Annotated in this window: 77 protein-coding genes (1 of these 77 running past the window's edge); 34 read left to right on the forward strand and 43 right to left on the reverse strand. The window is 61.5% G+C overall.

Annotation, left to right across the window (positions count from 1 at the left end; translation table 11 throughout):
- Nucleotides 1-1,028, reverse strand: partial view of a zinc ribbon domain-containing protein gene (locus tag ACSC1P_RS19440; protein WP_435361860.1) — the 5' portion only. 385 nt of this gene lie to the left of the window's left edge; the window shows 1,028 of its 1,413 coding nt (coding positions 1-1,028); it begins with the start codon at nt 1,026-1,028; its stop codon lies off the left edge, out of view.
- Complete coding sequence (locus ACSC1P_RS19445; RefSeq protein ID WP_435361861.1) at nt 1,025-2,203, reverse strand: thiolase domain-containing protein; 1,179 nt, start codon at nt 2,201-2,203, stop codon at nt 1,025-1,027. Before ACSC1P_RS19445 ends, ACSC1P_RS19440 begins: the two co-directional genes overlap by 4 nt.
- A 117-nt stretch (nt 2,204-2,320) precedes the next feature.
- Here ACSC1P_RS19445 and ACSC1P_RS19450 point away from each other — a divergent pair, with 117 nt between their 5' ends.
- Together ACSC1P_RS19450 and ACSC1P_RS19455 are read left to right on the forward strand one after the other, a co-directional pair.
- Entirely contained in the window at nt 2,321-3,475 is a 1,155-nt protein-coding gene (locus tag ACSC1P_RS19450; protein ID WP_435361862.1) for an acyl-CoA dehydrogenase family protein, read from the forward strand.
- Nucleotide 3,476: 1 nt separating this feature from the next.
- Entirely contained in the window at nt 3,477-5,153 is a 1,677-nt protein-coding gene (locus ACSC1P_RS19455) for a class I adenylate-forming enzyme family protein (protein ID WP_435361863.1), read from the forward strand.
- 29 nt (nt 5,154-5,182) lie between these two features.
- Here ACSC1P_RS19455 and ACSC1P_RS19460 read toward each other — a convergent pair whose 3' ends face one another.
- A complete protein-coding gene (locus ACSC1P_RS19460) occupies nt 5,183-5,662 on the reverse strand; it encodes a redoxin domain-containing protein (protein WP_435361864.1) in 480 nt (159 codons plus the stop codon).
- 81 nt (nt 5,663-5,743) lie between these two features.
- Between ACSC1P_RS19460 and ACSC1P_RS19465 the strand changes: the two genes are divergently transcribed.
- Entirely contained in the window at nt 5,744-5,995 is a 252-nt protein-coding gene (locus tag ACSC1P_RS19465; RefSeq protein WP_435361865.1) for a glutaredoxin family protein, read from the forward strand.
- Nucleotides 5,996-6,050: 55 nt separating this feature from the next.
- Here the strand turns inward: ACSC1P_RS19465 and ACSC1P_RS19470 are convergent, their stop codons facing one another.
- Nucleotides 6,051-6,479 (reverse strand): cupin domain-containing protein, encoded by a 429-nt coding sequence (locus ACSC1P_RS19470; protein ID WP_435361866.1) that lies wholly within the window; start codon nt 6,477-6,479, stop codon nt 6,051-6,053.
- A gap of 16 nt (nt 6,480-6,495) precedes the next feature.
- Entirely contained in the window at nt 6,496-6,657 is a 162-nt protein-coding gene (locus ACSC1P_RS19475; protein ID WP_435361867.1) for a DUF7559 family protein, read from the reverse strand.
- A gap of 185 nt (nt 6,658-6,842) precedes the next feature.
- On the opposite strand from ACSC1P_RS19475, the gene ACSC1P_RS19480 reads away from it, so the two are divergent.
- A complete protein-coding gene (locus ACSC1P_RS19480) occupies nt 6,843-7,790 on the forward strand; it encodes a TIGR03619 family F420-dependent LLM class oxidoreductase (RefSeq protein ID WP_435361868.1) in 948 nt (315 codons plus the stop codon).
- A gap of 3 nt (nt 7,791-7,793) precedes the next feature.
- Here the strand turns inward: ACSC1P_RS19480 and ACSC1P_RS19485 are convergent, their stop codons facing one another.
- Nucleotides 7,794-8,171 (reverse strand): cupin domain-containing protein, encoded by a 378-nt coding sequence (locus ACSC1P_RS19485; protein ID WP_435361869.1) that lies wholly within the window; start codon nt 8,169-8,171, stop codon nt 7,794-7,796.
- A 154-nt stretch (nt 8,172-8,325) separates the two neighbouring features.
- Here ACSC1P_RS19485 and ACSC1P_RS19490 point away from each other — a divergent pair, with 154 nt between their 5' ends.
- Entirely contained in the window at nt 8,326-9,180 is an 855-nt protein-coding gene (locus ACSC1P_RS19490) for an amidohydrolase family protein (RefSeq protein WP_435361870.1), read from the forward strand.
- A gap of 54 nt (nt 9,181-9,234) precedes the next feature.
- Here ACSC1P_RS19490 and ACSC1P_RS19495 read toward each other — a convergent pair whose 3' ends face one another.
- Complete coding sequence (locus ACSC1P_RS19495; protein ID WP_435361871.1) at nt 9,235-9,984, reverse strand: IclR family transcriptional regulator; 750 nt, start codon at nt 9,982-9,984, stop codon at nt 9,235-9,237.
- Between the two features lie 666 nt (nt 9,985-10,650).
- Nucleotides 10,651-11,274, reverse strand: a complete 624-nt coding sequence (rdfA, locus tag ACSC1P_RS19500; RefSeq protein WP_435361872.1) for a rod-determining factor RdfA — start codon at nt 11,272-11,274, stop codon at nt 10,651-10,653.
- A 724-nt stretch (nt 11,275-11,998) separates the two neighbouring features.
- Between rdfA and ACSC1P_RS19505 the strand changes: the two genes are divergently transcribed.
- Together ACSC1P_RS19505 and gdhB are read left to right on the forward strand one after the other, a co-directional pair.
- Entirely contained in the window at nt 11,999-13,177 is a 1,179-nt protein-coding gene (locus ACSC1P_RS19505; protein ID WP_435361873.1) for a M24 family metallopeptidase, read from the forward strand.
- Nucleotides 13,178-13,179: 2 nt separating this feature from the next.
- Nucleotides 13,180-14,490 (forward strand): glutamate dehydrogenase GdhB, encoded by a 1,311-nt coding sequence (gene gdhB, locus ACSC1P_RS19510; RefSeq protein ID WP_435361874.1) that lies wholly within the window; start codon nt 13,180-13,182, stop codon nt 14,488-14,490.
- Between the two features lie 133 nt (nt 14,491-14,623).
- On the opposite strand, the gene ACSC1P_RS19515 is transcribed toward gdhB, so the two are convergent.
- Nucleotides 14,624-17,770: an FAD-binding and (Fe-S)-binding domain-containing protein gene (locus tag ACSC1P_RS19515; RefSeq protein ID WP_435361875.1), complete on the reverse strand. Its 3,147-nt coding sequence runs from the start codon at nt 17,768-17,770 to the stop codon at nt 14,624-14,626.
- 6 nt (nt 17,771-17,776) lie between these two features.
- Nucleotides 17,777-18,745, reverse strand: a complete 969-nt coding sequence (locus ACSC1P_RS19520) for an NAD(P)-dependent oxidoreductase (protein ID WP_435361876.1) — start codon at nt 18,743-18,745, stop codon at nt 17,777-17,779.
- A 186-nt stretch (nt 18,746-18,931) separates the two neighbouring features.
- Between ACSC1P_RS19520 and ACSC1P_RS19525 the strand changes: the two genes are divergently transcribed.
- Both ACSC1P_RS19525 and ACSC1P_RS19530 read left to right on the forward strand, forming a co-directional pair.
- Nucleotides 18,932-20,215, forward strand: coding sequence for an amidohydrolase (locus ACSC1P_RS19525; RefSeq protein WP_435361877.1), 1,284 nt, complete (start codon nt 18,932-18,934; stop codon nt 20,213-20,215).
- A complete protein-coding gene (locus ACSC1P_RS19530; protein ID WP_435361878.1) occupies nt 20,208-21,491 on the forward strand; it encodes a threonine ammonia-lyase in 1,284 nt (427 codons plus the stop codon). Before ACSC1P_RS19525 ends, ACSC1P_RS19530 begins: the two co-directional genes overlap by 8 nt.
- Nucleotides 21,492-21,548: 57 nt before the next feature.
- Here ACSC1P_RS19530 and ACSC1P_RS19535 read toward each other — a convergent pair whose 3' ends face one another.
- Both ACSC1P_RS19535 and ACSC1P_RS19540 read right to left on the reverse strand, forming a co-directional pair.
- Entirely contained in the window at nt 21,549-22,886 is a 1,338-nt protein-coding gene (locus ACSC1P_RS19535) for an aminotransferase class III-fold pyridoxal phosphate-dependent enzyme (protein ID WP_435361879.1), read from the reverse strand.
- 122 nt (nt 22,887-23,008) lie between these two features.
- Nucleotides 23,009-24,634 (reverse strand): BCCT family transporter, encoded by a 1,626-nt coding sequence (locus tag ACSC1P_RS19540; protein WP_435361880.1) that lies wholly within the window; start codon nt 24,632-24,634, stop codon nt 23,009-23,011.
- Nucleotides 24,635-25,020: 386 nt separating this feature from the next.
- Between ACSC1P_RS19540 and ACSC1P_RS19545 the strand changes: the two genes are divergently transcribed.
- Nucleotides 25,021-25,662, forward strand: a complete 642-nt coding sequence (locus ACSC1P_RS19545) for a DUF8102 family protein (protein WP_435361881.1) — start codon at nt 25,021-25,023, stop codon at nt 25,660-25,662.
- 72 nt (nt 25,663-25,734) lie between these two features.
- Here ACSC1P_RS19545 and ACSC1P_RS19550 read toward each other — a convergent pair whose 3' ends face one another.
- Nucleotides 25,735-26,121 (reverse strand): RidA family protein, encoded by a 387-nt coding sequence (locus ACSC1P_RS19550; RefSeq protein WP_435361882.1) that lies wholly within the window; start codon nt 26,119-26,121, stop codon nt 25,735-25,737.
- Nucleotides 26,122-26,151: 30 nt separating this feature from the next.
- On the reverse strand, nt 26,152-27,522 hold the full coding sequence (locus tag ACSC1P_RS19555; RefSeq protein ID WP_435361883.1) for an aspartate aminotransferase family protein: 1,371 nt from the start codon (nt 27,520-27,522) through the stop codon (nt 26,152-26,154).
- 159 nt (nt 27,523-27,681) lie between these two features.
- Here ACSC1P_RS19555 and ACSC1P_RS19560 point away from each other — a divergent pair, with 159 nt between their 5' ends.
- Complete coding sequence (locus ACSC1P_RS19560; protein WP_435361884.1) at nt 27,682-29,349, forward strand: aldehyde ferredoxin oxidoreductase family protein; 1,668 nt, start codon at nt 27,682-27,684, stop codon at nt 29,347-29,349.
- A 14-nt stretch (nt 29,350-29,363) separates the two neighbouring features.
- Here the strand turns inward: ACSC1P_RS19560 and ACSC1P_RS19565 are convergent, their stop codons facing one another.
- Nucleotides 29,364-30,155, reverse strand: coding sequence for an IclR family transcriptional regulator (locus ACSC1P_RS19565; protein WP_435361885.1), 792 nt, complete (start codon nt 30,153-30,155; stop codon nt 29,364-29,366).
- Between the two features lie 631 nt (nt 30,156-30,786).
- The gene (locus ACSC1P_RS19570; RefSeq protein WP_435361886.1) at nt 30,787-31,578 is read right to left on the reverse strand and encodes an IclR family transcriptional regulator; all 792 of its coding nucleotides are present in this window, start codon (nt 31,576-31,578) and stop codon (nt 30,787-30,789) included.
- A 202-nt stretch (nt 31,579-31,780) separates the two neighbouring features.
- On the opposite strand from ACSC1P_RS19570, the gene ACSC1P_RS19575 reads away from it, so the two are divergent.
- Nucleotides 31,781-32,944 carry an acyl-CoA dehydrogenase family protein gene (locus ACSC1P_RS19575; RefSeq protein WP_435361887.1) on the forward strand — a complete coding sequence of 388 codons (1,164 nt, stop codon included), beginning with the start codon at nt 31,781-31,783 and terminating at the stop codon, nt 32,942-32,944.
- Between the two features lie 2 nt (nt 32,945-32,946).
- The gene (locus ACSC1P_RS19580) at nt 32,947-34,086 is read left to right on the forward strand and encodes a thiolase family protein (protein WP_435361888.1); all 1,140 of its coding nucleotides are present in this window, start codon (nt 32,947-32,949) and stop codon (nt 34,084-34,086) included.
- Nucleotides 34,087-34,187: 101 nt separating this feature from the next.
- Here the strand turns inward: ACSC1P_RS19580 and ACSC1P_RS19585 are convergent, their stop codons facing one another.
- The 4 genes from ACSC1P_RS19585 to ACSC1P_RS19600 form a co-directional block, all read right to left on the reverse strand.
- Nucleotides 34,188-35,327, reverse strand: a complete 1,140-nt coding sequence (locus ACSC1P_RS19585; RefSeq protein ID WP_435361889.1) for an acyl-CoA dehydrogenase family protein — start codon at nt 35,325-35,327, stop codon at nt 34,188-34,190.
- Nucleotides 35,328-35,439: 112 nt separating this feature from the next.
- On the reverse strand, nt 35,440-37,008 hold the full coding sequence (locus ACSC1P_RS19590; RefSeq protein WP_435361890.1) for a long-chain-fatty-acid--CoA ligase: 1,569 nt from the start codon (nt 37,006-37,008) through the stop codon (nt 35,440-35,442).
- 187 nt (nt 37,009-37,195) lie between these two features.
- Complete coding sequence (locus ACSC1P_RS19595; protein WP_435361891.1) at nt 37,196-39,487, reverse strand: TRAP transporter permease; 2,292 nt, start codon at nt 39,485-39,487, stop codon at nt 37,196-37,198.
- 129 nt (nt 39,488-39,616) lie between these two features.
- Entirely contained in the window at nt 39,617-40,819 is a 1,203-nt protein-coding gene (locus ACSC1P_RS19600) for a TAXI family TRAP transporter solute-binding subunit (protein ID WP_435361892.1), read from the reverse strand.
- An 87-nt stretch (nt 40,820-40,906) separates the two neighbouring features.
- Here ACSC1P_RS19600 and ACSC1P_RS19605 point away from each other — a divergent pair, with 87 nt between their 5' ends.
- Nucleotides 40,907-42,166, forward strand: a complete 1,260-nt coding sequence (locus tag ACSC1P_RS19605) for an MFS transporter (protein WP_435361893.1) — start codon at nt 40,907-40,909, stop codon at nt 42,164-42,166.
- Between the two features lie 942 nt (nt 42,167-43,108).
- On the opposite strand, the gene ACSC1P_RS19610 is transcribed toward ACSC1P_RS19605, so the two are convergent.
- Together ACSC1P_RS19610 and ACSC1P_RS19615 are read right to left on the reverse strand one after the other, a co-directional pair.
- Nucleotides 43,109-43,876, reverse strand: a complete 768-nt coding sequence (locus ACSC1P_RS19610) for an IclR family transcriptional regulator (protein WP_435361894.1) — start codon at nt 43,874-43,876, stop codon at nt 43,109-43,111.
- Nucleotides 43,877-44,430: 554 nt separating this feature from the next.
- Entirely contained in the window at nt 44,431-45,285 is an 855-nt protein-coding gene (locus tag ACSC1P_RS19615; RefSeq protein ID WP_435361895.1) for a beta-keto acid cleavage family enzyme, read from the reverse strand.
- Nucleotides 45,286-45,409: 124 nt separating this feature from the next.
- Here ACSC1P_RS19615 and ACSC1P_RS19620 point away from each other — a divergent pair, with 124 nt between their 5' ends.
- The 4 genes from ACSC1P_RS19620 to ACSC1P_RS19635 all read left to right on the forward strand — a co-directional run bounded on the left by ACSC1P_RS19620 (nt 45,410) and on the right by ACSC1P_RS19635 (nt 50,290).
- Nucleotides 45,410-46,186: an SDR family NAD(P)-dependent oxidoreductase gene (locus tag ACSC1P_RS19620; RefSeq protein ID WP_435361896.1), complete on the forward strand. Its 777-nt coding sequence runs from the start codon at nt 45,410-45,412 to the stop codon at nt 46,184-46,186.
- Nucleotides 46,187-46,390: 204 nt separating this feature from the next.
- Entirely contained in the window at nt 46,391-47,683 is a 1,293-nt protein-coding gene (locus tag ACSC1P_RS19625; protein ID WP_435361897.1) for a sugar ABC transporter substrate-binding protein, read from the forward strand.
- 40 nt (nt 47,684-47,723) lie between these two features.
- A complete protein-coding gene (locus ACSC1P_RS19630) occupies nt 47,724-49,286 on the forward strand; it encodes a sugar ABC transporter ATP-binding protein (protein WP_435361898.1) in 1,563 nt (520 codons plus the stop codon).
- 104 nt (nt 49,287-49,390) lie between these two features.
- Nucleotides 49,391-50,290 (forward strand): ABC transporter permease, encoded by a 900-nt coding sequence (locus tag ACSC1P_RS19635; protein ID WP_435361942.1) that lies wholly within the window; start codon nt 49,391-49,393, stop codon nt 50,288-50,290.
- A gap of 300 nt (nt 50,291-50,590) precedes the next feature.
- Here ACSC1P_RS19635 and ACSC1P_RS19640 read toward each other — a convergent pair whose 3' ends face one another.
- The 6 genes from ACSC1P_RS19640 to ACSC1P_RS19665 form a co-directional block, all read right to left on the reverse strand.
- Complete coding sequence (locus tag ACSC1P_RS19640; protein WP_435361899.1) at nt 50,591-51,085, reverse strand: VOC family protein; 495 nt, start codon at nt 51,083-51,085, stop codon at nt 50,591-50,593.
- 97 nt (nt 51,086-51,182) lie between these two features.
- Entirely contained in the window at nt 51,183-51,992 is an 810-nt protein-coding gene (locus tag ACSC1P_RS19645; RefSeq protein ID WP_435361900.1) for an aldo/keto reductase, read from the reverse strand.
- An 88-nt stretch (nt 51,993-52,080) separates the two neighbouring features.
- Nucleotides 52,081-53,154, reverse strand: a complete 1,074-nt coding sequence (locus ACSC1P_RS19650; protein WP_435361901.1) for a 2,3-butanediol dehydrogenase — start codon at nt 53,152-53,154, stop codon at nt 52,081-52,083.
- A 54-nt stretch (nt 53,155-53,208) separates the two neighbouring features.
- Nucleotides 53,209-54,885 (reverse strand): aldehyde ferredoxin oxidoreductase family protein, encoded by a 1,677-nt coding sequence (locus ACSC1P_RS19655; protein WP_435361902.1) that lies wholly within the window; start codon nt 54,883-54,885, stop codon nt 53,209-53,211.
- Nucleotides 54,886-54,945: 60 nt separating this feature from the next.
- Entirely contained in the window at nt 54,946-55,701 is a 756-nt protein-coding gene (locus tag ACSC1P_RS19660; RefSeq protein ID WP_435361903.1) for an SDR family NAD(P)-dependent oxidoreductase, read from the reverse strand.
- Between the two features lie 72 nt (nt 55,702-55,773).
- On the reverse strand, nt 55,774-57,231 hold the full coding sequence (locus tag ACSC1P_RS19665; RefSeq protein WP_435361904.1) for an aldehyde dehydrogenase family protein: 1,458 nt from the start codon (nt 57,229-57,231) through the stop codon (nt 55,774-55,776).
- 238 nt (nt 57,232-57,469) lie between these two features.
- Between ACSC1P_RS19665 and ACSC1P_RS19670 the strand changes: the two genes are divergently transcribed.
- On the forward strand, nt 57,470-58,546 hold the full coding sequence (locus ACSC1P_RS19670; RefSeq protein WP_435361905.1) for an amidohydrolase family protein: 1,077 nt from the start codon (nt 57,470-57,472) through the stop codon (nt 58,544-58,546).
- A complete protein-coding gene (locus tag ACSC1P_RS19675; RefSeq protein WP_435361906.1) occupies nt 58,543-58,962 on the forward strand; it encodes an iron-sulfur cluster assembly protein in 420 nt (139 codons plus the stop codon). The genes ACSC1P_RS19670 and ACSC1P_RS19675 overlap by 4 nt, the downstream gene beginning before the upstream one ends.
- Nucleotides 58,963-59,103: 141 nt before the next feature.
- Here the strand turns inward: ACSC1P_RS19675 and ACSC1P_RS19680 are convergent, their stop codons facing one another.
- The 5 genes from ACSC1P_RS19680 to ACSC1P_RS19700 all read right to left on the reverse strand — a co-directional run bounded on the left by ACSC1P_RS19680 (nt 59,104) and on the right by ACSC1P_RS19700 (nt 64,532).
- Complete coding sequence (locus ACSC1P_RS19680) at nt 59,104-61,116, reverse strand: AMP-binding protein (RefSeq protein ID WP_435361907.1); 2,013 nt, start codon at nt 61,114-61,116, stop codon at nt 59,104-59,106.
- An 87-nt stretch (nt 61,117-61,203) separates the two neighbouring features.
- Nucleotides 61,204-61,704 carry a gamma carbonic anhydrase family protein gene (locus ACSC1P_RS19685; protein WP_435361908.1) on the reverse strand — a complete coding sequence of 167 codons (501 nt, stop codon included), beginning with the start codon at nt 61,702-61,704 and terminating at the stop codon, nt 61,204-61,206.
- Nucleotides 61,705-61,735: 31 nt separating this feature from the next.
- Entirely contained in the window at nt 61,736-62,122 is a 387-nt protein-coding gene (locus ACSC1P_RS19690) for a Zn-ribbon domain-containing OB-fold protein (RefSeq protein WP_435361909.1), read from the reverse strand.
- On the reverse strand, nt 62,119-63,285 hold the full coding sequence (locus tag ACSC1P_RS19695; RefSeq protein WP_435361910.1) for a thiolase C-terminal domain-containing protein: 1,167 nt from the start codon (nt 63,283-63,285) through the stop codon (nt 62,119-62,121). Before ACSC1P_RS19695 ends, ACSC1P_RS19690 begins: the two co-directional genes overlap by 4 nt.
- Nucleotides 63,286-63,356: 71 nt before the next feature.
- A complete protein-coding gene (locus ACSC1P_RS19700) occupies nt 63,357-64,532 on the reverse strand; it encodes an MFS transporter (protein ID WP_435361911.1) in 1,176 nt (391 codons plus the stop codon).
- A 111-nt stretch (nt 64,533-64,643) separates the two neighbouring features.
- Between ACSC1P_RS19700 and ACSC1P_RS19705 the strand changes: the two genes are divergently transcribed.
- Complete coding sequence (locus ACSC1P_RS19705) at nt 64,644-65,060, forward strand: universal stress protein (protein WP_435361912.1); 417 nt, start codon at nt 64,644-64,646, stop codon at nt 65,058-65,060.
- A gap of 375 nt (nt 65,061-65,435) precedes the next feature.
- On the opposite strand, the gene ACSC1P_RS19710 is transcribed toward ACSC1P_RS19705, so the two are convergent.
- Nucleotides 65,436-66,485 (reverse strand): alpha/beta fold hydrolase, encoded by a 1,050-nt coding sequence (locus tag ACSC1P_RS19710; protein ID WP_435361913.1) that lies wholly within the window; start codon nt 66,483-66,485, stop codon nt 65,436-65,438.
- Between the two features lie 217 nt (nt 66,486-66,702).
- Nucleotides 66,703-67,065 (reverse strand): hypothetical protein, encoded by a 363-nt coding sequence (locus ACSC1P_RS19715; RefSeq protein WP_435361914.1) that lies wholly within the window; start codon nt 67,063-67,065, stop codon nt 66,703-66,705.
- A gap of 411 nt (nt 67,066-67,476) precedes the next feature.
- On the opposite strand from ACSC1P_RS19715, the gene ACSC1P_RS19720 reads away from it, so the two are divergent.
- Nucleotides 67,477-68,331, forward strand: coding sequence for an alpha/beta fold hydrolase (locus tag ACSC1P_RS19720; RefSeq protein WP_435361915.1), 855 nt, complete (start codon nt 67,477-67,479; stop codon nt 68,329-68,331).
- Between the two features lie 89 nt (nt 68,332-68,420).
- Here the strand turns inward: ACSC1P_RS19720 and ACSC1P_RS19725 are convergent, their stop codons facing one another.
- Entirely contained in the window at nt 68,421-68,582 is a 162-nt protein-coding gene (locus ACSC1P_RS19725; RefSeq protein ID WP_435361916.1) for a hypothetical protein, read from the reverse strand.
- Nucleotides 68,583-68,733: 151 nt separating this feature from the next.
- On the opposite strand from ACSC1P_RS19725, the gene ACSC1P_RS19730 reads away from it, so the two are divergent.
- Nucleotides 68,734-70,092 carry a cytochrome P450 gene (locus ACSC1P_RS19730; protein WP_435361917.1) on the forward strand — a complete coding sequence of 453 codons (1,359 nt, stop codon included), beginning with the start codon at nt 68,734-68,736 and terminating at the stop codon, nt 70,090-70,092.
- A gap of 318 nt (nt 70,093-70,410) precedes the next feature.
- Here the strand turns inward: ACSC1P_RS19730 and ACSC1P_RS19735 are convergent, their stop codons facing one another.
- Nucleotides 70,411-71,700, reverse strand: coding sequence for a Cdc6/Cdc18 family protein (locus tag ACSC1P_RS19735; RefSeq protein ID WP_435361918.1), 1,290 nt, complete (start codon nt 71,698-71,700; stop codon nt 70,411-70,413).
- A gap of 1,268 nt (nt 71,701-72,968) precedes the next feature.
- Here ACSC1P_RS19735 and ACSC1P_RS19740 point away from each other — a divergent pair.
- Nucleotides 72,969-73,358: a hypothetical protein gene (locus ACSC1P_RS19740; protein ID WP_435361919.1), complete on the forward strand. Its 390-nt coding sequence runs from the start codon at nt 72,969-72,971 to the stop codon at nt 73,356-73,358.
- Nucleotides 73,359-73,378: 20 nt separating this feature from the next.
- Here ACSC1P_RS19740 and ACSC1P_RS19745 read toward each other — a convergent pair whose 3' ends face one another.
- From ACSC1P_RS19745 to ACSC1P_RS19760, 4 genes are all read right to left on the reverse strand, one after another.
- Complete coding sequence (locus ACSC1P_RS19745; protein WP_435361920.1) at nt 73,379-73,834, reverse strand: DUF7311 family protein; 456 nt, start codon at nt 73,832-73,834, stop codon at nt 73,379-73,381.
- Nucleotides 73,831-74,976 (reverse strand): ATP-binding protein, encoded by a 1,146-nt coding sequence (locus ACSC1P_RS19750; protein WP_435361921.1) that lies wholly within the window; start codon nt 74,974-74,976, stop codon nt 73,831-73,833. The genes ACSC1P_RS19745 and ACSC1P_RS19750 overlap by 4 nt, the downstream gene beginning before the upstream one ends.
- 90 nt (nt 74,977-75,066) lie before the next feature.
- On the reverse strand, nt 75,067-75,441 hold the full coding sequence (locus tag ACSC1P_RS19755; protein WP_435361922.1) for a lamin tail domain-containing protein: 375 nt from the start codon (nt 75,439-75,441) through the stop codon (nt 75,067-75,069).
- 90 nt (nt 75,442-75,531) lie between these two features.
- Nucleotides 75,532-75,732, reverse strand: coding sequence for a hypothetical protein (locus ACSC1P_RS19760; RefSeq protein WP_435361923.1), 201 nt, complete (start codon nt 75,730-75,732; stop codon nt 75,532-75,534).
- A gap of 78 nt (nt 75,733-75,810) precedes the next feature.
- On the opposite strand from ACSC1P_RS19760, the gene ACSC1P_RS19765 reads away from it, so the two are divergent.
- The 3 genes from ACSC1P_RS19765 to ACSC1P_RS19775 all read left to right on the forward strand — a co-directional run bounded on the left by ACSC1P_RS19765 (nt 75,811) and on the right by ACSC1P_RS19775 (nt 78,398).
- A complete protein-coding gene (locus ACSC1P_RS19765) occupies nt 75,811-76,053 on the forward strand; it encodes a GNAT family N-acetyltransferase (RefSeq protein ID WP_435361943.1) in 243 nt (80 codons plus the stop codon).
- A 734-nt stretch (nt 76,054-76,787) separates the two neighbouring features.
- Nucleotides 76,788-77,969, forward strand: coding sequence for a cation:proton antiporter (locus tag ACSC1P_RS19770; RefSeq protein ID WP_435361924.1), 1,182 nt, complete (start codon nt 76,788-76,790; stop codon nt 77,967-77,969).
- 270 nt (nt 77,970-78,239) lie between these two features.
- A complete protein-coding gene (locus ACSC1P_RS19775; protein WP_435361925.1) occupies nt 78,240-78,398 on the forward strand; it encodes a hypothetical protein in 159 nt (52 codons plus the stop codon).
- Nucleotides 78,399-78,493: 95 nt separating this feature from the next.
- Here the strand turns inward: ACSC1P_RS19775 and ACSC1P_RS19780 are convergent, their stop codons facing one another.
- Together ACSC1P_RS19780 and ACSC1P_RS19785 are read right to left on the reverse strand one after the other, a co-directional pair.
- Entirely contained in the window at nt 78,494-79,147 is a 654-nt protein-coding gene (locus ACSC1P_RS19780) for a hypothetical protein (protein WP_435361926.1), read from the reverse strand.
- 253 nt (nt 79,148-79,400) lie between these two features.
- Nucleotides 79,401-80,387 (reverse strand): winged helix-turn-helix domain-containing protein, encoded by a 987-nt coding sequence (locus ACSC1P_RS19785; protein WP_435361927.1) that lies wholly within the window; start codon nt 80,385-80,387, stop codon nt 79,401-79,403.
- 3 nt (nt 80,388-80,390) lie between these two features.
- On the opposite strand from ACSC1P_RS19785, the gene ACSC1P_RS19790 reads away from it, so the two are divergent.
- The 7 genes from ACSC1P_RS19790 to ACSC1P_RS19820 form a co-directional block, all read left to right on the forward strand.
- On the forward strand, nt 80,391-81,680 hold the full coding sequence (locus tag ACSC1P_RS19790; protein WP_435361928.1) for a hypothetical protein: 1,290 nt from the start codon (nt 80,391-80,393) through the stop codon (nt 81,678-81,680).
- 572 nt (nt 81,681-82,252) lie between these two features.
- Nucleotides 82,253-82,984 (forward strand): hypothetical protein, encoded by a 732-nt coding sequence (locus tag ACSC1P_RS19795; protein WP_435361929.1) that lies wholly within the window; start codon nt 82,253-82,255, stop codon nt 82,982-82,984.
- A 348-nt stretch (nt 82,985-83,332) separates the two neighbouring features.
- Nucleotides 83,333-84,091, forward strand: a complete 759-nt coding sequence (locus ACSC1P_RS19800; protein WP_435361930.1) for a hypothetical protein — start codon at nt 83,333-83,335, stop codon at nt 84,089-84,091.
- Between the two features lie 171 nt (nt 84,092-84,262).
- Nucleotides 84,263-85,183: a hypothetical protein gene (locus ACSC1P_RS19805; RefSeq protein WP_435361931.1), complete on the forward strand. Its 921-nt coding sequence runs from the start codon at nt 84,263-84,265 to the stop codon at nt 85,181-85,183.
- Between the two features lie 376 nt (nt 85,184-85,559).
- Nucleotides 85,560-85,832 carry a hypothetical protein gene (locus ACSC1P_RS19810; RefSeq protein WP_435361932.1) on the forward strand — a complete coding sequence of 91 codons (273 nt, stop codon included), beginning with the start codon at nt 85,560-85,562 and terminating at the stop codon, nt 85,830-85,832.
- Nucleotides 85,833-85,838: 6 nt separating this feature from the next.
- Nucleotides 85,839-86,234 (forward strand): DUF7985 family protein, encoded by a 396-nt coding sequence (locus ACSC1P_RS19815; protein WP_435361933.1) that lies wholly within the window; start codon nt 85,839-85,841, stop codon nt 86,232-86,234.
- Nucleotides 86,235-86,256: 22 nt separating this feature from the next.
- A partial coding sequence (locus ACSC1P_RS19820) for a DUF8186 domain-containing protein (protein WP_435361934.1) occupies nt 86,257-87,581 on the forward strand: 1,325 nt, incomplete at its 3' end.

Here is an 87,581-nt window from a genome sequence, read left to right on the forward strand (position 1 = left end):
GGCAGCGACCGACGCCACGTCGGGACGCTGATGTACGCGCCACCGCCGTCTGGTTCGTCTCCGGTGATGGACCCTCTGCGCCGGAGATACGCCGCGTAATCCAGTTCGGTTCCGCCGTCGAGGGAGACGGACGCAGGAACGGAGTCGGTGGTCTCGACCAGGAGCGCGGTCGCGGTCGCGCCGCTCCCGTAACCGACTGCGAGCGTTTGCTCCTCGCCGGCGGCGAGTGCCTTCGCGAGCGAGAGCGGCGCAGAGGCCGCACCCACGTCACCCAGTTCGTGGACGAGCGCGTGGTCGTGGATGACCGACTTTTCGACACCGACCACGCTCGCGACGCGATACGGGAGTCGACCATCGGGGGCCTGCATCGCGACCGCATCGAGGTCGTCCGGGTCGTATGCGAGGCGGTCGACCGCACCGGCGACTGTTTGCTCGAACGACTGGCGGTCGTAGGCGGTCATGCCGAGTCCGGTCGTCGTCTCCGTGCCGCGCTCTCTGAAGCGAGTTCCAGGATAGGGTTCGCTGCACTCGGCAGCGTCTACGAGCCGGCCAGCTCCGTCTTCGTCGACGAGGAATGCGGCTGCGCCCGCACCCGCGGCGTGTTCGACGCCGGAGTCAGGCTCGCCACGCGGGGCATCGCTGGCAACGACGAGTGCTGTTCCGTCTGCCTCGAAGCCTGCGCGGAGTGCCTGGACGCCAGTCCCAGTGTGTCCACAGAAGCGTCGGCGGACGGCGTCCGAGCGCAAGCCGAGCATCGCACCGAAGCGCGCCAGCACGTCCGACTCTTCGAGCGGAGGGTTCGTCGTTGCGAAGCCGACCCAATCGACCTCGCTGGCCGCGCACTGGCTCTCGGCGAGTGCGCCGACAGCCGCCTCGTACCCCATGGTCAGCGTGTCTTCGTCTGGGCCAGGGACGGCGACTTGCTCGATGCCGCTCCCTTTGAAGTTCCCCCACGCGTCCGCGAACGCCGCAGCCGGGACGCGGTACCGCGGCGCGTACAGTCCGACAGTCGCGACACCGCGACTCATGCGTCCACCTCCTGCTCGCGTTCGAAGATATGGACGACCGCCGCACCACCACTGCCGCCGATGTTGTGCGTCATACCGATTTGCGCGTTTGCTACCTGTCGATCGCCGGCGTGCCCGCCCAGTTGCTCGAAGGCCTCGACGACCTGACTCGCACCAGTCGCGCCGATGGGGTGGCCCTTCGACTTCAGCCCGCCCGATGTGTTCACCGGGAGGCTGCCGCCGAGTTCGGTCGCGCCTGATTCGACGAACGCGCCGCCTTCGCCGCGCTCGCAGAAGCCGAGGTCTTCGTAGGCGACCAGTTCCGAGATGGAGAAACAGTCGTGGACCTCGGCGAAGTCGATGTCGTCGGGTGAGAGTCCAGCCTCCTCGTAGGCAGTCTCGCCGGCTTCGACCGTCGCCGGAATCGTCGTGTACGAATCGCGCTGGAACAGGCCGACGCCGCCGGAAGACGCGCCGACGCCAGCGACGCGGATGCGCTCGTTTGTGTACTCGTCGACCACGTCTTCGCTGGCGACGAGGACGGCTGCAGCCCCGTCCGACATCGGACAGCAGTGATACAGCGTGAGTGGGTCAGCGACGGTCGGTGCCGACTCGGCGTCGTCGACGGTACACTCGTAGCCGAGGTGCGCGTGAGGGTTCTTCGCGCCGTGACGGTGACTCTTGACGGCGATCTTCGAGAGTTGTTCGCGGGTGGTCCCGTGTTCGGCCATGTGTGCGCTCGCAATCTGGGCGAACACGCCCGAGAACGTCGTTCCCGCGGTGCGCTCCCACTCCATCTCGCCGCTGACGCCCAGCCAGTACCGGACCGCGTCTCGGCTCACGTCGTTCATCACCTCGATACCACCGGCGAGGACGATATCGGCCATCCCGGCGCGAACGGCCATCACGGCCTGTCTGACCGCCGAGCCGCTGGCGGCACAGGCGTTCTCGACTCGTGTGACTGGAATCCCGTCGAGGCCGACGTGGGTGGTCGCGGCCGGGGCGGCCAGACCGATCTGTCGCCCACCGATACTCAGCATGCCGACGTAGGCTTCGTCGACGTCGGTCGGGCCGATGCCCTCGGGGACGCTCGCGGTAGCGTCCTCGAACGCCGTCCGGAACAACGACCGGTAGGTCTCGTCGGGGAACGAACCGAAATCACTCTGTCCGGCCCCGATAATGTACGCGTCTCGCATCGGGTTAGTCAACACTCCTCACGGTGAAATAGCTGTCCCCGCGATGTGCCACCAGTGGGCAAGGTATATGGTTCGAGCGACGGAAATCGTGGTAGGCAACCACAGCCACGAGTCTCCATGATTTCGAACTTCGGCTTAGACGACCGTCACGTAGCGCACCGAGAACGCGTCCGGAAGTTCTGCGACGAACAGATACGCCCAGTCGTCGACGACTACGAGGAACGCGGCGAGTTCCCGCTAGACGTCGTCGACGAACTCGGCGAAGCTGGCCTGTACGGCATCAACGTCCCGGAAGAGTACGGCGGGGCTGGCCTCGACTTCCGGTCGTTCGTCGTCACGGTCGAAGAACTCGCCCGTGTCTGGAAGATACCCGCGGGCGTCGTCTCGCTCTCCTGTTCGCTGTTCGCCAACACCATCGAGAAGTATGGCACCGACTGGCAACGCGAGGAGTGGCTCCGCGGCCTGTTCACCGACAACGGCGTCGCCGCAATCTCGCTGACCGAACCACAGGCCGGGAGCGACGCGAGCGCGATCGAGACGACGGCAACCCGCGACGGCGACGAGTACGTCATCGACGGCCACAAGGTGTGGACCTCTCACGGCGCGGTCGCCGATATCGTCCTCGTCGTCGCGCGAACCGGCGACGACGGCACCCACGACGACGTGAGCATCATCGCAGTCCCGGAACCCCACGACCGAGACGGGTTCGAAATCGTCCGCGACATTCCCTGTATGGAAGGCGATGCGGTCGTCGAGAGCGAAATAGCGTACGACGGCCTTCGCGTCCCGACCGACTACCTGCTCGGCGAGGAAGGGCAGGGGTTCCGGTACATCATGGAGGCCCTCGACATCGGGCGCATCGGTGCGGCCGCTCAAGCCGTCGGTATCTCACAGGGCGCCTTCGACGAGTGCATCTCCTTTGCCGACGAACGCGAGGCGTTCGGGCGCTCCATCCGGCAGTTCCAGGGCGTCTCGTTCAAACTGGCGGACATGCAGATGGGCATCGACGCATCCCGTCTGCTCACCTACCGTGCCGCCAGCGCACTCGACCGCGGGGCCGACCGCGTGACCCAGCCAGCCGCGATGGCGAAGACGTTCGCCTCCGACACCGCGATGGACGTGACGACCGAAGCCGTCCAGATTCACGGCTCTCGTGGCTACTCCCGCGACTACCCGCTGGAACGCTACATGCGCGAGGCGAAAGGCATCCAGATTTACGAGGGGACGAACGAGGTCAACCGCCACGTCATCGCGAAGAACCTCTACGAGTGAGATGCCCGGGACGAACTTCGACACCGGACTCGACGACCAGTCGGCGCTCGTCGCCGCGAGTCGGTCGTTCACCGTCGGTGACCTGCTGACGAAAGCGGCCCGGTCACATCCCGACCGTGTCGCTGTCTGCGAACCGGGCACCGAGTGGACCTACGCCGAACTAGACGAGCGCGTGAACCGACTCGCGAACGCGCTCGTCGCCGCGGGCGTCGAGCCGAACGAATCGACCATCGCCGTCCTCGCTGAGAACCGCAGCGAACTCGTCGAGCTGCTGTTCGTCGGAGCGAAACTCGGCTGTCTCGTGGCTGCGTGCAACTGGCGACTCGACCGTGACGAGTTGGTCCACTGCGTCGACACGGTCGACCCGGAGTTCCTCTTCGTGTCTGAGCGGTTCACCGACCGCGTCGAGTGGCTGGCGAACGACGCCGACGCGACGCCCGCAGTGGTTGGCCTCGATGGCGACGAGCGGGAGACGGCCGGTAGTGGCGAAGGTGGAGAGGACGAGCGGTTCGACCACGACTACGACGCAATGCTCGCGTCGGGTGACCCCGAACGACCACACGTCGACGGTGGCGTCGACCCCGAACAGGGGTACGCCGTCATCTACACTTCGGGAACGACCGGCTTGCCGAAGGCCGCCGTCGTCAGCCACCGGGCAGAGTTCGCTCGCGCCACGCAGGTCGTCCTCGACTACGGACTCGAACAGGGCGACTCCTACCCCGCGTGGGCACCGATGTTCCACATGGCCGGTATCGACTGGACCGTCGTCACCGCCATTCTCGGCGGGACGTTCTACCCGATAGATGGGTTCGACCCCGAGCGCATCGTCGAAGTTCTCAGGACGGCCGACTCGCCGCTCAGCTGGCTCATCCTCGTTCCGGGCGTCGTCGACGCGCTCGTCAAGTACATCGAGTCCGAGGGACTCGGCCCGGCCGACTTCCAACAGATTCGGGCGGTCGGGGCACTGCTCGACCTCATCGACCCGGAGCACGTCGGTCGTATCACCGCATTCCTCGGCGCGCCGGCACAGAACACATACGGCGCGACCGAAGTCGGCCACGCCGCATCTGCGGCCCAACTCGCACCCGGGACCCCAGCGACCGACGACGTACTCTCGAAGCGTGAGTCGCCGCTCGTCGACTGCAAAATCGTCGACGAGTCTGGCGAGTCGGTTCCAACTGGAACGCCCGGCGAGATGCTCGTCCGTGGTCCCTCACTGTTCAGCGGGTACGTCGGCAATCCCGAAGCGACCGCAGCGGACTTCGACGACGGCTGGTTCCACACGGGCGACGTGCTGGTCCGCAATGAAGACGGGAGCTATGACTTCGTGAACCGGGTGAAGTACCTCGTCAAGAGCGGCGGCGAGAACATCTACCCGGTCGAACTCGAACGCGTACTGGTCGAACACGAGACCGTCGTCGACGCAGTCGTCGTCCGCGTCCCGGACGAGAAGTGGGGTGAAGTGCCTCGGGCGGTCGTCGGTGTTCGCGACCAGCTTGCCGTCTCGCGCGAAGAACTCCTCGACCTGTTGCGTGACCGAGTCGCGAACTACAAACTGCCGCACTACGTCGAACTGGTCGACCCCGCGAGCCTGCCGCGTAGCTCGACCGGAAAAATCGTCAGACCAGACGTCGAGGACTGGCCGGTCTCGGACGAGGACCGGGTCAGGTCGCGATAGCTCGCACCACGTCGCGTCCTACTGCTGAATCACTCCAGTGCTGCGACCGCGTCTTCTATCTCGTCGGCTGGCGGCGGCGACACCGGTCCATCAGTAACCCAGCGATACGTGACTTCCCGGTCGGCGTCGAGGACGAACACCGCCCGCGTTGCCGTCGACGTGTTAGTCAGCCCATGCCTGTCGAGGCGGAGGTCGTACGCGTCGATGGCTGCGCCGTCGACGTCGCTGAAGATGCGGAACGGACTGTTTATCTTGCGGAGGAACTCGTTCTGTGCGAACGGACCGTCGCGACCGACGCCGAGCACGGACACGTCCTCGAACTCTGCCCAACCGCGACGTTCGTAGCGTTTCCACCAATGGCGGGCGATGGCGCTGAAGGCGAACCCGTAGAACACCAGTACGCCGCCGCGGTCGCCGAGAACGTCGTCGAAGGCTCGGTCCTGATAGATTTCGCCGTCACAGCACACGCCGGTAAATCCCGGCGCTCGCTCTCCTACTTCGGGTGGCATGGAATCACATACACCGAGGCCGGGTATAAAGCTGGCTGCGCCGCACCAACACTTTTGCTACTGGTTCGCATAGGCATGGACATGTCCGTCACGCTGTACCGACTGGAGGGCTGCCCGTACTGCGAACGCGTCGTCGACAGATTGGACGAACTCGGCGTCGAATACCACAGCGTCTGGGTCGAAGCGATGCACTCCCTGCGAAACCACGTCAAAGACGTCTCCGGCCAGCGCCAGGTGCCGGTCCTCATCGACGAGGAGTACGGTATCACGATGGCCGAGTCGGCCCGGATTCTGGAGTTCGTCGACAAGACCTACGCAGAGGAACTGAACTGACGCTGGCAGCACCCGTATTGCGACCGAAGGCCGAATCCGATTCTCGAAACCGATATCAGGACTCGTGTGGGTCGATGACCCGGTCGTCGCCGGTCGGCGCGCCGATGGCGAGGACGACACCCGGTTCGTCGCCGACGTTCCGGTAGCCGTGTCCCACGAGTGCCCTACCGGCGAAGAACGTCCCCGGACCCACCACCTCGATGGTGGGGTCGTCAGGTGGGCCGAGTTTGACCGAGAATTTCCCCCGAAGTACGTAGTAGAGTTCTTCTTCGACCGGATGTGCGTGGTATCCGACCTCCTCACCGGGGTCGAGGTACCACAGTTTCGCACCGAGTTCGTCGAGCCCGAGTACCTCGTCGACTGGCCTGATTCCGACATTGGGGAGGACGCCCTCACGTTCGCTCAGGTCGACCAATGGGACGGCCTCGCTGTCGACGATGGCACGTTCAGGGTCGAGCGGGTCCGTTTCGTCGAGGAATTTCATCGGTGCGGCCCTCGGCTCACTGCGGCCATATCTCCTCCAATTCGTCGCTCCCGCAGTAGGGACAGTTGTAGTCGTCGACGCCGACATCGTCCGGCATCTCGTGGGTGTGGTGGACTTCGAACATATCCAATTCGCAGTCGGCGTTGCGACAGGCAACGTCGTGTGGCGCTCGCGGCATATCCATGTGAGAGTGTGCCACGACAATAAAGCTACGCTGCCGGGTGACCGCAAGAGTTACCGTACCGGACTCGGTCCTAGCTATCATATGACTCACCGACAGCGGTTCCGTTACCTGCGGGCAATCGACGACGACGTTAATCGACCGCGACCAGCCGCCTTCGGCGACGCGACGGGGGAGCGAAGATGAGCGAGGACACGGTCGAGTTCGGCGTGATGCTCTCTGCGACCAGCAACTCCTACGGGCTGACCGACGAGGAGTCGCCCGGTGTGTTCCGGGAGTTAGCGACTACCGCTGAAAACAGCGGCTTCGACGTGGTCCTCGCCGGGGACCACATCGCGTACCCCTCCGAGATTCCGACCGAGTACGGCTACTCGAGTTCCGGTGAGCCGCCGTTCGACACGACGACCAGCGTTTACGACGTGTTCCAGGTGTTCGCCCACCTCGCCGCGGTCACCGACGACATTCGCTTCGGGACGAACGTCGTGGCCGTGCCGTACCGGCACCCAATCGTCCTCGCGAAGAACGCCCTCACGCTCGACTCACTCTCTGGGGGGCGCTTCGACTTCGGCCTCGCGCCCGGCTGGCTCAAGACCGAGTTCGACGCCCTCGACGTGCCGTTCGACGAACGCGGGTCGCGGACCGACGAGTTCCTCGAACTGTTCACCCGCGCCTGTGAGGAGGGCGAACTCTCGTTCGAGGGCGAACACCACTCGTTCGGCGAGATGGGCTTTCACCCGTCGCCGAGCAGTGAAATTCCGCTCTGGATCGGCGGTCGCTCCGGTGCGACGTTCCGACGAATCGCTCAGTTCGGCCACGGCTGGTCGACGCTGTGGGAGAAACCGGACGAGGTAGGCTCGGCCCGCGACCGCATCATGAACGCCTGGGCCGACTTCGAGCGCGAAGGTGAACCGGAAATCGGACTGTTGCGGCCGATGCACGTCGCCGAGGACGGGTCGGGCCCCTCGGGCAAGATTCTGACTGGCACGCCCGAGTCGGTCGTCGAGGACGTCCAGTCCTACGTCGACGCCGGGGCGACGCGCATCATCGTGGACTTCTTCAGTACCGACATCGACGACCAGGTCGAACAGTTAGAGCGCATCGGCGAACACGTCATCCCGGCGTTCCGCTGACTTTCAGAGTTCGTCTTCGAAGACGGCGTCGTCGGCGATGTTCGGTGCGCCCACCGCGAAGATGCGCATCTCGGTCTCGGCACGGAGTTCCCGAAACGGCCCGGGGTCGACGACGATGCAGTCGCCCGCTCGCATCTCGAATTCGTCGCCGTCGACCTCCATCGTCCCCTCGCCTTCGATGACGTAGAACACTTCCTCCTGTTCTTTCTGCTTGTGTCGCCGGACGACGTCACCGGCGTCGTATTCGAAGTAATTGAACCGGAGTTCCTTCGGCCGGTCGTCACCGCGGGCTTTCAGCTCGTAGCCGAGCATCCGGACACCGGGTTCCGCGTCGGTCTGCGTCCGCAGCGGTGCGTCTTCGACGTTGATTTTCGAGTACATCTCCGTTCCGTAGCCACTCCAGCACGGAGCATAAACCTGTGGTCGATGACGGCAACGTGTCTCTACTCATCCGCGCGAATCGCAGCCAGAGAGACGGGTCACCGATAGAATTATGCGGACACTGGACCGTGCTAACGGTACACGGAGATTCCCAATGAGCGACCACACCGTCATCGACATCTGGTGTAACCTCTTCACCAAAGCCGGCATCGACACGTTCAGCGACTCAGCTGCCAGAGAGACGGCAGCAAAGCTGTTCAACAAAGACGAGATGTTCAAACCGGGGACCGAACAGACCCCTGACGAGTTCGTCGCCAAGATGGACGACGAGGGCGTCGACATGGTGTTCATCCCAGCGCTAAAGTTCGGCAACCCCGACGGCGGGATGGAAATGGACGTGCCTTACGAGGCCGTCAGAGACGCGTGTGAGCAGTATCCGGACCGACTGAAGGGAATGGCCGGCATCAACCCTCGCGAGGGAATGGACGGCGTGCGAAAGCTCGAACGATACGTCGAAGACCACGACTTCATCGCCGGGCACCTCGAACCGTACGGTTGGGACCGCCCGGTCAACCACCGGCAGTACTACCCTTTCTACGCGAAGTGTGCAGAACTCGGTGTTCCCGTGGTGATGCAGGTCGGCCACTCAGCCATTCAGATGCCGAGTAAGCACGGCAAACCGCTGCTCGTCGACGACATCGCGCTCGACTTCCCCGAACTGGACATCGTCGCTGCACACACGGGCTGGCCGTGGTCGAAAGAACTCGAAGCGCTCGCGTGGAAACACCCCAACGTGTACATCGGGACGTCCGGCCACCTCCCGAGGTACTGGGACGACAACCTCGTCGCGTTCTTGCGGTCACGTGGTCGCGACAAGATGCTGTTCGGGACGGACTATCCCGTGTTCGACTACCCCCGTGGACTGGAACAGGTCGCCGAGTTAGAGTTGGACGACGAAGTCGAGCGAAAACTCCTCGGTGGGAACGCGATGCGCGTCTTCGACGTATAGCACCAGCCCGCTTTCTTGGCTGAATCTGTTCGAACGAACCGAGAAACGGCCGACTCAGGAATAGGTGAGGTTGACCTCGATGACGTTTGCCGCACGAAGCAGCATCCGCGGCAGTTCTGCCTCGATGGTCTCACCGTTCATGCGGTTGGTCGGCCCGCCGACGGTGATCGCTCCTTCGACCGTCTCTCCCCGGCAGATGGGGACTGAGACGGCACAGACTCCGTCGATTCGCTCCTCGTAGTCGGTCGCGTAGCCTCGCTCGTGAATCTCGTTGAGTTGCTCCAACAGGACGTCACTGTCCGTGACCGTCTGTTCGGTGACGGGCGGGAGCCCGTGGCGGTCGAGATAGCGCTCACGACTCTTCTGGGGAAGGTGTGCGAGGATAGCTTTCCCCGGTGCCGTCGTCGACAGCGGCATCCGCATGCCTGCGTACGCACCGATGTTGACTGCGTTCTCTCCCTTCGCGACGTAGAGGAGGACCCCGAGTCCGTTCTCCTCGATCATCAAACTCGCGTGCTCACCCGTCTCTGCCGCGAGCCCTTCCACTTCGGTGCGTGCGTGTCGGTAGATGGGCATCCGCGACCGGCTACCGTCGCCGATTTCGAGAAAACGCGTTCCCAGCGAGTACGTCTCGTCGCGTTTCACCACGTACCCCAGAAGCTCCAGTGTCCGGACGTGGTCGTGGACCGTGCTCCGTGGCATGTCGAGATACTCGACGACCTCGGCCAACCCCGCCGATTCGAGGGATTCGAGTGCCTCGACCACCCTGAACGTGTTTTCGGCTGTTTTGACGGGCGTGTTCATACACTGTGTCAGTGATTATATCTCATAAAACTTGTCCGGCGTCGGCGGATACCTGTCGACTCACGTTCTGTACAGGCGTGCAGTCGGTGGGAGTCACACCGTTCACGATTACAGGCCAACAGCATGGGAGAGCATGACAAAGGCGGCCGCCCGTTATCCGGCAGGGCCGAACTGGGAACTCGGGGCAACCCGCTCGAAATGTCCGAAATCGGCAAATAAGGTATTGTTACTTGCCAACATGAGCCGAACTATCTCCGGTATTTTCGGATTACGTTGGAGAGCGACTCCTTCGTCCAGAACGAGGCGATACAGCCAACCGCAGGAATGGATAAAGATGGGAACACATCCGCTATTTTCGGAACGTGAGTAATAGGCGTTCTGTACACAGTATCCAGCCTTCTCACCGTAGAAAGACCAGCAATGAAGTAATTTTCCGGAGTGACTGTGTCCGCCAACGCCGGACGATACTCATGTGAGACGCAACCCTAACACACGTACACTCGTTATGGCAGTAGTCATGCGCACGTCCGTTACACCGAAGGGAACGATAGACTCACCACCCGTATTGGTTGTTTCAGTGCACCGTCAGCGACGATGGTCGGCGACGGCGTCTGTCAGCCGGTCAAACCCTAACAGCGGTACGTCCGTTATAGTAGTCCAGCGTCGTTAGCGACAGTCACATCCCTCGCCTTCGAGCAACTCGGCGAACGAGTACTTTCGTTCGCAGTCCTCGCAGTACACGTCGATGCCGACGTAGAGGGAGTATTCCCCCAGTCCGATTCGGTCCGTCCGCTCCAGTCTGTCGAGACGTTCGGTTACCACGGATTCGAGTCGCGACCGTAATCGCTGGACGCTCGCTGCGTCCCGCTCCACCTGGGTAGCGTCGTCGGCGTGGTCGTACTCGGCACCTCTACTCTTCACGTACGTATTTATCGACTGGTACGAGACGAAATCGGCTTCCAGTTCCTCGACGTCGACGCCTGCGTTCGAGAGTTCGTACTCGACTTCGACACGCTCGCCCGCGCTGGTCTCACCGTCGTTCAGCCGGTCGTAGTACGACCGCAGTTCGTCCTGATGGGGGTGTTCCCCCTGCGCTCGCAACGCCGCTTCGAGGAGATTTCGGTTGAACAGTGTCGCGAGTTCCCGGAGACTCATCCGTTCAGCGTCCGTCCCGGTCCAGCGGTCGACGAGTTCGTCGCCGAGCTCACGTCCGAGGTCGTACTTCTCGATCAGTCGAGCGACTTTCCCACGACCGCCGCCAGTCGGTGTCGAGTGCCCATCGCGTCCCATGCCACTTTGTTGGCGACATCGTATAAAAAGGCTTCTCGTCGAAAGACCAACCGCCAGCACGATACTACGCTCCTCACGTCGTCATGGCTCCAGAGACAGGTCCAGTGTTAACATCAGGAGAGAAGAATTTGAGGTTGGTTCCGGATTCTATTTATCGCATAAATCAGTGGTGGAAGAGTTTACGAGAATCAAAGCTCTAAGAACCACTAACGACTCTTAGCGTTCTTGTGAAAGTCAAATGCTGTATACTTAACTCGGAGAGTTTACTAATCTTCCCGGTTCATAAATCCCATGTAAAATTGATAGTATCGCCGTACGATAGGAATATTTTCCAAGCTGTATAATTCCACTCAGGGGCTAATCTCCAGAGAATAAATAGACTCCATCAACAAGACTGTTCCAAATGTATCGCACAGAACCAACCAATATCAGGAGCAAAATATAATTTTATAATATATGATATTTTTCTGTTCTAACTGGCCAGTGTTACTAGCTGGTTAGACCACAAAGTTCACATACCAGTTATTAATTCGTCGAGACAGTCGTCGCTCGTCGTCAGTGCTCAGACGCGTCAGGGTCGAACGCCAACGGGACAAATCAGGGGTGACATCGAGGGTACCGCGGAGTCGTCGGACCACATCGTGAAAAATACACAGAATTTGTTACTGTTATACACAAAAAAGTATTTACAGCCCCTATGAGACTACCTACGTGAGAACCTGTCATGCCCAGCGCCGTCTTCGATAGCAGCGAGTACGAGAGGCGAATCGCACGGACGAAAGAGCGGATGGCGGAACGGGACCTCGACGCCCTGTTCGTGAGCGACCCGGCGAACATGAACTACCTGACCGGCTACGACGGCTGGTCCTTTTACGTCCACCAGGGCGTCGTGGTCACACAGGACCGGGACGAACCGGTGTGGGTCGGTCGAGAGATGGACGCCAACGGGGCCCGAGCCACGACACAACTCGGCGAGGAGAGCATCCGGCCCTACAGCGACGACCACGTACAGTCGCCCCACGACCTGCACCCGATGGACTTCGTCGCCACGGTGCTCGAAGATCTCGGCGTCGACGACGGGAACGTCGGTCTGGAGATGGACGCGTACTACTTCACCGCGAAGTCCTACACCCGGTTGCAAAAGAACCTCCCGGAGGCCGATTTCGAGGACACGACCCTCCTCGTCAACTGGGTCCGCATCAAGAAGTCCGAGGCAGAGCTCGATTACATGCGCGAAGCCGCACGAATCTCCGAGAACGCGATGCAGGCTGGCCTCGACGCCATCGAGGAAGGTGTGCCCGAGTACGAGGCTGCCGAAGCCATCTACTCTGCGCTCATCGACGGCACCGAAGACTACGGCGGCGACTACCCCTCCATCGTGCCGCTGATGCCCTCCGGCGACCACACCGGGACGCCACACCTGACGTGGACCGACCGCGAGTTCGAAAACGGCGACCCGGTCATCATCGAACTCTCCGGCTGTCGCCACCGGTATCACTCCCCGCTCGCGCGGACGACGTTCGTCGGCGACCCGCCGGCCGAAATCGAAGAGACCGCCGAAATCGTCGTCGAGGGGATGGAGGCCGCACTGGACGCAGTCGAACCGGGCGTCACCTGCGAGACGGTCGAGAAGGCGTGGCGCGACACTATCGCGAAGTACGACATCGAGAAGAAAGACCGCATCGGCTACTCGATGGGCCTTGGCTACCCGCCGGACTGGGGTGAGCACACGGCGAGTCTCCGCCCCGGCGACGAGACGGTCCTCGAAGAGAACATGACGTTCCACACGATTCCCGGCCTCTGGTTCGACGACTTCGGCGTCGAACTGAGCGAGACGTTCGTCGTCACGTCCGACGGTGCCGAACCGCTGGCCGACTTCCCACGCACGCTGTTCACCGCCTGACCATGTCGAAACAGAAATCTCCCGAGACGGACGAAACGAGCGGCGAATCGACCAGCACCGGCGACACCGAACCAGAATCGGCACTGGCGAACGCTCGTCGCCAACTCGAACGAGCAGCAGCCTACGTCGACGTCGAAGACGGCGTCATCGAGCGACTGAAACACCCGACGAAACTCCAGCAGGTGTCGGTCCCGCTCCGGCGTGACGACGGTTCGCTGGAGGTGTTCACCGGCTATCGTGCTCAGCACGACGACGTGCGCGGGCCGTACAAGGGCGGCATCCGCTACCATCCAGACGTGAGTGCTGAGGAGTGTATCGGCCTCTCGATGTGGATGACGTGGAAGTGCGCGGTGATGGACCTCCCCTTCGGCGGCGGAAAGGGCGGCATCACCGTCGACCCGAAGACCCTCTCGGACGAGGAGCGAGAGCGACTCACGCGTCGCCTCGCTGAGGAACTGCGCGATGTGGTCGGACCGAAACAGGACGTGCCCGCGCCCGACATGGGCACCGGTCCGAAAGAGATGGCGTGGTTCATGGACGCCTACTCCATGCAGGAAGGCGAGACCATGCCCGGCGTCGTCACCGGCAAACCACCAGTCATCGGTGGTTCCTACGGCCGCGAGGAGGCACCCGGCCGGTCCGTCGCCATCATCACGCGAGAGGCTATCGACTACTACGGCTGGGACATCGAAGACACGACCGTCGCGGTCCAGGGCTTCGGGTCGGTCGGTGCAAACGCTGCCCGACTCCTCGACGAGTGGGGTGCATCAATCGTCGCCGTCTCGGACGTCGACGGCGCGATTTACGACCCGGACGGCCTCGACACGCAGGACGTGGAAGGCCACGACGAGCGTCCCGGCATGGTGTCGGGCTACGATGCTCCGGAAACGCTCTCGAACGCCGAATTGCTCGAACTCGACGTGGACGTGGTGATTCCGGCAGCGGTCGGGAACGTCATCACCGCAGACAACGTCGACGACATCGACGCCGACCTCCTCGTCGAGGGGGCGAACGGCCCGACGACGTTCGCCGCGGACACCATCCTCGAAGAGCGCGGCGTTCCGGTCGTGCCGGACATCCTCGCGAACGCTGGCGGCGTGACCGTGTCCTACTTCGAGTGGCTGCAGGACATCAACCGGCGGCAGTGGTCCCTCGACCGCGTCCACGAGGAACTCGAAGAAGAGATGTTGAAAGCGTGGGCCGCAGTCCAGCGCGAGGTCGACGAGCAAGACCTCTCGTGGCGCGACGCCGCCTACGTGGTCGCACTCTCGCGCATCGGCAAAGCGAAAGAGACGCGCGGACTCTGGCCCTAACGGTTCAGCCGAGCAAGATTCGACGGCGAATTTTTTCGCGCCTGTTTCGCACAGTAGCTGTGACTTTGCTGCCGACACAGCGTGTCGAAGCCGAGTTGGCTGAAGAAAGTCAGGAGTAAACTGGAGAAATCGCTCAGTCGCGAAGCGCCTCGTCGACCTTCTCGATGGGATGCGGTGGCTCTGGCGCGGCCTCGTCCCGGTCGCCGAGTTGCGTGCGACAGGAGGCACCCGGCGCGACGACGGTGTCGCCGTCGCTGTCGTCGACCTGATCGAAGAGTATCTCTCCGATGGCCCTGCTCATCGAGTAGTGTTCGGCCTCGTAGCCGAACGACCCGGCCATGCCGCAACAGCCTGAATCGAGCGCATCCACGGCGAACCCGGCCCGGCGGAGGACGCCGACCGCGTGGTGGTCCTTGCGGGTCGCTTTCTGGTGGCAGTGGCCGTGGTAGGTCAGGTGTTCGTCGGGGGAAGCGAGTGAGAGGGCCGCGACGAGTCGGTTCGCGTCGAGGTACTCCATGACACCGTAGGTGTTGCTCGCGACCGATTCGACAGCTTCTGTGCGTGGCTCTCCGGCGACTGCCTCACCACCGAGTAGATCGAGGTAGTCCGACTGGAGCATCACGGCGTCGGATGGTTCGACGAGCACCACGTCCCAGCCCTCGGCGACTCGCGGGGCGAGCGCGTCGACGTTCGTCTTCGCACGCTCCCGGGAGCGGTCGAGGAAACCTTTCGAGTGCGCCGGGCGTCCGGTCGAGGTCACGTCGTCTGGCAGCGCGACGTGGACCCCGGCCGCTTCGAGGACGCGAACCGCGGCCTTGCCAGCATCGGGGTGGTTGTAGTTCGTGTACGTGTCCGGGAAGAGGAGTACCCGATGGTCGGCGTCGCTCGCGTCGACGCGACAGCCACCACGTGCCTCGAACCAGTCTTCCAGCGATTCGCGGTGGAACGTCGGCAGCGACCGCTCGCTGGCGATTCCCAGTACGCGTTCGGTGACGAATCGGGCTCCCGGGACTTTCGCGGCCCAGTTCGACAGGGGCGCGAAGGTGGAGCCGAGTTCGTTCAATCGGTCGATCTCAGCGAACAGTTTGTCGCGGAGACTCGACCCGTGCTCCTCGTGGTGGGCGTGTTCGACCTCGGCTTTGAGCTTCGCCATGTCGACCTCACTCGGGCAGTCCCGTTTGCAGCCCTTACAGCCCACACAGAGGTCCATCACCTCTCGCATGACCTCGGTGTCTTGGGCGTCGGCCGAGAGGTCGCCGCTCATCGCCTGTCGGAGCATGTTCGCCCGGCCGCGGGTCGAGAGGCTCTCCTCCTCGGCGGCGCGGTAGGTGGGGCACATCACGCCGCCGCGAGTGTCCTGGCCGCCGCGACAGCCGGCACAGCCGTGACAGAGTTCGGCCATACCCTGAAAGCCGTTCGCGGTGTCCCAGTCGAGCGTCGGGTCGAACGACGCCTCGAACTCGTAGTCGGGGTCGAACCGCAGGTTCTCGGTCATCTCGACCGTACGGGCACGAGCCGGTTCGGCGTCGTCGGGCAGCCCAACGACCTGTCCAGGGTTCAGCAGCCAGTCGGGGTCGAACGCCGTCTTGAGGTCCTGGAACGTGTCCCAGAGTCGGTCGCCGTACAGCTTGTGGTTCCACTGGGTGCGGGCGCGGCCGTCACCGTGTTCGCCGGAGACCGAGCCGCCGGCTTCGACGACGAAGTCGGTAATCTCGTCGGCGATGGTCTCGAAGGAGTCGAGGCCCTCGACTGTCTTCGTGTTCACGAGCGGCCGGACGTGGAGGACGCCCGGACCGGCGTGGGCGTAGAAACTCGTGTTCGCGTCGTGGTCGTCGATGACCTCGCGGAAGTACTCGACGTACTCTGGCAGTTGGTCGGCCGGCACCCCGCAGTCCTCGATGAACGAGATGTGTTTCTCGTCGGTGGTTCGCGAGAGGAGGATGGGCGCGGCCGCCTTTCGCATCTTCCAGAGGCCGGCGCGAGCCTCGTCGTCGTGTGCTTCGAGTGCGTCGAAGGCGCGGGCGTCCGCTGCGACTTCGACGCCCTGGGACGGCTCCGTCTCGGGCGTGACGCTGGGCGCGCGTTCGGCGAGCAGGTCGGCGACCTGCTGGCGGCCGTCGGCGTCGGACTCTGCGTAGAACTCGACGAGCAGCGCGCCGCGGGTCCCCTCCGGAAGCGAGGCGGCCACGTCGTGGAACTCGGCGGTGTCGAGCGCGAGGTCGATGAGCACATCGTCGATGAGTTCGACGGCCGCAGGGTCGTGCTCCAGAATCGGTGCTACGTCCGCCGCCGCGTCGAACACGTCCTCGTAGGTGAGGAGCGCGACAGCCTTCGTCTCGGGGATGGGTTCGAGCGAGACGGTCGCCTCGGTGACGACGGCGAGCGTCCCTTCACTCCCGGCGAGCAACCGAGCGAGGTTGACGGTACCCGGTTCGCTGTCGGGGGCGATTCCCGACCCATCTGCAGTCGGGCGCTCACCGCGCGCTTCGTCGACCAGCACGTCGAGGTTGTAGCCGGAGACGTTGCGCTTCAGGTCGGGATAGCGGTCGTCGATTTCGTCGGACTCCTCGTCCAGCACCCGGACGACTTCGGCGTAGATGGCCGGGAGGAGCGGACTCGGCGGCCCGTCTGTTCCCCACGAATCGGCGTCGGGGTCGGCCTTCTCGCGGAGTTCGTCGACCGAAATCTCGCCGAAGCGGTGGACGGTCCCGTCCGCGAGGACGACCTCGCACGACTCGACGTAGTGGTCGGTCTTCCCGTACACCAGCGAGTGCGCGCCGGTCGAGTTGTTCCCGATTGCCCCGCCGAGGACACTCCGGTCGCCAGCGGCCGGGTCGGGACCGAATTTTAGCCCGTGGTCGGCCGCGGCGGCGTTCAGGTCGGCGAGGACGGTGCCGGCCTGTGCGGTCGCCATCGCGGCGTCCGGGTCGAGCGACTGCACGTCGTCCATGTAGCGCGAGCAGTCCAGCACGACTGCTTCGTTGACGGTCTGACCAGCGAGGCTGGTCCCGCCGCCGCGAGGCAGCACCGGAATCTCGCGGTCGGCGCAGTACGAGACGACGCTCGCCACGTCTGCAGTCGACTTCGGCATGACGACCCCGATAGGGGTCACCTCGTAGGCCGATGCGTCGGTGGCGTACAACTGGCGCGTGTGTTCGTCGAACCGCACGTCGCCCTCGACGCGGGCGGAGAGGTCGTCCACGAGGCCGGGGCGTGAGACGTCGCCGCCGGCGTACTCGTACTCGGCACGTGGGTCGTCCGCCGGGTCCTGTGTCGCCATCGAGTATCAGCGTGGTTCGGGGGCGAGAATCTGGTTTTCGAGCGTCTCACCGTCGTCGAGACGGGCGAGGTTCTCGGCGACGATGTCGGCCAGTCGGTCCCAGTGTTTCGGCGTGTGGCCGCCGGTGTGAGGTGTGACGAGACAGTTTTCGAGGTCCCACAGCGGGTGCTCGGCGGGCAGCGGTTCGGGGTCGGTCACGTCCAGTGCCGCGCCGCGAATCTTGTTCGACCGGAGCGCCGACACCAGTGCGTCGGTGTCGACGATACCGCCACGGGCGGTGTTGACGAGGACGGCGTCGGTGGGCATCGTCGCGAACTCGTCGCTTCCGACGAGGCCGCGGGTCAGGTCGTTGAGCGGGCAGGCGAGGACGACGTAGTCGCTGCGGGAGAACGCGTCGTGGACATCGTCTTCGTCGAAGCCGAGTACCTCGTCTGTCGGGCCGCCTTTCGAGGGTGTGTACCGGATGCCGATGGTGTCGACCTCGAACCCCTGCAGGCGCTGGACGACTGCCTGTCCGATGGAGCCGAGTCCGACGACCGTGACCGTGCTGTCGGTGAACTCGGAGGACTGGAAGTGCCGCCACTGCGACTGCTGCTTGCGCCGCCAGCCCTCGTGGAGGCGGCGGGCGAACACGAGCATGTTCCCGATGGCCTGCTCGGCGATACCCGGGGCGTGGATGCCACCGGCGTTCGTGACGGCCACACCGTGCTCGTTGAGGGTGTCCATCGGCACGTGGTCGGTGCCGGCGAACGTACAGGCGAACAGCTCGAGTCGGTCGGCCCGGTCGAGCAAGTCCTCGTCGATGGTGATACCGGTGACGACCCGCGCGTCGGGAATCAGTTCGCGCTCCTGTTTCGGTGTTCGCGCCAGCGTGACCGTCCGGTCCGGCAGGCGGTCACGCAGCGTTTCGGCGTACGATTCCATCGAAAGGCCTTCCGTCCCCTCACGGAGGACGACGACGTCGGTCTCGGTCATGGATAGTGTGTATCGCGCCGTGGACGGAACTGCCCGGCTACACTGCTGTGCTGCTGTACCGTCGACTAGCCCCGTACGGCGTGCGTATACGCCACCGTTTGTGAGGTGTCACCTTAGTCCTTTTGTGTATCTCATGTCCACGAATATCGTTTATCCTTAAGTGCGTAGAGGTTGCTAGACGGGAACATGGCCGATGCTGTCACTACCCGACTCGCGGAGCTTCGCCGAGACCTCCACCGCCACCCAGAACCGGGGTGGTGCGAGTTCCAGACGACCGCGCGACTCGTCGAGGAACTGCGCGAAATCGGCGTCGACGAACTCGCCATCGGGGCTGACGCCTACGACCCGGCCGACCGGATGGCCGTCCCCGACGACGACGAACTGGAGGAGTGGTCACAGCGCGCGCTCGACCGTGGGGCCGACCCCGACCTCGTCGAGCAGATGCAGGGCGGGGCGACTGGCGCAGTCGCCGTCCTCGACCGCGGCGACGGCCCGACGGTCGGTCTCCGCGTCGACATCGACGGGCTGTACATCGAGGAGTCTGACGAGGCGGGCCACGTGCCCGCCGACGAGGGATTCCGCTCCGAGACGGGCGAGACGATGCACGCCTGCGGCCACGATACCCACATGACGTGGGGGCTCGCGACTCTCGAAGCCATCAAGCAGAGCGACTTCGCCGGCCGACTGGTCGTGTTCTTCCAACCGGCAGAGGAGGTCGGGGGCGGGGGCGCACCGATGGCGAAGAGCCGCTACGCAGCCGATATCGACTACTTCTTCGCCATTCACGTCGGCCTCGGCCACCCCACAGGAGCGGTGGTCGCCGGCATCGAAAAGCCGCTCGCGATGTGCCACGTCGACGTCGAAATCGAGGGAACCTCCGCGCACGCCGGCCAGTCGCCGCAGGAAGGGGCCAACGCCATCCACGCGCTCGGCACCGCCATCGAGAACGTGTACGGGATTCCGCGCCACGCCGACGGGATGACGCGGGTCAACGTGGGCCGGGTCGAGGGGGGCACGGCGAGCAACGTCATCGCCGAAGACGTCGAAGCCATCGCCGAAGCCCGGGGTGAGACGACGGAGCTCATGGAGTACGCTCGCGACGAGCTTCGACACCGGTTCGAGAAAGCTGCGGAGCTCCACGACTGTACCGCCTCGGTCGACGTCGTGAGCTACAACCCGCGGGCCGACAGCGACCCCGAGCTCGTCGACGTCGTCGCGGACGTAGCTGGCGAAGTCGAAGGTGTCGAGCGAGTCGTCCCGACCGCGGACTTCGGTGCCAGCGAGGACGCGACCTTCCTCATGCAGCGGGTGCAGGAAGACGGCGGACTAGCGTGTTACACCATCGTCGGCACCGACCACCCGACGAGTCACCACACGCCGACGTTCGACGTGGACGAGCGGAGCCTGCAAACCGGCGTCGACGTGCTCACGAACACGATACTCGCCGTGGCAGAGGACGGTCATGAGTGAGGAAGGAACCACCGGTGACACTGTTCCGCCCGCCTCGGCTATCGTGACTTCAGCCGACGTGGCGGCCGCACACGACTACCTCGCAGACGTGGTCCACCGGACACCACTCGACGGGTCGACGACACTCGCCAACCGGAGCGGTGCGGCCCGGGTCGACCTCAAACTGGAGAACATGCAGCGGACCGGGTCGTTCAAGATTCGCGGTGCGTACAACGCGATGGCCCAGTTGCCGGACGACGTGTGCGAGCGCGGGGTCGTCGCGTCGAGCGCCGGAAACCACGCACAGGGTGTCGCGCTGGCTGGTCAGTTGCTCGATATCGAGACGACCATCGTCGTCCCCGAAATCACACCTGCGGCGAAAATCGCGGCGACCCGCGGCTACGGGGCCGAGGTCGTCGTCGAGGGCGAGATGTACGAGCAGTCCTACGAGTACGCACTGGATCTCGCCGAGAACGAGGGACTGGAGTTCGTCCACCCGTTCGACGACGACGCGGTCATCGCTGGGCAGGGGACGGTCGGTCGAGAGATTGTCGACGAGGCCCCCGACCTCGATACCGTCCTCGTCTCCATCGGCGGCGGCGGCCTCATCTCAGGCATCGCGACGGTTCTGAAGGCACACGACTCGGACGTTCGAGTCGTCGGCGTTCAGCCCGAGGGTGCCGCCCACGCGAAACCGTCGCTGGAGTCGGACGAGATCCACATGCTCTCAGAGGTCGACACGGTGGCCGAAGGAATCGCCGACGCGCGACTCCTCGAAAAGACGTTCGCTGTCGTTCGCGAGCGCGTCGACAACGTCGTGAGCGTGAGCGACAGGGACCTCGCCGTCGCGACGGCGGTCCTAGCGGAGCGCGCGAAGACGGTCGCCGAGACGGCCGGTGCCGCACCGGTCGCCGCCTTGCTCTCCGGTGCGGTCGACGTCGACGGCGAACACGTCGCGGCCGTCGTCTCGGGTGGCAACGTGAACCTGACCGAACACGGTGACCTGACCCGCGTCGGCCTCGAAGCGATGGACCGATACGTCCACGCCCGACTGGAACTCGACGGCTGGCCGACGGCCCTCGGCGACGTGGCCGAGACGGTCGAAGCAACCGGCGGTGAACTCGACGTGGCCGAGCGTGCCCGGCCGACCGCGGCCGACCACCCGAACCGCGTGCCGGTCGAAGTCGGTATTGCAGGTAGTAGTGCTGACCACCTCGCGACTGTGGTTAGCTCGCTCGATGACATCGACGGTGTGCGAGTCGTCGAACACTCGCTGGATGCGGACCGAGTATCGTAGTCGGCCTCCGGTCCGCCGTCTCCCCTTGTTCGAACGCAGAAAGAACTCCTTCAGTCGCTACGCGGCGTCGTGCATCGCTTCGCAGAAGATGCCTACGCCCATCTCGATTTCGCGCTCGGTGGAGTCGAGCGGGGGCAGCAGTCGAATCGTCTTCTTCCCACAGCCGAGGGTCAGCAGGCCGCGGGCGAGTGCGGCCTCGACGACAGCGTCACGGCGGTCGGCTGTGTCGAACTCGACGGCGAGCATGAGGCCCTTCCCGCGGATGTCGACTGCGTGCTCGGGTGCGTCGTCCCGCAAGAGTTCTCTGGCCTGTCTACCGCGCTGGGTGGCGTTGTCGAGCAGGTCGTACTCGTCGATAGCTTCGAGGGTGAACGCGCCCTGCATCGAAGACAGCAGGTCGCCGCCGCCGAACGTGGAACCGAGGCGGTTCTTCTCGGTCGGGAAGACGTCCGAACGGGAGATGGTCGCGCCCACGCGGAGTCCCTTCGCGCTGGCGATGACGTCAGGCTCGATCGGGTAGTGGTCGATAGCCCACATCTCGCCGGTCCGGCCCACGCCGGACTGAATCTCGTCGACGACGACCGGAATGTCGTACTCGTCACAGACTGCACCGACTTCGGTCATGAACGACTCACTGGGGAAGCGGTAGCCACCGACGCCCTGAATGGGTTCGAGGACCGCGAAGGCGACTTCGTCGGGGTTGACGTGGCCACCCTCGGGCGAGAGGGCGTTTCGGAGTCTGGAGCCGTCGCCGGTGAAAAATCCGCAGGTACACTCGGCCTCGCTCTCACAGTCACAGAACGGGACCGTCTTTACGCCGGCGATTTCGGGGTAGTGCCGGGTGTACACCTCTTTCGACTTCGTGAGCGAGAGCGTCCCGAGGGTCCGACCGTGGAAGCTCCCCTCAAAGGCGTAGCCGTACTTTGCGGCCGGCTTGTGGTTGTGGCTCACCTTCATCGCGTTCTCGACTGCCTCCGCGCCGGAGTTCGAGAGGAACACCGTGTCCATGTCGTAGTGCGACGAGACGTCGACCAGCTGGTCCATCAGGTGACTGGAACCCGGGAACTCGGCCGTCTCGGGGTCCGGACCTGCGCCGAAGTACATGTCCTGGCCCGCGATCTTCATCGGTTCGACGAGGTCGAACTCGCGGAGTTTCGAGAGCACCTTCTCGTTGTTGTAGCCGAGCGGTGCCGCCCCGATGTGACAGGTGAAGTCGAGGAGGACGTTCCCGTCGACGTCGGTGACGAACGGGCCGTCGGCCTCGGCGGTCACGTCCCAGACGAACTCGTGCGAGTACTCACTCGGTGCGGCGTGTTCGGAGTGATAGTCGATCCACTTCGCAGCGTTCGGCCCGGGAAGCGCGGCTGTGTCGGGCTCTGCGGTATCCCTGTCCATACACGGCAATCGTTGACGCCGTACATAAAATCTTGGTATCTGACGGTTCGAGACCAGTGTGAGAGACCCCTGTGCCGGCGTCGCACGATGGCGAACGCAGGCAAGTGAGTGGACGTGCTCGCTTAGTCGTCACCCCCGGAGACGGCCCCAGACGACGATGTCTGGTCGTCGTCGGATTTCGGACTGCCCCAGATCTGCGTTTGCTCCTGGAGTAGTAGGCCGCCGTAGTCCTGCTGGAAGCTACGAATCAGCCCGAGCATCGTGATGAGGCAGATGACGGCGAACGGTGCGCCAGTGATGATGGCTGCGTACTGCAGCGCCTGCACACCGCCGACGACCATCAGGATGGACGCCACCGATCCCTGCAGTACCGCCCAGAAGATGCGGTTGATGGCAGAGGGTTCCTTCTTTCCGCCGCTGGTCATCATCGCCACGGCCAGCGTCGAGGAGTCAGCTGACGTGACGAAGAACGTCGTGACTAGTACGAGGAAGGCGATTAGCAGTACCGGCCCAGCGATGGGTAGGTTCCCGAAGAGGACGTATCCTGCGACCGACTCGTTGTATTCCCCGAGTGGGCCAAGAATGTCCGCGGTTCCGCTATTCTGCATCAGGACACCTGCGCCGCCGATGATGGCGAACCACGGGATGGTCGCCAGCGACGTGGCACCGATGCCAGCGAACGCGACTTCGCGGACGCTGCGGCCCTGCGAGATCCGGGCGATAAACAACCCGGCAAACGGCGACCACGCCAGCGGCCACAGCCAGTAGAAGACAGTCCAGGCGTTTACCCACTTGTCGTTCGTGGTGTTCGTCACGTTGGTGTACAGGCTCATCTCGAAGAAGTTACCCATGTACCCGCCGATGGCCTGCGTCCCGAGTTCGAGGATGCGGAACGTCGGTCCGAAGGCGAGGGTAGCAATCATCAGTAACAGGAACATCGCCATGTTGAAATTCGACAGTCGGCGGATGCCCTTGTCGACGCCCAACACAAGCGAGGTGGTGAAGATGACCACCATCCCGGTGATGACGAGGACGGTTCCGATGTCACCCAAGACGATGCCCCACTGGAATTCCAGTCCAGTGATGAACTGACTGCCGATGAACCCGAGCGAGGTCGCGACCCCGCCAAGGGTGGCGAACACGGCGAAGATGTCGACGATTTTGCCCGTGATGCCGTCGACGTTGTCGGCACCCAGAATCGGCGTGAGCACGGCAGACACGCGAAGGGGCGCACCATAGTTGTACACGTAGTAGCCGATGCCGAGGCCCATCACTGTGAAACATGACCACTGGATGACGGCCCAGTGGAAGATGGCGTACTGGACGGCGAGAGGCATGGCGGCGGCCGACTGCCCCTGTGCGCTGAATATCGGCGGGACCGTCGAGTAGTGGTACATGGCCTCGGCTGGCCCCCAGAAGACGATGCCAGCCGCCAATCCGGCGGAGTACATCATCGCGAAGTACGAGAGATAACTGTACTCCGGTTTCTCGTCGCCGAGCTTGAGTCTGCCCCACGGGCCGAAGATTACGAACCCGAGGAATAGGACGAACGCGAGCATCACGAGCAAGAAGAACCAGTTGAACGTCGAGAGAATCCAGAGTCGAATCGAGTCGACGAACTCGAGCGAGGCGGTTGGGCGGAGACTGAACGCGGCGACGAACAGTATCGTTATCGCTGCCCCGAAGGTGAAGACGACCGGTTCTATCTCGTCGAGGAATTCGCCGACCGGTCCGTCGGAGGTACTCACGTGTTTCCCCCTCCGCTGGTCCCGTTTTCAGACGCATCCGACACGCCACGACTCCCCCCCGCAAGACGGTCGGTCAGTCTGTGGTCCCGCAACTGTGCATCGCGACGACGGCCGTGAACGGATTCTGTGATGGAGCGCATCGTTCTGATTCGTGTGGCCGGCATCCATGCTAAACGGTGCCGTACACCACGTTGTTCAAGGAATTAGACAATAAAGGTTGTGGTTATTGATTATGCCGGGAACAGATACCGTTTACATCATTGGTATTGAGGCGTGTATACACATACTGATAATGTCCCACGTATAACGTCGTCCTATCCACTGTATTCCCGATTTGTGAGGAGCCAGCCGGAACGTATAACCCGAGGCATACACACAAACTGTGTATGGGTATGGAAAACGACGACGGCAACCTCGCATTCGCCGCGGACCGTGGCCGCGGCATCCTCACACCGAGCGACCGCGAGTACCTCCTCGGGCGGAAGACCGACTACACCGAACACTCGAAAAAGCAGAAACGCAACCGCATCCGTCGCCGACTACGCAACGCGATGCTCGACTTCACCATCCTCTTCGAGTGCCTGGAAGACCGTGACCGCGAGACGGTGTTCAACCCCGACGACGAGGACCGCGATGCCTATACGCGGGGAATCACCGACATGCTCGCGTTCCTCCACCTCGGGACGATGGGGTACTACACTCCGTTCAAGGACATGTTGGCACAGGGCGTCAACAAAGCCGAACAGGAACTGGCAGGGTCCGACTACCGTATGGTGACGGTCGACTTCAACGTCGAACCAGTGGGGCAAATCGACGTCGACACGGTCATCGACAAGCTAGAGTTCGGCGACTTCGACCAACTCACCGACGAGGAGTTGCAGGCGTTCGTCAGACTCCTCGCCGAGTCCGACGACTTCTCGGCGACCGACCTCCGCTCGGAGATGAAAGCACAGATGTCGGAGTTCATCGCGCAGGTCGGCGCCGCGAACGAACAGCGCGACAGACGGGTCGAAGAACTGAACGACTGAGAGCGCAAGTGAGTTTTCTGCAGGGTCAATGACCCACGACGACCGAAGAACTGGGGGCCGAAGTGGGAGGCCTTATCCGAGATGTGCGGTAGCGTCCATCTCGACGCGCACGTCGCCCGGGAGACGGGATACTTCGACGCAAACACGTGCTGGTGGAACCTCGCCGAAGCGCGCACCGTACGCCTCGTTGACCCGGTCGTAGTCGTCGAGGTCGGTGACGTAGACAGTCACTTTTACCACGTCGTCGAGCCCGTCGCCGCCGGCTTCGTCGACCACCGCCGCGATGTTGTCGAGGACTCTGTCTGTCTGGACTCCGATGTCGCCCTCGACGTCTTCCATGGTGTCGGGGTCGACCGGCCCATAGCCCGAGACGTACAGCGTGTCGTCGGCGCGGACCGCCTGCGAGTAGGGATTGTCCGTACGCGGTGCGTCGTCCGTGACAATTCGTTGTCGTGTCATTGGATTCGAAGGGAGGTGAGCGTCGTGCAGTCAGTTCGCGTCGGTGACGGTGTCGATGCCGTCGACGATGACGTCGAGCGCCGTCTCGGCCAGTTCGTGCGTGAGCACGAGTGGCGGGAGCAGGCGGAGGACGTTGCCGTGTCGACCGGCCTTCCAGACGAGGACACCGTGTTCGAAGCAGTAGTCCTGCAGCGCGTCGGCCGCTTCGTCGTCCGGGTTGCCGTCCTCGTCGACGAACTCCGCGCCGATGAACAGACCCTTGCCGCGAACGTCCGCGAGTCGCGAGTTATCCTCGGCTGCCTCCGAAAGACGGTCACGGATGTATTCGCCGAGTTCTCGGGCGTGCGCGAGCAGGTCGTGCTCCTGAATGTACTCGATGGCTCGCGTGCCGGCGCGCATCCCGACGACGTGGCCGCGGTACGTTCCGGCGTGGTCGCCGGAGCCCCACGTGTCGAGTTCCTCGTCGTAGATGGTCGCCGAGAGCGGGAAGCCGGTCCCGCCGAGTGCCTTGGCCGAGGTCATCACGTCGGGCGTCACGTCGTACCACTCGCTGGCCCACCACTGGCCGGAGCGACCGAGGCCGCTCTGAATCTCGTCGAAGACGAGGGGCACGTCGTTGTCGTCGGCGATGTCGCGCAGTCCCTGCAGGAAGCCTTTCGGCGGCGTGACGACGCCACCTTCGCCCTGAATCGGTTCGACGAAGATGCCGGCCGGGTTCGCGAAGCCGCCGTAGGGGTCGTCGAAGATGGCTTTGACCTCTTCGAGGGAGTGCTCGACAGCGGCCTGCGGTGCCTTCTCCATCTCGACCGGGTTCGGGTACGGGGCGTGGGTCACGTCCGGCAGGAGCGGGGTGTAGTCGCCCTTGAAGCTCTTGTTGCCGGTGAGACTCATCGCGCCGCTCGTCGCGCCGTGGTACGCGCCGCGGAAGGCGAGCAAGCCGGTGCCGCCGGTGTTGTACTTCGCGAGTTTGATAGCGGCCTCGATGGCGTCACTGCCGGTCGGTCCGCCGAAGACGACTTTGTTGTTCCCCTGGAGACTGCCCGGGGCAATCTCGTCGAGTTTTTCGATGAGTTCGAGGCGGGCTTCCGTCGGGAAGTCGACCGTGTGGACGAACTTGTCGGTCTGTTCGTGGACCGCGTCGAGCACGTACGGGTTCGAGTGTCCCACGTTCAGGACGCCGATGCCGGCGAACATGTCGATGAACGTGTTGCCGTCGGCGTCGCGGACGGTCGCCCCGCTCCCGTCCTCGAACGCGATGGGGATGTCTTCGGGATACGCGACCGCGCTGCTGTCGATACGCTGTTGCTTCTCGATGAGTTGCTTCGACTTCGGGCCCGGAACCGAATCGACGTTCGGTGCGTCGTCGAAGTGCAACTCGTGGATAGGTGGACCTGCAACCATATTCTGACCCATGCAGAACAGTCATAAATAATTTGTCCACGGTTCCTATGGAAGACGTACACAATTACTGATTCCCGATGTCGAAGATATCGTAGATTCTGCTGACGGCATACACGGTAATCGTAATCCATTACTATCTGGCACCACCAGTTCGTGGTAATGCTGCACACGGCTGGCCCACTGCTCAGTGTCGACCTCAATTCGCACGAGACCCAGACCGAGTCCATCGACGAGGTCCTCGAATCGTACGTCGGCGGTCGCGGTGTCGCGACGAAACTCGCACACGACCGCGTGCCCTTCGACGCCGACCCGCTGGGTGCCGAGAACCGGCTCTACTTCACCACCGGGCCGATGCAGGCCTCGAACATGAGCTTCACCGGTCGGATGAACTGCACCAGCGTCTCGCCCCTGACCGACGGACTCTGTTCGTCGAACGCCGGCGGCTTCGTGTCGCGCAACTTCGCGGATACTGGGTACGCCGCCGTCGAACTCACCGGACAGAGCGACGAGCTAGTCGTCGTCCACGTCTCCGATTCGGGCGTCGAGTTCGAACACGTTCCCGACCTCGCCGAAGCGACCGTCCCCGAAACCGTTTCGTACCTGGACGAGGAACACGACATCGGCGCGGAGAAGACGGCCGTCGTGGGCCCAGCCGGTGAGAACCTGGTCCGCTTCGCCTCCATCATGACCAGCGAAGAGCGTGCTTTTGGCCGGGGGGGCCTCGGGGCCGTCCTCGGGTCGAAGAACGTGAAAGCGCTAACGTTCGAGGGCGACTCCGCACCGGACATCGAGATTCCGTCGACGCAGATGGAGATTCACCGGGCTGCCGCGACCGAGGACCACATCATGAAGCGACAGGGAACGGTCGCCGTGATGGACCTTGCGAACGAGATGAACGGGCTGCCCTCGTACTACTTCTCCGAACAGGAGTTCGAAGGCGTCGAAGGCATCAACGGCAGTGCCGTCGAAGAGAAGAAGTACAAGAAGGGAACCTGCTCGGCGTGTGCGTTCGCGTGCAAACTCCCGACGAAGGACGAAGAACGCGGCGTCGAGACCGAAGGCCCCGAGTTCGAAGTCGCGATGGCGTTCGGGTCGAACTCGGGCGTCGACGACATCGTCGACGTGATGAAGTCGAACGAACGCTGTGACCGCTACGGCCTCGACGCCATCTCGACCGGGAACACGGTCGCCGCCTACCTCGCCAGCGAGGACGAGTTCGGGAACGTCGACCTGATACACGAGACCGTCGAAAAAATCGCGCACCGTGAGGGCATCGGCGACGACCTCGCCGAAGGCATCGCGCGCGTCCACGACGACCTCGACGTTCCGGACTGGACGGTGAAGGGAATGGACTTCGCCGCTCACGAGGGCAGAGTACTCCACGGACAGGGACTCTCCTACGCCGTAGCGAACAGGGGGGCCGACCACATGTACGCCGTCTTCTACTCGCAGGAGTATCCCCTCGTCGAGAAGGACGACGCCTACCCGCCAAGCGGCTTCGAGGGGAAGCCACAGCGCCTCATCGAGAAAGAGAACCAGATGGCGCTCAACGACAGCGGCGTCGTCTGCAAGTTCTCGCGTGACTTCATGACCCCCGAACGGTACGAAGCGCTGTTCGGCGCGGACTTCGAAGACCTGCTCGCAGTTGGTGACCGGGTCGTGCGCCTGGAACGCCACTTCAACAACCAGCGCGGCTTCGACCGTGGGGACGACACGCTCCCGTACGTCGAGCAACTGGACGGCTTCGAGACCGCCCTCGACGAGTACTACGAGCGCCGTGGGTGGACCGACGACGGTGTCGTGCCGAGCGAGGCCGTTCCGGCGTAATTCACTGCTCGATTCTACCCGTCGGTGCTCGACCGACTCTGGTACAGCTCCTCGATTCCCTGCTCGAAGCGCTCGACACCCTGTTCGAGTAGTTCGAGTTGCGTCGCCTTCGTCTCCTCGTCGACGACGTAGGCAGGCCCGCTCAGGTTGAGCGAGCCATACACCTCTCCGAGCGGTGACTTCACCGCCATACCGACGGCCCAGAACCCGTCGATGGCCTCGCTCCGGTTCTCACCGTAGCCCTGTTCGCGTATCTGGTCGAGTTCCTCGAACAGTGCCTCCTCCGTCGTGATAGAGCGGTCAGTGGCCGCGGGAAGTCCCCAGCGGTCGATAATAGCGTGCACTCGTTCGTCGGTGTACTCGGCGATTATCGCCTTGCCAGAGGCGGTCGTGTGGACGTGGAACGGACTCCCGTCGATGAGAAACCGCGGCGAGTTCGCGAATTCGAGGTCGCCGTACAGTGAGACGATCCGGCCGTGCTCTTCCACAGCGAAATCCGCTTCCATCGACGATTCGTCCCCCAACCAGGAGACCACCTCCTGAGCGACGCGGTAGTAATCCTTGCGCGTTCGAACGTAATCGCCGAGGTGACAGAACTTCGAACCGAGGTGGTACCGGTTGTCGGTGTTGATGACGTAGCCGTACTCGGCGAGCGTCGTCAGATGTGAGTGAACAGTGCTCTTCGCGAGACCCGTGACCGCCGTCAATTCGGCCATCGTCGCACCCTCTAGTTCGAGGATATGGTCGATGAGCTCTAACGAGACGGAGGTGGTCTTGAGCCCGCGGGACGAGTCGTTTTCACTCATGTGCTGGCATCCTCGGCGCGAGGTTAAAGGTGTACCCCACTCTCGACACGTCGCCGATCCCTTCGGCAGGTACTGTGGATCAGTCGGCGTAGCGAATCCCTCGACGATGACGCAGCCACACAGTCAATCGTTCCGGAGAGACGAACTATTATGTATGAAACGCCCCTTGCTAACACCCCACATATATAGAGATATATCGTCCATCGGTCTTCAGCGTACCGAGTTAGACACGATACCACGGTCGAATTGCTGACGGGGTTCATTTAGATTCGGCCCTTCGAAACAGTCTGACAACGAGTGACACGAATTCCGCTGCTTCATGGCCTCTACCGAGAGCAATTTTGGTACTAATTGACATTCGTTCCGGAGTGCCGAACGTTTTTATGTGTCTCAGCGTTCTGTTGGAGACCGACGACTGCTGTTCGATGACGTGAGTGTAGAACGGTACGGCGGCTTTTGATTGAGAAATCTCGCGTCGAGAACGATAGGCGAAACCCATTACAGTACTAGGAACGTAATTCTTGTCCAGGAGAGCCCGGTCGTGTCGAGCACGAGGAGCGTACGTGTTCTCCATTAGAGAACAAATCGAGATGTTGAATCACCGTCAAGCGTGTCTATCGAGGTACGGTGGTCAGGAATGAGCGAGGTTGAGTTCGAGTTCGTTGACTCCTCGGTGGATTAGATTCGGGATCGTCTCCTCGATAGTTTCTCCGTTCAAGCGATGGACAGGACCTGCGACGGCGAACGCACCGAGAATGGCGTCGTTAGGGGCCGAAATCGGTACTGCGACGGCGTGCAGACCTCTCGTGCTTTCTCCCCGGTTCAACGTGAATCCACGCTCTCGCGCCGTTTCGAGCGTCTCGAGTAGCTCCTCCTCAGAGGTAATCGTGTTTTTCGTGGCTGCTGGGAGGCCATGTTGCTCCACAATTTCACGGACTCGACTCGTCGGCATCTGTGAAAGAATCGCCTTTCCTGCCGCAGTCTGGTGCATGTAGAAGCGCTTTCCAACTCGTCCGCGGGAGAAGACACCCTGCGTCCCCGTTTCTCGATAGAGAACGACTGCTCGACCGTGCTCTTCGACGGTAAACTGGACCGTCTCACCGGATTCAGCTGCAATCTCTCTGAGTTTCGTCTGGACGAGCGTGTTTCCTTCGAGTTGATTCCGGACGTAGCCACCGATGTCGAGGAATCGAAGTCCGAGACTGTAGCGGTCGCCGTCCTTCCTGACGAAGTCACCTGCTCGCAGTGTCGTCAGATGTTTGTGGACCGAACTCTTCGAGAGGTCGACGGCCTCGGCAAGTTCGGTAACGCCAGCACCATCGCGTCGCTCGAGTTCCTTGATGAGCGTGAACGTCCGTTCGAGACTCCGAAGCGTGGCTCCGTTCGGTGTATCACCGGGCGTGTCGTTTCGATTGGTATCCATTGTCTATCGGTGCTCTCCCCAGCCTCATAATATTCACTAATAAGAAACGCCATGAGACCCATGAGAACATGTCTCTGGTTGTCACTGCTGTAGAAACGACCGACAACACTGCCATGTCACACTACCAATCGGTCCCGAAATCAGCAACCTCAGGAGGTCTACAGACCGAACTATTATTGTTGCGCCGCTGTACGTATGTGGTATGCTCGACTATGTGGGCTTAGAGAGTGAGCTGAGCCAAGAAGAGCGGATGGTGCGAGACACCGCCCGTGAGTTCGTCGACGAGAAGGTCAAACCCGACATCGCCGACCATTGGATCGACGGGACGTTCCCCATGGACCTCGTGACAGAGATGGGTGAAATGGGCTTCTACGCGCCGAATCTCGACGGCTACGGCCTCCCAAATCTGAGTGAGACCGCGTACGGACTCCTCATGCAAGAGTTGGAGGCGGGCGACTCCGGACTCCGCTCGATGGCCAGCGTGCAAGGCGCACTCGTCATGTACCCAATCCACGCCTTCGGCAGCGATGAGCAGAAAGACGAGTGGCTGCCGGACATGGGCCGTGGTGAGAAGATCGGCTGCTTCGGCCTGACTGAACCACAGCACGGGTCGAACCCGTCCGGCATGGAGACACGAGCGGAGGAAGCCGACGGTGGCTACGTCCTCAACGGCTCGAAGACGTGGATTACGAACGCGCCCATCGCCGACGTGGCCATCGTTTGGGCACGTGACAAGACCAGCGACGACAACCCGGTTCGCGGGTTCCTCGTCGAGACCGACCGGGACGGTTTCTCCGTCAACAAGATTACCGAGAAACTCTCGCTGCGTGCGTCCATCACGGGCGAGTTCGGCCTCAACGACGTGTTCGTGCCCGAGGAGAACGTCCTTCCGGGCGTCTCCGGCATGAAGGGGCCGCTCTCCTGTCTCACCCAGGCACGCTACGGAATCGCGTGGGGTGCAGTCGGTGCAGCGATGGACTCGTTCAAAGTGGCTCGGGACTACGCCACCGACCGGGACCAGTTCGGCAAACCCATCGGCGGGTTCCAGATTCAACAGGAGAAACTGGCTGAGATGGCCACGCAGATTACGACGGCGCAGTTGCTCGCCCACCGTCTCGCGGACCTGAAAGAGCGTGGCGACCTTCGTCCGGAACAGGTGTCGATGGCGAAGCGGAACAACGTCCGCATGGCCCGTGACCAGTCTCGCATCGCGCGCGAGATGCTCGGTGGAAACGGCATCACTGCGGACTACTCGCCGATGCGCCACATGGCGAACCTCGAAACCGTGTACACCTACGAGGGGACCCACGACATCCACTCGCTCATTCTCGGTCACGACCTCACCGGGATTCCGGCGTTCGAGTGACCATGTCGGAACCGACCGACCCCGTCGTCGTCGCTGCACGACGAACGCCGCAGGGAAAGCGCGACGGTGTCTTCGCAGACGTACGCAGCGAGGAACTCTCCGTCACGCTGGTGAACGAGTTACTCGACCAGACTGGATTGACTGGTGCGGACGTCGACGACCTGCAGTGGGGCTGTGCGAAGCAGGTCAAAGAGCAGGGGAACAACCTGGCTCGCGTCATCACGCTCCTCTCAGACCTCGGCGAGCGCGTTTCGGGAAGCACAGTCGACCGCCTCTGTGGGTCGTCGGCGGAGGCGATTGCATCCGCCGCGGACTCGATTCGGGCCGGACAGCGAGAGTGTCTCATAGCCGGTGGCGTCGAGAACATGAGTCGCGTCGAGCGCGACCACGGCATCGACTCCTATCCCGGCATTCGCGAACAGTACGACGTCGACGAACTCCAGATGGGGATGACCGCCGAGACGGTCGCAGACCGCTTCGACGTGAGCCGAGAGGCACAAGACGAGTACGCCGCACGGTCCCAGCAACGTGCGGTCGAGGCGACAGAAGCTGGCCGATTCGAGGAAGAAATCGTGCCCATCGAGACGGACGATGGCGTCGTTACCGAGGACGAAGGGCTTCGGCCCGGGACGACCGCAGAGAAACTCGCGGGGCTACCGACTGTCTTCGCGGAGGACGGGACAGTCACGGCCGGGAACGCCTCGCAGATTTCCGACGGCGCTGCCGCCGTCGTGCTCACGTCTCGCGCGTTCGCCAACGAACACGACCTCTCGGTCCTCGCTGCAGTCGGCTCACATCACGTCGCGGGCGTCGACCCGACCGTCATGGGTATCGGGCCGGTTCCGGCGGTTCGCGGCGTGCTGGAGCGTGCAGGGACGACAATCGAGGACTACGACCTCGTCGAACTCAACGAAGCGTTCGCGAGTCAGACAGTATACTGTAAGCGCGAACTCGGCATCGACGACGAGCGATTGAACGTCAACGGTGGCGCAATCGCCATCGGGCATCCACTCGGTGCGTCCGGTGCGCGCCTGCCGGTGACGCTCATCCACGAACTCATTCGACGAGACGCTGACCGTGGCCTCTCGACGATGTGTATCGGCTACGGACAGGGCATCGCCATCGAGTTCCGTCTCCCCTGACCGGGACTTCCTGTTTCAACATACGGAGCGTAACGACTCGAAAGTGTGGGGCGTCAAGCCAGAAAAGACGTTGGGTCGGCTCCGCGTTTCGGGCGTGGTTTTTAGAGTAGCCGGTCTGCGATGATGTTCTTCTGAATCTCCGAGGTCCCCTCGTAGATCTTCGTGATACGGGCGTCGCGGTAGTAGCGCTCGACCGGGTGGTCCGAGACGAAGCCGGCACCACCGTGTACCTGAATCGCCTCGTCAGCGACGTCGACGGCGTGCTCGGATGCGAACAGCTTGGCCATACTGGCGAATCGAGCGGCCAGGTCGTCGTCACCGTCTTCGACCTGCGAGGCGGCACGGTAGGTCAGCGACCGAGCTGCCTCGACGTTGGTCGCCATCTCGGCAAGTTTGTGCTGAATGGCCTGGAACTCACCGATGGGCTGGTCGAACTGTTCACGCTCGCCAGCGTAGTCGAGCGCCGCGTCGAGCGCGGCCTGTGCAGCACCGACTGCCTGCGACGCGACGCGGGTGCGACCGTGGGCGAAGAAGTCCATGAGCTGGTAGAAGCCCTTGTCGACTTCGCCGATGACGTTCTCCTCGGAGACGCGAACGTCGTCGAGGAGGACCTCTGCGAGGTCGGAGGCGCGAATGCCGAGTTTGTTGTCGATTTTCTCGGTGGAGAATCCATCGAGGTCCGTGGGGACGAGGAAGGCCGTGATGCCACGGTGGCCCTCGTCGGGAGACGTCTTGGCCATCACGAGACCCACGTCCGCTTTGGTCCCGTTCGTAATCCACATCTTGTTCCCGTTGAGGACGTAGCCGTCGGCGTCCTTCTCGGCCCGTGTCTCGATGCCGGCGACGTTCGACCCGTGTGCCGGTTCCGAGATAGCGGAGTACGAGACTGCGTCACCCGCGGCGATCTTCGGGAGCCACTCCTCTTTCATCCAGTCGTCCCCGTACTTGATGACCATGTTCGTCCCGAACCCGGCACTGCCGACGGCGCTCCCGATGCCGGGGTCAGCCCGCCAGAGTTGTTCGGTCACCAGCACCGCATCCAGCAGATCCATCCCCGCACCGCCGTATTCGATGGGGATGTGGGGCGCAACGAAGTCGTACTTCGCAGCTTCCTTACGGATTTCCTCGGGATATTTCCCCTCCTCGTCGTGTTCTTGTGCGACCGGCGCGATTTCGTTTTCGCCGAATTCACGGACGGCCTGCTGGATAGCTCTGTGTTCGTCGGATAGCCGAAACGCCATACAACAACACTCGGTTTCCTGTGTAAAGTAAATTCGGGTAAGTCAAAATTATAGCATTACGCTCGAAGACAGAGTCAGTGTCAGAAAAAGACAGTTGGGTCCGTGAAACGGCTCAGTTCTCTCCGCGGAGACTGAACTTCTGGACCTTCCCCGTGGTCGTCCGGGGCAGTTCTTCCCGGAATTCGACGGTTCGCGGGTGCTTGTACTCGGCGAGGTTCGCAAGCGCGTACTCTCGAATCTCGCGCTCGGTCACGTCGTCGCCGGCCTCGTAGCCGGGTGCAAGGACGACGAGTGCTTTGATGGTCTCTCCTCGACGCTCGTCCTCGACGCCGACGACAGCGGCGTCCGCTATCGCCTCGTGCTCGTAGAGAAGTTCCTCGACTTCACGCGGGTAGACGTTGTAGCCGCCAGTGACGATCATGTGCTTCTCGCGGTCGACGACGTAGAAGAAGTCGTCTTCGTCCCAGTAGCCGAGGTCACCAGTGTGGAACCAGCGTTCACCGTCTGCCTCGGTGAACGCGGCCTCGTTCGCTTCGGGAAGGCCGTAGTAGCCAGTCATCACGTTGGGGCCAGAGACGACGAGTTCACCGACGATGTCGTCGAGCGAAGTCGTTCCCTCGTCGACCGGACCCGACTCCACGCGAGGGAGTTCCTCGAACTGCTGGTCGACGATTTTGGCGTCGACGGCTTCGATGGGCCGTCCGATGCTCCCTTTCCGACGGGCACCCGGTTTGTTCGCGTGCGTGACGGGGCTCGTTTCGGTCAGGCCGTACCCCTCGAACAGTTGGCAGTCGAACAGGGACTCGAAGGTCTCCAGCACTTCGTGTGGGAGGCTAGAGCCGCCAGAGTTGACGAACCGAAGCGACGAGAGGTCGACCTCGCTGGCGTTCGGCTGGTTGATCATGTCGTTGAACATCGCCGGAACGCCGTACATCACGGTGATGCGTTCGTTCTCGATGCAGTCGAAGACGACCTGTGGGTCCCACTCAGGGATGGGATAGTACGTCGCCCCAGTGAACACTGCGGCGTTCATCACGGCCGACATCCCGTAGATGTGGAACAGCGGGAGCGTCCCGAGCAGTCGGTCGTCGGGGTTGATCGACGGGTCGAGCAGCGTCATGTTCGACCGCGTGTTCGACGCCAGATTGTTGTGCGTGAGGAGGACGCCCTTCGGGGTGCCCGTCGTCCCCGAGGTGTACGGTTGGACGGCGATGTCGTCGTCCGCGCGCTCGACGACTGGGCGTGTCTCGTCTGCCATGAACGATTCGAAGTCGACGGCGTCGTCGACCGTCTCACCGACACTCACGACGGTTGTAACGTCGGTGTCAGACTGTACTTCCGCGACGGCGTCGACGTTCGAAGACAGCGTCACGACGACTTTCGCGCCGCTGTCGGCGAGCAGGTGACTAATCTCGCGCGCTTTGTACTGAGGGTTCATCGGCACGACGATGCTCCCGTTACGGAGCGCACCGTAGAACGCGGTTACGAACTGCGGCAGGTTCGGAAGGTAGACCGCGATTCGGTCCCCCTCATCGACGCCACACTCGGAGAGTGCAGCCGCGAACCGTCCAGTTCGCTCCCAAAACGTCTCGTAGGTGAGTTCGTCGCCCTCGTACGAGATAGCCACCGAGTCCGGGGTTGCCTCGACAGTGTCGGCAACGTGGTTGACAAGATTCGTCATGGCACTACCGTACAGTCCCCACCTCGAAAGAAAAACCTCCCGATTGTTTGCACACGACCGTGGCCGCGAATCCATCTCTCGTCTCTCGGTGGGTGCTCCATTCGTCACGGGTGCGCGCGTCGAGCGTCGGCAGTTCGGAACAGCCGTCTCGACTGACGGCGACGAAAATGGAAATCGAGACCGAGATTCAGCGGTTACCCGGTTCGACACCGGACGTAACCGCGCTCGGGAGTTGGTCGAGATGGGCGAGGGTCAGGTAGAGGAACGCGATCACCGCCGAGGCGACCTGCAAGGCTATCGCCAGACTCCCACCGACGAACTCGGAGAGCGCCGGCGCGAACATCGCGCCCATCGCCAGCGTGAGGTAGGTCAGCCGGTGCGGGAGCCCGAGCACGTACCGACCGTCGAAACCGATAGTGACGGCGGTCAGTGCGACGACGCCGACGAACACGCTGAACGCGGCGATGGGCGTCCCGGTCGCCGTCCACGTGACGAGGCTGTCGTTGGCGACCAGCGCGAACGGGATGAGGAACCCGGCCGCGCCGACGCGAAGCGCCTGCTTGGCAGAGACGAGGAAGCCACTATCCGCGATACGTGATGCGACGGCCACCCCGACAGCGACCGGTGGCGTAATCGCAGAGAGCATGGCGAAGTAGAACACGAACAGGTGTGCGGTAATCTCGGCGACACCGAGTTCCTGCAACGGGGCGGTCAGCAGCGCCGCGACCAGCACGTACGCGGCTGGCGTCGGCATGCCCAGCCCGAACAGGATGCTGGTGAACATGGCGAGGAACAGCGCGACGACGAGGACACCACCCGCCAGCGCGACCATCCGCAGGCTGATTTTCCCCGAGAGGCCGGTCTGGGTGAGCATCTTGATGATGACGCCCATCGCGGCCAGCACGCCGACGAGCGGTGCCATGTCGAGGGCACCCATTTTGAACCCGCGCAGGGTCTTTGCGGTGGTAGCGAACAGCTGTCGCGGGACGGCCGAAATCGGTGACTCGCTCGCGCCAGACGACTCTGCGCCAGCTGCTGCCGAACCGTCGCCGTCGACGACCCAGTCGTCGTCCGTCGAGCCGTCTATCAGCAACAGCAGAAGGTCTCTGATGTACATCGTGACGATGAGCGTCAGGACGGTGTAGAGGCCGGTCGCTAGTGCCGACAACTGCATCACTGCAAGTGCGTAGACCAGCACCACCAGCGGGATAAGGAAGTAGCGAGCGTAGCAGAACCCCGCAACAGCGTCGAGCATCTCCCTCGACCCGCTCCCACTCCCGGTCACCACGCCGTGGGCGAACCGGCCGAGCAAGAGCGCGGCGAGCGCGGCCCCCGCCGAGACGAACAGCGAGAGACCGAGTACCTGCCGTGCGAGGGCGAACGCGCCAGCACCGAGAGCAGTGTAGAGGACGATGACGAGCGAGTCCTTGCTCAGAATGACCTCACCCATCCCGCCGGTGTCTTCGCCTTTGTCACTGGTCCAGCCGTAGCGAAGCACTGCGAACTGGACAGCGATGGTGACACTGAAGTAGAACAGCAGTGCGGGGAGCAAGCCAGCCTGAATGATGCGGACGTACGGCACGCCGATGAAGTCCGCCATCAGGAAGGCTGCGACGCCCATGACCGGCGGCATGATCTGGCCACCGCTCGACGCGACCGCTTCGATAGCGGCCGTGAAGTCCTCACGGACGCCCTGGCGCTGCATCATCGGGATGGTGAAGCTCCCGGTCGTTGCGGCGTTCGCCGCGGCACTGCCGGTGATAGACCCCATCGCCATCGAGGAGACGACGGCGACGTGGACGATACCACTACGAAGCCGGTTCCCGACTCGCTGGCTGAGGTCCAGAATGATGTCCAGTATCCCGTACGCTCTGGCCAGCCCGGCGAACATGATGAAGATAGCGACGTACTTCGCGCCAGCCTGGGTGATGAAGCCGTACACCCCGGAGCGTTCTATCTGGGTCGCTCCGTACAGCGTCACGTCTCGAAGACCCAGCCCAGTGTGGCTGAGGAACCCGGGGAAGAACGCGCCGTACAACGCGTACACAATGGATATCACTCCGACCAGTGCGATCGACCAGCCGTAGGCTCGTCTGGTCGCGTCGAGGACCACGACGACCATGATGAGCCCCAGCGTCAGGTCGAGGTTCGAGTAGCCGAGGAGTATCGCATCGCCCGTGAGTCGGTCGTAGTTGGTGACGAAGTAGTAGCCCGAGACCGTCGAAACGACGGCGGTCACGAGACACACGAGCGTATCGAACTGGGCGAACCGTCGCTGAATCGGCTCGTCGAAGCGACGCAGAACCGGTCCGTCTACCACCGACGACCCCTCCGTCAGTAGCTCGAAGGCGAGGTACAGGTAGTAGAGCGTGAGCCCGAAGTGCAAGAAGACCATCCCGTGGATGATCTGCGTGAAGGGTCGCTCCAACGCGAAGTAGATGGTGTAGCCCGTCAGGCAGACTGCGAGGAGCGTGACCACGGCCAAGAGAGCCTTCTCCGCGCCGGAACGAGCTGCGAAGGACCGTCGCAGACCGCTGGGTGATGTCGTTGAGTCGGTAGGTGTCTCTGTCATAACTGAAGTTGAAGGAAGTTTCCTCTCCGCGCCTCGTCAGGGCTCCTCGCCGCGCTCGAACTCGTCCGACCAGAGGCCTTGCTCCTCGTAGAAGTCGGCCGCAGCCGGGTGGAACGGGATGCCTGCGTAGGCGTTCTTCACCCAGGCGTCGCCAGACGACAAGGGTGCGAGGAGCCCGGTCTGTTCTTTGAGCCCTTCGCGCTGTGCCCAGAGCGCTTCCAGGAACGAGTACAGCGTGTCGTAGTCCATGTCGTCACGAACGATGAAGTTGTACGCCAGCGTCGGCGTACTGAGCGTGTCGGGCGTGTAACCGTAGTTCTCGAACTGACTCATGTCGATGTCCGAGACGACGATTGCCGGGTCGTCCTTCAGTTCTTGGACGACCTTGTCCGGCCAGTCGAGGACGCGGAGGTCCACCGTACTCTTCATCTGCTGGAGCCAACCGGGTTCGATGGAGAGGTTGACGTACGTCGCTGCGCCGACGTCGAGTCGTCCTTCGCTCATCGCTCCGGCCTGGTCACCGTAACTGACACTGGTTCGCTCGTAGTCTTCGGTCACGAAACTCAGCGAGTGTTCGAGCATCTCCGCCGTCCCGGACCCACTGGGGGTTGGAGAGACCGTCGCACCACTACCGATGTCGGAGACGCTCTCCCAGCCACCGTTCGCCGACGCGAGGAACCACGCGAGGTCGTAGAGGTGGAACACCTGATACGGCTGGTGGTCGAGGTCGGCGAACGGTTTCTCGCCCTGTCGAATCTTGTTCGCCGTCCAGTTCTGAATGTACGCGATTTCGGTCTTCCCCTGGACGACCTCGGAGACGTTTCGGTTGGTCCCCTGACTCGGTCGGGCGTCGACCGACACGTCCGAGTTCTGGCTGACGGCCGATGCGATGACCTGGCTCATCGAATACGCTGCCGTCGTCTCGGAAGCAGTCTTCATAATCAATTCACCGTCGGACCCGGGTCGGTCTGAACTACCACTGTCACCGCTCCCGAAACATCCGGCTAGTCCCGATATACTGGCGGCACCTGCCAGTCCAGCCGAACGTCTCAAGAAAGCACGTCGCTTCGTACCTGCGGTTGTGTCACTACCACGCATACGACCATCATAATCATTCATATCGTAAAAAACCTTCCATGGGGGCACGCGCTGCGCCCTTCGGCGCGAAATTTTTAAATCCTTATTGGAGAAATTTTCTAAACCAGGAGTCGTCGCGTAATACAGACAACGGTTATACATTTTTACAGTGGCACAAGCACTCGTGCTTCGCAACTTGTCGAATACGACGCGGTCTTATGCACAGGTCGAAATGTGTAACCAAGAACGGTGGTCTCACTCTCCGATGTCTTCGGAAAGAACGCTGACGTCCTCTCCGACGAGAGCTTCCAGTTACTACTCCTGACGAACATCACGCCACCACTCGGTGTCGCACTCATCTCTCCCCTATTGAGCGCTCTTACCGGCCCGTTCGCCGTCTCGAGTGCGCAGATAGGACTCCTCATCACTGCCTTCTCCGCACCGAGCATCGTCGCGATTCCACTCGCCGGCACTATCGCCGACCGTCGAGGTCGGAAACCGGTCCTCATTGCTGGGTTACTCGTTTTCGGGTTCGCCGGCGCAGCAGTGGCGACGACGACAGATTTTCGCGTCGCGCTGTTGCTCCGCTTCGTGCAGGGGATCGGGTTCTCCGGTTTGACACCGATCCTCGTGACCAGCACTGGTGACCTCTTCCGTGGGAGCGCAGAAGCAACGGCGCAAGGAGTCCGGTTCGCCACCTCTGGAATCACGATGATGGTGTTTCCACTCTTGGCCGGACTCCTCGTCGCCATCGCCTGGCAACTGCCGTTCCTCCTCTACGGTATCTCCATCCCGCTCGCGCTGATTCTCTATCGCTACCTCGACGAACCGAGCGAGCGAGACGAATCGACCGCGACCGACGACGAACCGGGATTCCATGCACTCGTCTCGTACCTCGACGCCCAAGCCGTCGCCTTGCTCGTCGCCCGTGCGGTCCCGAACGCGGTCTACACCGCGTTTCTGACGTACAACTCGCTCGTCATCGTCAGCGTCCTCGATGGGTCACCGGGGCAGGCAGGGTTGCTGGTCGCAGCCGCCAGTCTCGCACATACACTCTCTGCGACGCAGAGTGGCCGCATGACCGCGTACTTCGACACGCGGTTCGTCCCGCTCTTTGTCGCGACGGTCGGCATGAACGTCGGACTCGCACTCGTCGGGTTCGCGCCGTCCTTCCCGGTCGTGGTCCTCGGAAGTGCGCTAGTCGGATTTGGCTTCGGCACGACGCTATCGCTCTACCGCAGCGTCATCACCGCGATGTCTCAGACCCTTCGCGGCGGACTCGTGAGTCTCGGGTCGGCACTAGCCCGAATCGGATCGACTATCACACCCGTCGTCCTCGGCATCGCAGTGACCGACCTGTCGTCTTCAGTCGGTACGGTCGAAGCGATACAGACCGTCGTCGTCGTCGCCGGCGTCGCCGGTGGCACGGTTGGCGTTGGATGCCTCGTCTTCGCCGGTCTCCATCACTCCAGTTCTCTCACGGACAGCCAGAGCCACTCCCAAACTTGAACAAATCCGACGAGTCGAATCGGGTGAGCATGAGTAGTTACAGCAAGAGTCCTGATTGTAGAATACACAATGTCTGAAAGAATATTGTCTATTGTCCAAACAAAATATATTTTGAGCTATAAGTGCGGTTGTCCCCTGGAGGCACAGAATAGAACCGAATCATGGAGAATTTTAGAAAATACCACCACCATCACCGTGATTTAGACCTCAAACATATTTTTCTAGGCCCAAACTGTAGAATACACCACGCATCACACGGGCTTACTTGCTCATAGTTCCGTTAGTCAGAATTGTGTAGATAGACTATTTTGTGAATCAGAAGACGTTGTGATTCAAAGTCATCTGGCCAGAAAGATACGATCGAGGTCTAAGTATTCCCGATTATGGCCATCGAGCAAGACACAGCTATCGACAATAGTATTGATATACACTAGCAATTCCATCCCACAAACTTTCGCTGGTGATGTGGAGACAGTCGAATCACAGGGCGAAAATATGGCTGACAAAATTTGGGAAGGTATAGAAACCACATTTTTACAAATAATTACCTCACTGCTTCAATCTCACGCACCATTCGAGTCCGTGGAAAAAGGACACGCTCCCTTGAACGCTAACAGAAATTGCACGGCGGCCTATCGGAATCAGAGAAGAACGACGGTGAGTCGTACTACGAGCGAAGTTCGTGGTGGCTGGGATTGGCACCCTGGGTGGCACTTCGAGGAACGTACGAGTGAACAGCGTCGTGAATTCATGTACGATAAAAGCGATCATGCCTGCCTCGTAGACCTCGAGTCGATATGGTTCTCCGGAAACTAACTGAGAAAGTCACCCGACGAGGAAATGAAGACTCAGGAAGCCAAGTCCGGACTGGGAAAAGTTAGAAACAGTGGGTCGAAGAGCGCCATTACAAAATTAGTATTGTAACGACCACCGGCCGCTGCGTCAGGAGAGAGAAACCTCGAGTTCGAACTCGTTAGCGACACCGAGCAGCGTGTTCGGCAGTTCCTCCCTGAAGCGCTCCTCGTCGACGCGGTTGGCTGGACTCGCGACACTGAACGCACCGACGACCTGCTGGTCGGGTCCCCTGACTGGGACGCCGACTGCTTTGACACCGTCCAATTGTTCTTCCTCGTTGAACGCGATTCCTCTCTCGCGAATCTGGTCGAGTTCGGCGACGAGCGTGTCGTAGTCGGTGATGGTGTTGTCAGTGCGAGCGGGCAGACCCCACTGTTCGACGATCTGCTCGACACGAGGTTCGGGGTAGTCAGACATGAGCGCCTTACCAGCGGCCGTCTGGTGCAGGTAAAACCGCTTTCCGATGGTCGAGTACGTCCAGACGGCGTGCTTACCCGAGCCGGTGTGGAGGTAGACACCCCGGCCGTTCTCCTCGACGACGAACACGGCTCGACACTCCGTCTCGTTTGCGAGCTGCGTCGTGTACGACTTCGCCGTCTTGAACGCCTCCTTTCGAGTCGCAGTGTAGTTCCCGAGGGAGAGGAACTTCAGCCCGAGGTGGTACACGTCGCCGCTCTTGACGACGTACTCCTTCTCCCTGAGCGTCGTGAGGTGGGCGTGCATCGTACTGGGTGCGACGCCCATCTCCTCTGCGAGTTCGGTGACCCTCGCACCGTCCAGTTCTCGAAGCTTTTCGACGACTTCGAGCGACGTCTCCGTGGTCCGCAGCGTTCTACCACCGTTCTGGGTTCCCATAGTCTGTCGTATAGGGGGGATAGTACTTAATATTCCGTATGTGCGAATGTACCGCTTTCTCATCATACTGTGTCAACAAGTGACAGGGCATAGTGCGGTGATGACCCGGTGTTTCGGCCGTGAAAGGTACTTAAAATTCAGTCATCGAGAATAGTACCTAGTGAACGTTCGTGATATACTATTCCGTGTTTCATTCAGATGTGACCACAATTGGTGGTCGTTCAGTCGATTTATCGTGTGAAAACGAATGACTTGCAGACACCCCTCCATCGAGGGTAGTCCGGGATTTCCCGGGTAGGCGAATCGACGGCAACCAATGGTGTGCGAATAGCTTCCCACCGAAATGAACGAATCTGCTGGAATCAACCGTACTCAGACCTCTAGCATCGTATTAAGAAATAATGTGAGACCGTATCTCGACCGGTCGCTCGCCCCGAGCGTGACTCGTTCGTGAGACGTGAAAACGGGATAGAGCCCCCAAAAATCCAGTCAAGGCCTGTTTCAGATACTACTATGGGTGTTGTAGCTCTCGAAAACGAGGGGTGATTTTCCGGTTACAGCCCGAGCAGTTCTCTGGTCTCGTCCGGCGTCGCGATTGGACGTTCCAGTTCCGACGCGATTCTGGCGGTCCGACGGACCAGATGTGCGTTGCTCTCCGCCAGCTCACCCTTCCGGTAGTAGACGTTGTCCTCCATCCCGACGCGAACGTGGCCACCCAAGGTGATGGCCGCCGTCGTCATCGGGAGTTGGTGCCTGCCGACGGCGAGCGCCTGCCACTCGACCGGTTCGGGGAGGTTGTCGACGAAGTTGATCAGGTTCCGCGGCCCGGGCGGCATCCCGTTCTGCATCCCGAAGATGACCGTCGCCCAGTACGGCGCGTCGAGGAGTCCCTCCTCGATCAGGTGTTCGGCCTCCGGAATCTGGCCTGGGTTGAACAGTTCGAGTTCCGGCTTCACACCGGCGTCACGCATCCGCTCCGCGTACTCTTCGTTCTGTTCGCGCGTGTTCTCAGCCGTCCGGGTCTGTCCGAAGTTGATGGGTCCGAGGTCGATCGTCGCCAGCTCCGGTCGCGGCGAGGTTTCGAGTACTGGTGCGATGCGCTCTTCGCGCGGGTAGATGCCACCGCCACCGGTAGTGAAGTTCACGATGATGTCGTCGCAGTACTCGTCGATGCAGTCGCGCATTTCCTGAAACCGGGCGACGTCTTTCGTGTTCTCACCGTTTTCGTCGCGGGCGTGAAGGTGGACGATGGATGCGCCAGCCTCCTCACACGCCGCGAGGTCCTGTGCGATCTCTTCTGGTTGCTCGGGCAGGTTCGGATTCGCTTCCTTTCCCTGGTGGCCACCCGTCGTCGCGACGCTGATGACGAGCGGCTTCTCGAAGTAGTCGTTGTACCCAGTGTACGCCATGTGGTAGAAAGAGCGGTCATCCGAGATTTATAATTTTGGGTGGGTCGAGCGAAGCACGACCAAAGAAAACTTGTCAACGAATTTTGCGGTACGTTTAATAGCGACCTCGAATACGTGTTGATACATGGTATCAGGAAGCACTGCCATCGTTACCGGTGGTGGTCGCGGTATCGGCCGTGCCATCTGTCGCGAACTCGCGAGAGCGGGTGCAGACATCGTCGTCGCAGACATCGACGAGACGGAGATGGCCGAAACAGCGGAACTCGTCGAACAAGAGGACGTCCGGTGCTATCCGATTCACACCGACCTGCAGTCGTTCGAGAGCGTCGAGTCAACTGTCGACGCGGCACTCGACGAGTTCGGCACGATCGAGATTCTCGTCAACAACGCTGGCATCGCCGGGCCGACGGCGCAATGCGAAGATGTGAACCCAGCAGATTGGGACCAGACGATGGCCGTCAACCTTCGAGGACCGTTCTTCATGTGTCGCCAGTTGCTCTCGGCGATGAAAGAGCAGTCCTACGGACGCATCGTGAACATCGCGTCGGTCACGGGGAAACGACCGCTCACACAGCGGACACCGTACGCGACGACGAAGATGGGCCTCATCGGTTTCACCCGAACACTCGCGTCCGAGGTTGGGGAACACGACATCAACGTCAACGCTGTCTGTCCGGGGTCGGTCGACGGCCCACGAATCAAGCAGGTCTTCGAGGAGAAGGCGAAAGCGTCCGGTCGAACCTACGAAGACGTTCGGCAGGAAGCCGAAGGAGAGAGTCCACGGAACGAACTCGTCCAGAAAGAAGACATCGCACAGACTGTCGCGTACCTCTGTTCGGACGATGCTGACCGTGTCACCGGACAGGACATCAACGTCTCCGCTGGCAAGGTGATGTACTGATGGACGTCGACGCGACTCACTGAACACGAAATTGCGAGCGACGGAGTGCAAGCAGCCTTCTTGCAGCCGTGGGTGTCGTTGTAGTATTTTTGATATTACAGAACGAATAATATCACGTACATAAATTATATATGCCGGGACTCTAATCTACGGAACGTCCGATACATGGTAAGAGATAGCAGCACCCACTCCAGACGGGGGTTTATGAAAGGAACCGCTCTCGGAAGCGCGACCGTCGGTCTCGGCGGTCTCGCCGGTTGCCTCGGCGGTGGCGACGGCGAGGGCTCCGGCGGTGGCGACGGGGGCGGCGGCTCCGGAGGTAATGGCGGCGGTGGAAAGTCGATGGCGACCATCACCCGACTCTCGAACGCGTACTGGGGGTCGTGGGTGAAGGGATACAAGGAAGCGGCAGAGGCACTCGGCTACGACACCAACGTCCAACTCAACGAAGGAAAGCTCAGCAAGCAGATTCAGCAAGTCGACTCCGGTATCGCGAACAACGTCGACCTCATCATGGGACAGGCGTTCACGAACTCCGGCGTCCCGCCGATCGCAGAGGCGGCCGTCGACGCGGGCGTCCCGCTCACGATGTTGTGGACCATCGACAAGTGGTACACACCGCAGGACGCTGGCGACGAGTTCGTCCAGTTCTTCATGCCCAACGCGATAAACAACGGCTACACCGCGGCGAAAGCCCTGTTCGAGGCGATGGGCGGCAGCGGGAACATCGTCCACATCGAGGGCGTGCGCGGGAACGCGGCGAACACCGGCCGAAACATCGGGCTGAAGAAGGCGATGGACGAGTACTCGGACATCAACCTGCTCGCGCCGCCGCAGCAGGGGCGGTGGGTCAAGTCCGAGTCACGCAAGGTGATGTCCGACTTCGTCTCACAGTTCGGCGACAAGATAGACGGCGTGTTCGGCCAGAACGACGCCGTCGGCCTCGGCGCGCTCACCATCGCCGAGGAGAACGACCTGGACGTCGAAGTCGTCGGTATCGACGGTATCCCCGAAGCACTCAACCTCGTCGAAGAAGGCCGGTTCACCGCGTCCGTCTCGTCCCTCGGTCCGTGGCAAGGCGGCTGGTGTCTGGTCAAGGCACACGACTTCGCCAACGGCTGGAAGCCGAAGCCCGGCGAGCGGATGATGCTCCACGGCAGTCCGATCCTCGTCAAGGAGACGGGCGAGTTCGACATGATCGAGACGTTGCCCGTCCTCGACGCCGGGGACTTCAACAAGCAGATCTTCGAAGGCGACTCGACCCCGTACGACTGGGAGAAGATGTCCGTCGTCGAAGCCGGCGAAGACAGCTGGGACCCGCAGAACTCGCTCGTCCCCGTCCGGAAGGAGGACATGGTCGAGCCGGGCCTCCTCAGCTGGAAGGAGAACAACCGGCCGAGCGGGTACGAAATCCCATCGGCCTACTCCGACACCGGCGCGCTGGACGAAGTCGAGAAGATGTACGAAGACCACTACAAGACGAACCCACTGAAGTAGCCAATGTCACCTCACCTCGTGCGAACCCATGTCAAATAAAATGTCACAGAGCGCAACACCTGGAGACGAGGCGTCGGCCGCACATCGCGAACACAGCCTCCGAGTCCGAGACATCTCGAAGTCGTTTCGCCACGTCACCGCACTCGACGGCGTCTCGCTGCACATCGACCAGGGAGAGGTCGTCGGCCTCGTCGGCGAGAACGGTGCGGGAAAGAGCACCCTGCTCAACATCCTGACCGGCGTCTTGCAACCAGACGAGGGCGATATCTCCATCGATGGCGAGTCGGTCACGTTCTCGAACCCGCGGGAAGCCGCGGAGTACGGGGTTTCGCTCGTCCATCAGGAACAGGACGTCATCCCGAACCTCAAGGGGTACGAGAACCTGTTCCTCGCACGCGAGTCGTCCCAGTTCGGCATCCTCAACCGAGGTGAGATGAGCGAGGCAGCCCAGGAGTTCGTCGACGACCTCGGCATCGACCTCGACGTGGACAAGTACGTCAAAGAGTACTCGTTCAACGAGCGCCAGATGCTCGAAATCGCGAAGGCGTTCCATCGCTCCAGCAAGTCCGAGAACCCGGTCATCCTCCTCGACGAGCCGACGGCGGGGCTCGAAGAGGCGGGCCGTGAACTCCTGTTCGACCGCATCGACGACCTGCGCGACCAGGCGACGTTCGTCTTCGTCTCCCACGAACTCGACGAAGTGTTACAGGTCACCGACAGAGTGTACGTCCTCAAAGACGGCGAGTTGGTCCACGAAGTCATGGCTGCGGACGCGACGCAAGACCTGCTGCAGGAGAAGATGGTCGGCAGGGAGAGTTCATCTGAGTACTACAAGATACCCGACCAGCGCTCCGAGTCCTCGCTCGGCGAGCCGGTGATGCAGGCCGAAAAGCTCCGGTCCGAGGAGGAAGACATCGGGCCGGTCTCGTTCTCCGTCCGCGAGGGCGAGATATTCGGCATCGTCGGCGTCGAAGGCTCCGGGAAGGAACGACTCGGTCGAATGCTCGCGGGCGACATGCGCGCGACCGAGGGGACGATTCGTGTCGACAAGGCCCCGGTCGAGACCGGATCGGTCTCGAACATGGTCGAAGCGGGCGTCGGCTACGTCCCCAAAGACCGGAAGTCCGAAGGGCTGTTGCTGTTCCAGTCCGTCCTGAAAAACACGTCACTGGCCGCGGTTCGGACGATGAACGGGTCGCTCCCACTGCTCGACCTCGAAGAAGAGAAGGAGATGACCGACCGGGCTATCGAGGAGTTGAACATCAAGACACCCGGCCCGGAGGCACTCGTCCACGGACTGAGCGGGGGTAACCAGCAAAAGGTCGTCCTCGCTCGCTGGCTGGCACAGGAGTCGTCGGTGCTGGTCGTGGACAACGTCACGCGGGGCGTCGACGTGGGTGCGAAAGAGGAAGTCTACCGCCTCTGTCGTGAACTCACGGAAGACGGTGTCTCTATCGTCTTCATCGGCGACGAACTCCCCGAGGTCATCGGGATGTCGAACCGCATCGCGGTGATGAAGAAGGGTCGCCTCGGCGACGACGTCTTGGACGCATCGCCCGGCAACAAGCCGACCGAAGAAGAACTGATACAGCGGATGATCTGACCATGAGTGAAAGCACGAACGCGAGCGCGGTGTCGGAGTGGATAGCCGAGAAACGAGAAGAACGGACGATGCAAGACTGGATAATCGACATCGGGCCGTTCGCGATGCTGATAGTCCTCGGCATCATCTTCTCCATCCAGTCGGAGAACTTCCTCACCTACGGGAATCTCGTGAGCAACGTCGCGAAGAACAGCGCGTTCCTGTTGTTGGTCGCGCTGGCGGGAACGTTCCCCATCCTGCAACAGAGTATCGACCTCTCGGTCGCACAACTCGTCACCCTCACTGGCGTCGTCGCGGCCGTACTGGTCGGCGACTTCGGTGTGTTCGCGCTGGTCATCGCCGTGCTGGTCGGGATGGCCGCTGGGGCAGTGAATGGGATCGTCTTCACGAAGCTGAAGGTGCCCTCGTTCCTGGTGACGCTCGGGACGCTCTCGATAATGGGCGGCCTCGCGCTCATCGTGACCGAAGGTTCGTCCATCACGTTCCGGAACGACACTGTCCGAGACATCGCCACCGGCGAGTGGATTCCGGGCATCCCGAACCTCGTGATGTGGGGCCTGCTGTTCTACGGCTTCACGGTGTTCCTCGCGTGGCGGACCAAGTTCGGTCGGTACTGCTACGCGCTCGGGGAGAACGAGCGTGTCGTCGAACTCGCAGGCGCGAAGGTCGACCGGTACAAGATCTACCCGTTCATCCTCTCCGGCCTGCTCTGTGGCGTCGCGGGCGCACTGCTCGCGGCCCGCATCTCGTCGGGGTCGGCACAGATGGGTGAAGGGTTCCTCCTGCCAAGCATCGCGGCCATCGTCATGGGCGGGACCGCCCTGACCGGCGGTGTCGGCGGCCCACACCGGACGCTCCTCGGCGTCCTCGTCATCGCCGTGCTACAGAACGGGATGAACCTCACCGCGGTCGACCCGTTCATTCAGGAGATCGTCCTCGGCGTCGTCGTCGTCGCCGCAGTCGCGCTGTCCATCGACCGCCGGAAGATAGACGTGGTGAAGTGAGCGAGTCGAACACGTCACCCGGTCCCGTTCGACCGTCTTTCGGTCGCCCGTCTCTGTCGTCGCCCAGTCTGTCCGTCGTCTCGTCCGACGAGTGCTGGTACTGAGTCGCTGTTTTGGTTCTCGTCCGTCGTCGTCGCTCTCCTGAAGTAGTCGCCACGAACAGCGTCGCTCTCGACGACGCACCGCGTCGGTCGACTTCGCGGCGTCAGCGCTCGCTCTCGCTCACGATGGCGTGCCTCGAAAAGTGTGTCGCAAGTGGTGGTCGCTCGTTTCGACGCGGTCGGCCGCGATCGGGGCGAATCAGTCAGGCCGGTTGCTGTAGATGCGCTCGTGGCTGTGTGAGTAGATTTCGAGCAGGTTCCCGTACGGGTCTTTGCAGTAGGTCAGCGTGTACTCGTCGTCGTCCTCGAAGATTTGCCAGACGTCGGAGTGGTGGTCGCCGCCAGCTTCTTCGATTCGGGCGGCGAGTCCTTCCACGTCGGGGTCGATGACGCACAGGTGGAAGAGTCCCGGCCGCGTCGGGTCCGGCTCGGTGTCACCCTCGGTCGACGTGAACTCGAACAGTTCGAGTCCGATCTGGTTCCCAGTGGCGAGGTGCGCGAAGTGCATCTCTTCGAACTCTCCAAGAACGTCGACGGCCTGTCGGCCGCCGTGGCCCTCGTTCGCCGTGATGGTGTTCGGGCCTTCGACGTGGGAGAAGCCGAGGACGTCTGTGTACCACTCGATCGCTTCGTCGAGGTCTGAAACGGTGAGTCCGACGTGGGCGAGGCCACGCGGATAGGGTTTCGCGGACATTTCGTGCCATACGATGGCATACAACAGCAAATAGGTTCGGATTTGGCGGGTCGATGGTGGGGAGAACAGGCGGCTCAACGGCGGGTCGACGAAACGTCTATTCGGCCCAGGGCGTACTGTCGACGCGCGATTCCTCGCTGGGGTTTACCGTCCGAACTTCGCGGTCGATGTCGTCGATGCGAGCCAGGTCGTCGTCGGTCAACGCCAGCGAGTGCGTCTCGTAGTTGTCCCGAATGTGGTCGCCAGAGGCTTTCGGGATGGCTGCGACGTTGTCCTTACTGAACAACCACGCGAGGCTGACCTGCGCGACACTCACGCCGTGGGTCTCCGCGATGTCCTGTAACACGGGTTCGCCGAACACTTCGCCCTGTGCCAGCGGCGAGTACGCGACGAGGTACATGTCCTCGCGCTGGACGTACTCGACGAGTTCGCGCTGCTGGAGCAGTGGATGCATCTCGACTTGCGTCGCGAGGATGGGCGCGTCGAGCAGGTCGCTGGCCTCGTCGAGCAGCGCGGGCGTGAAGTTGCTCAGGCCGACGTGTCGAATCTTCCCGTCGTCGTAGAACTGGTCGAACGCACCGAGTGTCGCTTCTGGGTCGTAGGCGTTCGTCGGCCAGTGGACGTACAACAGGTCGATAGTGTCGACGCCGAGGCGGTCGAGGCTTTCCTCCGTCGTCCGGAGTACGTCGTCGGCCGCGAGGTTCGCCGGGAGCACCTTCGTGGCGACGGTCACGTCCTCGCGAGCGACATCACTTCGTTCGAGGCCCGTACCGACCACTTCCTCGTTGTCGTACCACTGCGCCGTGTCGAGGTGTCGGTAGCCGATGTCCAGTGCAGTCTCGATGGTCGCCGGGTCGCTCACGTCGTAGGTGCCGAAGCCGAGCCTCGGCAGTGGTGCTGCTGGCATAGACACGAGTTCGCACACCGCGATGAAAAGCGTATCGTTGGGGGCGGAAACAGACGTTTCACCGGACCAATCCGTCGGCGTGGACTGGCTACGGTTCGACGAGTATCTTCACGTGCTCGCTCTCGGGGTCGAGTAGGTCTTCGAATCCCTCCTCGACGATGTCGTCGAGCGCGACGCGGCCGGTTATCATTTCCTCGGCGTCGAACTGGCCGGTTTCGAGGTAGCGCGTCGCCATCGAGAACTCGCGTTCGGCCTGTGGGCCGCTGAGGTAGCCGTTCGAGCCGTTGATGCTCCGCTCGACGACGACGAGTTCGTTCGGCGTTAGGCCGACATCGGCGTCTGAGATGCCTACGGCAGTAATCTGGCCGCCGCGTTTCGTGCTCTCGACGGCCGCTTTGAACGTCGGCTCGATACCGACGGCCTCGAAGGCCACGTCGACCCCGCCGTCGGTGGCGTCGGAGATGACTTCCACGGCGTCCGTCTCGACGGGGTCAAGCGTCGTCGTCGCGCCGACAGTCGCCGCGATGTCACGGCGAGTTTCGCGCGGTTCGGAGACGAATATCTCGGTCGCGCCGGCCGCCTTCGCCGCCTGGACGATGGAGATGCCGATGGGGCCCGCGCCGAAGACGGCGACCGAATCGCCGGTCTGCATCCCCGAGCGCCGCGTGGCGTGGATACCGACGCTGAACGGTTCGACGAGCGCGCCGTACTCGACCGGGATGCCCTCGGGGAGCGCCACCACGTTCGCCGCCGGGACGACGGCGCTGTCGGCGAAGCCGCCGCTTCGCGCGGAGATGCCGATGTTCGCGACCGACTCACAGAGATTGTGTCGCCCCTCGGCGCAGTAGCGACACTCGCCACAGACGATGGCCGGGTTGACCGTCACGGGGTCGCCTACGGCGACATTGGTCACGTCCTCCCCGACTTCAGATATGGTGCCACTGAACTCGTGCCCGAGCGGGACCGGCAGCGAGGCTCCGGTCAGTGGGTGTTCGGAGTCGGGGGACGGCGTGAGGTCCGGACCGTCTTTGTACTCGTGCAGGTCGGTGCCACAGATACCGCAGGCTTCGACGTCGATGCGGACGTCGTCGGGGCCCAGTGTCTGCTCGTCAGCCGATTCGACCCGGATGTCTCCGGAGCCGTAGTACTTTGCAACCCTCATGTTCCACAGTAACACAGCACATCCACAAAAGCGTTCGTCTCCGTCCGACGGTCGTCAGTCCCCTGCAGCGGCCGTCGACGCGCGGTCGTCAGGGACGGTCCCGTCGTCGTTCCAGTCGCGCGTGGCGTAGTACTCGTCGAGGGCCGCCTCGAAGTCGGGCAGGTCGTAGGGCAGCGTGTCGTCCGACCGGTCGAACCCGCGCTGGTTGTTGAAGTGGCGTTCCAGTTCGACGACGCGCGACCCGATTTCGATCAGGTCTTCGTAGTCCGCATCGAACAGGCCCTCGTACCGCTCCTCGGTCATCGTCCCACGGGCGAACCGACAGACGATGCCGCAGTCTTCGAACGCACGGGCGTTCTCCTGTTTCACGACGAAGGGAGCCTTTCCTTCGAGCCCGGACTTGCCGATGGCTTCCTCGCTGTCGACGAGCGGGTACTCCCACGAGTACAGCGTGGTGTACATGTGGTCGGCTCCGCGGTTCGCCGTCGCGTAACTGAGTCCCTGTCCGTGGAGCGTGCGACCGTCGTGGGCCGCGAACTCCAGCCCCTTGACCGACCAGTTCTCGACGCCCAGTTCCTCGTGACAGCGCGCGACGCCTTCGGCGAGCGTGTCGCCGATGCCCTCGCGGTGGGCTATCTTCTCGACCGTCTCGAAGATGGTGTCGGTGTCACCGAACGCGTCTTCGCTCGCGAGGTACGCAGAAATCACGTCGCCACAGGAGATGGTGTCCATCCCGAACTCGTCGCAGAGGTCGTTCGACTGCATCACGTCGACGATGTCGTCGACGCCCGCGTTCGACCCGAACGCCATCACGGTCTCGAACTCCGGGCCTTCGGTCTCGACACCGCGCTCCTCGTCCTTCGTCGGGAGTTTACAGGCGTACGCGCAGGCAGAGCAAGTGCCTCGTTTGTACTTCTTCTCCTCGACGCTGTCGCCGTTGATGCCGTCGACGCCCTCGAACGAGAGTTCGGAGAAGTACCGCGTCGGCAGTGCTTCGACCTCGTTTGCGAGGTCGGTAACGTTCGTCGTCCCCTGTCGCTTCATTAGGCTGTCCGACTGTGCGGCGTCGCGGTGGACCTCCATCTGGACCGGTGGCACCTCGATGTCCGGGCGCGAGTCGCCTTCGAAGGTGACCGCCTTGACGTTCTTCGAGCCGAGCACCGACCCGAGGCCACCGCGGCCGAAGGCCCTACTCTCCGTCGTCATGATGGAGGCGAATCGGACCGCGTTCTCCCCGGCCGGGCCGATGCAGGCGGTGTGCTCGGCGTCGAGACCGTGTTCGGCCTCGATGTACTCGCAGGTCTCTGGAACCGTCGCCTGTTCGAGTTCGGGAACGGGTTCGAACTCGACGCCGTCGTCGGTCACGTGGACGATGACGAGTTCGTCGCTCGCGCCGACGAACTCGATGGCGGCGTACCCGGTGTCCGCGATGTGGCGAGACATGAACCCGCCAGCGTTCGACGAGAGCAAGCCGTCGGTCTGTGGCGAGACCGCGGTACAGTTCATGCGGCCGGTGAAGCTCATGTTCGAAACCTGCATCGGACCCGTCGTCAGGTAGAGTCGGTTTTCGGGGCCGAGTGGATCCGCATCGAACGGAATCCGCTCGTGGGCGAGGCGAGTCGCGACGCCCCGGCCACCGACGAACGCCTGCAACACGTCGTCGATGGCTTCGGTACTGGTAGTGCGGTCGCTACAGTCGACGGTGAGGAGGTGTCCCTCAGTGCGAAGCATACACACAGTGAATGCGCGAGTGACTACAAAGTCGTTCCGCCGAAGATCGGTTCTCTCCTCTCAGGCAGTCAGGCCGCCGTCCAAGACGAGGTTGTGCCCGGTGACGTACGACGACTCCTCACTCGCAAGGAACAGCGCAGCGTCGGCGACCTCTTCGGGTTGCCCGGCCCGGTCGAGCGGCGTCTGTTCGAGGAGACCGCCCGCCGTGTCCCCGTCTTCCTGCGTCATCGCGGTCTCGATGATACCGGGGTTGAGTGCGTTCACCCGGATACCGTTCTCGCCGTGTTCGACGGCGAGTTGTCGGGTGAGGTTCGTCACACCGCCTTTCGACGTGCAGTACAGCGACGAGTTCGGCAGTCCCCTCAGTCCGGCGATGGAGGACATGTTGACGATTCGGCCGCCGTCGGGCTGGTCGAGCATCACGTCGATGGCCGCCTGACAGCCGAAGTACACCCCGCGGAGGTTGATGTCCATGAGGAAGTCGAAGTCCTCCTCCGTGGCCTCTTCGACCGGCATCTGGCGGTCGATACCGGCGTTGTTCACCATCACGTCGAGCGAGCCGAAGGTGTCGACGGCCTGCTCGACCGCGTTCCTGACGGCCGCCACGTCGGTGACATCGACTTCGACGAACATGGCTTCGCCACCGTCTCGTTCGATACACTCGTGTGTCGGGTCGCCGCCGAGTCGCGGGTCCTCGCGGAGGTCCGCGACCACGACGCTGGCTCCTTCCTCGGCGAATCGTCTGGCTATCGCTCGGCCGTTACCGGAGGCGGCACCCGTGACGAGTGCGACTGCCCCGGCTAATCTCTGAGGCATCGTGGGACACATTCACGCGATTCGGTAAAAAGGTTCCTCGACGGTCGCCTCGGTCGTTCAAGGTCGTCAGAGTCACCGACGCGCGACGTTGAGACAGACGTTCTTTATCTGGGTGTAGTTGTCCACCGCTTGCACGCCGTTTTCACGCCCGACCCCGCTGGCTTTGAACCCGCCGAAGGGCGTCTCGTTCCCACCAGCGAACCACTCGTTGACGTAAATCTGGCCGGCGTCGACCTCGCGGGCGAACCGATGGGCGCGGCCGACGTTCTCGGTGAACACGCCGGCAACGAGGCCGTAGGGGGAATCGTTCGCGATCTCGTAGGCTTCGGCTTCGTCGGCGAACTCGATGACGCTCAGGACGGGCCCGAATATCTCCTCGCGGGCGATGCGCATGTCGTTGGTGACGCCGTCGAAGACGGTCGGTTCGACGAAGTTGCCCGCTCGGTCCGGCACGCCCCCGCCGACGACTGGCTCGCCGACTTCCTCGCGACCCACGTCGAGGTACTCCACGACAGACTCGTGATGGTGGGCGGAGACGAGTGGTCCGATGTCCGGGTCGTCGACGCCAGGCCCGAGCGTCAACTCGGCGGTCCGTGCCGCGAGTTCGTCGACGAACTCGTCGTGGACGGCTTCGTGGACGAGGAGGCGCGACCCCGCGGAGCAGACCTGCCCGGCGTTCGTGAAGATACCCTTCATCGTCTCAGCGACCGCGTGGTCGAGGTTTGCGTCGGGGAACACGACGTTCGGACTCTTCCCACCGAGTTCGAGGTGGACCGTGCTGACGTGCTCCGCCGCGTTTTTCGCGACTTCCGTCCCGACCGGACCCGACCCGGTAAACGTGACCGAGTCGACGGCTGGATGGCCACTGAGCGCGGCGCCGGCTTCGGTGCCCGTCCCCGGCACGACGTTGAGCACGCCGTCCGGAAGGCCGACCTCACGGGCGAGCCGGCCGAGTTCGACCGCCCCCAGTGGCGTCTCCTCCGCCGGTTTCACGACGGCGGTGTTCCCCGCCGCCATCGCGGGCGCGACGCTCCGCCCGAACAGGTAGATGGGGACGTTCCACGGGACGATGTGGCCGGTGACGCCGAGGGGTTCGCGAATCGTGTAGTCGACGTGTGACTCGTCGAGGGGGATGCTCTCTCCCTGGAGCTTGTCAGCGATGCCGCCGTAATACTCGAAGTGGCGGGCACACCGTCGAACCTGTCCCCGAGCCGCCGACAGGGGCTTGCCGTTTTCGAGCGACTCGATGCGTGCGAGGCGCTCGCTGTCCTCGCGTATCGCGTCGGCGAATCTGTGCAGGATTCGAGCTCGTTCTTTCCCCGGCGTCCGCCGCCATTCTTCGAGCGCGTCTGCGGCCGCGTCGACAGCCGCGGAAACGTCGTCTTCGGTGGCGACGGCGACCTCGGTGAGGGCGAAATCGGTCGCCGGGTCGTACACAGCCATCGTTTCGTCCGACGCTGCGGGCCGTTCGTCGCCGTCTATCACTAGCTCGTACGGGTTGTGCAGCACCGTTGCTCGCTGTTCGGACATCGATTGCACATTCAACCAAGTGCCAATAACGATTTGGGTGGGACGAGGAGCTATGAAACCAGAATCGGTCACATATTCCCAGTATTAGAAGCTTCAGTTCCCATATTACGTTACTCCAGCATCGTTTCCGGCGCGTTTTGAATCACTCTCCCGTCGGCGTAGTGTTACTCGACAATACAAAACGCCTCTGTCACCACCGAAGGTTTATTAGCGATACTCTGTATGACTCATTCGGAGCATGCTAGACAACCAAACGCTAGTGGTTGACTCTGTCAGTCACTGCTTTAACCACACACCGGACAACCACAAGCACCCACACGCCCAGCGATGGGACGACGAAACCTACGAACTCGGCGCGAAACTCCTGCCCGACAGCCACGTGCCGTCGGAGGAAGTGTTCTACCGCGACCACTCGCCCGAGGAACTGGCCCGTCTCATCTTCCTGGAGAGTCAAATCGACTACACGGTGTACCACTCGCTGCCGCTCGACGACTACTTCCACGACGGGTACGTCTCGCGTGAGAAGGGCTTCGAGTTCTGCGAGCAGAACCCGACGCGCACGTCGATGTACGTCGACATCAACCCGCTCGAAGACGACGCCGTCGAGCAGGTCCACCACTACGCCTCGAAGGACTTCGTCAAGGGCATCAAGCTCTACCCGTCGCGCTACCAGAACGGGCAGGACCTCTCGCTGCAATTGACAGAGGACGCCGTGTGGCCCATCCTCGAAGCCGCGGCCGACAGCGACGTCGACACCGTCGCCATGCACAAGTTCATCCCGTTCGCGACGGCCCCGGTCCGATACTTCCGGATGGCCGACGTGGAGGACGCGGCGCTGTCCTTCCCGGACCTGAACTTCGAAATCATCCACGCAGGCTTCTCGTTCCTCGAAGAGACGGTATTCGCGATGGCGAGCCACGACAACGTGTGGGCGAACCTGGAGAACACGGCCTGTATGGTCAACTCGCGCCCGCGAAAGTTCGCCGAGTCGCTCGGTGAGATGCTGTACTGGGCCGGGCCGGACCGCATCCTGTTCGCCAGCGGCGCGACGGCGCTGCACCCGCAGCCACCCATCGAGGGTATCTGGAACTTCGAGATGCCGGAAGACCTCGTGATGAACCAGGACTACCCCGAAGTCACGCAGGAAGACAAAGAGAAGATCCTCGGCAAGAACGCGCTCCGCCTGCTCGGGGAGGACCCCGAAGACATTCGCAACCAGATCGAGGGCGACAAATGGGACCAGAAGCGCCAGGAACTTCGCGAGAGCGAAGACTTCCCGGTGGCTCCCTGGTCGACGTACGAAACCAGCGCATGAGTACCACCAGCCACATCACACCCGACACCGAGTTCGACGACGACCTCAAAACCGCCGTCAAGGCCGAGTTAGCAGAGGTACTCGACCCGTGCAGTTGCATGAGCAACCACCCGGTCAGTATCCTCGACCTCGGCCTCGTCGAGAGCATCGAGACACAGGACGGCGGCAGTCGCGTCGTAGTGACGCTCCTGTTGACCTCGCAACTGTGTACGTACTTCATCGACATGAACGACGAGATAATCGACCGAGTCGAAGCCCTCGACTCGGTCGAGGAGGTAGACGTCCATCAGGACACCAGCGGCCAAGTCTGGACACAGGACCGGATGGCCGAGGAAGAACGCGAGGACCGTCGCGACCGGTTCCTGCGTCGGATGGACGACGCCGGTGTCACACCCTACGCAGAGCGAACCAGTTGAGCCCGTACCGACGAACGAACACCACACCACTTGCCACAGCCGTCGAGACAGCCATACCCACTGCACCCACTGTCCCGATTTCGCGGCCACACGCCGCGACTCGTCTCGACGCTTCTTCGAAAATTAGCTGGACAGCGACCGCTACAGCGACGATTCGATGGCTTCCAGCGACTCCGGGTTCTCCATCGACGAGAGGTCACCGGGGTCCTCACCGCGATACACCGCCTCGACGGCGCGCCGGATAATCTTCCCAGACTGGGTCCGTGGGAAGTCGTCTACGAACAGGAGTTCCCGTGGACGGAAGGGCTTGCCTTGCTCCTCGCCGACGAGTTCGCGGAGTTCCGCCGCGAGGTCGTCGCTCGCTTCCACACCGGGTTCCGTAATCACGAACGCGACGACGGCGGTGCCGGTCGTGTCGTCCGGGACACCGACTGCCGTCGCCTGGTTGACAGCGTCGTGCTCGCAGAGGACGCCCTCTATCTCCGCGGGGCCGACCTTCCGCCCGGCCACGTTGAGCGCGTCGTCGGCGCGGCCGTGGAGGAACCAAAAGCCGTCTTCGTCTTTCTGCGCCCAGTCGCCGTGGTCCCACAGGTCGTCCCACGTGCTCCAGTACTCGTCGAGGTAGCGTTCGTCGCCGGACCAGAGTGACTTCGTCATGCTGGGACAGGAGTCGCGAGCGACGAGATAGCCGCGTTCGTTGTCCTCGCGGACGCTCTCGCCGTCGCTGTCGACGATGTCGATGTCCATTCCCAGGCCCGGGCCGCCGAGACTGCACGGTTTGAGCGAGTTGATGGGCATGGGCATGAGGAAGCAGCCACAGATTTCGGTGCCCCCGGAGATGTTGATGATGGGAGCCTCACCGCCGCCGACGTGTTCGTGGAACCAGTGCCACGATTCGGGGTCCCACGGTTCGCCGGTCGAGCCGAGGATTCTGAGACTAGAGAGGTCGTGCGGTTCGACCCACTCGTCGCCGTGCTTTCTGAGGGCGCGGATGGCCGTCGGCGAGATGCCGAACTGCGTGAGGTCGTGCCGGTCGACCATCTCCCAGAACCGGTCCGGTTCGGGGTGGTCCGGCGCGCCCTCGTACATGAAGACCGTGCCGCCGAAGGCGTGGTTCCCAATGAGCGTCCACGGCCCCATCATCCAGCCGATGTCGGACACCCAGAAGAACCGGTCGGCCGGCTGCTGGTCGAAGCCGAAGTGTATCTCCTTCGCGCACTGCACGAGCGCTCCGGCGTGCGTGTGAACGATGCCTTTCGGCGTGCCAGTCGTTCCGGAGGAGTACAGCAGCATCGACTCCTGATTCGCGTCGAGTGCTTTCGTCTCGTAGTCGGGCGACGCTGTGGCCACAGCGTCTGCCCACCACACGTCGCGGTCGTCTGTCCATGGAACCTCGACAGCGGAGTCTGCTTCCGAGCTGCCAAGGCGGTCGTACACGACGGTGTGTTCGACGTGGCCGGCTTCGCCGATGGCGTCGTCCGCGGCCCCCTTGAGCGTGATTTCGCCACCCCGCCGGTAGAAACCGTCGGCGGTGAACAGCACCGAACACTCGGCGTCGGCGATGCGCGTCGCCGCAGCGTCGACGCCGAACCCGGAGAAGATGGGCACCGCGATGGCACCGACCTTGAAACAGCCGTAGAGGATGGATACGACCTCGGGGACCATCGGCATGTACAGGCCGACGGTGTCGCCAGTTTCGATGCCGGCCGACTCCAGATAGTTAGCGACGCGGTTCGTCTGCCGTGCGAGTTCGTAGTACGTTATCTCGCGCGTGTCTCCCGGTTCGCCCTCCCAGATGAGTGCGACCTTGTTTCGCCGTTCGCTGTCGCGTGCGGCGTGCCGGTCGACGACGTTGTGGGCGGTGTTGAGCGTCCCGCCGGGGTACCACTCGGTGAACTGCGGCCCATCACTAATGTCTCGAACCGCGTCGTACCCCTCGTAGAACTCGATGTCGAGGTAGTCGACGAGTTCGTCCCAGAACCAGTCGACGCCCGACGCGGGGTCCCCATCTACCTCGGTAGTCGTTCGTTCGACGAGTTCCTCGTAGTCGTCGATGCCGTACTGTTGCATGAACGCCCAGACGTTTGTCGACTCGACGAACGCCTGTGACGGCTCGTGCGCTATCGCTGCCGAATCCGCAGGCTGGTCTGACATGGCGTCTGGCTCAGAGTAACGTGGGCACAGAGCATAAGATACCGGGGTGGGGGAAACGCCTGCGACAGTTCTGTCGTCGCCGAGTCGCTACTCGAATCGACCGGCCGACTTGTACTCCTGCCCGAGTTCGACGTAGTGTTCGTGCGTCCGGGCGATTTCGTCGAGTTGGTCGTCGCTGAGTGGCTTCGTCTCTGCTGGCGTGCCGTAGGCCAGGTGGCCCTCGGGAATCGTCTGGCCCTGGAGGACGACAGTGTTCGCCGCGACGATACAGTTCGACTCGACGGTCGCGCCACGAAGGACGGCACTGTGCATCCCGACCAGTGAGTGGTCCTCGACCGTCGCGAAGTCGACGACCGCGTTGTGGCCGACGGTCACCTCGTCGCCCAGTGTCGCCCCGTGGAGCATCGTGAACTCCTGGACGTTCGTCTCTTTGCCCACATCGACCGTCGCCCCGTCGCCGCGCAGACAGGTGAACGGCCAGAGGCTCGTTCGTTCGTCGACGACGACGTCGCCGATGAGGTAGGACATGTCCGAGACGAACGCGGAATCGGCGACGATGGGTTTCGCATCACGGAGTGGTTCGTGCATAGCAGTGACTCCTCGCTCCTCAGACATAGTGCTAGTGTTCGGGGCGGAAGACGAGCAGTCGGTCGTCACCCGATTCGGTGCGCTCGACGTGGGGGACCACTCGGACTGATGTCTCGGCTTCGTCTGCTGCTGAACCACGGACGACGCCGGTGAGCGTCACTGCCTCGAATCGAGCGATGCCGACCGTATACGGCGTCTCGACGTCGAACCCGGAAGGCGCAACGTGGATTGTGGTCACGTCTTCGAGGACGCCACTCGACGGAAGGGGTCGCTGCTGGAGGTCGGTCTCACCACAGTCCGGACAGCGCTGTGTTGGTGGAACTGCCCCGTGACCGGCTTCGCACTCCAGGTAGAAACCCGCTCCCGCCTCGATAGCGTCGAGGAACGCGTCGTAGCCCGCCTCGCTCACGACACTCATGCGACCACCTCCACGACGTGGACGACGGCGCTCGCGACGGTGCCACCAGCGTTGTGGGCGAGGCCGACCTCGGCGTCAGGGACCGAGTCGCTGTGGTGGTGGTCGCCGCGGAGGAGTTTCGTCAGTTCGACCAGCTGTGCGACGCCCGTCGCGCCGACTGGATGCCCCTTCGCCTTCAGGCCACCAGAGAGGTTGACCGGGAGGCCGCCCTCTCGCGTCGTCTCGCCCGTCGCTGCAGCATCGATTCCCGCACCGGGGTCGTAGAACCCGAGCGCTTCGATAGCGAGCACCTCCGCGATGGTGAAGCAGTCGTGGACTTCGACGAGGTCCACGTCGGCCGGCGTGATTCCTGCCTCGTCGTACGCGTCTGCGGCCGCGTGCTCGGTCGCCGGCGTGTACGCCCGGTCGAGTCGGCGTTGGAGCGCGAGCGTATCGCTTCGCTGTCCGGTCCCGGTCACCGCGACCGATGCATCGAGGTCGTTCGCGTCGGCGTACTCGTCGCTCACGAGGACGACGGCTGCGGCCCCGTCACTGATGGGACAGGCGTCGTACAGACCGACCGGTTCGGCGATCGCCGGTGCGGTGAGAACGTCCTCGGTCGAAATCCGCTCACGAAGATGGGCGTTCTCGTTCGCCAGTGCGTTGTCGTGGTTCTTGACGGCGACGGCCGCGAGGTCCTCGCGCGTCCCGCCGTACTCTCTGAAGTACGCCCGGGTGAGTAGCGCATACGCCCCGGGGAACGTCATCCCGACGCGGCGTTCGTGGACGTCGTCTGCCGCCAGCGCCAGCGCGTCCGTCACGCCGCCGACGTCCACGTGCGACATCCGCTCCATACCGCCGACGAGGACGACGTCGGCGTCGCCGCTTCGGACCGCCCGAACGCCGGCCCGGAGCGCTACCCCGCCCGACGCACAGGCGCTCTCGAACCGGGTCGCGGCCGCGTTCGTCCCGACGACTTCGGCCGCGAGTGGTCCCTGGTGGCCCTGTGATTCCGTGACCTCGCCGATGAAGTTTCCGTACAGAACTTCGTCAATGTCGGCTCGATGGACGCCAGAGTCGGTCAATGCGTCGGTGCTCGCCTTCGCGAACAGCTCCCTCCCTGTACTCTCCGAGTGGTCGCCGAACGGAGTCACCGCTACGCCCGCTATGCGGACTGGTTGCATACAGCAATGGAATGCGAGTCCGAGAGCGTAGGTATTTCGGTCGAGTCAAAAACCGGGCAAGCCGTCTCGAATCAGGTCGGGTCGCTCGCGACGGTTGCCCGAGAGTCCCCCACGGAGATGTGTGTGAGGACCGTGATGGCGACCAGCCCAGCCATGGCGACGACGAGCAGTTGCATCGCCTGTGTGATGCCGACCTGGCCGGCCACGAGTCCGACCACGAACGGGCCGAGCGTGATGCCGACGAAGTTCGCTCCGGTCGAGATGGCGTTCACCGGCCCGCCGAACGCCGGCGACGAGTCCATCCCGAACGCAGAGAGCGTCGGGAAGAACCCGGATATCAGGAAGCCGAGGCCCATCACAGCCGGGAGGAACAACGACTCGGCACGGACGACGAACGCGACGACGAGAAGCGGCAGCGACGCGAGTCCGACGATGACGACCAGTACGAGGTGGCCCATGCGGCCCACGAGGAAACTGTAGGTCAGCCGAGCAGGGATGTACATGACGAGGAAGCTAGAAAGGAGGACGTTCGCCGCGTCACGAGCCATGAACTGTGACGCGTAGAACGGGAGCCACGTGAACACCGTCCCCTCGATTGCGCCGCTACAGAGGAGTGCCGCGACCATGCCGACGATAGCCGGCTTTCGAAGGACCGTTCGGAGCGAATCTGTCGAGATGGACTCCTCAGACCACGTCCCTTCTGGGAGTTCGAGCCGCCACATCCCGACGAGCAAGGGGACGAATCCGACCCCGACAAGCCCGTACACCAGTCGCCAGTCTGCGGATTCCAGCACGGCATTGACGAACAACGGGCCCGTCGCCGCGCCGAGCGCCCACATCAGCGCGTAGAGGTTGAACAGCTTCCCCCGGCCATCCGGATAGAGGTGACTGAGCAGCGGGCGGTCGAGTGCTCGCACGATTCCGACGCTCGCTCCCTGCACGAACAGGAAGACGAGAAGCGTCGGGAACGAGGACGTTACGCTGAGGAGGAGCGCCCCGACGACGGTCGCTGCCGTTCCCAAGACGAGCATCCGGGTCACGTCGAGTTTCCCCGAGCGCATCCCGACGAACATCACACTCGCCAACAGTCCGAGCGTCCCAGCTGGCCCGACCATCCCGAGTAGTTCCTGCGTGACGGTGAACTCCTGCTCGAAACTCGGCAAGAGAGCACCCCTCGTCTGCTGGAGGACCCCCTGTCCGGCCACGAAGCAGAACAGCACCGCTGTCCACGCGCGGCGATCTTGCATGATACTACCATGCGAAGTCTGTGGGTTAAACGTTCGGTGTGGGCAGTCCACGTCGAGGCAATATTTGGAACCGACCCCGGATTCGATGTGGGTAGACGACTAGCGCAAGGTATGTATCGGATACTGATAGCGGTAGGTACCGACGTCGACAGCGCGCGCACGCAGGCGAACTACGTCGCGGAACTCCCGGCCGCCGAGCGCGAGGTGGCAGCGACGATCGTGCACTCCTACACCGAGGAGGACGATTCGAAGGGACCAACGGACGAGTCTCTCCCACCGGAAGAGAGCGAGGCCGTCATCGCAGTCCGGCGCGAACTCGAATCTGACGGCATCACCGTCGAGAAGCGCGAGATATACAGTCCCGTCGAAGAAGGCATCCTCGATGCTGCCGCGGATATCGATGCCGACCAGATAGTTATCGCAGGCCGAAAGCGCTCCCCCGTCGGGAAGGCACTGTTCGGGAGCACGACCCAGTCGGTACTGCTCCGGTCGTCGAGACCGGTGGTCGTCACCAGCGTCCAAGATTGAAAGACCGTCGTCAGTGGTGACTCGAGTGGCAACACTCGACTCGCGACTGGCCACATCGAGAGTGAGACAATATTGTGTGTTTGAAAAATAGCTGTGGGTCACGAGCCGAAAATTCAGATAGTATCGATGAATTCGTCGGGGGGTGTTGAAATAGAATCTAGATACCATTTTTGTTTTCGAGGTAATTTTGCATTCGTATTTACTCCCAGCTTTAGAGCCATATATTCGAAATTAGTTGGTTGGTTAATAATCTCTGTTCTGTTTTATTTATATACGACACCACTACTCGACATGGTGGTTTCCTGGTCCCCAGTGAGGCATTCGAGATAAGAAAGGACAGAATGTTGTGCTATTTTTGCAGGACTCAGAGCCAGATTAGTCGATGCTCTCTGAGCGTTCGGCGAACCACGCACACAATTGTGGCCAAAGCTCTTCGTGTGCTCGTTCACCCGTCGAGAGACCGATGTGGTCAGTTGGGAACTCGATGAGCGCCGTGTCCGAACTCGGTATCGCGGAGACGAACGGGAGACTGGCTGCAGCAGGAACGAACTGGTCCGCCGTACCGACGACGGTGAGGACGGGCATCTCTAGATTCGAGAGGTCGACCGTGCGACCGGCGACGGTCAACCGACCCTCGACGAGTTTGTTTTCGCGCACCAGGTCTACGAGGAACTGCTTGTACAGTTCCCCCGCGACGTCCACGCTGTCAGCACCCCAGTGAACGCGCCGAAGGAACCGGTCGACGTACTCGTCGTCGTCGACGTTTGCCGCGAGCCGGAGATACCGCAGGAGGTAGTACTCCAGCGGGTCGACGAGAGTGAACTCGAACGCGAGCAGTGAGCCCGGTGCGTTCCCGTTCGTTTCGACCACCTTCTCGGGGTGGTAATACGCCTCGACATCCCCGAAATCGAAGATTCCCCCCTCCGCGTCGAAGTTCAACACTGGTGCCAGCAGCCCAAGCGTTCGGACCCGCTCCGGATACAACGCGGCGTAGATAGCTCCCAGTGTCGCACCTGAACAGTACCCGAAGATGTGGACAGCGTCGACGCCCGTCTGCGCACAGATGTGCTCGACACAGTTGGCGAGGTATCTGGCAACGAAGTCTCCGAGGCCGAGGGTTCTGTCCAGTCGAGACGGTTCTCCCCAGTCGAGTACGTACACGTCGAACCCGTGGTCGAGAAACTGCCTGACCACACTTCGGTCGGGTTCGAAGTCGAACACTGTCGGTCGATTGATGACCGCGTAGACGAGCAGAATCGGAGTCGCATGCTGCTGCTCGGTCCGGGGCTCGTATCGGCGCAGTCTGAGTTTGTTCTCGGCGTACACCACCTCGCTGTTAGTGACCTCGGCTGTGGTGGCGCGACTCCGGGAAGTGTTTCGTTGCTTCGTCGACGCGGACCAAGTACGGAGTGAACTGAACGCCATACTAGGTATTTGGGATGCGTCTCCGTATCTGTTAAGCCGGATATCGAAGGGATGAGTGGAAGCGTCGTGAGAACGGTTCGGTTCGTTTTTTCAGTGGACGATGTTGGCCGTCGTCTTGTGCAGTCGATAGTATTACTGAACAGTTACACTGACCAGCAATACTTACTGGCAGACTAGGTAAAACTCAGGCGGTGATGGTTCGGACCTCGACGGTCGGCTACGAATACGTTCGTGTGCTCGTCCTTCCATCCGTGTCGGTACACTCCATGACCGTCTCGAACACGGTTTCGTCGAGTTGTAACAGTACCTTCGCGAGGTCTGTCTCGGCGTCGAACCGATACGTGATCTGTGTAGGGTCGTCCGAGGGAACTTCTTCGATGACGCCGAACGCGAGGAGGTCGGTTATGTGGTCGGCGACAGTGTCGTTGTCGAAGCCGTTCAGTTCACCCAAGACCGTGATGGTGAACTCATCTGTTGGAGAATCGATGAACGTACAGAGTATCTGAATCCGCGGGCGCGAGATGAACAGGCTGAGAATTGGAGAGGGGATTCCCCGATTGCCAGCGTTCCTATTCGACATATCTGAAGGTCTGCTGTGACAGTGGATAGTGAACTGGTTAACACTCACAGACTTCATATGGACGTGGAAATTTTACGACGCGAATTTGTCATATATACAATGAATACTCGTCAACGGTATATCCTGAATCGCCGATACAGAGTCGTCGTCGAACACGGTCACCGAATCGGTTGTCTGATTTTCAATCTCTCCGTACGTGTTCCTAGTGCCACATTTCGAGGGCTTCGCCGCAAGTATCGGTCGCTTCTACCAGTGTCTCGTAGCTCGTTTTAGAATCAAATCTGACCGGGTAGCTCGACGGAACGACGAAGACAGCCCATAATTATTTTTCTGACATTACTTTCGCATCAGGGCGACCCCGAGAGTACGCAAGCCCGAGATTGACGTAGGCCCCACTCGTTCGATTACTCAATGTCCACGGTACAATTAGACGAGGCGACACACTGGTACGACGAACGCGGACAGGGACCGCCCCTCGTGTTCATCCATGGCGGTTGGAGTAACGCGGACGCATGGCGCGAGCAGGTCGAGTACTTCGCCGACGATTTCCGAGTCATCACGTACGACGTTCGTGGTCACGGTCGTACTGGTGAGAGCGACGTCGACCGGTACTCCGTCGACCTCTTCGTCGACGACCTCGATCGACTTCTCGACGAGTTAGACGTCGAACAGCCCTTTATCTGTGGCCTCTCGCTTGGGTCGATGGTCGTTCAAGAGTTCCTCGACCGCTACCCAGACCGAGCAGCCGGTGCAATCGTCGCGGGTGCAGTCCGGTCGATGCCCCCAGTCGAGCTCGAACCGTGGATGAAGCCACGAGTGTCGATGCTTTCGACGCTCAACCTTTCGCTCGCGACGATGGGCTCGAAAGCCACCTTCGTCTCGTTCCTGAACGGGATACAGTTGATGACCGGCAGTCGGTGGCTGTCGATAGAGCCAACGGTCCGGAAACAGGCAATCGACTCGGCCGGAGAGATTCCGACCGACGAGTTCAGGAAAATATTCATGGCGCTATACGAGTTCGAGCCACCCGAACTCTCAGACGTCACGACGCCGGTTCGCGTCGTTCACGGCGAACACGAAGCGAGATTGGTCAGGCGACAAGGTCGCCAACTCGCCGAGATGGTCGACAACGGAACCCACACGGTCGTCGAGGACGCGGCGCACCTCGTGAACCAGGACGCTCCCGAGTCGTTCAACGTCGTCGTCGAAACCTTCGTCCGTGGGCTCTCAGAAGAGTGGGCAGCGTCGGTCGCGAACACGAAATAGTCACACCGAACTCGAATCGGGACGAGGCAACTCCAGGAGGTCTCGATTTCTCCCTCGTCACTTTCTCCCGCAACAGTGGGTTTTCGGGATTATTCTGCCTCTGCCCTGTCGATACGGGTCTCACGCCGCTTTCGCCGTGCGAGGTTGACCAACCGAAGCCCGCTCCGCTCCAGCGCGTCTGCTTCACCGGTCTCTACGGCACTCGTGGCGGTTTCGATCGCGTTCTTGATCTCCTCGTCTGTCGGCGTCATATCTCGACCGAAGCCCCGAGGGGTACAAAAGGTGAGCCAAGGGCAGAGTGGAAGTGAAAGTGGTCGTGAGTATCGGTGGGGCTCGCGTCGACGTCGCGGAAGAGACGACCGGCATCCGGGGCTATATACAGACGAGGCCGTAGTCCCGACCATGCCACAGCCACTCCCGAGACCGTCGGACGCCGGTATCGTCAACGCCGCTCGGTTCGGGACGGATACGTTCCGGTTCATCGAGGCGATGCAGTCCCGGTTCTCGGACATCGTCGGCATCCCGATTCCGGGTCGGCCACCCATCGTGCAGGTGACGAACCCCGACCTCGTGCACGAAGCCCTCGCTCGACCGGCGGACTTCCGACGGGTCCCCGCACAGAAACCGGCGTCGCTCATCGCAGAACAGGGGTTGGTCCAGAGCGAAGGACAACTCTGGCGCCAACAGCGAGGGCTCGTCAGCTCGGCGTTCTCCGGTGAGCAGGTGCGGGCGTACGCCGATACCGTCGGTGAACGCGTCGAGACGTTGTGTCGGGAGTGGCACGAGAAAATCGACGCAGCCGATGGTGCGGGCTTCGAGACCAACCTCCACTTCGAGATGACAGCGCTCACGGTCAGGGTCGCATCGGAGATCCTCCTCGGCGAGGACATCGGTCTCGACCGGGCCGAACAGTTCTCCGAGTGGATGCAAGTCGCCGGCGACGAGTTCGAGTTCGGCCTGAGCGCAGTCCTCCCCGCGTGGGTGCCGACGCGAGTATCACGAGAGTTTCGCGATGCTGCCGAAGGTATCAGAGAGTTGGCCGAAGAACTCATCGAGCGACGACGGGCTGCGATGGCGGCCGGAGCAGATGGCGATGCCGGCGACATGCTCTCGGTGCTCATCGAGGCAGAGTCTGCCCCCGACGTGGAGTTCGCCCCGAATCAGATCCGCGACGAGGTCGCCACGTTTCTCATCGCCGGACACGAGACCACGGCACTCAGCCTGACCTACGCGCTGAGCCTCCTTTCGTGGCACGCCGATGTGCGTGACCGAGTGCGAGCGGAGGCATCGTCAGTACTGGGGGCCGACGAACCGAGATACCGTCACGCGGGACAGCTCTCGTACACCGGTCGTGTGTTCGACGAGACACTCCGGTTGTACCCTGCTGCCTGGGCTGTGTTCAGACGGGCGAACGGCGACGTCCGTCTCGGGGACTACCGTGTGCCAGATGGGTCGGCAGTCGTCATGCCGCAGTGGGCAGTTCACCGTGACCGGCGCTACTTCGACGACCCGCACACGTTCGATCCCGACCGCTGGCTCGACCAGTCGCCGCAGTCGGTACCTGCGTACTTCTCCTTCTCCAGCGGCCCACACGCCTGCATCGGTCGCCAATTCTCGCTCTCTGGAGCGCGTCTCGTCCTCGCACGACTCACGGAGGAGTTCGATATCTCGGTCCCGGAGAACGGGCTCGACGACCTGCGTGCCACTCCGACGTTACGACCGGGCGCAGGCGTTCCGGCGACGGTGACGGTCGCCGACTGACCACTGGCGAGCGTTCAGTGACCACTGTGGTTTTTCACTCTGAACGGGGAGTCCGTCTAGACGCTGTGGGGAGTCTCCGGTGGTTCTTCGACCTGAATGGGACCTCTAACAGGTTTGGCTTTCACTCTGCACGAGGGGTGTGTGTCTGTCGAAAGTTGCGGTTTTTGTTGCCGTATCCAGCTCCGTTTCTGCGGGAGTCCTCGCCGGTCAGAAGCAGCGTCTTCAAGCTTGCAGTGACGCCCACACCGGGATAGACGGTTGGTGGGGACAGACACCCCTCGTTCAGAGTGAAACAGACGGATGAGCGACGAGTACGATTCAGTTCGAGAACGACGAGAGGTCGGCGTCCCGTGGCTGGGTCCCGCCGCCATACTTCTCGAGTTGTGAGTGGGTCGGTAACTCTTCGAGCGACGCGTCTCGCCGGACCGCTTTGATGATGTGCTTCGGGTCGGTGACGAGTCGATGCAGGAGATAGCTTCCCTGTGACCGACCACCACCAGTCTTCTCGGACTCGATGACACCGAGGAACGCCTGTTCCTTCAGTTGTCGGTAGAGACCGTTCTCGGTGACCGGGTCGACGGCGACGACGTCACAGATTCCGACATATCGCTCGTAGATTTCTCGCGTCTTGTACGTCGACCGGTCGCCCGTGATGATTCGACTCGCGAGTGCGTAGAGTGCGAGTTTCGCGTGGGCGGTAGCCCCGCTCGTGAGTTCCTCGATGCGGTTGACTTCGGCGACCTCCTGTGCATCGTTGATGTGTTCTTCAGTGACCGGAATGTCGCTCTGTCGCCGAGCGAGTTCACCGGCTTCTTTGAGAATCTCTATCGCCTTGCGGGCGTCGCCGTGTTTCTTCGCGGCGAGTGCCGCACAGAGTTCGATGGTTCCATCGGAGAGAACTTCGGGCTGGAAAGCGTCACGCCGGTTCTCCATAATCTCGCGCAACTGTGCCGCGTCGTAGGGATGGAAGAACAGTTCACGGTGGCCGAAGCTCGACTCGATCCGCTCGTCGAGGTTCTCCTTGTACTGCACTTTGTTGCTGATGCCGATGACCCCGAGGTACACGTCGGTCTTTTGTGCCTCACGGGCACGCGAGAGTTGCATCAGAATATTGCTGTTGTCGAGTTTGTCGATCTCGTCGAGAATGACGATGGCGGCGTCGAAGTGCTCTTCCAGGATGTTCCAGACGTGCTGATAATACTCCATCGTCCCCACGCCCCGAAGTGGAATCTCACGCTCGTAGTCGGTGTGCTCTTTGAGTGTGAGCGCCAACTGGCGTGTCGCCCGTGTCTCCGTATTCGCCTCGGAACAGTCGATATAGAGCACGTCGCAGGCCACCTCGTTCGATTGCCCCGCGTTCCTTGCACGAGTGGCGACGTGGCGAGAGATGAGACTCTTCCCCGTCCCGGTCTTCCCGTAAATCATCACGTTGTTCGGGGGGTCACCACGGGTGATCGCACCCACCTCGTTCGCGACGGCCTGAATCTCGTCGTCGCGGCCGACGATGCGCTCTTCCTCGGGGACGTGGCCCACGTGCAGGAGCTCTTTCCGGGCGAACACCGGATCTTGGTCCTGAAAGAGCGGGTCCCCCTCCGTCTGGTTCGGCATAGTCCCCACGTGGAAGTACTAGATAATAAAACTAAGGGACCCATTTCAGACTGATAATTCCGGCTATCACTCTCCCTCTCGGTTGTACAGTACGATACAGCCGCTTAGCGGACGAAGAGCCGGATTCAGAGTGATGGCACGTCGGCCGTCAGATCGATGTCGATGACGCGGTGAGTCGTCTGACACACACCCACCCCTCGTTCAGAGTGAAAACGCGTCCGAAGGGGGTGGGGGGTGAGGTCAATCGGGGGGGTGGGTCCCCCTGTTCAGAGTGAAAACGGCCGAAAGCTGCGGTACTATCGTCTTAGACTACTTATTTCGTTCACGAAACTAGACTAGAGAGTGACTGTGAGCTAGCAGTGGTGAGGACTTTTGATACGATTAAATCTTTGGGTATAAGTTGTTCTTGCCACATCTATACTAGTTACTAGCTCTAGTCTAGCAATAGCTAGTAAGAAGAAGGAGACAGATATCATAACAGGTGAATTCGGTGGTTACAGGCGTCCCCACCCCCCTGTTCGTGGTCCGTTTCACTCTGAACGGGGGGTGGGTGTCCCCCACTACCCCCACTATTCCGACCTCCCAATTCCCCGACTTTCCTCTGCCCCGACGGTCACCGCTCAGCTTCTACTCGACTAGTCTCCCACGATCTCGTCTTACGACGTCCAATCGAGCCACGATCCACCTCTGGCTAACGAGCGAATCGAGTTCCCCCACGACTGGAAGACCCTTTCACTCTCCGTCACTTTTCAGTCTGCACGAGGGGTGGGGGTCCAGACCCGGCTTTTCCCCACGTTCAGGTGGATTTCCGTCTATATCTCTCCGTATAGCTTCGTGACTCTCGTTGGAGTTGGATAGCTCTCTAAACCCCTTCGTACGTCTGTGACTCGTTTCACTCTGAACGAGGGGTGTGGGTGCTTGACCACACTGGGGGTGCCCGACTACAATTCGGTTTGGAACTACCGTCAAATCCTGTGTAGTCGTACGTGGTGACTACGCAGATCGACCACCGTCGTGAACCTACGCAGTCTCGACACCGGATTGTGTACTAATCTCGGTCGAAGTCGTTTTCACTCTGAACAAGGGGTGGGGGTTGGTCTCCGAAACAAGACGAATGTTGGGACGTCACAACAATCCGCTAGGGGAGTAGGTAGTACCGTATATACCGATAGAGAGCTCTGACACGAATATAGCACTACAGACCGTTCCACTCACGAGAGGTGAGAGTTACCCCACACATTCAGATACATTCCGAACGTGGGGTAACTATGAGCAAGCAACCTCCGGAGAAACCGTCTCCTCCCGACGTACCTTCCTACGCCCGAGACCCGTTAGAACGACAGTCGCCGTCGACGCTGGAAGATATCGCCGCGTACGCGAAGTCGCTCGCGGTCTGGAAGCGGGAGCAGCGCGATGGGGAGTTCGCCCGGCAACGAGCGAGTGAGGAGATCGGCGATGCAGCTCTCGTTGCGCTCGAAAAAAGAGGCATTTCGACTGACACAGCCGAGTACGACGACGTTCCGTCGACCGGGGCATACATCACCGTGAAAGAGACGAAGCCCGGGTATCGGTACTACTACTGGCAGTGGCGGGATGGGGACGCGTGGAAGAACGAGTACATCGCCCCGGTAGGCACAGACCGTGAGTCTGACCGATGAATCGGCTGGCGACCACTCTCTCAGAGAACCGTGAGGACGACGACTACCTCGCCCGCCGGCTCTCGACAGAGTTCGAGCCGAAACTCCTGTACCCCAGTCCGGCCACTCAGTTCGACTAATTCGTTCTCCTCGCTCACGATTGGGACAGCCACAACGACGGTTCGGACTGGTCTTCCTCGCACCCCGACCGACAGGACACTTCTTCCGCCACTGACCCGACGAACCGTGAATGTCGAGAGCCGAACAGAGAGTATCGATTTCGACGGGAAGGCCACTGTCACCGTCCGTGACGGACCGTCTAAATCCACAGGTGGTGCGTCCTCACTGGTCGCGAGTTCTGACGCAGCTTTCGCGATGTCCAATGCTGCATGCTCACCGACTCGTTCACTCCTCGTCTTCGCGGCATCGTCCACTGCAGGCACTGCGACTGCAACCAGTGCGAGCGAAAGTACGACCGCGAGAACGACACGAATCACGGTGGCATCGTCCGCAGTTCGTCGCCAGAGTCGCCAGAATTGTCAGAATCACCAGAGTCACCAACACCGTTCGTGCGTACCAAACTCGCACTTGGACTCCCTCCACCGTGTGGGGTGTGTCGTCGACGGACCGTCACAGTGTGGACCGTCTCGGTCGCGTCGTCGACGACCACTACCTCTTCCGGTGCAGTCGGCAACTGGGCCGCGAGTGACTCGTCCATGTACGTCGGTCTCGCTCGTTCGAGCGCCTCGATGTCCGCTCGTGAAGTCAGTCGATGCGAGACGACGATATCCGACTGCGACACCGCGACGGGCGAAAGTGCGTTGGGCCGTTGAGTCGCCAGCACGAGACTCACACCAGGTGCACGCCCACGCGTGAGAATCGTCTCGAGCGCTGGGGCTGCGACACCATCGAAGAACGTGTGCGCCTCGTCGACCAGCAGCCACGGGAGGCGGTCGATACGCTCGTCGACTCGTCCTCGGTAGAGTGCCTCGGCGACACCCCGGGCGACCGCGTTCATCGGGGCCGCATCGAGTCCAGACAGGTCGAGGACTGTCACGCCGTGCGCGGCGAGGTCACGGGCGGTCAAGCCAGCCGGGTCGAAGACGTCCCAGGCGTCGGCAAGCGAGAGGTGGTTGCTCGCTGCCCGGATGTCAGTCCTCGGTGCGTCGATACTCACGATGTGCTCTTGCATCTCGGCGAGTGTCGACGACTCCTGGGCGGCCTGCCACACGAGCGCACCTGTGCCACTCTCTGGTGAGAGTCCGAGCAATGCACACCACGAACGCGGGTCGAGCACGCCTGGTGAAATAGTCGGCCTCTCGATGACTGTCGCCGGGACTCGCTTACCGGGCACTGTCGCCCGTGTCTCCCCCGAACCGGCAAGCGTTCCGAACACACCCATCGGGTCGAGGACGACGGGTGCAACTCCCACTACCTGTGCCAACGACTCTGCGAGGACGCCCAGCGTGTACGATTTGCCGTAGCCTCGTTTTCCGACGACGAGAACGGCGTGTGGTCCATCGAAGTCGATGTACAGTGGTGCCCCGTTGCTCCCATCGAGCGCTCTGAACGAGCCGAACTCGCCTGCCGGCTTCGCCGTCGTGTCTTTGTCCGGTCCCCGGCCGAGTACGAAACTCACGGACACGTCTGGCCGCGTTCTCTTACTTCAATAGTGAGGCGAAAACAGAACTCGGTCGAGGACTGATTGTCGACGACTATTTCAGTGGACTCACTCGTCGAACGATTCTCGCAGTCGGAGTACACCAGCTGCATCCCTAACGAAGATGGTGTCGCCCAGATTCCCCCACACCGGGTCGTCGGAACACCAGTAGTGTTCGGCGGCCGTGTCTGTCCCCCAACCAGAGTGTAGGGTGAGATGTGCCCCTGCAGCCAACTCGGTTCCGTCTGGGAACTGGTACTCGTCACCGGCTTCGTTCTCGACCGTCCAACCGGAGAGGTCGAGAGGTGTCGTTCCAGTGTTTTCGAAGATCACGTACTCCTCGTCGAGGTGCTTCCTGTCTCGGCCCATCGGGTCGTCGTGAATCTCGTCGAGTGCGAGCGAACTGTGATGGACCTGTTCGTGTTCCTTCTCGGTTTTCGGCATCAAACTCTCCCTCGGTACAGATAGGGCACCGACGACGATAGGGGTAGAGCTAGCTCACAGCAGTCTGACTGGAATACGTGAGGTCCACCGTCACTTCGTAATCCAGTACACGACGATGCCGAACAAACTTCCGAGGATGGCTCCGGCGGCGACGGCACCACCACGCGAAACCTGCCCGAAGGCAAGCACTTCGACGACGAGCGAGATTCCCAGCGCGAGGAAGAAGAACAGCAGACCGAGGAGTATCCCCGTCGCCGGCGGTTCGCGCAAGCCTCTGGACTGGTAGCTCATGCTTCCAGTAGGACTGCAACCTGAATATGGATTCCTTCAGGCTGGGCGAAATGTGGTGAGGAACGAGTCCCTGGACGAATACGAGTTCGCGTACTCCGCGACCAATTGGTGCGAGCGGCTGAAAGCGTCTTGTCGACGCTTGGGTGGCTCTATGATCTCGTGGTCGATGAATCTCACAGAGCGGAAGGATATGGCACGCTATTCGTTGAGTTCGTAGAACAGTGGGCTGACGAAAGAGGGTGTGAATACGTCATACTCGCGTCGTCACGAGAGAAAGTAGGTGTCCATCGATACTATCAGAACCGAAATTACGAGAAGTGAGGGTACGCTATCGAGGAGGAAATCTGATGATTACGTACCTCTGAGACCGTCAACCTACACGCGTTGATTTTCAATCGTTTTCTCGATGATTTTTCTTAGACATCTGCGATGGTCTTGGTCGCTGGTGTCAGGCCCGCGAGGTTCTCAGAAACTTCCGTCACAAGCATTACCTGTCATCGTGTTGGGTTACGTTCGTAGCATGGGTTTTCTTCCATCAGGGGGGAGGTGTCTCACAGGACGAGAACCTGGTTCCCCCTCGCCTCCCTCTCCATGACCAACACTGGCCCACCCACCCAATTTTTCGTACTCGAATTTCTTCACAGATGTGCATCCACTATGTCACCCGAAACATGAACGTATCCGATCACGAATCTTCTCAACTGCTCAGTAGTCGAGCTAAGTTCTCTCAATATCTGTGCAAAAAACACATGGGGACATCTTTCCGATTCAGCGACCGCGCAAGGTCGGGCTACGGTTTCTCGCTGTCGAACTCGCCTCCCGGTGCGGGCGTTCAGCCACTGCGTGACGATTTCTAATGCGACGACGAGGAGATAGAGGAGGTTTCGACGATTGGGAGACGAATCTACTGCAGTCGTTCTGAGTAGGTACCTGGAGACGTGTTCAAAGAGCCTATTCAGTCAGCGAACGTTTGCTCATCGGAACAAGCGTCCGTGATGTCGTCGGCCAACCCATTCGATACTGCGGTGCAGCTCTTCGTTCTCGTAGCACTGCTGATGAGCGTCGCACGGGTGCTCGGGACGGTAACCGAGCGACTCGGGTTCACCCGCGTCGTCGGTGAACTCGCCACCGGATTCGTCCTGGGACCGTCGGTGTTCGGTCGCCTGGTGCCACCGGTCTACGACCTGTTCGCGCCGGCAGTCGCGTCGCCACTGTTGAGCGAGCTCTCGCTATTCGGACTGGTTTTACTCCTCACGCTGGCCGGTCTCGAGACCGACCTAGACCTCGTCTGGTCGTACGCTCGCGACGTGGTCGTCATCGGCTCCGCTGGACTCGCCTCACCGTTCGTCCTCGGCCTCGGGTTCGGGTTGGTCATTCCGATCTCCTTGCTGACGGGTGAGGTACCGCGGTTAGTGTTCGCCCTGTTTCTCGCGACGTCGGTGTGTATCTCTGCGATCCCAGTAATCGTTCGAATCCTGATCGATCTGGACAGCTATACCAGCCCGTTCGGCCAGCGGATGGTCGCGACGGCAATGTACACCGACGTAGTGGGGTGGCTGTTGTTGAGCGTAGTGGTTGGACTGGTCCGCAGTGGCCGACTCGACGTCCCGGGTGTCGTCACTGTGGTGCTCACGCTCGTCGGCTTCCTGCTCGGGGCCGTCTTCCTCGGGCAGCGCATTGTCGATGCAGTCCTCGTCCGACTCCCCGAAGACGACGCCCGTGGCCACCTCGTCGTGGTAGTCTCCGCGGCGGTGGGTGGGAGTGCACTCGCGTACGCTGTCGGCCTCGAACCGGCACTGGGGGCGTTCGTGGTAGGGCTCCTGGTCGCACGAGCCGGTGGGGTCCCCGAGACGGCTCAGACACTGTTCGAACAAATGACTCTCGGCGTGTTCGCGCCAGTTTTCTTCGGCGTCGCCGGGCTGAACGCCGACCTTGGCCTGCTGTTCGATCCTGTCGTGGCTGTGGTCGGGACGACGACACTGGTCATCGCGACCGTCGGAAAGATTGGTGGCGTGTACCTCGCGGCGTCGTGGCTCGGATACGACCGGACGGAGGCGGTTGGGATGGGGGTTGGGCTGAACGCCCGTGGTGCCATCGAGATCGTCATCGCGTCGGTCGGACTAGAGATGGGTATCCTGTCGCCTCGAATGTACACCGTGGTACTGGTGGTCGCTGTCGTGACATCGGCGATGACACCCCCGCTCCTCAGGCGACTACTCCCGGAGAGACCGCGATAGCCGATATCGACAGGAGCCAGCCAGTCGAAGCGGGGGGGACAGCGGACGAATCGAAGCCGTATCCATTGTGATACCCCCGATGACCGATAAATACCCGAACTGTGGCGCTAAGGTTCATTCCTCGACAAGCGAGCGGAGTGAGCAGGTAGGGTGGGGTGGTGCTCCCGCTCCCGCAAGCGGGTATCGCCCCAAGATGCACCGGCGCCGAGCGTCTTCACGTGTTCTTCGACTGGTCGATGTTCGGTCCCCGCAATGTGTGGGTCGTTCGATGTGCCGGCGATACTGGGTACCGGCCCAACCCCGCCCGAAGTCGGATTCGTCATCGTGAGCGCAGTGGCCCTGGCCATGCTGGCTATCGGCCGTTCACTCCGGACCGAGGGAACCTCGACCGACAGCACGACGACAGCGGGTGAGTCGACGATACACTGACTCCCTTCGTGAACAGAAACACGAGGCGTCTTTCTCGTCTGTTTTCGCGCCTACGATTCCGTCGATACTGCTCTCACCCGGTAGTTGGACGATTTTCAGGCAACCGTATCGGACTGCGACTTCGCCGCAACGGCCGAGTCGGGTCCACCGCGAAGACGGTAGCCGACCACGAGCAACACGACTCCGATGAGCCCACTCAGGGCTAACTGAAGTACCCCACTGGCGGTGCCCGTCAGAATCTTCGAGAGCAGTAACACGGCCTCTCCGAAGAAGGCTGCAACCGGGACCAGTAACAGGAGGCCGACGGTACGCGAGGGACTTGCCGCCCGCACAGCGGCGCTGCCGAGGAGCAGGAAACTCAGCAGGGCGAGGACGAACGCACCTGCCAACAGCGGCGGTGCCCAACTCCCCGGTTCGATAAACGTCCGCTCGGACGTGAGGTCGACGACGACCGCCGCCGTCAAACCTACGGTCAGCGCAACCCACCCGATTCCACTCGTCAGCAGGCCGCCGAGCGACAGTCGAGGTGCAGAGTCGGTGACGCGGGCAGCAAACCCGATGAGGCCGACGAACACGAACCAAAGACCGAACAGGAGCGGCCCCATGTGTAGCCACGCCGGGGTCTGTACGAGTGCAGCCACGTCCAGCCCTCCAACGACCGTGGTGATGAGTATCCCGACAGCACCGACGACGAACGTCGTCGGACCCCACCGTTCGAACAGGCGTATCGGCCCGTTACGCGTCGGCATCGACGGTCACCCCTGAAACGTCGTCTTCGGTCGGTAGCTTGCGCGGCGATGCGTCGTGTGACTCAGTCGTTGGTCGTCTCATACGGACTCACGCTCCGTCGATCGGGCCGGAGATCGACGGAACAGGAAAAGGGAGGAGTGACAATAAATCTCATTTGCAGGACATTGCAATAGTCTGGTTGACAGCTGAGGAATCGCGGCTGTCCCCACCGATGGGTGAGAACCGAGACACGGTAGCCGACGGCTCCGAGACTCAACGACGAACGTCCACGACGGTCGCCGCCTCGTCGAACGTCAGGCAGACGTCGTCTCCGTCTTGGACTGTCCTGACCGCGACCAAGGGTGGGTCCTGTGAGACGGGGTCCATCACGTGGTCGTCCATGAGATCGAACACTCGCCGCACGCTTTCGTAGTCGTCGGCCCGAATCCGCGTCGAGACGTCGTGGTCCTCGTAGAACGCGATGACGGCCGGATGAAACAGTGCAAGACTCTTCGGCGAGGTGGTGCTGTGGTTCTTGCAGACTCGACACCGGAAGTGAGCCCAGACGGCGAACGTCGTGCCACAGTGGTCGCAGATGCCGGTCGAATCGTGATTCGAACAGCACTCCAGCCACCCCTCGACTGGCCCGGAACAGGCGAGACAGAGACCCTCGAACAAGCTCTGTACCTGCCGAAGGGCCGCGACAGTCGACGCTGCTCGAATCTCCTCGGGCGTCCGTTCAGCCAGCCCGGCCGGGTCGAACGGAACCGCATCCAAGAATCCCTCCGTGTCAGTCTGCGCCGGGCCGGTGCCGTCGCAGTCGGTACAGGTGTGAAGCACGACACCGTCGTGGTAACTGACCGTCGTCGGGGCGTCGCAGAACGGACACGCTTGGTCGATCTCGGTGCGCTCGAGTTCAACGTCCTGCACACCCGCACCAGCGATGACTGCACGGACGAGTTTCAACCCCGTCTCTCGGAGCTCGTACCCCCCACGGTCCGTCTGCTGTTGGACGAACTGGCCCGTGAGTTTCGAGAGGTGATAGCTGACGTTGCCTCGGTCGTCGTGGTCGATGCGCTCGAAAATACGAGAGAACGGCACGCCGTTGTCGGTCGCTTTCGGGTCGTACTCCTCCCACAGTGCAAGGAGAATCGACAGCCGGGTCTCGTTTCCGAGGAGGGCAAACGCCTCGGGCGCGTGCGGACCAGCGGCTCCTGAGGCTGCCGCAAGCGGGGACTCGACTGGACCTGTGTCAGCCATGGATTGTCACCCGAGGGATACGTCGGCGGCTGGGGCCTCGCGTTCGTCAGAGGAAGCGCCGACCCGGAGAGTATAGCCGATGAACAGATGGGCCACGGCCTGGGCACTGCTGATAGCGAACGCCGACCACGCCATCGTCGACGCCGAGAACAACCCGAACTGGACGAACAGAACGGCCTGTGCCAGCATCGTGGCGTAGACCAGGGCCGGAACGACGAGGAGAGAACTGACGATTCGTGGCTGGCCGTCGGTGCGGAAGCTGGCAGCGCAGAACGACAGATACCCCGGAACCATCCCAATTGTAGCCAATCTGGTGGCGAGGACAGTATCCGGTTCGTCGCAGCGTACGGCGGGAACGTGTACGATCTCTTCGGGAGTATCAAGCGTTCCGACACGACGACAGCAGAGTACACGGCGTTCGCGTCGGACATAGGTGGCTCGCGGGCAGCGAGAATGGTCACCGACGCGGACGGAGAGCTCCTCTCGACGAACACCCTCGAAGAACTTGTCTCGCTCTCCGATGATGGACTCGCTCGCTTCGAAACCATCTGGAACAGCCGGTACAAGTCGTGGTTCGATACGTTCGAGGACCGGACCGCAACCAAGTTCGCGATCAACCTGGCAAAACTCTATAACAACGACCAAGTCGATACCCGGTTGTTGAACCGGTACACCGACGACCTCGAGACGATTCGCGAACAGGGGAACGTCCAGCGACCCGAATATCTGATGAAGCGGGTTGCCGATGCTAGTCCAGCTGATGAGTTCGCTGACGTCGCGTACGAGGCGGAGCGTGTGGCAGCCTATGCAAGGCAGAGCAACGTGCGCGAAGTCGTCGTCGAGTTCCCGGACTCGGAGACGCTCAAGGACATCGACTACGCGGTCCGACGGACCGACGGTCCGACAGAGTACATCGAAGCGAAGAACGTCCGCGACAGACTCACCTCTGACAACCTCCAGGAGAACCTCAACGAGAAGCTCAGTAGTGCGCAGGACAAGTTCAGTGAGATCGCCTCGGAAATCGACAGTGGCGGGGAACGCGTCGTCGAAATCAACTGGAAACCGAGCGGCTCCGTCGACCGAGCAGACGCACAGAGAGCGGTCCAGGAATGGGTCGCGGAGCAGGATACTGTGAGTATCGACACGGTCCATTTCACGTCCGGTGAGGACAGCTTCGAGGTGTCGCTAGACCGTACGTCCAGTATCACGGTCCCGTCCCAGAACGCATACGAGGGTTGGGGAACAACTCCAACATCGAGAACTGGATGTCAGGGAATGTGTCTCGCAGGATGAGTAACCGTGACTTCGTCGCCGGAGTAAGCGGCGGCGACCGGAACGGCTGGACGTTTCGCATGCGTGCCGAGGCCACGACCGCTGCGGGCCTTGAGGCCGAACTCCTGGCGGCCTGCGAAACCCTATTCGAAGCTCCACCGCGACTGTTCCGGCCATCGTCGTATGACCTCCAGATGCAAACTGCTGGCGGTGATGTCCGTCCCAGCAAGGGGAATGGCGAGCGAGTGGTCGAGTCGGGAGAACTGGACGCAACAGGAGATGGACTCGTCGACGTGATACGATCTCTAGAAACCCATCGTTCGGACCGCGCGTCGGACGACCGCTATCTGTGTGGAGTGTCGGCCGACGCGGCCGTCCGTGTCTGGACGCCGTCGTTCGACGATTACGTGTGCGCTGGCGACGAGCGTTTCCGGGGTGCGCGCGCATATCGAGTCGAACCCGAGGTCTCGTCCAAAGACGACCTCTGGCATTCGGCTGGACCACCGTTGGATTTCGCCCCCTCCACAGTCGACATCTCGCTCGTCCACCGCGACACCCCCGGTCCGGCTGAGTCACAGGCGTCGGCAGAGGACGTGTACATCGAGGTCTCGATCCGGACGAGCCTGCAAGTATGGTTCGAGGATTCGGCTGTCGGCTATCGGAACCGACAGCGACTCGTGGAGCTGTTCGACGCGCTATACGAGTCGTTCGACGTCGTCGACGGATGGTTCGGTGGCGACGGCAGCGCCATGGTCGACATCGAAACGACCCCGTACCTCCAGCCGCTCGCTCCCTGGACGGGCGGCCCCAGCATCGACGACACTCGCTCCCGTTACCCCACGCTTGCATACTACGAGGCCGAAGCTCCGGGGCCAGACGACCCGCAGTTCCCTGGCGTGGACGCGTTCCGCGCGTATCTCTTCCACGACCGAGACTTCGAGCGCCTCCCCTACTACGAGATTCCCAGCTACGGCGACCGCCACTACCTGTTCGAAGCAGTCATCAGGGAGATGTTCGAGAGCGACGCGGACGTGGACCGCGTCGTTGCTGCGATCTCGTCCGCGACGGGCTCCTCGAAACACCCCGGCGTCGTCGACCACGTCCTCGAGGTCCTCACTGAGTATCCCGACGCGCGTGCCATAGACGCCGTCGCGCCACTCGTCCACACCGGTTCAGCGGACCAGAAACTTCTCGCACTTGATTACTTGATTGCCAACCTCCATGACCACCAGGCCAGGGCATTCGTCGAGAGCGTCGCCGACGGCGCTGCTGACTTCGAGACCGCTGAATCTATCGCTCAAGACGCACTGGTCGACCTCGAATAGCGTTGGCTGATTTGTATTCCACGGACGAGGGTACGTGCCAAACCGACTGCCGTGGTGGAGCACGTTTTCGGTGCATCTCTCAAGGATAGAAAGGGACAAGTTGAAAATTGGCTGGGGAGCAGGCGTTAAAATTGCCAACCAGTCGATATTGACAGATTTCGGTCCATGATGGGAAAGTACATGAAGCACAAATAGACCAAGGGTTTGTTACTGGTTGGGTTGAGCGTCAAAATCTTGCTAACGTGCACTTCGAAGCGACTCAGTACAGATATAGCGAACGCAGTCAATCAATAATCCATGAGTCCAGTGAACAGGTCCAAGTCGGAGTTTATCCGAATGTGATAATCCATGACTGAAAATTCAGCTTACGTTGGGGCAATTCATGATTTTGAAGGAGTTTGGAACCTGCATCTCGATGGAGAGGCAGACTCCATCTCACGTCATCGAGAGCGATTTCTATCGACACTCGAACGTGTGTTCGTCTGCCTCGAATCGATCTATACACCGACCTCGATTAGAGCAAGGGTGATCGTCTACGCGGATGGGGTAGAGATCGGAGATATAGACAAAGGCAACCCTGAAAAAACACACCGAACGAAAAAAATCGAATCGGACGAGGGTTTCGACGCGCACGAAATCAAATCGTTCCTCGAATCTGTACTCTCTGAAGACCTCTCCAGTGTCGTATACAGCGTCGAAACGGATGGACGGACCGAATTCATCCTACCCGATGATGTAGTCACGATTGGTCAAGACAAAACAGACCAATACAAATTGCTAAAAGCAGGGGATGTGGTGGGTACTCCGCAATATTCCCCTTTCCGAGTCGAGATGTTCTATCGCCGTCCAGACGCAAGGAACGATCCCGACAGCATCGCGGTGAAAATACACACGGAGACAGATCTGTGGTTTCAGGTGACAGAACTCGGTGAAAAGAACCGGGAAAGGGTACGGAACGCTTTCAGCTGTATTGATGGAGAGTGTGAAATTCAAGACTACGAATTCGGCTCAAGCCTCTTTGGAACGTGGAGTATCATCAATCGACACTTCGATTTGGTCGAAGTGATGCCCGACCAGATTAGCGACCGGTTCGACTGGGAGGGGTAGCATGAATCACTAACTCCAAGACTATTTGACTTCTCAAACTGGCTTATAAACAGTACCAGAGTGCTAAAAATGTTAGCAAATTACACAATATCGGTGCGAGAAGGGAGCAATCGTAGGAAAATCGAAATGCGTCGTGAAGACCTTCACAGCGAAGATTACGGGTTTCTGACCGTGACAGACAGGGGCAGGGAGTCGTTCGAATTCAGAGGGTGGGTAGATGAGTCAGTCTACGGTGAACGACTCTCTCTCGATGCTGTCCCCCGATTGTTGATGGGAAAGGATTCCATACTGGCTAAATTCACTGTGTACGAAGCGAGTCTGGAGGCCGTCCTTGTAACAACTGCTGAGGACGATCGAGCACGACTTGGACTCATTCAGATTAACAATGATGGGTTGTACCCTGAGGACGACGACTATGTTGGTCTCGGTGTGGATGTCGAAAGATTAGCTCCTATCAATCTGGATCAAGAGAAGTCGGTACTGGTTAATCAAGAGAACCTTTCTCAGGCAATAGTCGACTGGGTGACAGTCGAACTGGATCAGATAGAGGACGAGGATGACCCGCCGATCTATCTTCGTCGGCCCATCATCCTTCGTCGGTTGCGCGACGATGCCGAGGAGATGCTTTCCGTCTACAGAGAGACCGGGTCGTTGGACGAGTACGAAGTATCGCGGACGGAAGAAGACCTGCGAGCGTTCATGTTCGAGAACGTCGACTTGCCGAAGATGCGCGAGTACATCGAGGAGAACGACCCGCTTCCAGAGTTCCTCGAAACGGCACTCTCGGAGTACGACCATATCGAGTACAAGCTATCGGGGGTAGCAGACCGTGTTGACTGGCTAAGTCGGGAACTGCTGATTGCACTTCGTGAGGTCGACGACGAGCGTGGTATCGGGGCGGCACAGCACTGGCTTCCGGTCTGGTACGAAGACGACGAATGGGCCCAGCTCGCAGCTGACCTGCTCGGCCAGCATATCGAGTCTGAGGAGGCTCGTCAGACCCTCAGAAGCGTCGCGGAACACCACGAAGATGAGTCGAAACGACAGATAGCGAGGGCAGAACTCGAGCGGCACGGGTACCCCGTGGAGTGAGACGAACCTCTAACGGAGAACGGTTCCTCGCCAGATAGCTGCTCTGGACGGATGCTCCCATACCCGAGTACTATCGGAGGACGCGGAGCGTCCCCGGCCAAGCAGTTGGAGTGGTTTCCGGCTCAACTGCTCGGATTGGGGCCAGACCCGAACGAAGAGAACTGTCTAGATAAGCCAGATTGAGAAACGAGGTCCTGTTCATTTTTGACCTCACATGATAGACGAACGGGAAGTAGAGTTACAATTTAGATAGATAATAGATTCGCACCAACCAGAGAATATTTTTAGTTAAAATTTTAAAAATGCATTTATAACTGGTGATGGTATCACTGCATATAAGTGTGGATTAAAACTGCGTAACACCACACCAAAACACATGATAAAACGGTCAGTAACCATCGAAGACATCGATTCGCTCTACTTGATGTGGAACGCCCACATCAACGGATCTGCGCTCTACAGGCAGGCGCTGCGTGAGGAGATGAATATTCGGGGCACCGGCCCACACGAGTTGCGAGACATCCTGAATCAGGCCCGAGAACAGGGTCACAGTCTCGAAGAAATCGTAACGGCGACCAGCAACATCGACGACCTCGAAGAGCTCGTCGAAGAGGAAGCTAGCAACATTGAGACGACCAGCCAGCGCTAAAACTCCATGACACAAATCGAAATCCACGACGCAGAATCGAATGTAACCACACCACTTATTCGAAAACTCCTCTTCAGCACGCTCCTCCTGAGCCTCGTCGCTGTCCAACCCGCAGCCGCACAGAACGCGGTCTGTAACGCGGACAAACTTCCGACGATGATTGAGGGCTTTTTCCAACTTACGACTGGCCTGGGCATCGTCGGCCTCGCCGTCGTCTGGCAGGCCGATTCGCTGGTCGAGATATTCACGCTCAACCCAGAACAGAAGAAGGACCTCAAGCGGCACAAGCGCTCGGCGATGAAGTCCGCGCTCGTCCTCTTGGTACTTGGCCCGCTGTACACCGTCGCCGGCTCGATGATGGGTCTTCCGCTCGCAGACTGCGTAAACCTCACGCCGTGGTGAACAGGTCCAGCACCGCAGCCATATGCAGCGAAACACCGCCGTTCTGGTCGCCATCGTCCTCCTGACGACGGTCGTGATGGGTAGCGTCACGGGGACGCCGCCGAGACCTGGGACCGAAGAGAACGGACTCACCGAGAACGAGTCCGCGACGCTCTGGTCTCGCGACGCCGACGACTACATCTCCGAGGAGGAGTACCAGCGACGGTACGGTGAACCCCGAACGGCGATTCACGAACTCGCGAACGGCACGGACATCACGTTCAAGCGGCCACCGCACACGGCGGCGACGTGGACTAGCCACGACTTCACAGATCTCGCCCCTGGTGACGCTGACACGTCCGTCCATCCACCGAGTGTGAGCCTCGACGACGGCCTCTTCATCGAAGACGCCCATGCGAGCGTGTTCGCTGTTCACCCGTCGACGAGAGGCCATATAGAGGAAGGGCAGACACCTCTCTATATCGCGCCAGATGGGACGTTTCGTGGCTTCATCGACTATCGGGTTCGCGTCCCGAGCGACGGCAGTACGAACAACACGACCATCGAGTGGTCGCTACAAAGCCACGAAATCGACGAGGTTCGCCTCGTCGAGGATGGAACAGTCATCGCTCGAACAGCCGGGAACCACTCGCCAGTCCTCGACTACCAACTTGACAACGACCGGCGCACTACGCTCACACTTGAGGCGGACATCAGCGTCCGACTCCAGAACGCCACGACGGTCGAAGACGGCAACCAGACGAACCGGACGGTAACCTATCGCGACGAGACGCTCACAGTCTCCGACTCGCTCGATGTCGAGGTGTACGACCTCGAAGCGTACCCGCACTACGCGGAGTACCCGAACGGCGACACCGGGGTGTCGATGTTCCAGACACGTCCGTGGCAAGGGTACACCCTCTCCGCTGACGGGGAAACTCGGGTCCGTGGTGTCTGGCGGTTCTACACCGCACGAGACACTGACTGGGACACACTCGTCCAGTCGTCAACGACCGGGTCGACCGAGATTGAGTCTGACGCCATCCCCGTGTACGTTCACGCGTACCCATCGCGCATCGGCCCGCGAGCCGAACCCGTTCGCGACGGCCCAGAGATACTCGAAGTGTGGGGCATCAGCCGGTCGACGCCGGCCAGCACGCTCGGTGAGAACATCAACATCGAAGTCGTCGAGCAGTCGTACACTACCTCCTACGGGCTCGCCGTTCGGTCACCGGACGTCGACCGCTCTGCCATCCACGTCGCCGGTATCGTCCGCGGCGTGAACGCCACTATCGTCGAACCTCCTGCAGGTTCGGAGCGACAGATACGCGAGAGCAACCTCACTATCGACGTTATCGAGGAGACTGA

Origin of the sequence: Haloarchaeobius caseinilyticus, assembly GCF_051207395.1 — an archaeon.
Taxonomy (GTDB): domain Archaea; phylum Halobacteriota; class Halobacteria; order Halobacteriales; family Natrialbaceae; genus Haloarchaeobius.

What these genes read in the sequence shown, in the direction of transcription:
- ACSC1P_RS19445 (WP_435361861.1), bottom strand. Translation starts at nt 2,203, where the DNA reads ATGCGAGACGCGTACATTATCGGGGCCGGACAGAGTGATTTCGGTTCG.
- ACSC1P_RS19450 (WP_435361862.1), top strand. Translation starts at nt 2,321, where the DNA reads ATGATTTCGAACTTCGGCTTAGACGACCGTCACGTAGCGCACCGAGAA.
- ACSC1P_RS19455 (WP_435361863.1), top strand. Translation starts at nt 3,477, where the DNA reads ATGCCCGGGACGAACTTCGACACCGGACTCGACGACCAGTCGGCGCTC.
- ACSC1P_RS19460 (WP_435361864.1), bottom strand. Translation starts at nt 5,662, where the DNA reads ATGCCACCCGAAGTAGGAGAGCGAGCGCCGGGATTTACCGGCGTGTGC.
- ACSC1P_RS19465 (WP_435361865.1), top strand. Translation starts at nt 5,744, where the DNA reads ATGTCCGTCACGCTGTACCGACTGGAGGGCTGCCCGTACTGCGAACGC.
- ACSC1P_RS19470 (WP_435361866.1), bottom strand. Translation starts at nt 6,479, where the DNA reads ATGAAATTCCTCGACGAAACGGACCCGCTCGACCCTGAACGTGCCATC.
- ACSC1P_RS19475 (WP_435361867.1), bottom strand. Translation starts at nt 6,657, where the DNA reads ATGCCGCGAGCGCCACACGACGTTGCCTGTCGCAACGCCGACTGCGAA.
- ACSC1P_RS19480 (WP_435361868.1), top strand. Translation starts at nt 6,843, where the DNA reads ATGAGCGAGGACACGGTCGAGTTCGGCGTGATGCTCTCTGCGACCAGC.
- ACSC1P_RS19485 (WP_435361869.1), bottom strand. Translation starts at nt 8,171, where the DNA reads ATGTACTCGAAAATCAACGTCGAAGACGCACCGCTGCGGACGCAGACC.
- ACSC1P_RS19490 (WP_435361870.1), top strand. Translation starts at nt 8,326, where the DNA reads ATGAGCGACCACACCGTCATCGACATCTGGTGTAACCTCTTCACCAAA.
- ACSC1P_RS19495 (WP_435361871.1), bottom strand. Translation starts at nt 9,984, where the DNA reads ATGAACACGCCCGTCAAAACAGCCGAAAACACGTTCAGGGTGGTCGAG.
- rdfA (WP_435361872.1), bottom strand. Translation starts at nt 11,274, where the DNA reads ATGGGACGCGATGGGCACTCGACACCGACTGGCGGCGGTCGTGGGAAA.
- ACSC1P_RS19505 (WP_435361873.1), top strand. Translation starts at nt 11,999, where the DNA reads ATGCCCAGCGCCGTCTTCGATAGCAGCGAGTACGAGAGGCGAATCGCA.
- gdhB (WP_435361874.1), top strand. Translation starts at nt 13,180, where the DNA reads ATGTCGAAACAGAAATCTCCCGAGACGGACGAAACGAGCGGCGAATCG.
- ACSC1P_RS19515 (WP_435361875.1), bottom strand. Translation starts at nt 17,770, where the DNA reads ATGGCGACACAGGACCCGGCGGACGACCCACGTGCCGAGTACGAGTAC.
- ACSC1P_RS19520 (WP_435361876.1), bottom strand. Translation starts at nt 18,745, where the DNA reads ATGACCGAGACCGACGTCGTCGTCCTCCGTGAGGGGACGGAAGGCCTT.
- ACSC1P_RS19525 (WP_435361877.1), top strand. Translation starts at nt 18,932, where the DNA reads ATGGCCGATGCTGTCACTACCCGACTCGCGGAGCTTCGCCGAGACCTC.
- ACSC1P_RS19530 (WP_435361878.1), top strand. Translation starts at nt 20,208, where the DNA reads ATGAGTGAGGAAGGAACCACCGGTGACACTGTTCCGCCCGCCTCGGCT.
- ACSC1P_RS19535 (WP_435361879.1), bottom strand. Translation starts at nt 22,886, where the DNA reads ATGGACAGGGATACCGCAGAGCCCGACACAGCCGCGCTTCCCGGGCCG.
- ACSC1P_RS19545 (WP_435361881.1), top strand. Translation starts at nt 25,021, where the DNA reads ATGGGTATGGAAAACGACGACGGCAACCTCGCATTCGCCGCGGACCGT.
- ACSC1P_RS19550 (WP_435361882.1), bottom strand. Translation starts at nt 26,121, where the DNA reads ATGACACGACAACGAATTGTCACGGACGACGCACCGCGTACGGACAAT.
- ACSC1P_RS19555 (WP_435361883.1), bottom strand. Translation starts at nt 27,522, where the DNA reads ATGGTTGCAGGTCCACCTATCCACGAGTTGCACTTCGACGACGCACCG.
- ACSC1P_RS19560 (WP_435361884.1), top strand. Translation starts at nt 27,682, where the DNA reads ATGCTGCACACGGCTGGCCCACTGCTCAGTGTCGACCTCAATTCGCAC.
- ACSC1P_RS19565 (WP_435361885.1), bottom strand. Translation starts at nt 30,155, where the DNA reads ATGAGTGAAAACGACTCGTCCCGCGGGCTCAAGACCACCTCCGTCTCG.
- ACSC1P_RS19570 (WP_435361886.1), bottom strand. Translation starts at nt 31,578, where the DNA reads ATGGATACCAATCGAAACGACACGCCCGGTGATACACCGAACGGAGCC.
- ACSC1P_RS19575 (WP_435361887.1), top strand. Translation starts at nt 31,781, where the DNA reads ATGCTCGACTATGTGGGCTTAGAGAGTGAGCTGAGCCAAGAAGAGCGG.
- ACSC1P_RS19580 (WP_435361888.1), top strand. Translation starts at nt 32,947, where the DNA reads ATGTCGGAACCGACCGACCCCGTCGTCGTCGCTGCACGACGAACGCCG.
- ACSC1P_RS19585 (WP_435361889.1), bottom strand. Translation starts at nt 35,327, where the DNA reads ATGGCGTTTCGGCTATCCGACGAACACAGAGCTATCCAGCAGGCCGTC.
- ACSC1P_RS19590 (WP_435361890.1), bottom strand. Translation starts at nt 37,008, where the DNA reads ATGACGAATCTTGTCAACCACGTTGCCGACACTGTCGAGGCAACCCCG.
- ACSC1P_RS19600 (WP_435361892.1), bottom strand. Translation starts at nt 40,819, where the DNA reads ATGTATAACCGTTGTCTGTATTACGCGACGACTCCTGGTTTAGAAAAT.
- ACSC1P_RS19610 (WP_435361894.1), bottom strand. Translation starts at nt 43,876, where the DNA reads ATGGGAACCCAGAACGGTGGTAGAACGCTGCGGACCACGGAGACGTCG.
- ACSC1P_RS19615 (WP_435361895.1), bottom strand. Translation starts at nt 45,285, where the DNA reads ATGGCGTACACTGGGTACAACGACTACTTCGAGAAGCCGCTCGTCATC.
- ACSC1P_RS19620 (WP_435361896.1), top strand. Translation starts at nt 45,410, where the DNA reads ATGGTATCAGGAAGCACTGCCATCGTTACCGGTGGTGGTCGCGGTATC.
- ACSC1P_RS19625 (WP_435361897.1), top strand. Translation starts at nt 46,391, where the DNA reads ATGAAAGGAACCGCTCTCGGAAGCGCGACCGTCGGTCTCGGCGGTCTC.
- ACSC1P_RS19630 (WP_435361898.1), top strand. Translation starts at nt 47,724, where the DNA reads ATGTCACAGAGCGCAACACCTGGAGACGAGGCGTCGGCCGCACATCGC.
- ACSC1P_RS19635 (WP_435361942.1), top strand. Translation starts at nt 49,391, where the DNA reads ATGCTGATAGTCCTCGGCATCATCTTCTCCATCCAGTCGGAGAACTTC.
- ACSC1P_RS19640 (WP_435361899.1), bottom strand. Translation starts at nt 51,085, where the DNA reads ATGTCCGCGAAACCCTATCCGCGTGGCCTCGCCCACGTCGGACTCACC.
- ACSC1P_RS19645 (WP_435361900.1), bottom strand. Translation starts at nt 51,992, where the DNA reads ATGCCAGCAGCACCACTGCCGAGGCTCGGCTTCGGCACCTACGACGTG.
- ACSC1P_RS19650 (WP_435361901.1), bottom strand. Translation starts at nt 53,154, where the DNA reads ATGAGGGTTGCAAAGTACTACGGCTCCGGAGACATCCGGGTCGAATCG.
- ACSC1P_RS19655 (WP_435361902.1), bottom strand. Translation starts at nt 54,885, where the DNA reads ATGCTTCGCACTGAGGGACACCTCCTCACCGTCGACTGTAGCGACCGC.
- ACSC1P_RS19660 (WP_435361903.1), bottom strand. Translation starts at nt 55,701, where the DNA reads ATGCCTCAGAGATTAGCCGGGGCAGTCGCACTCGTCACGGGTGCCGCC.
- ACSC1P_RS19665 (WP_435361904.1), bottom strand. Translation starts at nt 57,231, where the DNA reads ATGTCCGAACAGCGAGCAACGGTGCTGCACAACCCGTACGAGCTAGTG.
- ACSC1P_RS19670 (WP_435361905.1), top strand. Translation starts at nt 57,470, where the DNA reads ATGCTAGACAACCAAACGCTAGTGGTTGACTCTGTCAGTCACTGCTTT.
- ACSC1P_RS19675 (WP_435361906.1), top strand. Translation starts at nt 58,543, where the DNA reads ATGAGTACCACCAGCCACATCACACCCGACACCGAGTTCGACGACGAC.
- ACSC1P_RS19680 (WP_435361907.1), bottom strand. Translation starts at nt 61,116, where the DNA reads ATGTCAGACCAGCCTGCGGATTCGGCAGCGATAGCGCACGAGCCGTCA.
- ACSC1P_RS19685 (WP_435361908.1), bottom strand. Translation starts at nt 61,704, where the DNA reads ATGCACGAACCACTCCGTGATGCGAAACCCATCGTCGCCGATTCCGCG.
- ACSC1P_RS19690 (WP_435361909.1), bottom strand. Translation starts at nt 62,122, where the DNA reads ATGAGTGTCGTGAGCGAGGCGGGCTACGACGCGTTCCTCGACGCTATC.
- ACSC1P_RS19695 (WP_435361910.1), bottom strand. Translation starts at nt 63,285, where the DNA reads ATGCAACCAGTCCGCATAGCGGGCGTAGCGGTGACTCCGTTCGGCGAC.
- ACSC1P_RS19700 (WP_435361911.1), bottom strand. Translation starts at nt 64,532, where the DNA reads ATGCAAGATCGCCGCGCGTGGACAGCGGTGCTGTTCTGCTTCGTGGCC.
- ACSC1P_RS19705 (WP_435361912.1), top strand. Translation starts at nt 64,644, where the DNA reads ATGTATCGGATACTGATAGCGGTAGGTACCGACGTCGACAGCGCGCGC.
- ACSC1P_RS19710 (WP_435361913.1), bottom strand. Translation starts at nt 66,485, where the DNA reads ATGGCGTTCAGTTCACTCCGTACTTGGTCCGCGTCGACGAAGCAACGA.
- ACSC1P_RS19715 (WP_435361914.1), bottom strand. Translation starts at nt 67,065, where the DNA reads ATGTCGAATAGGAACGCTGGCAATCGGGGAATCCCCTCTCCAATTCTC.
- ACSC1P_RS19720 (WP_435361915.1), top strand. Translation starts at nt 67,477, where the DNA reads ATGTCCACGGTACAATTAGACGAGGCGACACACTGGTACGACGAACGC.
- ACSC1P_RS19725 (WP_435361916.1), bottom strand. Translation starts at nt 68,582, where the DNA reads ATGACGCCGACAGACGAGGAGATCAAGAACGCGATCGAAACCGCCACG.
- ACSC1P_RS19730 (WP_435361917.1), top strand. Translation starts at nt 68,734, where the DNA reads ATGCCACAGCCACTCCCGAGACCGTCGGACGCCGGTATCGTCAACGCC.
- ACSC1P_RS19735 (WP_435361918.1), bottom strand. Translation starts at nt 71,700, where the DNA reads ATGCCGAACCAGACGGAGGGGGACCCGCTCTTTCAGGACCAAGATCCG.
- ACSC1P_RS19740 (WP_435361919.1), top strand. Translation starts at nt 72,969, where the DNA reads ATGAGCAAGCAACCTCCGGAGAAACCGTCTCCTCCCGACGTACCTTCC.
- ACSC1P_RS19755 (WP_435361922.1), bottom strand. Translation starts at nt 75,441, where the DNA reads ATGCCGAAAACCGAGAAGGAACACGAACAGGTCCATCACAGTTCGCTC.
- ACSC1P_RS19760 (WP_435361923.1), bottom strand. Translation starts at nt 75,732, where the DNA reads ATGAGCTACCAGTCCAGAGGCTTGCGCGAACCGCCGGCGACGGGGATA.
- ACSC1P_RS19770 (WP_435361924.1), top strand. Translation starts at nt 76,788, where the DNA reads ATGAGCGTCGCACGGGTGCTCGGGACGGTAACCGAGCGACTCGGGTTC.
- ACSC1P_RS19780 (WP_435361926.1), bottom strand. Translation starts at nt 79,147, where the DNA reads ATGCCGACGCGTAACGGGCCGATACGCCTGTTCGAACGGTGGGGTCCG.
- ACSC1P_RS19785 (WP_435361927.1), bottom strand. Translation starts at nt 80,387, where the DNA reads ATGGCTGACACAGGTCCAGTCGAGTCCCCGCTTGCGGCAGCCTCAGGA.
- ACSC1P_RS19800 (WP_435361930.1), top strand. Translation starts at nt 83,333, where the DNA reads ATGACTGAAAATTCAGCTTACGTTGGGGCAATTCATGATTTTGAAGGA.
- ACSC1P_RS19810 (WP_435361932.1), top strand. Translation starts at nt 85,560, where the DNA reads ATGATAAAACGGTCAGTAACCATCGAAGACATCGATTCGCTCTACTTG.
- ACSC1P_RS19815 (WP_435361933.1), top strand. Translation starts at nt 85,839, where the DNA reads ATGACACAAATCGAAATCCACGACGCAGAATCGAATGTAACCACACCA.